This window comes from Chitinophaga sp. S165, from assembly GCF_003182155.1.
In the GTDB taxonomy this organism is placed as follows: domain Bacteria; phylum Bacteroidota; class Bacteroidia; order Chitinophagales; family Chitinophagaceae; genus Chitinophaga.
Genome location: NZ_QGTG01000006.1, coordinates 115,344 through 230,686, shown reverse-complemented (window position 1 = coordinate 230,686; position 115,343 = coordinate 115,344). Strand labels below are relative to the sequence as shown.

At 44.3% G+C, this 115,343-nt stretch carries 107 protein-coding genes and 2 tRNA genes (1 of these 109 only partly in view); 45 read left to right on the top strand and 64 right to left on the bottom strand.

Annotation, left to right across the window (positions count from 1 at the left end; translation table 11 throughout):
* A complete protein-coding gene (locus tag C7475_RS22305; RefSeq protein WP_110055618.1) occupies positions 1-1,980 on the bottom strand; it encodes a hypothetical protein in 1,980 nt (659 codons plus the stop codon).
* A 19-nt stretch (positions 1,981-1,999) separates the two neighbouring features.
* Positions 2,000-3,454, bottom strand: coding sequence for a DUF1080 domain-containing protein (locus tag C7475_RS22300; RefSeq protein WP_110055617.1), 1,455 nt, complete (start codon positions 3,452-3,454; stop codon positions 2,000-2,002).
* Positions 3,455-3,685: 231 nt separating this feature from the next.
* Here C7475_RS22300 and C7475_RS22295 point away from each other — a divergent pair, with 231 nt between their 5' ends.
* The 3 genes from C7475_RS22295 to C7475_RS33030 all read left to right on the top strand — a co-directional run bounded on the left by C7475_RS22295 (position 3,686) and on the right by C7475_RS33030 (position 6,949).
* On the top strand, positions 3,686-5,896 hold the full coding sequence (locus tag C7475_RS22295) for a TonB-dependent receptor plug domain-containing protein (protein WP_110055616.1): 2,211 nt from the start codon (positions 3,686-3,688) through the stop codon (positions 5,894-5,896).
* A 273-nt stretch (positions 5,897-6,169) separates the two neighbouring features.
* Positions 6,170-6,733: a hypothetical protein gene (locus C7475_RS22290; RefSeq protein ID WP_110055615.1), complete on the top strand. Its 564-nt coding sequence runs from the start codon at positions 6,170-6,172 to the stop codon at positions 6,731-6,733.
* 45 nt (positions 6,734-6,778) lie between these two features.
* A complete protein-coding gene (locus tag C7475_RS33030; RefSeq protein ID WP_158286582.1) occupies positions 6,779-6,949 on the top strand; it encodes a hypothetical protein in 171 nt (56 codons plus the stop codon).
* 86 nt (positions 6,950-7,035) lie between these two features.
* On the opposite strand, the gene C7475_RS22285 is transcribed toward C7475_RS33030, so the two are convergent.
* From C7475_RS22285 to C7475_RS22275, 3 genes are all read right to left on the bottom strand, one after another.
* On the bottom strand, positions 7,036-8,241 hold the full coding sequence (locus tag C7475_RS22285) for a multiheme c-type cytochrome (protein WP_110055614.1): 1,206 nt from the start codon (positions 8,239-8,241) through the stop codon (positions 7,036-7,038).
* A gap of 70 nt (positions 8,242-8,311) precedes the next feature.
* The gene (locus tag C7475_RS22280; protein ID WP_110055613.1) at positions 8,312-9,424 is read right to left on the bottom strand and encodes an ATP-binding protein; all 1,113 of its coding nucleotides are present in this window, start codon (positions 9,422-9,424) and stop codon (positions 8,312-8,314) included.
* Positions 9,408-10,118, bottom strand: a complete 711-nt coding sequence (locus C7475_RS22275; protein WP_110055612.1) for an RNA ligase family protein — start codon at positions 10,116-10,118, stop codon at positions 9,408-9,410. Before C7475_RS22275 ends, C7475_RS22280 begins: the two co-directional genes overlap by 17 nt.
* Before the next feature lie 284 nt (positions 10,119-10,402).
* Between C7475_RS22275 and C7475_RS22270 the strand changes: the two genes are divergently transcribed.
* Together C7475_RS22270 and C7475_RS22265 are read left to right on the top strand one after the other, a co-directional pair.
* Positions 10,403-11,191, top strand: a complete 789-nt coding sequence (locus C7475_RS22270; protein WP_110055611.1) for an MBL fold metallo-hydrolase — start codon at positions 10,403-10,405, stop codon at positions 11,189-11,191.
* Between the two features lie 32 nt (positions 11,192-11,223).
* Entirely contained in the window at positions 11,224-12,603 is a 1,380-nt protein-coding gene (locus tag C7475_RS22265; RefSeq protein WP_233259929.1) for a glucoamylase family protein, read from the top strand.
* A 55-nt stretch (positions 12,604-12,658) separates the two neighbouring features.
* Here the strand turns inward: C7475_RS22265 and C7475_RS22260 are convergent, their stop codons facing one another.
* Positions 12,659-13,780, bottom strand: a complete 1,122-nt coding sequence (locus tag C7475_RS22260) for an acyltransferase (RefSeq protein WP_110055609.1) — start codon at positions 13,778-13,780, stop codon at positions 12,659-12,661.
* A 182-nt stretch (positions 13,781-13,962) separates the two neighbouring features.
* Here C7475_RS22260 and C7475_RS32810 point away from each other — a divergent pair, with 182 nt between their 5' ends.
* Positions 13,963-14,151 carry a hypothetical protein gene (locus C7475_RS32810; RefSeq protein WP_146217618.1) on the top strand — a complete coding sequence of 63 codons (189 nt, stop codon included), beginning with the start codon at positions 13,963-13,965 and terminating at the stop codon, positions 14,149-14,151.
* Between the two features lie 72 nt (positions 14,152-14,223).
* Here the strand turns inward: C7475_RS32810 and C7475_RS22255 are convergent, their stop codons facing one another.
* Positions 14,224-15,066, bottom strand: a complete 843-nt coding sequence (locus C7475_RS22255) for a DUF1080 domain-containing protein (protein WP_110055608.1) — start codon at positions 15,064-15,066, stop codon at positions 14,224-14,226.
* Positions 15,067-15,224: 158 nt separating this feature from the next.
* Between C7475_RS22255 and C7475_RS22250 the strand changes: the two genes are divergently transcribed.
* The 3 genes from C7475_RS22250 to C7475_RS22240 all read left to right on the top strand — a co-directional run bounded on the left by C7475_RS22250 (position 15,225) and on the right by C7475_RS22240 (position 17,096).
* A complete protein-coding gene (locus tag C7475_RS22250) occupies positions 15,225-15,866 on the top strand; it encodes a hypothetical protein (RefSeq protein WP_110055607.1) in 642 nt (213 codons plus the stop codon).
* Positions 15,867-16,013: 147 nt separating this feature from the next.
* Positions 16,014-16,736: an SRPBCC family protein gene (locus C7475_RS22245; protein ID WP_110055606.1), complete on the top strand. Its 723-nt coding sequence runs from the start codon at positions 16,014-16,016 to the stop codon at positions 16,734-16,736.
* 60 nt (positions 16,737-16,796) lie between these two features.
* Entirely contained in the window at positions 16,797-17,096 is a 300-nt protein-coding gene (locus tag C7475_RS22240) for a YtxH domain-containing protein (protein ID WP_110055605.1), read from the top strand.
* Between the two features lie 96 nt (positions 17,097-17,192).
* Here the strand turns inward: C7475_RS22240 and C7475_RS22235 are convergent, their stop codons facing one another.
* Positions 17,193-18,431, bottom strand: a complete 1,239-nt coding sequence (locus C7475_RS22235; protein WP_110055604.1) for a TlpA disulfide reductase family protein — start codon at positions 18,429-18,431, stop codon at positions 17,193-17,195.
* A gap of 94 nt (positions 18,432-18,525) precedes the next feature.
* On the bottom strand, positions 18,526-18,885 hold the full coding sequence (locus tag C7475_RS22230) for a VOC family protein (RefSeq protein WP_110055603.1): 360 nt from the start codon (positions 18,883-18,885) through the stop codon (positions 18,526-18,528).
* A gap of 139 nt (positions 18,886-19,024) precedes the next feature.
* Here C7475_RS22230 and C7475_RS22225 point away from each other — a divergent pair, with 139 nt between their 5' ends.
* From C7475_RS22225 to C7475_RS22215, 3 genes are all read left to right on the top strand, one after another.
* Complete coding sequence (locus C7475_RS22225; RefSeq protein ID WP_110055602.1) at positions 19,025-19,870, top strand: alpha/beta fold hydrolase; 846 nt, start codon at positions 19,025-19,027, stop codon at positions 19,868-19,870.
* An 85-nt stretch (positions 19,871-19,955) separates the two neighbouring features.
* Entirely contained in the window at positions 19,956-20,417 is a 462-nt protein-coding gene (locus tag C7475_RS22220) for a carboxymuconolactone decarboxylase family protein (protein ID WP_110055601.1), read from the top strand.
* A 38-nt stretch (positions 20,418-20,455) separates the two neighbouring features.
* Positions 20,456-21,298 carry a sigma-70 family RNA polymerase sigma factor gene (locus C7475_RS22215; protein WP_110055600.1) on the top strand — a complete coding sequence of 281 codons (843 nt, stop codon included), beginning with the start codon at positions 20,456-20,458 and terminating at the stop codon, positions 21,296-21,298.
* Between the two features lie 48 nt (positions 21,299-21,346).
* On the opposite strand, the gene C7475_RS22210 is transcribed toward C7475_RS22215, so the two are convergent.
* The 6 genes from C7475_RS22210 to C7475_RS22185 all read right to left on the bottom strand — a co-directional run bounded on the left by C7475_RS22210 (position 21,347) and on the right by C7475_RS22185 (position 28,003).
* A complete protein-coding gene (locus C7475_RS22210; RefSeq protein WP_146217617.1) occupies positions 21,347-22,237 on the bottom strand; it encodes a tetratricopeptide repeat protein in 891 nt (296 codons plus the stop codon).
* 128 nt (positions 22,238-22,365) lie between these two features.
* Positions 22,366-24,096 carry a tetratricopeptide repeat protein gene (locus tag C7475_RS22205; RefSeq protein WP_110055598.1) on the bottom strand — a complete coding sequence of 577 codons (1,731 nt, stop codon included), beginning with the start codon at positions 24,094-24,096 and terminating at the stop codon, positions 22,366-22,368.
* Positions 24,097-24,172: 76 nt separating this feature from the next.
* Complete coding sequence (locus C7475_RS22200; protein WP_110055597.1) at positions 24,173-24,850, bottom strand: YggS family pyridoxal phosphate-dependent enzyme; 678 nt, start codon at positions 24,848-24,850, stop codon at positions 24,173-24,175.
* A 79-nt stretch (positions 24,851-24,929) separates the two neighbouring features.
* On the bottom strand, positions 24,930-25,679 hold the full coding sequence (locus C7475_RS33180; protein WP_199236273.1) for a hypothetical protein: 750 nt from the start codon (positions 25,677-25,679) through the stop codon (positions 24,930-24,932).
* Between the two features lie 78 nt (positions 25,680-25,757).
* On the bottom strand, positions 25,758-26,612 hold the full coding sequence (gene dinD, locus C7475_RS22190; RefSeq protein WP_110055596.1) for a DNA damage-inducible protein D: 855 nt from the start codon (positions 26,610-26,612) through the stop codon (positions 25,758-25,760).
* A 251-nt stretch (positions 26,613-26,863) separates the two neighbouring features.
* A complete protein-coding gene (locus C7475_RS22185; RefSeq protein WP_110055595.1) occupies positions 26,864-28,003 on the bottom strand; it encodes an acyl-CoA dehydrogenase in 1,140 nt (379 codons plus the stop codon).
* A 253-nt stretch (positions 28,004-28,256) separates the two neighbouring features.
* Here C7475_RS22185 and C7475_RS22180 point away from each other — a divergent pair, with 253 nt between their 5' ends.
* Entirely contained in the window at positions 28,257-29,204 is a 948-nt protein-coding gene (locus tag C7475_RS22180) for an arginase (protein ID WP_110055594.1), read from the top strand.
* A 150-nt stretch (positions 29,205-29,354) separates the two neighbouring features.
* Here C7475_RS22180 and C7475_RS22175 read toward each other — a convergent pair whose 3' ends face one another.
* Both C7475_RS22175 and C7475_RS22170 read right to left on the bottom strand, forming a co-directional pair.
* A complete protein-coding gene (locus C7475_RS22175) occupies positions 29,355-31,970 on the bottom strand; it encodes a glucosidase (RefSeq protein ID WP_110055593.1) in 2,616 nt (871 codons plus the stop codon).
* Position 31,971: 1 nt separating this feature from the next.
* Positions 31,972-33,057, bottom strand: coding sequence for a DUF3810 domain-containing protein (locus C7475_RS22170; RefSeq protein ID WP_110055592.1), 1,086 nt, complete (start codon positions 33,055-33,057; stop codon positions 31,972-31,974).
* A 17-nt stretch (positions 33,058-33,074) separates the two neighbouring features.
* On the opposite strand from C7475_RS22170, the gene C7475_RS22165 reads away from it, so the two are divergent.
* Positions 33,075-33,953, top strand: coding sequence for a fructosamine kinase family protein (locus tag C7475_RS22165; protein WP_110055591.1), 879 nt, complete (start codon positions 33,075-33,077; stop codon positions 33,951-33,953).
* A gap of 5 nt (positions 33,954-33,958) precedes the next feature.
* On the opposite strand, the gene C7475_RS22160 is transcribed toward C7475_RS22165, so the two are convergent.
* Positions 33,959-35,980 (bottom strand): response regulator, encoded by a 2,022-nt coding sequence (locus C7475_RS22160; RefSeq protein WP_158286581.1) that lies wholly within the window; start codon positions 35,978-35,980, stop codon positions 33,959-33,961.
* Positions 35,981-36,136: 156 nt separating this feature from the next.
* Between C7475_RS22160 and C7475_RS22155 the strand changes: the two genes are divergently transcribed.
* From C7475_RS22155 to plsX, 3 genes are all read left to right on the top strand, one after another.
* On the top strand, positions 36,137-36,673 hold the full coding sequence (locus tag C7475_RS22155; RefSeq protein WP_110055589.1) for a DUF177 domain-containing protein: 537 nt from the start codon (positions 36,137-36,139) through the stop codon (positions 36,671-36,673).
* Positions 36,674-36,746: 73 nt separating this feature from the next.
* Positions 36,747-36,941 (top strand): 50S ribosomal protein L32, encoded by a 195-nt coding sequence (rpmF, locus tag C7475_RS22150; protein ID WP_012793868.1) that lies wholly within the window; start codon positions 36,747-36,749, stop codon positions 36,939-36,941.
* A 44-nt stretch (positions 36,942-36,985) separates the two neighbouring features.
* A complete protein-coding gene (gene plsX, locus C7475_RS22145) occupies positions 36,986-37,927 on the top strand; it encodes a phosphate acyltransferase PlsX (protein ID WP_110055588.1) in 942 nt (313 codons plus the stop codon).
* 411 nt (positions 37,928-38,338) lie between these two features.
* On the opposite strand, the gene C7475_RS22140 is transcribed toward plsX, so the two are convergent.
* Both C7475_RS22140 and mazG read right to left on the bottom strand, forming a co-directional pair.
* The gene (locus C7475_RS22140) at positions 38,339-42,112 is read right to left on the bottom strand and encodes a HAMP domain-containing sensor histidine kinase (protein ID WP_110055587.1); all 3,774 of its coding nucleotides are present in this window, start codon (positions 42,110-42,112) and stop codon (positions 38,339-38,341) included.
* 5 nt (positions 42,113-42,117) lie between these two features.
* Positions 42,118-42,885, bottom strand: coding sequence for a nucleoside triphosphate pyrophosphohydrolase (mazG, locus tag C7475_RS22135; protein ID WP_110055586.1), 768 nt, complete (start codon positions 42,883-42,885; stop codon positions 42,118-42,120).
* 136 nt (positions 42,886-43,021) lie between these two features.
* Here mazG and C7475_RS22130 point away from each other — a divergent pair, with 136 nt between their 5' ends.
* Entirely contained in the window at positions 43,022-45,280 is a 2,259-nt protein-coding gene (locus C7475_RS22130; RefSeq protein WP_110055585.1) for a Tex family protein, read from the top strand.
* Between the two features lie 82 nt (positions 45,281-45,362).
* Here the strand turns inward: C7475_RS22130 and C7475_RS22125 are convergent, their stop codons facing one another.
* The 3 genes from C7475_RS22125 to C7475_RS22115 form a co-directional block, all read right to left on the bottom strand.
* Positions 45,363-45,881 (bottom strand): hypothetical protein, encoded by a 519-nt coding sequence (locus C7475_RS22125; protein WP_146217616.1) that lies wholly within the window; start codon positions 45,879-45,881, stop codon positions 45,363-45,365.
* Between the two features lie 83 nt (positions 45,882-45,964).
* Complete coding sequence (locus C7475_RS22120) at positions 45,965-46,744, bottom strand: enoyl-CoA hydratase-related protein (RefSeq protein WP_110055583.1); 780 nt, start codon at positions 46,742-46,744, stop codon at positions 45,965-45,967.
* Between the two features lie 8 nt (positions 46,745-46,752).
* The gene (locus C7475_RS22115; RefSeq protein ID WP_158286580.1) at positions 46,753-47,745 is read right to left on the bottom strand and encodes a DUF3667 domain-containing protein; all 993 of its coding nucleotides are present in this window, start codon (positions 47,743-47,745) and stop codon (positions 46,753-46,755) included.
* Positions 47,746-47,836: 91 nt separating this feature from the next.
* On the opposite strand from C7475_RS22115, the gene C7475_RS22110 reads away from it, so the two are divergent.
* Positions 47,837-48,700: a hypothetical protein gene (locus tag C7475_RS22110; protein WP_146217615.1), complete on the top strand. Its 864-nt coding sequence runs from the start codon at positions 47,837-47,839 to the stop codon at positions 48,698-48,700.
* A 45-nt stretch (positions 48,701-48,745) separates the two neighbouring features.
* Here C7475_RS22110 and C7475_RS22105 read toward each other — a convergent pair whose 3' ends face one another.
* The 5 genes from C7475_RS22105 to C7475_RS22085 all read right to left on the bottom strand — a co-directional run bounded on the left by C7475_RS22105 (position 48,746) and on the right by C7475_RS22085 (position 52,888).
* Positions 48,746-49,474 (bottom strand): DNA-formamidopyrimidine glycosylase family protein, encoded by a 729-nt coding sequence (locus tag C7475_RS22105; protein ID WP_110055580.1) that lies wholly within the window; start codon positions 49,472-49,474, stop codon positions 48,746-48,748.
* Positions 49,475-49,548: 74 nt separating this feature from the next.
* Positions 49,549-50,373: a hypothetical protein gene (locus C7475_RS22100; RefSeq protein ID WP_110055579.1), complete on the bottom strand. Its 825-nt coding sequence runs from the start codon at positions 50,371-50,373 to the stop codon at positions 49,549-49,551.
* Between the two features lie 92 nt (positions 50,374-50,465).
* A complete protein-coding gene (locus tag C7475_RS22095; RefSeq protein ID WP_110055578.1) occupies positions 50,466-50,849 on the bottom strand; it encodes a DUF3037 domain-containing protein in 384 nt (127 codons plus the stop codon).
* Positions 50,827-51,624: a HipA family kinase gene (locus C7475_RS22090; protein ID WP_110055577.1), complete on the bottom strand. Its 798-nt coding sequence runs from the start codon at positions 51,622-51,624 to the stop codon at positions 50,827-50,829. The genes C7475_RS22095 and C7475_RS22090 overlap by 23 nt, the downstream gene beginning before the upstream one ends.
* A gap of 121 nt (positions 51,625-51,745) precedes the next feature.
* On the bottom strand, positions 51,746-52,888 hold the full coding sequence (locus C7475_RS22085; RefSeq protein WP_110055576.1) for a tetratricopeptide repeat protein: 1,143 nt from the start codon (positions 52,886-52,888) through the stop codon (positions 51,746-51,748).
* A gap of 210 nt (positions 52,889-53,098) precedes the next feature.
* On the opposite strand from C7475_RS22085, the gene C7475_RS22080 reads away from it, so the two are divergent.
* Both C7475_RS22080 and C7475_RS22075 read left to right on the top strand, forming a co-directional pair.
* Entirely contained in the window at positions 53,099-53,521 is a 423-nt protein-coding gene (locus C7475_RS22080) for a lipocalin family protein (protein WP_110055575.1), read from the top strand.
* A gap of 118 nt (positions 53,522-53,639) precedes the next feature.
* The gene (locus C7475_RS22075; RefSeq protein WP_110055574.1) at positions 53,640-54,578 is read left to right on the top strand and encodes an NmrA family NAD(P)-binding protein; all 939 of its coding nucleotides are present in this window, start codon (positions 53,640-53,642) and stop codon (positions 54,576-54,578) included.
* A 67-nt stretch (positions 54,579-54,645) separates the two neighbouring features.
* Here C7475_RS22075 and C7475_RS22070 read toward each other — a convergent pair whose 3' ends face one another.
* Both C7475_RS22070 and C7475_RS33025 read right to left on the bottom strand, forming a co-directional pair.
* Positions 54,646-55,455 (bottom strand): hypothetical protein, encoded by an 810-nt coding sequence (locus tag C7475_RS22070; RefSeq protein ID WP_110055573.1) that lies wholly within the window; start codon positions 55,453-55,455, stop codon positions 54,646-54,648.
* Between the two features lie 139 nt (positions 55,456-55,594).
* Entirely contained in the window at positions 55,595-55,759 is a 165-nt protein-coding gene (locus C7475_RS33025; protein ID WP_158286579.1) for a FeoB-associated Cys-rich membrane protein, read from the bottom strand.
* Between the two features lie 100 nt (positions 55,760-55,859).
* Between C7475_RS33025 and C7475_RS22065 the strand changes: the two genes are divergently transcribed.
* From C7475_RS22065 to C7475_RS22050, 4 genes are all read left to right on the top strand, one after another.
* Entirely contained in the window at positions 55,860-56,348 is a 489-nt protein-coding gene (locus C7475_RS22065) for a hypothetical protein (RefSeq protein ID WP_110055572.1), read from the top strand.
* A 668-nt stretch (positions 56,349-57,016) separates the two neighbouring features.
* Entirely contained in the window at positions 57,017-58,126 is a 1,110-nt protein-coding gene (locus tag C7475_RS22060; RefSeq protein ID WP_110055571.1) for an AI-2E family transporter, read from the top strand.
* A gap of 6 nt (positions 58,127-58,132) precedes the next feature.
* Entirely contained in the window at positions 58,133-59,041 is a 909-nt protein-coding gene (locus C7475_RS22055) for a glycoside hydrolase family 43 protein (protein ID WP_110055570.1), read from the top strand.
* Between the two features lie 35 nt (positions 59,042-59,076).
* Positions 59,077-60,183 carry a TlpA disulfide reductase family protein gene (locus C7475_RS22050; RefSeq protein ID WP_110055569.1) on the top strand — a complete coding sequence of 369 codons (1,107 nt, stop codon included), beginning with the start codon at positions 59,077-59,079 and terminating at the stop codon, positions 60,181-60,183.
* 77 nt (positions 60,184-60,260) lie between these two features.
* On the opposite strand, the gene C7475_RS22045 is transcribed toward C7475_RS22050, so the two are convergent.
* From C7475_RS22045 to C7475_RS22035, 3 genes are all read right to left on the bottom strand, one after another.
* Entirely contained in the window at positions 60,261-60,647 is a 387-nt protein-coding gene (locus C7475_RS22045; RefSeq protein ID WP_110055568.1) for a hypothetical protein, read from the bottom strand.
* Positions 60,648-60,735: 88 nt separating this feature from the next.
* On the bottom strand, positions 60,736-61,623 hold the full coding sequence (locus C7475_RS22040) for a hypothetical protein (protein ID WP_110055567.1): 888 nt from the start codon (positions 61,621-61,623) through the stop codon (positions 60,736-60,738).
* A 55-nt stretch (positions 61,624-61,678) separates the two neighbouring features.
* Entirely contained in the window at positions 61,679-63,157 is a 1,479-nt protein-coding gene (locus tag C7475_RS22035; RefSeq protein ID WP_110055566.1) for a PLP-dependent aminotransferase family protein, read from the bottom strand.
* A 75-nt stretch (positions 63,158-63,232) separates the two neighbouring features.
* Here C7475_RS22035 and C7475_RS22030 point away from each other — a divergent pair, with 75 nt between their 5' ends.
* The 4 genes from C7475_RS22030 to C7475_RS22015 are packed head-to-tail and all read left to right on the top strand — an operon-like array spanning position 63,233 to position 65,863.
* A complete protein-coding gene (locus C7475_RS22030; RefSeq protein ID WP_110055565.1) occupies positions 63,233-63,841 on the top strand; it encodes an FMN-binding negative transcriptional regulator in 609 nt (202 codons plus the stop codon).
* Between the two features lie 18 nt (positions 63,842-63,859).
* Positions 63,860-64,396: a GNAT family N-acetyltransferase gene (locus C7475_RS22025; RefSeq protein ID WP_110055564.1), complete on the top strand. Its 537-nt coding sequence runs from the start codon at positions 63,860-63,862 to the stop codon at positions 64,394-64,396.
* A 13-nt stretch (positions 64,397-64,409) separates the two neighbouring features.
* Positions 64,410-65,132, top strand: coding sequence for an AAA family ATPase (locus C7475_RS22020; RefSeq protein WP_110055563.1), 723 nt, complete (start codon positions 64,410-64,412; stop codon positions 65,130-65,132).
* Positions 65,129-65,863, top strand: a complete 735-nt coding sequence (locus C7475_RS22015) for a YggS family pyridoxal phosphate-dependent enzyme (protein ID WP_110055562.1) — start codon at positions 65,129-65,131, stop codon at positions 65,861-65,863. The genes C7475_RS22020 and C7475_RS22015 overlap by 4 nt, the downstream gene beginning before the upstream one ends.
* Here C7475_RS22015 and C7475_RS22010 read toward each other — a convergent pair.
* Positions 65,860-66,405: a GNAT family N-acetyltransferase gene (locus C7475_RS22010; protein WP_110055561.1), complete on the bottom strand. Its 546-nt coding sequence runs from the start codon at positions 66,403-66,405 to the stop codon at positions 65,860-65,862. The two genes, C7475_RS22015 and C7475_RS22010, sit on opposite strands and share 4 nt — an antisense overlap.
* 84 nt (positions 66,406-66,489) lie before the next feature.
* Here C7475_RS22010 and C7475_RS22005 point away from each other — a divergent pair, with 84 nt between their 5' ends.
* The 4 genes from C7475_RS22005 to C7475_RS21990 all read left to right on the top strand — a co-directional run bounded on the left by C7475_RS22005 (position 66,490) and on the right by C7475_RS21990 (position 69,188).
* Positions 66,490-66,885 (top strand): DUF1398 domain-containing protein, encoded by a 396-nt coding sequence (locus C7475_RS22005; RefSeq protein ID WP_110055560.1) that lies wholly within the window; start codon positions 66,490-66,492, stop codon positions 66,883-66,885.
* 220 nt (positions 66,886-67,105) lie between these two features.
* Positions 67,106-67,573: a hypothetical protein gene (locus C7475_RS22000; protein WP_110055559.1), complete on the top strand. Its 468-nt coding sequence runs from the start codon at positions 67,106-67,108 to the stop codon at positions 67,571-67,573.
* A 4-nt stretch (positions 67,574-67,577) separates the two neighbouring features.
* Positions 67,578-68,153, top strand: coding sequence for a Crp/Fnr family transcriptional regulator (locus C7475_RS21995; RefSeq protein WP_110055558.1), 576 nt, complete (start codon positions 67,578-67,580; stop codon positions 68,151-68,153).
* 63 nt (positions 68,154-68,216) lie between these two features.
* Positions 68,217-69,188 (top strand): zinc-binding alcohol dehydrogenase family protein, encoded by a 972-nt coding sequence (locus C7475_RS21990; RefSeq protein WP_110055557.1) that lies wholly within the window; start codon positions 68,217-68,219, stop codon positions 69,186-69,188.
* A 128-nt stretch (positions 69,189-69,316) separates the two neighbouring features.
* Here the strand turns inward: C7475_RS21990 and C7475_RS21985 are convergent, their stop codons facing one another.
* The 3 genes from C7475_RS21985 to C7475_RS21975 form a co-directional block, all read right to left on the bottom strand.
* The gene (locus tag C7475_RS21985) at positions 69,317-70,408 is read right to left on the bottom strand and encodes a hypothetical protein (RefSeq protein ID WP_110055556.1); all 1,092 of its coding nucleotides are present in this window, start codon (positions 70,406-70,408) and stop codon (positions 69,317-69,319) included.
* Between the two features lie 6 nt (positions 70,409-70,414).
* A complete protein-coding gene (locus C7475_RS21980) occupies positions 70,415-74,125 on the bottom strand; it encodes an NACHT domain-containing NTPase (protein ID WP_110055555.1) in 3,711 nt (1,236 codons plus the stop codon).
* A gap of 155 nt (positions 74,126-74,280) precedes the next feature.
* Positions 74,281-75,276, bottom strand: a complete 996-nt coding sequence (locus tag C7475_RS21975; protein ID WP_110055554.1) for a glycerophosphodiester phosphodiesterase family protein — start codon at positions 75,274-75,276, stop codon at positions 74,281-74,283.
* Positions 75,277-75,613: 337 nt separating this feature from the next.
* Between C7475_RS21975 and C7475_RS21970 the strand changes: the two genes are divergently transcribed.
* Entirely contained in the window at positions 75,614-75,976 is a 363-nt protein-coding gene (locus C7475_RS21970) for a DUF805 domain-containing protein (protein WP_110055553.1), read from the top strand.
* Positions 75,977-76,045: 69 nt separating this feature from the next.
* Here C7475_RS21970 and C7475_RS21965 read toward each other — a convergent pair whose 3' ends face one another.
* Complete coding sequence (locus C7475_RS21965; protein WP_110055552.1) at positions 76,046-77,569, bottom strand: hypothetical protein; 1,524 nt, start codon at positions 77,567-77,569, stop codon at positions 76,046-76,048.
* A 210-nt stretch (positions 77,570-77,779) separates the two neighbouring features.
* On the opposite strand from C7475_RS21965, the gene C7475_RS21960 reads away from it, so the two are divergent.
* Both C7475_RS21960 and C7475_RS21955 read left to right on the top strand, forming a co-directional pair.
* On the top strand, positions 77,780-79,468 hold the full coding sequence (locus C7475_RS21960) for an RluA family pseudouridine synthase (protein WP_110055551.1): 1,689 nt from the start codon (positions 77,780-77,782) through the stop codon (positions 79,466-79,468).
* A gap of 105 nt (positions 79,469-79,573) precedes the next feature.
* Positions 79,574-79,762: a hypothetical protein gene (locus C7475_RS21955; protein WP_110055550.1), complete on the top strand. Its 189-nt coding sequence runs from the start codon at positions 79,574-79,576 to the stop codon at positions 79,760-79,762.
* Positions 79,763-79,834: 72 nt separating this feature from the next.
* On the opposite strand, the gene C7475_RS21950 is transcribed toward C7475_RS21955, so the two are convergent.
* A complete protein-coding gene (locus C7475_RS21950; RefSeq protein ID WP_110055549.1) occupies positions 79,835-80,374 on the bottom strand; it encodes a hypothetical protein in 540 nt (179 codons plus the stop codon).
* A gap of 118 nt (positions 80,375-80,492) precedes the next feature.
* Positions 80,493-80,936, bottom strand: coding sequence for a helix-turn-helix domain-containing protein (locus C7475_RS21945; RefSeq protein ID WP_110055548.1), 444 nt, complete (start codon positions 80,934-80,936; stop codon positions 80,493-80,495).
* 179 nt (positions 80,937-81,115) lie between these two features.
* On the opposite strand from C7475_RS21945, the gene C7475_RS21940 reads away from it, so the two are divergent.
* Positions 81,116-81,838, top strand: coding sequence for a hypothetical protein (locus tag C7475_RS21940; protein WP_110055547.1), 723 nt, complete (start codon positions 81,116-81,118; stop codon positions 81,836-81,838).
* A gap of 103 nt (positions 81,839-81,941) precedes the next feature.
* Here the strand turns inward: C7475_RS21940 and C7475_RS21935 are convergent, their stop codons facing one another.
* From C7475_RS21935 to C7475_RS21920, 3 genes are all read right to left on the bottom strand, one after another.
* Entirely contained in the window at positions 81,942-83,270 is a 1,329-nt protein-coding gene (locus C7475_RS21935; protein ID WP_370445439.1) for a sulfatase-like hydrolase/transferase, read from the bottom strand.
* Between the two features lie 219 nt (positions 83,271-83,489).
* A complete protein-coding gene (locus C7475_RS21930; protein WP_110055545.1) occupies positions 83,490-84,476 on the bottom strand; it encodes a hypothetical protein in 987 nt (328 codons plus the stop codon).
* Between the two features lie 444 nt (positions 84,477-84,920).
* Complete coding sequence (locus C7475_RS21920) at positions 84,921-85,205, bottom strand: nucleotidyl transferase AbiEii/AbiGii toxin family protein (RefSeq protein WP_110055543.1); 285 nt, start codon at positions 85,203-85,205, stop codon at positions 84,921-84,923.
* Between the two features lie 574 nt (positions 85,206-85,779).
* On the opposite strand from C7475_RS21920, the gene C7475_RS21910 reads away from it, so the two are divergent.
* Positions 85,780-86,784, top strand: coding sequence for a YhcG family protein (locus C7475_RS21910; RefSeq protein WP_110055541.1), 1,005 nt, complete (start codon positions 85,780-85,782; stop codon positions 86,782-86,784).
* 72 nt (positions 86,785-86,856) lie between these two features.
* On the opposite strand, the gene C7475_RS21905 is transcribed toward C7475_RS21910, so the two are convergent.
* The 7 genes from C7475_RS21905 to C7475_RS21875 all read right to left on the bottom strand — a co-directional run bounded on the left by C7475_RS21905 (position 86,857) and on the right by C7475_RS21875 (position 91,699).
* Positions 86,857-86,942: transfer RNA gene (locus C7475_RS21905), tRNA-Leu, on the bottom strand.
* 52 nt (positions 86,943-86,994) lie between these two features.
* A tRNA-Gly gene (locus tag C7475_RS21900) sits at positions 86,995-87,067 on the bottom strand.
* Between the two features lie 187 nt (positions 87,068-87,254).
* Positions 87,255-88,166, bottom strand: a complete 912-nt coding sequence (locus C7475_RS21895) for an alpha/beta fold hydrolase (protein WP_110055540.1) — start codon at positions 88,164-88,166, stop codon at positions 87,255-87,257.
* Positions 88,167-88,231: 65 nt separating this feature from the next.
* Positions 88,232-88,816 carry a TetR/AcrR family transcriptional regulator gene (locus tag C7475_RS21890; protein ID WP_110055539.1) on the bottom strand — a complete coding sequence of 195 codons (585 nt, stop codon included), beginning with the start codon at positions 88,814-88,816 and terminating at the stop codon, positions 88,232-88,234.
* A gap of 91 nt (positions 88,817-88,907) precedes the next feature.
* A complete protein-coding gene (locus C7475_RS21885) occupies positions 88,908-89,975 on the bottom strand; it encodes a nitronate monooxygenase family protein (protein ID WP_110055538.1) in 1,068 nt (355 codons plus the stop codon).
* Positions 89,976-90,070: 95 nt separating this feature from the next.
* Positions 90,071-90,760: an Atu4866 domain-containing protein gene (locus C7475_RS33320; RefSeq protein ID WP_233259927.1), complete on the bottom strand. Its 690-nt coding sequence runs from the start codon at positions 90,758-90,760 to the stop codon at positions 90,071-90,073.
* Positions 90,761-90,793: 33 nt separating this feature from the next.
* Positions 90,794-91,699: an AraC family transcriptional regulator gene (locus tag C7475_RS21875; RefSeq protein WP_110055537.1), complete on the bottom strand. Its 906-nt coding sequence runs from the start codon at positions 91,697-91,699 to the stop codon at positions 90,794-90,796.
* 228 nt (positions 91,700-91,927) lie between these two features.
* On the opposite strand from C7475_RS21875, the gene C7475_RS21870 reads away from it, so the two are divergent.
* Together C7475_RS21870 and C7475_RS21865 are read left to right on the top strand one after the other, a co-directional pair.
* Positions 91,928-92,641, top strand: a complete 714-nt coding sequence (locus tag C7475_RS21870) for a 2OG-Fe(II) oxygenase (RefSeq protein ID WP_110055798.1) — start codon at positions 91,928-91,930, stop codon at positions 92,639-92,641.
* A 105-nt stretch (positions 92,642-92,746) separates the two neighbouring features.
* Positions 92,747-93,751 (top strand): zinc-dependent alcohol dehydrogenase family protein, encoded by a 1,005-nt coding sequence (locus C7475_RS21865; protein ID WP_199236272.1) that lies wholly within the window; start codon positions 92,747-92,749, stop codon positions 93,749-93,751.
* A 66-nt stretch (positions 93,752-93,817) separates the two neighbouring features.
* On the opposite strand, the gene C7475_RS21860 is transcribed toward C7475_RS21865, so the two are convergent.
* Positions 93,818-94,810, bottom strand: coding sequence for a zinc-dependent alcohol dehydrogenase family protein (locus C7475_RS21860; RefSeq protein WP_110055796.1), 993 nt, complete (start codon positions 94,808-94,810; stop codon positions 93,818-93,820).
* 279 nt (positions 94,811-95,089) lie between these two features.
* Here C7475_RS21860 and C7475_RS21855 point away from each other — a divergent pair, with 279 nt between their 5' ends.
* Complete coding sequence (locus C7475_RS21855) at positions 95,090-96,319, top strand: serine hydrolase (protein WP_110055536.1); 1,230 nt, start codon at positions 95,090-95,092, stop codon at positions 96,317-96,319.
* A 6-nt stretch (positions 96,320-96,325) separates the two neighbouring features.
* Here the strand turns inward: C7475_RS21855 and C7475_RS21850 are convergent, their stop codons facing one another.
* The gene (locus C7475_RS21850; RefSeq protein ID WP_110055535.1) at positions 96,326-96,574 is read right to left on the bottom strand and encodes a hypothetical protein; all 249 of its coding nucleotides are present in this window, start codon (positions 96,572-96,574) and stop codon (positions 96,326-96,328) included.
* A gap of 172 nt (positions 96,575-96,746) precedes the next feature.
* On the opposite strand from C7475_RS21850, the gene C7475_RS21845 reads away from it, so the two are divergent.
* A complete protein-coding gene (locus C7475_RS21845; RefSeq protein WP_110055534.1) occupies positions 96,747-97,991 on the top strand; it encodes a WG repeat-containing protein in 1,245 nt (414 codons plus the stop codon).
* 386 nt (positions 97,992-98,377) lie between these two features.
* On the opposite strand, the gene C7475_RS21840 is transcribed toward C7475_RS21845, so the two are convergent.
* Positions 98,378-98,992, bottom strand: coding sequence for a hypothetical protein (locus tag C7475_RS21840; protein WP_110055533.1), 615 nt, complete (start codon positions 98,990-98,992; stop codon positions 98,378-98,380).
* 58 nt (positions 98,993-99,050) lie between these two features.
* Between C7475_RS21840 and C7475_RS21835 the strand changes: the two genes are divergently transcribed.
* Positions 99,051-100,235, top strand: a complete 1,185-nt coding sequence (locus C7475_RS21835; protein WP_110055532.1) for an acetate/propionate family kinase — start codon at positions 99,051-99,053, stop codon at positions 100,233-100,235.
* A 10-nt stretch (positions 100,236-100,245) separates the two neighbouring features.
* The gene (locus C7475_RS21830; RefSeq protein WP_110055531.1) at positions 100,246-102,612 is read left to right on the top strand and encodes a phosphoketolase; all 2,367 of its coding nucleotides are present in this window, start codon (positions 100,246-100,248) and stop codon (positions 102,610-102,612) included.
* A 325-nt stretch (positions 102,613-102,937) separates the two neighbouring features.
* On the opposite strand, the gene C7475_RS21825 is transcribed toward C7475_RS21830, so the two are convergent.
* The 4 genes from C7475_RS21825 to C7475_RS21810 form a co-directional block, all read right to left on the bottom strand.
* Positions 102,938-103,387, bottom strand: a complete 450-nt coding sequence (locus C7475_RS21825) for a MarR family winged helix-turn-helix transcriptional regulator (protein ID WP_110055530.1) — start codon at positions 103,385-103,387, stop codon at positions 102,938-102,940.
* Between the two features lie 36 nt (positions 103,388-103,423).
* Entirely contained in the window at positions 103,424-104,338 is a 915-nt protein-coding gene (locus C7475_RS21820) for an NAD(P)/FAD-dependent oxidoreductase (RefSeq protein WP_110055529.1), read from the bottom strand.
* 78 nt (positions 104,339-104,416) lie between these two features.
* Complete coding sequence (locus C7475_RS21815; protein WP_110055528.1) at positions 104,417-105,409, bottom strand: type IX secretion system membrane protein PorP/SprF; 993 nt, start codon at positions 105,407-105,409, stop codon at positions 104,417-104,419.
* 4 nt (positions 105,410-105,413) lie between these two features.
* Positions 105,414-109,883, bottom strand: coding sequence for a gliding motility-associated C-terminal domain-containing protein (locus C7475_RS21810; protein ID WP_110055527.1), 4,470 nt, complete (start codon positions 109,881-109,883; stop codon positions 105,414-105,416).
* Positions 109,884-110,185: 302 nt separating this feature from the next.
* On the opposite strand from C7475_RS21810, the gene C7475_RS21805 reads away from it, so the two are divergent.
* The gene (locus C7475_RS21805) at positions 110,186-110,617 is read left to right on the top strand and encodes a DUF2147 domain-containing protein (RefSeq protein WP_233259926.1); all 432 of its coding nucleotides are present in this window, start codon (positions 110,186-110,188) and stop codon (positions 110,615-110,617) included.
* A gap of 151 nt (positions 110,618-110,768) precedes the next feature.
* Here C7475_RS21805 and C7475_RS21800 read toward each other — a convergent pair whose 3' ends face one another.
* From C7475_RS21800 to C7475_RS21770, 7 genes are all read right to left on the bottom strand, one after another.
* Positions 110,769-111,659 (bottom strand): DUF5777 family beta-barrel protein, encoded by an 891-nt coding sequence (locus tag C7475_RS21800; RefSeq protein ID WP_110055525.1) that lies wholly within the window; start codon positions 111,657-111,659, stop codon positions 110,769-110,771.
* Between the two features lie 6 nt (positions 111,660-111,665).
* Complete coding sequence (locus C7475_RS21795) at positions 111,666-112,211, bottom strand: YceI family protein (RefSeq protein ID WP_110055524.1); 546 nt, start codon at positions 112,209-112,211, stop codon at positions 111,666-111,668.
* A 10-nt stretch (positions 112,212-112,221) separates the two neighbouring features.
* Entirely contained in the window at positions 112,222-112,620 is a 399-nt protein-coding gene (locus tag C7475_RS21790) for a cytochrome c (RefSeq protein WP_110055523.1), read from the bottom strand.
* Positions 112,621-112,632: 12 nt separating this feature from the next.
* A complete protein-coding gene (locus tag C7475_RS21785) occupies positions 112,633-113,052 on the bottom strand; it encodes a hypothetical protein (RefSeq protein WP_110055522.1) in 420 nt (139 codons plus the stop codon).
* 25 nt (positions 113,053-113,077) lie between these two features.
* The gene (locus C7475_RS21780) at positions 113,078-114,385 is read right to left on the bottom strand and encodes an outer membrane beta-barrel protein (protein ID WP_110055521.1); all 1,308 of its coding nucleotides are present in this window, start codon (positions 114,383-114,385) and stop codon (positions 113,078-113,080) included.
* Complete coding sequence (locus tag C7475_RS21775) at positions 114,373-114,948, bottom strand: RNA polymerase sigma factor (protein ID WP_110055520.1); 576 nt, start codon at positions 114,946-114,948, stop codon at positions 114,373-114,375. The genes C7475_RS21780 and C7475_RS21775 overlap by 13 nt, the downstream gene beginning before the upstream one ends.
* Positions 114,949-115,164: 216 nt before the next feature.
* Positions 115,165-115,343, bottom strand: the final stretch of a protein-coding gene (locus C7475_RS21770) for a FecR domain-containing protein (RefSeq protein WP_110055519.1). The gene runs 1,057 nt beyond the window's last position; 179 of the gene's 1,236 nt are visible here — the last part of the coding sequence; its start codon lies beyond the right edge, outside the window; the stop codon is at positions 115,165-115,167.

The following is a 115,343-nucleotide window of genomic DNA, read 5'->3' as shown; positions in this document are numbered from 1 at the left end:
TTATTTCAATGAGTTGATCCAGTTTGCAATTTTCAATGCATCGGTACGTGGTACCTGCGGCATTGGCGGCATTTCTGTTGCGTAATCAGGCCAGTTCTGTGGCTTTGGATTAGCAAGCAGTTTCAGGATCTGCTCTGCAGAATATTTACGTTTAGCAACATCCACATAAGCTGGTCCTACCTGACGTTTGGTTGCGTTGTGGCAAGCCAGACAGGTATATTTTGCCAGCAGTGGTTTTACTTCATCGTAAGTAGGCACTTTTGCAGCAGCTGTTTTAGCTGTAGTTGCAGCATCTTTTGCAGCGGCACCTTTGGTTGCAGCCGTAGTCTTACCAGCAGCAGCGGTAGCAGCAGCAACTTTAGCGGAATTGAAAGTACTAGCCTGGCTTAAAGGCAGCTTATCGCCTTCCGGCAGATTGTGCAGTGTATAATAACCGGTCGGGTGGATCAGTGAATAAGAGTTGTCTTTTTCACGTACGCCTTCCAGGGTGATGTTGTGTACATAATCCAGGCGCAGGCTATCTACGATCAGTCTTACTTTTAATCCGTCTTCAGATACTTTTACTCCTTTAACAGGGCACTTTGCGATGTTCACCATCGGGCTTCCATATACAGAGTGGTATTTGTAAGTGAAGCTTTCAACAGCGTAAGAAGCCAGATCTTCTGCAGATTTCTTATTTACCGGCAGGGTAAATTCGATTTCGAAACCATCAGGTTTAGATGTGATCGTCTTCATTTCGAAAGGCATCTTTTCGTTCCATGTCAGGCGCTGTAAGCCTTCGTTGGCTTCACCGGCAGAACCCCAACCACGGTTGGTTTCACCTACGAACAGGGTTGAACCGTCTTTCGCCCATGCCATACGCAGCACACCAGACTGGAAGCCGCTACGGAAGTCGAAGGATACGCCCTGGTACTCACCTTTCACTTTTTCCATTACCACACGCATGATCTTACTCTGCCCCTGGTCACCTACCAGCAGCTGGCCGGCGAAAGGACCGAAGGAACCTTCAGGGATCTGAACGATCTCGGAGTTAGAGATACCCTGGATACCGTGCGGCAGCACTACAGCTGGCAGACGCAGTTCAGGGATCTTCTTTTTCACGTCCATCAGTGTAACGAATGGAGCAGTGGTGCTGTTCTCAGGCTTGGTGTAGTTGCCGTTCGCATCCTTAGGACGGCCTTCATCCACGAGGGAGAAGAATTTTTCCTGTGTCAGCTTTACAGGGGAGTTAGGCAGATTGGTCCAGCGTAAACCAGCAGGGTGTCCGATGAAATCACCTTTTTTCACCTGCCATACACCGCCTGAACCGAACCAGTCACCCTGGTTATCAGTATAGAACAATTCACCGTTGATCATACCCAGACCACAAGGAGAGCGGAAACCGGTCGCATATGGTTCCATCTGTCCGTCTGCGGAAATGTGCATCATCCAGCCTCTGTAAGGTACACGGCTTTCACCGCGCCACCATTCCTGGTTACCGAAAGCTACGTTGCCGGATACGAAGAAAGAGCCATCAGGTGCGAGTTTAGGACCGAAGCTATACTCATGATAGTGACCGGACAAAGGCCATGCGTATACCGTTTCGTATACATCAGCCTTACCGTCCTGGTTAGTGTCTATCAGCTTGGTCAGTTCACCACGCTGTGCGCAATAGAACGCTCCGTCTTTCCAAACGAGGCCCAGTATTTCATGCAGACCGGAAGCGAACTTACGGAAGTAAGGTTTGCGGCTGGTTGGATTCTCGACGATATATACATCGCCACGACGGGTAGATACGCCCAGATTACCATTCGGCAATACTGTCAAACCACCCACTTCCAGCAGCGTACCTTCCGGAGAAGATACCTTCAGGATCTTATAAAAATCTTCTTCTTTAGGCGTTTCCTGGGCACGTACCCCGGAAGTAACACCCGTTGCCGCGGCTATCAGCAGCGAGTACAACGTGGTCTTTTTTATGAATGCCTTATAAATGTTTTTCATTTGTAATAGTCGAAAGGAATTAGAAAAGGATGGAATAGCTCAGTTTACCGTGAACAGGAATGATCAGTTCTTTCGTCGCACCTGCTTCACGTATTACAGGTTTCTCACCACCGGCATCTTCCAGCTGGAGGTAATAAGACTTTCCATCTATAATATACAGATCCTTTGAAGGTGTTTCTATGGTGCTACCTTCTGCCAGCTTAGCATACAGTCCGTCAACAGGCGTCGCTACGGTCAGCTCGCGGCGTACGCCACGGCCTTCGGAGAGAACACGTACTGCATCGGATACTGATGTACCATATACCTGGTAACGGAAGGTAGGCAGGTCATGTTCATCCAGTACATAACCTTTAGGACGATATCCGGAACCGGTTGTATCGGTCATCCAGGCTGCCTGTGGAGAAGCCAGTTTGCTTAAAGTAAAGTATGGCTCACCGAGGAACTGCACGGCGCCACGTGGGCGTGAGCAACCGTTTCCTCTCTCGTGCCACATTGGTGTTACGTCGAGGAATTCGCCTCTCCAAACCTGTGCAACCATGCCTTTGTCAAGATCATAGGTATAATGCACCTTTTCAGGAGTTCCTACGGAGATAGCATGTACAACACGTTTGTTGTTCTTCACATCCATGAAGCTGCGCAGGAGTGTATTTGTTGGTGCGTCCAGCAGGATAGGATCTGCAAACCTGTTATTTTCCCTGCCACCAGCGGTTGCCTGGGAAGGTTTCCTGATCTCGATATTGCGGAAAGCAACAGCGCCATGGTCGCCCTGGAAGCGGATCGGGCCAGTAGCTTTTTCATCGCCACCGCCGATAGAACCACGGGTTGGTCCTTCCAGCTCTACGTTTTCGTGGATGGTCACACCATTCAGTTCAACGAGCAGCATACGTGCATTAGCGATCTTTTTACCGGAAGCGTCGAATTTAGGCGCCAGGAAGGAGATCTTCATGTGCTGCCACAGACCCGGTGCACGGCTGGCGTTCACGCGAGGTGCGTGGCCATCATAACCCTGCTGACCGTCGGGACGTTTGTCGTCCCAGCGTTGGTAAATACCACCATTGTCGCCCGGTTTAGGCACTTTGGTGTTTTGCCAGCTATCCAGTAACTGGATCTCATATCTGCCCTGCAGATAAATACCTGAATTTGACTCCGGCGCCATCATGTAGTCAAATTCAATGTCAACATCACCATATTCTTCGGTGGAGAAAAGATCTTTTCCCGGATGTTTTTTGTCCGGCATGTTGAATAGTACCCCCGTACCTGCTACAGCGTCTAATACATGAGGATTGTCAAGTTTTGCGGAGGCATCGCTGGTGATACTCCAGCTCTGGCCTGGCTCGCGGAAGGCTGATAAGTCCTTCAATGGCAAAGCAGGTGATTGTGCAGAAACCGGATGGGAAACTACCATTCCTATGCCATAGAGACACAGGAACCCCATCAAAGACCGGCTTGCATGATTCTTCGATCTAAGTAACATAACGTTATAATAAGATTTAGTCAAAAGTGGAATAATAAAAAGTTGAGACCTTTTGACGTGTGCTAATATAGAGATACTTTATTGCGGACACAAGTTAATAGAAAAGAAAAAGGGATGAACGGAAATATTTAATGGCTGAAATATTAAATGAATTGTTAACCAATTCCTTACCTTTGCCGGTTTTGTGACCTCATATACTTTTGACTACTAACCAAAACCGACACAACCTATATGCAGAAAATCTTTACCCTGCTGTTCTCTTTATGTACCATTAGTGCTTATGCACAGAACTATGGCGGCTCCGTATATGATCGCGAAAGACGTCCATTGCAGGAGGCTACTGTTTACAACCAACGTACCGGTGCTCATACACATACTAACGAAGTTGGCACCTTTAGATTGCAGGACGGGCAACCGGGCGACACACTGAAGGTATCGCACGTTTCCTTTAAGACACAGGTGCTCGTACTTCAAAAGCAATCACAGACCATCATACTCGAGCCTTCCAATCTTGAACTGAATGAAGTGGCGATCACTTCTTCTATCAGACATCTGAATATTATTTCTGATATCGATCTTAAAACTAATCCCGTAAAATCTTCACAGGAACTGCTGCGTAAAGTGCCGGGACTATTCATTGGTCAGCATGCCGGTGGTGGTAAGGCTGAGCAGATCTTTCTGCGTGGATTTGATATTGATCATGGTACTGATATCAATATAAGCGTAGACGGTATGCCTGTCAATATGGTAAGCCATGCGCACGGACAAGGTTATGCAGACCTTCACTTCCTGATCCCTGAGATCATTGAGAATATTGATTTTGATAAAGGGCCTTATCATGCTGATAAAGGCAATCTTGCTACGGCAGGTTATGTTGCTTTTAAAACGAGAGAAAGGCTTGACAATAACAATGTGACAGTGGAAGCCGGTAAGTTCAATACCTACAGGACACTGGGTATGTTTAACCTGGTAAATGATGGTAAACAGTCTGCATATGTTGCGGCAGATTACCAGATGACAGACGGATATTTTGTATCTCCACAACATTTTAACCGTATTAACCTGACGGGTAAATACACTGCCTACATGGACAATAACGATAAGCTGTCCTTGTCTGTATCCCACTTTAACAGCAAATGGGATGCGAGCGGTCAGATCCCGCAGAGAGCTATTGACGCTGGACTGATCACCCGTTTTGGTGCTATTGACAATACTGAGGGTGGTAATACAAGCCGTACCAATGTCAATCTGCAATATCTCAAACATGTTGATGAAAATACTTTTGTAAGAAGCACTGCTTTCTACAGCCGTTATAACTTCGAGTTGTATTCCAACTTCACTTTCTTCCTGGAAGATCCTGTGAACGGAGATCAGATCAGGCAGAAAGAAAACAGGAGCATCTTTGGTTTTGAATCAGAGTTGAACAAAAGCTTTTATCCCGGAGGCAATCCACTTGAGTTTAAGGCGGCCGTAGGTTTGCGTAATGATAATGTAGATAACATTGAGTTGTCACATACCGTAAACAGGAAGACAACGCTTGAGCAATTGAAACTGGGAGACGTTAATGAAACAAACCTGTATGCTTATGCAAGTGCTGAATATAAACTTGGTAACTGGTTGATCAATCCGGCAGTACGTGTGGATCATTTCGAGTTTGATTACGTTGATAAACTGGCTACTGCTTATGCTACACAATCACAAGGCAAATCTATTGTAAGCCCCAAACTGAACTTCCTGTATAATCCCAGTAACAAGATCCAGTATTTCTTAAAACTGGGTAAAGGATTTCATAGCAATGATACCCGTGTGGTAGTAGCCCAGAAAGGTCTTGAAACATTGCCTGGTGCTTACGGCGCTGATCTTGGATTGATATGGAAACCTGTATCGAAACTGGTGGTGAACACTGCTTTATGGTATCTGTTCCTGGAACAGGAATTTGTATATGTGGGTGATGCCGGTATTGTTGAACCAAGTGGCAAAACCACGCGTAAAGGGATTGACCTGGGCGCACGTTATCAGTTAGGCAGATGGATATTCATCAATGGTGATCTCACTTATACACATGGCCGTTCCAATGAGGCTGCAAAAGGTGAAGACCGTATTCCGCTGGCACCTGTAGTTACTGTGGCCGGTGGTGTTAGTCTGCATCATCCGTCAGGTATTAATGCCGGGATTAATACACGTTACCTGGGGCATCGTCCTGCGAATGAAGATAACAGTATTGTTGCGAAAGGATATTGTGTTACTGATGCGAATATCAGTTATCAGTATAAACAATTCACCATTGGTGTGATCACTGAAAATATCTTTAATACTGCATGGAATGAAACACAGTTTGCAACGGAGAGCAGATTGAAAGATGAGCCAGCGCCGGTTACGGAGATACATTTTACGCCGGGAACTCCGTTTAACATCAGGGGAACGTTGAGTTATAAGTTCTGATCGGAATTCAGATAGTTTTTATTTGGGTTGCACTGAGGTATGAATGTACTTTAGTTCAACCCAAATTGTTTTAGGGCATTGACGACAGTCCTCTATGAAAAAAAATCTATTATTAACTGGTCATTAACTTATTTATAAATTGAAAAGTGGAATTTTGATTTTAAATGAGCATATCCATTGTTATGTGAATTTTAGCATTTACTAGTAAACAATCTCTATACACTTTCTATAGAGGATAGATCTCTCTAATATTAATCCAAATCAGCAAATTAAATGGCTATCGCAGTTAAAATTAACTTCGATGATGTCTATGATATCAGTACGGCATCAAATGAATTGACATTGGCTAGTTTTGAAACAGAACTCGCAAATGGGGGCAAAAAAAAGTTAATTATAGAAATAAGTCCTGAGGCTCATGATTTATTGCCTAATGTATACAATCTGGCGTTCGGACCACCAGATATTAATGGAGAGATTGACGATAAAGTCCAATTGAAACATAAAGACTATTCGAAGGTCTTTTCCACTATTCTTTTGCATGCTCAAGCATATCTTGTCAACAATCGCGATCATTTTATTGGAATTGATGGCTCTGATAATTTACGGGCGTTGCTATACTATCGTTTTATCATAAACAATTTTGACTATTTGAGCCAATACTTCAATATAGGAGCGTTGAAGTATTATGTAAGAATAACGAGAATGGGCAAATGTCAATATGAAAACCCATTTGATTTTAATGATATTAAACCCGACCTCATAAGTATTACACGAGACAGTCCGCGACATTTAGACTTCATGTATAACTACTTCATTTTTAATATAAACACAAAGTAAGACTTGTCGACACCAAATTCGGCAAAAAATATTAACTTTATTATTATGAAAGACAAAACAGTAGAAGATAAGGTTTTGAGCTTAATTGAAAAAGCTCGCTTAACAGGCAAGCCGGTTAAGATGAAGACATCTGCACGTCACAGATCATCGCTACATTACATTATTAAGACCAAAGAACAGGCAGATGCTTTTATGGCTGCTTTAAAAGCATTATAGCATTATAAGACAAGAAAATATTAAAGGCTGGCCCAAATGGGTCAGCCTTTCTATTTTGCAGAAAATCATGAATGAGCCAGAGTTTCTCACCTTTTCTTCTCCAGAAATTCCTTCGTTGCATCCGGATAGACTTTTACCAGATGCGTACGTACCAGATCGGGTGTTACTGTTGTTGCATTAGCAAGCTTCAACATAATTTTCTTAGATGGCAGTAAAGGCATGTGACAATCCACGCAGTTGCTGCTAAGCAAGATACCTTCGGGCGGTTTGAAAGAACAGGTATTATGGGCCACACCGTTTTGATTATGGCAATTCATACAGCGTTGTGAGAATGTAAGCATATCATTCCTTTCGCTGACGTGTACATTGTGACAGGAGGAACAGTCCAGCTGCTCTGCTATTTTAAAACATTTGCTTGCGGTCAGTAGTCCATACTGGTTGCCATGAACGTCCAGTCCACTGACAGTATCCACGTCGTAATTGGGAACGGAATAATCATCCAGCTTCTGCCCTATCATATAAGTGAAAGCCGGTTGTTTAGGTTTTCGAAGTCCTGAATGACAAAGCGCACAGCCATCCAGGCGTTGCTGGCGTGATAAGTGTTTTGTGTTGATGATACTATTTGCTTTCTTTTCTTCCGGGTGTGCTGTGTGAAATGCAACGTGGGCTGCTCCCGGACCGTGGCATCTTTCACAAGACACTCCATACAGAATAGACTGTTTGTTATATGTGCTTTTGCCTTTCTTTTCTTTTACTTCGGCGTACGTGGCGTGGCATTCCAGACAAGCAGCGGTGATAACCCTGTCAAAGCGGATGTAGTTTTCCGAATAACCGGGACTATTACACCAATCGTTTCCTGGCGTATAGTAAGATACGGGTAGCTGGAAGAGGCTATTTTTATCCCAGTACAGGTAAGTCTGCCCTTTCCTGCCGGAGCCGATCACAATCCCAAATTCCCTTTGTTCTGTAGGAAAGCCATTCATATAGGCTGTTTGCAGAAAGACACTGTCTTTCTTTTCCAGTTCCACCACCATCCATTTATTGTATTCAAACAGGTTCTTACCGGGGGTAAAGTTGCCTTTGATATGTTCATCATCGGGCAGGGCGGAGCTTAGAAAATGGGCGGTATGGCGGGTGCTTTTGAAGATCTCACTGTGACAGGAGCCGCATGCCGCTGATCCGGCAAAAGCCGGTGTTTCCATTGGGGATACAGGGCCGGGATTAAAGGCGGCGCATAAAAGGCTGCCGGCAAATATCACAGATACGATTATCAGGATTATAAGACTTTTCATTGTTACCGTATGATCCAATATAATAACAAAGAGAACGCCGGTAAAGTTAATAACCGGCGTTCTTTATTTTTCAGCGTACATGATAAATGACTTCATGCGCTTCTGTGAGATCAGGGATCTCCAGTTTATTGATCAGTTTCTGCATGGCGTTATGCGGTACGATGGCTTCCCTACCGCCATTCTGCCGGAATAGTTCCTTATAAGGCACTTCCACATACACGACTGTAACATGGGCGTCGTATTGCAAACAGAGGGCTATCAGCTGTTCTCTCATCTGGTGGGTGGTATTGGTGGCATTCCAGACGAATGAACGCTTACTCCTCAGACATACTCTTGCCTGCTCTTTAGCTGCCTGCACCACCTTACCCGTACCGCTTTTATCGGTGGGGCTGATCTTCATCTGCGAACGGATATTATCCAGGGTAATGATCTCCCATTCCGGCTGCGGATAGTGTTTCTTCACATAAGTATCCTTACCGGCTCCCGGCAGTCCGCTCATGATCACGACCTGCACGGCGGGCGCTTTATACGGAACATAGCCGGGAGCAGCATCGCCTTTCCGCAGGTAATGCATCCGGGCCTGTGCATTTTCGAAAGGCCAGCTTGTACCCCAGCATTGGTGCTCTTTGCAATACTCCTCGAAGCAATCAATACGGTACAATAGTTCGGCAGTATCAAGCGCTATGCGTCCGATCATATCAGCACGGGCAAGCAGGGCAAGGTGCTGTGTGTTCACCTGTAACGCTGCGTGAATGATGGTACCCAGCGGATCGCGTTTTTCCAGTAGCCATAATGGCAAGCTATGATATTTCACCAGTTTGGCGATCTGTTCGCGGATATGGAAAGGCGCCGGAATTTCCCGGTATAAGATCTGCCGGGCAGTCCCCTCTCCTTTCCTGGCGTGACCTGCTGATGTAATATGTCCGTCGGGCTCTATTACTGTCGTACTCCGTTTCTCTACATCGTGCAATAGTGCTGCTGCCCACAGGATCTCCTGATCCTGCGCAGACAGTGCCTGGTATGCAGGCAGCTGTTGCAATGCCTCCAGTACCATCTGCGTATGGATGGCCACATTTCCTTCTCCGTGATGTACGGGGTCCTGCGGCACATCCTGCATATCGCGCACCCAATCGTACGTCTGCTCCAGGTAGGGCCATGATCTATTTTCAGTGATCGTCCACATAGTTACCTCCTTCATTTTTCAGGGCGGCACGGCGCCAGTTACGCGTCCAGTGCACATCTGTTTTCACGTGCCCCTTTCTTACATACTTAAATACATTTTCAGCGAATGCATGAACCGGAAACGCGGCTGCATTGCGAGTAACGATCCCTTCCATTGTAGCAGGCGTTCCCGTTGCAGCGTCGCATGCGCTAAAGCTGCCGGGGCCTTTTACAATGTTGAGGACCTCATTTTCAAAACCGGCCTTCACCAGTGGCGTCTGCATTTGTCTGATAACCGGTACTGTTGGCAGATCGAGCATCGCAGCGTAAAAGCTGGTCTCTTCCCAACTCAACCAACGGTCATGTTCTCTTATGGCAAACACGTAGAAATGATGATCAAGGTTTTTGTATGCGATTGAATGTACTGCATACAGGTTCTCCAGGAATATTTCCAGGTTGCCCAGATCATGCTTTACCAGCTGCCAGTAGCGGCGCAGGCTTTCTGTCCAGGGTGATGTGGTCGGCGCTACATGCGAGCGTGCAAACACACCATAGCGGGACAGACAATTATTTTCACCGTCCAGTTTTTCCGTATGCATCAGTGATGGGATAGCAGTAATGTACTGCCAATAATCATGCTGAATGCGATCATCGCTGGTAGTGCCCGGCGAGAACGGAAAATGATAGGTACGGCCATATTTTTCGGAAATAGCCATATCGGGGATATTTTTATTAAACAAAAGGATTCACAGGCCATTCCTGCAGGATGCAGGTGGCGTAGTTAACAATATTATGCCTGTGAGATTACATGACTCAAAGTTTGTCTGTTTTTTTATAATTGGTTGCAAAGGTAAGTATTTCCATCACACCTGCAAATCCGGGGCGAAACTGCTTTTCATTATATTTGAATGATAATACTAACCCATTGCCCAACGTGGTCGGTCTTCGTAAGATGCTGATTTTACCCTGAACAATATTCGTAACAATAAGATGTAAACATATGGCGGAAAAGACAAGTATCCAGTTAATAAGAAATGCAACAGTTGTATTTAACTATGCTGGCAAGCGTTTTTTAATCGATCCTATGCTGGCTGAAAAGGAGGCCTATTCAAGTTTTCCCGGTACTCCGAATTCACATCTAAGAAATCCGCTGACGGACCTTCCTGTAAAAGCGGAAAGTCTTGCGAATGCTGATGCAATCATCGTTACACATTTGCATGCCGATCATTGGGATAAAATAGCGAAAGAGGTGCTCCCGAAGGATACTCCTCTTTTCTCACAAAACGAAGATGACGCCAATGTTATTCGCGAAGCAGGTTTCACCGATGTCAGAGTATTCGGTGAGAGCGCTACGTTCGACAATGTCCGTTTTCAGAAAACAGAATGCCAGCATGGTCCGGATGCACTGTATGCTATTCCGGAAATGGCGGCAAGGATGGGTAAAGTTTCAGGTTTATATTTTAATGAGCCTGGCGAGCCATCAGTGTATTTTGCTGCGGATACTATCTGGATCCCGGCAGTGGAATCAACGCTAAAAAACTTCCAGCCTGGTATTGTTGTGCTTAATGCAGGCGCTGCTACGTTAGATGGTTTCGGTGCTATCATCATGGGCAAGGAAGATATATTGAAGGTTCATGAAATAGTGCCAAACGCAACGATAATAGCGATCCATATGGAAGCATTAAATCATTGTGTGCTTAGTCGCCGGGAGCTTCGCGATTATGTCAATGAAAAGGGTATCGCAGGTAAAGTATTGATCCCGGAAGATGGTGAAGTAATCGTGTTTTAAGATGCCATTATCAAAAACATTAAATTACATACATGAGAAACTTACTATTCCTCTGCCTGCTTGGAGCAATAGTTCCTGCGGCAATGATGTCATGTGGAGGTCCTTCCACCCGTCAGACGGCGAAAGACAGTACAGCTGTTGATACCGCTGCTTTATCGACGGATTCCATTTTTAATATTGTTGAAGCGCATACGTTCCAGTATTTCTGGGATGGCGCTGAACCCGCCAGCGGTATGGCGAGAGAGCGTTACCATGTGGATGGCGATTATCCGGAGAATGATATGAACGTTGTTACCTCCGGTGGCAGCGGCTTTGGCGTAATGGCTATTCTCGCTGGGATTGAGAGGGGTTATATTACCCGGCAGGAAGGATTGGACAGGATGACGAAGATCGTCGCCTTTCTTGAGAACGCAGATCGTTTTCATGGCGCCTGGCCGCATTGGATGTACGGTGAGAATGGTAAGGTAAAACCATTCGGACAAAAGGATAATGGCGGAGATCTTGTAGAAACGGCTTTTATGATACAGGGCCTGTTATGTGTAAGACAATATTTTGCCACCGGCAATGAACAGGAGAAAGCGCTTGCGGCAAAAGTTGACAAGCTATGGAAGGAGGTTGACTGGAACTGGTACAGGAATGGCAAGAACGTGTTATACTGGCATTGGTCGCCTAACTATCAATGGGAGATGAACTTCCCTGTAACTGGCTATAATGAGTGCCTGATCATGTACGTGCTGGCTGCTTCGTCACCTACACATGGCGTTCCGGCGGAAGTATATCATGAGGGATGGGCTCGTGGCGGCGCTATCAGAGACAGTATTACAGCTTACGGGCATACCCTGAAGCTGTCACACAACTTCGCAAAACAATATGGCGGACCGCTTTTCTGGTCGCATTATTCTTACCTCGGACTTGATCCGCATGGTCTGAAAGATAAGTATGCAGACTATTGGGAGAACAATGTGAATCATACGTTGATCAATCGTGAATGGTGTGTGGAGAACCCTAAAAAGTATAAGGGCTATGGCCCTGATAGCTGGGGACTGACCGCCAGTTATTCTGTGAACGGTTATGCAGCACATGCTCCCGGCGACAACAATGATCTGGGTGTCATCTCTCCTACTGCTGCTATTTCCTCCATGCCTTATACCCCGGAATATTCAAAACAGGCAATGGTGCACTGGTATAAGGATATGCGTGATAAAGTGTTTGGTAAGTATGGTTTTTATGATGCATTCAGCGAAACCAACAACTGGTACCCACAGCGGTATCTGGCAATAGATCAGGGGCCTGCTGTTGTTATGATGGAGAACTATCGCAGCGGGTTACTTTGGAAATTATTTATGAGTTGTCCGGAAGTAAAATCGGGATTAAAGAAACTAGGATTTGAAAGTCCTTACCTGGATAAATGATACTACCAGGGCCGTTGCTATAGTCAGTCAACGGCCCTAATAATATGAGATGTATTTACGATAGCCTGGCGAGGATACGTCCCCTGAGTTTCAGGAAAGGCTTTTCGATGGCCTTGTTCAATAAGAATGCAGCAAGCACACAAGTGATAGTGCAGATAATAAACATAGTGGTACTTTCCTCCTCTATACCTAGTTTTCCTACCCACAGCTGCGTAAGATGTATTACGCCTTTATGTGAGAGATAGATACCGTAAGACAGCATCGCCAATGTAGCGGTGAAACGTAAGTTGTTTTTATGCAGGAATCCTGTTTCATTTACAGCTCCTGCTACCATTGCACCATAGCCGATAGCGATTAGCGGGAAGCCGAAAATGGATGCATAAAATGTAGACGGCTCTTCACAAAGGAACCATGCGCCTGTTAACAAAGCTAAACCTATCAGCAGTAATTTATTTCCAAGTGTCATGACCTTTTGCTTTACAAGGGGCAGGAACTGGAAGATAGCCGCTAATGTAACACCAGTAAGTAATCCATCAAGGCGTGTGAACGTCGGATAATACATCCACATATACCATGTCACCCAATAATCGCCTGTTCCCTGAACGGGTTCCAGAATAGCGAACCAGCTGAATAAGCGGATAGCAAATCCACCGATAAATAAAATGCCGATCAACCAGGGGCCTATTTTCAAAGCTTTCCAACGCACGAGCATGATCAGTATGATCGGAAAGAGAAAATAGAACTGCTCTTCTATACACAATGACCATGCATGTGAAAAGGTACCGTTGTCCTTCAGATGCAGACCGATATTCTGCGTAAAGGTGAGGAACTTCCAGAGTGGCGGCAGCGCCTCTCTTTCACGGAAAGCGGGCACCAGGAAATACAATGCAAGTACAGTGAGATAAGCAGGGATGATCCTGAAGAAACGTTTAAGGAAAAACTCTTTGAAGGAAATCTGTTCATTGTTACTGATCTGTGCAAACAACTGTGAAGATATCAGGAAACCGCTTAGCACAAAAAACAGGTCTACGCCTGTCCAACCGAAACTGCCGATAGGCTCTATCCATGTGGGGTGTTTGAAGATGCGGTAATGGTAAATGAAGACAAAAGAGATTGCGAAGGCGCGCAAATGATCTAATCCGGCAAAGTGTTTGCCGGTTCCTGGTATCTGTGACATGAAAAAAGGGTGGCTGCGGATTTTTGTTGCAGAACATGAAATTACGGAGATCCTGTGATCTTTCCGTGGACTTTTATGAGCGGTCTTATAGCAGGATGATCCGGTGGAAGTGAGCAATAACAGGGTTACTGTGTAACGGCATATAATTTGTTTCTATAACAGTGGATTAAAAAACAAACGACATGAAACAGATCAGATTTTTGCCTGTGGTGTTGGGATTGTTGTTAACAGGAGCAAGTTGTGTAGCACCTGGCCATGCACCTCCTCGTCCGCCGAAACCACCAAAGCCTCCACGTCCGCCGCATGGCGCTGTGGACTTTCATATTCCTGACACTACGTTCCAGCGACCAACAGTAGCAATAAATAGCTAAATGAAGGCACTGAAGGACCAGGAGTTAAGGTGCTACGATGGCTATCATTAATTCCTGATCCTTTGGTGCTGTTTATTTCTTTTTACCTTGTTTCTGTAATTTCCGGAGGATAGCCTCTAGTTTTACCGGATCGTTCATATATGGCTCCAGGTCGAATATTTCTACCTTTCTGAAATCGACCGGATGGCTTTCACTTTGCAGGGAGATAGATCCTTCTTTAAGCAAACGTCCTGCCTGCACAAGTGTGCTATCTGCATTCAGTACGTTTCCTCCACCTGTTTGCGGTTTATTGTATACGATAACGGTATCATTGAACACGATGTGTTTGATCACGGAATCGCGCAGTACCAACGCTGCAGCCCGTACCCATTGTTCGCCGTGATAAGTTTTTGAAGTGGAAGAGATACAGTGATCCGTGATCAGTTTGCCGTTCATGACTACATTAGTACCGGGCGTACACAAGTTGGCCGTAGAACGGGGATCTGTTCCGTTGCCACCTAACAACTGTTCTTCCAATGAGATGGGGAAGTCCTGGTCTTTACCCATGCTGGCAGCAGATTGACCATGCAGCATTATTCCGCTGTTACGCAGCGCCCAACCCGGACCACCTGCAACCTGCTCTCCTACGAAGCGGTATTCTACCACTACCAGGTAAGCAGAGAAGTTCTTCTTATAAAAGATGTGGCCATATTGTTCGTTAAAGTTGGTATACTGATCATAACGCACTTTCAGCAATCCGTCTTCTACCCGAAAAGTGTTGCCATAGTTCTCATTCAGATCATGTCCTTTGATCTTGATATCCCAACCGGTCAGGTCTTTCCCGTTGAACAGCTGTATCCAGCCATTATTTTTTTTCTTCTGGCACATTCCCGTCAGCGTCAATAGCAGCAACCCGCACGTAAATAGTTTTTTCATACGTCAGTAATTTATGGCTTTAAGATAGGGACTAAACGGTAAATATTTCTCCCAATTTTCATTGATGGCATCAACCTCAACAAAGGGGCAACAATATCTGTTTCGTATACAGCCGGAAGTTGGCATATAATTTAGACCATTAGATGTAAAGACTATTTATGAGAGCATTTACTACACTGCTGCTGGTGTTGCTGACAACCGGCTTAATAGCACAAGGACAGACAGACTGGAAGGACACGCTGAAAGGTGAACTTGAACAGTTGAATAAAACCACTGACTTTACCGTCTGGCAACAGGGAGCGGAAAAGATCGGTCAGCTGGCAACGGCGCATCCTGAAGAGTGGCTGTTACAATATTATACCGGCTGGGCGTATACGCAATCTTCCTTTAAGGCCCCAAAAGGACAGGCAGAACCCACTACTGATAAAGCAGAACCTTATGTAAAGAAAGCACTTGACCTGCAACCGGGCAATACTGAGACACTGACACTGATGGCTTACTGGTTGTCGGCGCGTATCAATGCCAATAACTCAAGGGGTATCTCGCTGGGGCCTGATAGCCGTAATTATTCAGATAAAGCCATTGCAGCCGACAGTGCTAACCCCAGGGCATACCTGATGAAGGCATTGGTGATATATCATACGCCCGCCCTGTTCGGAGGCGGTAAGAAAAAGGCTGCTCCGATAGTGGAGGAAGCCGGGCAGCGGTTTGCCGAATTTAAGCCTAAGAACGAGCTTGAACCACATTGGGGGAATGAGATATTCAGGGAACTGGAAAAAGAGTTTGAGGGCGGGAATTAGGCACCACTCCTAACGGGAATGATGATGTAGACCAGATGTGCAATTTTATACGCAATTCCACAATAGTAAAATACAATAAACAACTGATTATTAATACATTCTGATTCGAGCAAGATTTTAGCTTATCTATTTCAAAACCCATTGTTTATGAGTACATATAATAGTCTAAACGGACACGGCGAGCCCCGCGCTACTATGTTGTACGAGCAGTCAAATGTCCTGAATGTAAGCAAACAGGGCCGTATTGCATCGATCATAGGTGGTGCGCTGCTTACGAATTCCGCGATCAACAATGTTACAAAACATCCCATCAGAAGCTTATTCAGACTGGTAGCCGGCGGTTACCTGCTATACAGGGGAATATCAGGGAATTGTCCTATTTCTGCCTATGCCGGAAGAAGAATGGGCGAAAAACATAGCCGGACTATAAAGGTCAGGACTAAGTTCATTGTTGACAGACCGAGAGATGAGGTATACCAGTTCTGGAGAAAGCTGGAAAATCTGCCTCATTTTATGCGGCATCTGGCGTCTATTACGGAACATGACGATTTTCATTCCCATTGGGTGGTTAAAGGCCCCGGAGGCGTCGGGACCCTGGAATGGGATGCCGAGATCATCAAGGACGAGGCAGGCGCTTTTATAGGCTGGCGTTCAGCACCAGGCTCGAATATCGCGACAGCAGGTAAGGTGACTTTTGAAGATGCTATCGGCGGAGGCACAGAGATATCTGTGGTGATCGCTTATCGTCCACCGGCAGGTTATGTAGGTACGGGACTGGCGTGGTTACTGAACAGTGCGTTCCATAACATGGTGGAGAAAGATGTGATGCGTTTCAAGCATTATGTGGAAACGGGTGAGATCACGGCTTAACCGGCCCGATATTTGAAAATTCATTATAGTCTTTTTATTACACCTTAAAACTCTTTTACTATGAGCACTGCAAAAATTTTATGTGGAGCATTGGTGGGTGTGGCTGCAGGATTGGCTATTGGTTTGCTGACAGCTCCCGACAGCGGTGAGGAAACCCGTAGGAAGATCAAAAAGTCAGCCCATCATCTGCAGGGACGTGTTAAACGTATATTAGGCAAAGGCGCTGATGGGTTAAGTGAATTGAAATATATCATTGAGCACGAAGTTACCGGCATGAAAGATGATGTAAAACAAAGGATCCTCACGCTGATAGATGAGGCTATTGAGACCTTCCAGAACTTTAAAAAAGAAGCTGTTTAAAAAATTATATATAACGGATGACCAGCAAAAAAAGAAAGTGGCGGTCCAGCTATATCAGCTACCGCCACTTTATTTATTTGGGTTAGTTAGTATGTACTATTTTTCTGCCAGCAGATTATCTATCAGGCCATTAAATTCTTTCTTGAACGTTTCATAGTGTTCGCCTGTACCAGGACCGGAAAATCCGGTATGTACTTCCCGCACATTTCCTTTCTTGTCAACAAAGATAGTGGTTGGGAAGCCTTTAATCTTAGTTATTTGTGGTAAAGTTTTTTCTGTCCTTTCGGGATCGCTGGTAGTCACACCTGTGATCAGTACCGGATAGTTCACATCAAAGCGTTTCAGGAAGCCCTGCAACGCTTTCTGAGACTTAGCGAAATCGGTAGTTCGCTCGTAAGCAAGGCCTATCACTTCTACCCCACGTGTTTTATTTGCCTTATACCATTCTGACAGAAATCCTGTCTCATCCATACAGTTAGGGCACCATGAACCCATGATAGTGATCACTACCACCTTGTTTTCGAAACGTTTATCCTTAATACTTACTTTCTTACCGTTGATGTCAGGGAATGTAAAATCCAGCTTGCTGTTACCGGGTTTAGCGGAAGCAAGTGCTTTCTCATCGGGCAGCGCAGCTTTATCATCTTTAACAGCTGTCCAATTTTCCTTACCATCACCGATACCGGCATAGAAGATACCGTTTTCCAGCGTGTTGTTCTTTACGAGCGCGGTGAAATAGTAGGCATGAGAACCATCGAAGGTGGAGAGTTTCAGTGTATCGCCATCTACAATACCTTCAAGGAAACGATAGTCGCCGGTAGGCGTCAGGAATGTGCCATGCACAATATTTCCCTGCTGTTTGAATTCGCCAACAGCATAAGAAGAATCATTTTTACCGGGTGTGGTGAACCAGGTGGACCAGCGGCCGGTAACATCTCCCTTTGCAGGTTCATGTTGCACGAAGCGGTGTTTTACATTATGTGCAGCTGTAAAAGGGATGCTGACGTCCCTGTCTGCCAGGTGACGGATCCAGTTACCCTGGATACGGCCTGCTTTACCGAAAGCAGCCCTGAATTCAGAGTCGAAGAAAGGCATTTTGATGAAAATAGAATCGCCCTGGATCTTCACATCATCTACGAGCAAACGGTCGTTTGCATTTATTACGTATACAAGTTTCTGACGGGCGCTGTCTTTTACTTCGAAGTTAAAAACAATGTCTGCGCCATCTTTCCTGTGCAGGCTAGCCTGCCATACGCCAGGTTCCAGGTCCCATTTTTCCAGTTGTGTTCCAAAGATAAATGCCGGGAGGCATAACAAAAACCAAAGCTTGTTCATATTGCTGTTTACGTCTATCTGATCTGTTTTCTATATATCCTACAATATTAGTAGAGTAAAGCAAAGATAGTAAAAGAATCCACTTCCCGTCACCTCATTTTATCAATTTTTCTACCAGCTCGATCCTGCGGCCATCTGCATCTTTTACTACAGCAACATATCCCCACTCGGTACTGGCGGGTGCCTGTACTGTTTCCACTCCTATTTCCACAAGATCTTTCAGCGTATCATTCAGGCTTTCAATGGTAAAGCCGAGGCGCGTGGTAGTATCAGGTTCTGTTACGTCTTTAGGTAAAGGATATATTTCGAAGGTAAAGCCATCCAATTCAGCTGCATAATGGTAGGGACCATTTCCGTGGCGATGATGACTGAATGTAATTCCTAAAGCGTTGTAAAATCTGACCTGTTCTTCCTGTTTATTAGTTTTGATCACTACCAGATTTAATTGTACCATCTTTCCTTGCTTCCGATTTAAGTTGTTCCTAAAGTAAAAAACTTATTCAGTATTACAAACTATCCCTATATAGCACTTACCTTTGGCATCACGTCCGGCTATAATTTCATTATAGTTATCAGGCGTTTAAAGCAACGTCATGAAAAAGTATAAGTTAGCCTTTTCGATCATCGGCAGTATATCTCCACGGATGGCGGCGAAAACATTCCTGCATTTTTTCAGTAAGCCTCCAAAGAGATCTTTCCGGCAGCATCACCTTACACTGCGGGAATCAGCAAAAGAAACCGATACGCCACTTACTGCATATGCCTTCAGTAAACAGCAGATAAAGGTGAAAACATATACCTGGGGCGAGGGTGAAAAGAAAGTCCTTTTGCTGCATGGCTGGGGAGGCAGCGCACTTGATTTCAGTCATCTTATACAAACGCTTGTTGAGCACAACTTCCAGGTCATATCTTTTGATCAGCCGGCCCACGGTTTCACAGGTGGTAAAAACAGCAATCTCATTCAGTGGATGCATGTTATTACTGCATTTCTCGATACCAATAAAGACCTTTATGCTATTATCGGCCATTCATTCGGCGGACTTGCGGCTACACTTACCCTGGCCAGGGAGCAGGTGCGTATTCCGAAGCTGATCATTATGGCATCGTCTATTTCGGCGCCTGCCATTTTTGATGATGCTTATGACCAGCTGGGCCTTAATAATAAGGTGAGGGACGTAATACCTGGTATCGTGCAGGATACTTTAAAGGATGATATGATGTCATTGGACATGCATAAACAGTTCAAATCTGTTAAAGTGGACCATATGTTGTTCATCTATGATGAAAATGATGAGATCATTTCTCCTAAACGGTCTGAAGACTTCTTACAGCAACATCCTGAGGTAGAAGCATTTAAGATCCGTGGAGAGGGGCATTACCGCATTATCCGGGACCCGCAGGTACTGGCCAGGATACTGGCATTCCTGGCCACTCCATAATTTTTTTTTAAAATCCTGTCACGTTTTTAATTCCTGATCTGTCATATTACCGTAAGCGATTTAATTACCTTAAAAAACTACGAATATGACACAAAGAATCTCCTTCCAGGAATTGCCTGCTGACCTGATGACCGGATTAAGTAAGATCGGTGGCTATCTGAAGAAATGCGACATTGAGCAGAAACTGCTTGACCTGTTGTATTACCGGGCATCCCAAATCAATGGCTGCGCTATGTGCCTGGATATACATTTTAAAGAAGCTATTCATCACGGGGAAACGCACCAGCGGTTACATGGGGTAATTGCCTGGAGAGAAACGCCTTATTTTGATGCAAAGGAACGCGCAGTGCTCGCCTTCACAGAAGCCTTAACCAATGCGAATCAGCAGGATATTAACGATGACATTTACGATGCATTGACTGAGCATTTTACTACGGAAGAAATAGCTACGCTCACACTGGCTATTTCTACTGTTAATACCTGGAACAGGATCAACAAAACATTCAGGACTGTACCTGGTCATTATCAAGTTGGCCAGTATGCATAAAAACTAACTTATTTTAGCAACGGATCACTTAATAGAACATGCTGCAAGATTATCAACATACGTTGTTCCCATACGCTTATAATATCCTCGGTTCCGTAGAAGATGCGAAGGATACGATACAGGACGTGCTGTCCAATTATGTCTCCGCTCAGAAGGAAGGAATAGAGAATGAAAAAGCCTACCTGGTGCGCAGTGTTATCAATCAGTCGATCAATGCTAAGAACAAGCGTAAAACAGTCAACTACGACTCCGTCTGGTTACCCGAACCTGTAGCTACAGAGGAAGCAGATAAATCGCTTCACCTACGGGATATCGGTTCTTATACAATGCTTATTCTGATGGAAGCACTCAACCCTAAGGAAAGGGCTGTATTTATACTGAAAGAAGGCTTCGGTTATTCTCATGAAGAGATAGCCGAAGTCCTTTCGGGTACAGTTGAACAATCACGTAAACTGCTCAGCCGTGCAAAGGGGAAACTCGATCAGCGCAAGCGGGGAGCGCCACTAACCAATAAAACCATTTCAGCCGCTATCCTGGACCAATACCTGCATGCCATGCGTAAGGGCGATATTCAAAGACTGGAAAATCTGCTTTCGCAGGACATTGTGTTTCATGCAGACGGTGGTACAAAGGTCAATGTGGCGAAGAAGTTCTGCACTGGTATACACGATGTGTCCCAGCTGCTGGTGTATGTGTTCGACAAGTTTCAGCGGGAATTCACTTTTGAGTTTACAATGATCAATCATGAGCCGGCACTACTGTTCTTCCTGGGCACTAAACTGTACGGTTGCCAGGTATTTTCTATCTCGCCGGATGATAACAAGATCCAGCGCATCTCCACGGTGCTTGATCCGGATAAGCTGAAGAATATGGGAAGGTGATAAAAGAGGGCAGCCATTCCGCAGAACAGCTGCCCGCCGGCATGTGTCTCAGAATACCGGCCTTTCAATTCTTCTACCAGAATAATTGTTTGCCATCTTTTCTCTTGTATTTTTTATTCCAGTTGCATCATTGATAGCCGCATAGGCCAGGACGAGACCCTGTAATGCCCAGATATTCCCTGAATTGATCTGCAAGTCTGCATTGAAAACACTGATTGCCTTCTGATATTCTTTCATCTGTAGGTAAACATCTCCGAGGTAGTGCCTGGCCGGCAATATCCAGTAACGGATCTTGCCCTGTGGCAACTCATCTTCGGTTATAACAGCTTGTTCTAATGCTGTGATGGCGGCACGATAGTCTTTTTTTGCCGCTGCGATCATGCCAGTTAAAATATCGCGGGCGATAGTTCCGGGACAATACACTGCTTCCAGCAGATCAGAAGAGGTCTTCAGGCCGAAGTCCATCAGCGCTGCTTCCAGCCATTCCAGCTCATCATCGGCAGCAGCAATATCATTTAAACGGGCCAATGCCATGCCTCTTGCAAAGTGGGATAACAGGGCGGCATAGACCAGGGTATCTACAGGGCTATCTCTTAAAACCTCTTCCCATTTTCCAAAACGTACCAGGGTCAATAACTGCGTTTGGTAGATGTACTGCCACATGTTGCCGTCTGCACCGGGCATGGCCAGGTTATCGGGCGTAAGTCCATCCCTTAAGCGCGCACTGGCTTCATTGGCGGTAATATAGTCGCCATTCATCATAGCGTTACCTGCTTTCATATGCGTGGCATATAAGGTATAAAAACGTGATATACCAGTCCTGATCACCGGCTTTTCATGTTTTACTACCGGTTTAGTGTTACTGCTCCGGCGCATGGTGAAGGCGGCCACAATAAAGCAGACACAAAAACAAATGGCGAAGAAGAGGGCTTTTTTCATAGTCAATTAACTATAACAAAACTCCTACTCCTTCGCCTGTTTGAAAATAGCCAAAGGTGGTGATCTGTATCCCCAAAAATGGGATACTATACTAACCTTACAGTGTTATGGCGGAACACATTCGTGCGTTAGTACACCGGTTTCCCTATGGCTGCGTGGAGATCCGCTTTTTTCATTTTCTCCTTTGTTGTGGTGATGTCTTTAGTATTACTCGTTGCAGTATAAGCTGCCAGCAATCCATTGAATGCCCATATATTTCCCGGATTAAGCTCCAGGTCCTGGTTGAACACTTCAATGGCCTTCTTGTAGTTCTTCATTTGCAGGTATACATCGCCCAGGTAATGCCTGGCTGGCAGCAGCCAGTAGCGAGGTTCTCCGTATGACAGGGAATCGTCTGTAATACTTGCCCTTTCAAATGCTGCAATGGCCTGTTTATACTGTTTGCGCTCTGTAGCGATCACTCCCTTCAGAATATCACGCGCAATAGTTGCCGGTTCATAAAAAGCGTCGATCTCATTTGTCGCTTCTTTTAATTCAGGGGCATGTATACATACTTCCAGGGCACGTAACTCGCTATCAGCATCATTAAGTTTATGCAGACGTGCATTGGCTATCCCCTTCCCGAAATGGGATAAGACTGCCGCATATGCCAAGGTATCCACCGTTTCTTCTTTCAGCAGTTCCTCCCACTTTCCGAAACGAACGTCACTGAGCACTTTCGTCTGATATCCATACTGCATATATGTGCCGAACGGGCCTGGAATAACCAGCAGTTCAGGTGTTAACTCTTTTCTCAGTACTACCGCAGCTGCATCGGCAACTGAATAGTCGCCGCTCATAATAGCACAGGCGGCCTTTACATGTGTAGGGTGAGAACTGTAGAACAGGCTACTGCCTGCTACAGGTGAGAACTCCTTTGCGGTATTCCCGAATGCTGCTATAGCTTCGTCATTAATGGTGATGCCTTTCTGATAGAAGCCTGTACGCAGATAGATGTGGGAAGGCATATGTACCATATGGGCCATACCTGGCATGAGGGATGGCAATATCTCTGCACTATGCATAGCATCCTGTGGATGTGAGGATCCCTGTAAAGTATGCACCAACATATGGTGAGCGCCGGGATGTCTCGGGGCGATAGCTATTGCTGCCATCAGGTTTTTCATGATATCGTTCGTCCACGGTTTAGGCGTCAGATCTTTCTCATACAACAGGTTTAGATATTTCCTTGTAAGTGCATCTGCATATAATGTCAACGCATCTGCATTACCAGCGTTATCTTTTGCTACCACTGACATTGCATGTTCATAACGTTGCATCATACCGACGATACCGCCGGTTGAATCGCCCGTAAAACGTACTGCCTGTGCGGCTATCAGGCTTTTTTCCAGCGGGGTACAAACGCCAGCGTACTGCATGCTTTTTTTTGCTGCTTCTATTGCTTCTGCGGGTACCGGCCCGTTTTCGGCCAGATCAATGGAGTAACCGACAGCCAGCGCTTTTCCGTACCAGGCCATAGCACAGGTGGAGTCCAGCCGGATCGCTTTCCTGAAAGAGGCAATCGACTCTACAATATGATACGCATAATACATATTGATACCCTGGTCAAAATAGAACTGTACGCTGTCACTGGCAGTGGTGATCTTCCAGCGATAATCTCCCCAGCCTTTCAAAGCGCCTATCTCAGTATCTGCCATATCCGGAGACCATCCGGTCCTGCAGGATACTGAGTATTGTTTTCTCAGGGTCTGGTAACGTTTTGTTGCTGAAGCATTTCTGTTGCTGTCCGTTTTGAGGCGGAAAGCAAAGATCATTGAGCAGATACAGTACAGAATGGTGAAGTAAAGAAGCTTTTTCATAAAGATGATTATGCACAAAATTGCTCTTCCTTCACCTATTAAAAAATCACCAAATCCGGTGATATGACTGTGCCACCTAATATCTGGCGCCGAACAGCATACTACCTATACGGACCATGGTACTGCCTTCTTCCAGTGCGATGGTATAGTCGCCACTCATACCGGTAGACAGTTCTGTAAATGCATCCTGATCGGGAAAGAAACGGGATTTAAAACGTTGTCTTAGCTCGTGCAGCTGCCGGAATTCATTCCTCACCTGCTGCATATTTTCTGTGTTTGAAGCCATGCCCATCAAACCGGCAATACGGATATTAGTTAAACGGGATTCCTGCTGTTTATATGTTTCCAGCAGTCGTTCCAGTTCTTCTTCACTCAATCCGAATTTGGTTTCTTCTACAGCGATGTGCACCTGTAAAAGGCAATGAATAGTGCGGTTATTTTTAGCTGCCTGTTTGTTGATCTCTTCCAGTAGCTTGAAGCTGTCTACCGCATGGACCATAGTTACAAAAGGAGCGATGTATTTTACTTTATTGGACTGAAGATGCCCAATGAAATGCCATGCTATATCTGCAGGAAGGATAGGTTGTTTTTCCTGCAGTTCCTGTACGTAGTTCTCTCCGAAAATGCGTTGCCCGACATCATACAACGCTTGTATATCTGCAGGTGGTTTTATTTTTGAAACAGCGACCAGGTTGGCGTTATACGGTTTCAGCTGTTCGTTTATTTGCTGATAAGCAGGTAAATTGACTGACATGCTGCAAAAGTAGGGATTAATCCCCACGACCGCAACCTCCGCCGCAGCTGTCGCACCCGCTTCTTCTACAACTACTGCATCAGCTGCTGCAGCTAGGACCATCACCTCCAACGCAGCCGGAGGAACATCCTCCTATTGCGCCGCAGCCGCTATTTTTCCCTCTCCCATCTCCACCTCCGAAAAAGAATGTGAGTGCTGCTCCTACTACTCCCATCCAAATAAATTCAGGCTGCCAGGAAAGAAGCGCTATTACGATAAAGACGCCCATTATAAAACCCATTTGGGAGAGTTTCATACGCCAATCTATTTTCTTCCTGAAGAAGATCTGCGGAAGCTTTGTACGCCAATTTATTTTCCTGAAGAAGAAATGCGTGCGCCTGTTAACCCTTACAAAATCAATGTCGGAAAAACGTGTATCGCTATCCAACCAAACATCTGCCGGAGGTTCTTCTCCAAACTTTTCCCGGTAAAGTACGTGCGTGCGGTCGTAATATTTCTCAAATTTTTGATCTTCAGCGACACCACCTTCTGTGGGATTATGGTGTACTTCCTTACCGAGCGTATCCCGGCAAAAGTCTCTCCAGTAAGACTTCGTATAGGTCAGATGCAGATGCCATGCCTGATCTACGGCATCGGAGGGAGTCACTCCCTCTGTGCAAACTACACAGAGGAAGATGAAACGTTTATACTCCCGTATAACTTTAAGCGTAAAATCTTGTGACCAGCCATTCTCGCGCGCCAGTCTGTCAGAGAATTTCAGTGCATAATTGTCTTTATCGAGCTCAAAGGCTTCGATCTTATTCCATAGGTTCTTTTCTTCAAGGGTCATATAAGTAACAATTAACTCAATAGTGCACGCGCGAGGATGATACGCTGCACATCGTCCGCCATTGAGTAACACAAGGTATTATTTACCTGATTTATTATTTTTTCTTTTAGTGTTCTTCAAAACATTTTTTTCATCACTTTCCAACTTCCGCTGCAACTTTTTAACATCTTCGGCAGGTGGCAAATTTTCGGGTTTTACGCCCCTTTTTAACAATATTTTGCGTACCTCCTGGTTATTATCCACATGCTCTTTAGATATCTGCGTATCTCCCTTCAGATCTTTCTCCACAACATTATGGCTCGTTAACTCGGTTGCAAAATCCTTCGCTTTAAGGGTTAGCGTAGGAAGAAAATCTGCCAATGGTCGAGCAGTTGGCACTCCCAGTACACGCTTCATTTCTTGGGTATTTTTTCCACCGAATAAAGCCTGATCCCCTTTTGACCTTATCACCGCGAAGCTTTGATCATCCACACCTCTCTCATAAATGATTCCCGATAACTTCTTTTCTGATTGTGTTAACTTATCTCTCGCAGTGACCCGGGCTACTTCTAACAGTCTCTGCTCAATAATTTCCTGCTTTCGAGTCTGAACTGCAAAATATGTCTGAGCAAACGCTATAGCTGGTTTTGAAGAATCGCCATTCTGTGCAACCAGGTAGCAGGCGTAACGTGTAAGGGCAATGTCTTCAATATCCCGCTCTCCACCTTTTCCTAACCCGATCATTTTGTTGACGTCAACGAAATGATCGGCTATCCTTTCTCCTGCATTTTCACAGGTTTTTTTGGCCTTATCTAAAACTTTCAGAAAGTTCCGCCAATCGGTATAACTTAGTACACCTTGCAATTCTCTGGCACTCCAGCATTCAATCCCTTCGTGCTCATAACGGATTTCTTCAAACTTATTCAGCATTTCAGCAATTTGATCGCTCTTCATATTGGTGTATGATTTGGATATTAATTACAACGTATGATCTGTTTCTAAATTACATATTACGCAAACATTAGCTGCCTTACCAGGCGATTTAATTCATACTATTCAGCCAAAAACAAAGCTTCACCTTCAACCCGGAAATCTCCTACGGACGAAAGCCTGGTTCAAGGTAAAGCCTTAACAACGGTTCATTCTAATACAATCTATCTTCTATAAATATGCATCTCCATAAAGAGGATATCACATTTATATTCTTAACTCAATATTGCACGCCCTATTACGATACGCTGGACTTCACTTGTCCCTTCATAGATCTGCGTAATTTTGGCATCGCGCATCAGGCGTTCTACATGGTATTCTTTTACGTATCCGTAACCGCCATGTACCTGTACAGCTTCTGTGGTAACCCACATAGCGGTTTCGGAAGCAAACACTTTTGCCATTGAACCACTAAGTGTATAGTCCAGGTGCATGTCTTTTTCCCTGGCTGCTTTGAGACATAATAAACGGGATGCTTCTATGCGGGTGGCCATGTCTGCCAATTTGAACTGGATAGCCTGGTGCTGGCTTATTTCTTTACCAAAAGCTTTTCTTTCTTTAGCATATTTAACGGCCAGTTCGTAAGCCCCGCTAGCGATGCCCAGTGCCTGGGAGGCAATGCCTATACGTCCTCCGCCTAATGTTTTCATGGCGAATTTAAATCCAAAACCATCCTCACCTATCCTGTTCTCTTTTGGCACTTTTACGTCCTGGAACATGATGCTATGTGTATCGCTACCGCGGATGCCCATTTTATTCTCTTTCGCTCCCACCGTGATGCCTGGAGAGTTCTTTTCAACGATCAGGGCGTTGATACCTTTACTGCCTTTTTCAGGATAGGTCTGCGCGATCAAAAGATACACGCTGGCACTGTTACCGTTTGTGATCCAGTTTTTGGTACCGTTCACCAGGTAATAATCTCCTTTATCTTCTGCCTTCGTGCGCTGGGAAGTAGCATCAGAACCGGCTTCGGGCTCACTTAGCAGGAATGCGCCAGTGATCTCTCCTTTGGCCAGCGGCACGAGGTATTTCTGTTTTTGTTCTTCTGTACCGAACGTTTCAAGTCCCCAGCAAACCAGGGAGTTATTCACACTCATACACACTGAAGTGGAAGCATCTATTTTGGAGATCTCTTCCATGGCCAGCACGTAGGATACGGTATCGAGTCCGGCGCCACCGTATTTCGGGTCTACCATCATACCGAGGAAGCCCAGTTCTCCCAGTTTTTTGATCTGCTCTGCGGGATATTGCTGCTTCTCGTCACGTTCAATAACGCCGGGTAATAATTCATTTATGGCGAAATCGCGTGCCGCCTTCTGTATCATGAGGTGTTCTTCAGTGAGTTGGAAATCCATGGAATCTTCTTTTTTTGGTGTTTATAACATAACTGTAACCAAAGCTATTTTTTAATACCCATCTAAAAAAATACGTCCTCTAAAATTCATTCTTATCCATCATTCCTGTCAAAACATTAAAGATTATTTGAAGATACAGCGTCCTTATTGCAATTGTTTTACCGTTTACGGCAAGTGGATATACGCCTCGATAGTACGGTATGAAAACCATTCTGTTAAAATCGTGTAGCTTGTAGCAGGATAACTTTCTTTTATGAAGAATATCAAGATCATTGAGGTTAAGTCAGAAATTGGGGCCGGCACCCGTGGCGCCAGCCTGGGCGTAGAAGCGATTAAAATAGCTGCTCTGGACTTTATGAGCAATTTTTTTGTGCACTTCCCTACTGAGGCCATAGAAACCGAAAATAAGCTCCTTTTCGAACCTATAGAATCACCCTATGCCAAAAGAATTAAAGGGACGCTGACCCTCTACGAAAGGATCAGTAAAAGCGTTTGTGAGACTGTTAAAACAAACTGGTTCCCGGTAATACTTTCCGGCGACCATAGTACCGCAGGAGCTACAATCGCCGGTTTAAAGATGGCACATCCGAAGGCTAAACTGGGCGCTATCTGGATCGACGCTCATGCTGACCTTCACACACCTTATACCACTCCTTCCGGCAATATGCACGGTATGCCCGTAGCTATATCGATTGCAGAAGACAATCTCGAATGTAAAGTGCATGACCTGGATGATAATACCATCAAAACCTGGGAGGCGCTGAAAAATATCGGGAACATCGCACCAAAGATCTTACCGGAGGATATCGTATTCATCTCCCTGCGCGATTATGAAAAGGAGGAAGAGCACCTGATCAAGTCATACGGCATGAAGGTGATCTCCACCAATGAGGTACGCCGTAAAGGGCCGGAACAGATTGCACGGTCAGTATTCCGTTACCTGAGCGACTGTGAATACATCTATGTTTCGTTTGATGTGGACAGCCTGGATGCATCCATTTCCAAAGGTACAGGTACCCCAGTCACCAATGGGTTAAGGGAACGTGAGGTTGAAGATCTGATCTCCAAATTCATGCAGCACCGTAAGATCTGTTGTTTTGAGATCACAGAGGTGAACCCAACGCTGGATAAAGAGAACCTGATGGCAGAAATAGCCTTTAATATATTACAGCGCAGCGTTAATGTACTGCTGTTGAACTAGCGGCATTCCTACATAAATATGTAGCTCCCGACGGTGTTCAATCAAAGTTTAGACGAAGAAGCAGAGAAGAAGGGGTGGACTTGATCATCGCATCAAGTCCACCCCTTCTTCTCTGCTTCTTCTCTGCTTCTTCTCTCTTTGTTCTCTCTATCAGGGATTATTCTTCATTTTGATCAGGTTAGCCACTAACCCTGTCCAGCCGGTTTGATGAGAGGCACCCAGCCCCTGCCCCGTCTCTCCATGGAAATATTCAAAAAAGAGGACGTTGTCCCTGAAATGCGGGTCGTTCTGCATCTTTTCATTATGCCCAAACACAGCCCTCTTACCGTTTTCGTCTTTCAGGAAGACCTTCAACAGGCGACAGGCCAGTTCCGTACCCACATCTTTCAGGGTGAGGAATTTACCACTGCGGCTGGGGTATTCTACCTTGAAATCATCAGAATAGAAATAATGGAACTTCCTTAAGCTTTCTATCATCAGGAAATTCATTTGCATCCATACAGGCCCACGCCAGTTAGAGTTACCACCATAGGTGTAACTGTCACTTTCGCCAGGTAGATATTTTACCTCCAGTTCCACCCCGTCTTTACAGAAGACGAATGGTTCCTTTTCATACTGTTTGGATAGGGAACGCACGCCAAATGGCCCCAGGAACTCCGTCTCGTCCAGCATACGGGCAAGCAGCCGTTTCATACGGTGGCCGCGCAACAGGCTAAGCAGGTGTTTATTACCCTCTCCTTCTTCATACCACCGGGACACCAGCTGTGCCAGGTCGGGCCGGTGTTTAAGGAACCAGGTCATTCTTTTTTCGAAAGCCGGATTGTTTTTCAGCGTTTCTGTGGATATGACCTCTACCGCGAAAAGAGGGATCAACCCTACCATACTACGCAGGCGCAGCCTTTCCACCCTGTTGTCGGGCATCCGGATCTGATCATAGTAGAACTGGTCCTTATCATCCCACAGACCGTTCTTCACGTCTCCCATACTGGCCATAGCACCGGCTATGTACATGAAATGCTCAAAGAACTTGATGGCCATGCCGGTATAGACTTTATTATACCCGGCCAGTTCCAGGGCAATATGCAGCATATTCAGGGCATAGATAGCCATCCAGCTGGTAGCATCCGCCTGCTCCTGCCTGATGCCGCTGGGCAGTGGCATACTGCGGTCGAATGCGCCAACGTTATCCAGTCCCAGGAACCCCCCTTCGAAGATGTTACTGCCCACGCTGTCTTTACGGTTCACCCACCAGGTGAAGTTGATCATCAGTTTATGGAATACTGCCTCCAGGAACTCGTAGTCCTTACGGCCTTTGATAGCAGCGTCCTGTTTGAAGACCCGGTAGGTGGCACCTGCATGCACAGGTGGATTCACATCACCGAAGGCCCATTCATAGGCTGGAAACTCTCCGGAGGGGTTCATATACCATTCTTCCGTCAGCATGATCAGCTGCTGTTTGGCGAAGTCGGGATCTACCATGGCCAGTGTTACACAATGAAATGCCAGGTCCCAGGCTGCGTACCAGGGGAACTCCCACTTATCGGGTACGGAGATGATATCTTCATTATTCAGTTGTTTCCAGTTCTTATTACGCCCGTATTGTCTTTCAGGAGGTGGTGGCGGCATTGCAGGATCGCCATCCAGCCATTGTTGTACTTTATAGGAATAGAACTGTTTGTTCCATAACATGCCACCCAGCGCCTGGCGCTGCACCATTCTTTCGTCTTCACTTTTAATGCCGGCCTGCAGCTCTTCATAGAAAGCATCTGCTTCCGACAGCCGTTGCCGGAAAACCTCATTGAAGTCTTCAAAGGCATCGTAGAGGTGTTTGTCAGACAAACGCAGACGCACCGTAGCAGATCCTTTTGCAGGTATGGACAGCTTATAATGTACGGCAGCTTTGGTGCCTTTTCTTTCCGGGTTGACGGTATTACTACCGTAGGCGATATAGTCGTGGATACCGTCTTTAGGATAAGGGGTACTGCCCTTTATATTGAACAAACGCTGATAATTGGTCTCATTGTCACAGAACAACAGTTCACCGCCACTCTCTTCTTCTTTGTACAGGTATCGTACGGCTATCTTTTCGTGATCGAGTCGAATGGAGTGATCTTCATCGGCCCATAAGGCAGGTTTATAATCATGGCGTCCCCATGACCAGGTATTGCGGAACCAGACGGTAGGCGCCAGGTGGATCTCTGCCGATTCATTACCCCGGTTATGCACGGTGATCTTCACCAGGATATCGTCTGTACCGGCTTTGGCATATTCAACGAATACATCGAAGTATTTATCGTCATTAAAGACGCCGGTATCTATTATCTCGAATTCCCCTTCATGTTTTCCCCTGCGGGCGTTCTCGTCTATCAGCCATTGATAGGGATAGGCCTGCTGCGGATATTTATAAAGCATCTTCATGTAGGAATGCGTGGGGGTAGCGTCGAGGTAGTAGTAAAGTTCCTTTACATCTTCCCCATGATTGCCCTGTTCATTCGTAAGGCCGAAGAAGCGCTCCTTCATGATGGGATCTTTCCCGTTCCATAATCCGAGGGAAAAACACAGGAGTTGTTTATCGTCGGAGATACCGGCGATGCCATCTTCTCCCCATCTCCAGGCCCTGCTCCGGGCCATATCATGAGTGGTATAGTTCCAGGCGCTTCCGTCTGCACTATAATCCTCCCTGACAGTGCCCCATTGCCTGTCACTCACATAAGATCCCCATTTCTTCCATCCTGTCTGTTGTAGTCTTTGTTGTTCTGTATTCATATTACCTGATCTTGAAATAAGCGATTAGCCACCCTACAACTTCACTATAGCTGCGGATGCCTTTTTCCTGTTTGTTGGCCTTAAGATACTGATCATATATTATTGCTGTATAGTCATCAACCGGACTGCGATAGTTGTCATAAAAGTCCCTGATCTGTTTCATATCGGCCCTGATACCCGGCACGGTCCTGCGCCATAGCTGTCCTGCCAGTGTGGTATCCTGTCTTCTGAGCTGCCTTACGCTATACATAAACATCTCAAAGTTAGCTGCATAGCGAAAGCGGACATCAGGAGAATTATTGGCCACAAGATACCCCACAAAATTGGCTTCTTCTTCAGGAGCGTACCCTAGCTGGTGGGCGATTTCATGGCAAATTGTGAACGGATGCAAGAATCCGGGGGTTGATACGTTCACCTGGGCTTCCCCGGTAAAGGGGTTCAGGTAGCCGCCTACGCCCATATAGTTCAGCAACTGGTTGTACAAGGAGGATTTGATACAGGCATTGTTATACCGGAGACTGGGCCATTGCTGACCGGCCAGCTGATAAGCCGTAACTGCCTGTCCGAACATGGCGGCACTGTCATGTCCTGTATGGGTAGCATGTATACTATCGCCCAGGGCAATTTTATAATTATTGACCTGTTGCAGCAGTGTATCTGCGAGTTGGTATAACTGATCTGTATTATAGTCCTGCACGTCCAAACGGAGGTCTTTTTCCAGGGAATTACGTTCATAATTGTAACCCCAGAATAACATAAATATAAGATATACAGTCAATAACGACTGAATACCCAGTAATAACTGGACTCCCAATCTACCCCATTGCTTTTTAAGGATTTTATAACATATCTTTAACAAATAAACAATAAGAGTTATAATCCAGGCGGCATATATTACGTCGCCTAAGCTGAAAGGTACTTTCCCCAGTACCTGCCGGAGGAATAAACTGATTGAACTGTATAACCTATGAAAGTAAAAACCAGAAAACCTTTCGCTGAATGCAAACAGCCCTTGCAGCAGGCAAATGCACACAACGGTTATCAGTATACGTACTCCAATTCCCTGTATCTTTATTCTAAAATCCATATCAACCTGCTAAAGAAATGACCGATGAAATATTAATGGGCGAGCTGACATCTGCACTTTCCTGTCAGTCGGGATTGAAAATACATATTAATTACGCAGAAAAGCTACCTGGTGGAGATATAAATGAAACTTTTAAGCTGAATACAGACAATGGTTTGCTGTTCCTGAAAATGAATGATGCACGCAATTATCCGGATATGTTTGAAAGAGAGTTTATGGGGCTTGATGCGATATCTGCTACGCATACGCTGGCGGTACCGCGTCCGTTAGCGACCGGCCGTTCGGGGGGAAAGGTATTCCTGGTCACGGAATTTATTGAGAAGGGAGGCGCCAATCCTGATTTCTGGGAGAATTTTGCAGCGGGTCTGTCCCGCATGCACCGGCATACGCAGTCTCATTTCGGACTGCCACAGGCAAACTACATCGGAACGATCAAACAATATAATACACCTTACAGCAGTTGGTCTGTTTTTTATGCTTTCAACCGTTTACAGCCGCTGACGAAGGTAGCTTACGACCGTCAGGTCATAGATAAGCACATGGTAACACAGATGGAGACCTTGTGGCGCAAGTTACCGTCTATATTTCCCGAAGAACCACCCGCTTTGCTGCATGGCGACCTGTGGTCGGGTAACTTTATGGTAGGGCGTGATGGCAGGGCCTGTGTATACGACCCTGCGGTATATTATGGCAACCGTGAAATGGACCTGGCAATGGCAAGGCTTTTCGGAGGGTTTGACACCCGTTTTTATTATACCTACCAAAGTATGTTCCCGCTGGCACATGACTGGCAGCAACGTATCAGTGTATGTCAGCTATATCCGCTGATGGTACATTTATTATTATTTGGCGGAAGCTATTATAATAGTGTGAAGGAAGTGCTGGATGCGTTTTAGCATATCTACAGCAGTTCTTTCATTCTTTCAAACTCCTGTGCAATGATCGGATAGAATTTGTCCAGATCGCGGGAGATGCCTGCAAAGACTTCATCCACTTCTTCCGGAGGGGTATGCGCGTTGTTATTGAGCGTGTTTTCCAGTTGTTGCATTTTGGCGGTGATCCAGGTAAGGCCTACCATAGCGAAATTCGGTTTCAGCTTATGTACCTGGAATTTAAGCTGTTCCCAGTCACGGTCTTCCACCAGTTTTCTCAGTTTAACTACTTCTTCCCGGATTGTTTTCAGAAAGATCTCAAAAAGGTCTGAGGCATAGGAGATATTGTTCTCGTATAGAGCATTCAGGTACTTCACATCCAGCTCGCTATGGAATTCAAATCCGGAAAAGTTAATTGGTTCTTCCATTATTAGTTCTGTTTCATCATCATTCAGGTACTTGTTTAACACCTGTAATAATTGATCTGGCGTATAAGGTTTCGTTAAAATATCAGTGATGCCTGCCTGTCTTGCCTGCGTAAAAGTGCTTTCCATTGCCAGGGCAGTAGTAGCCACCAGTGGTGTAGCTACGTTTGGTTTACTTTCGTCCTGCCTGATCTTTTCGGCAAGTTCCAGGCCATTGAGGCCGGGAATACGAATATCGAGTAAAATCAGGTCATATAGTCTTGAATCCAGAAAATACAGCGCGTCCGGCCCATTTGTAGCCAGTTGATGCTGTATGTTGTATTTCTCCAGCAAACTAATGATATACCTGAGGTTCATAGGATTGTCCTCAATGACCAGTACCTTGGCTGCTGAGAAGTTGGGTTGCCTGCTCATATTTCCAGACCTTATATTTGTTACTGAGGGTTTGCGGGTATCAATAAAGGGCAGATTAAATGAAAAGCAGGTACTGAAGCCGTGGGATTCTTCCACGAGTATGCTTCCTCCCTGTAATTCCACCAGCTGTTTGGATATGGCTAAACCTAATCCTGTACCACCGTATATTTCCCTGATCTCCTGTTCTGCCTGTTTATAGTTTTGGAAAATGAGTTCCAGCTTATCTTTTTCGATACCAATACCGGTATCGCATACCTGAAAACGCACCCAGCGTTTATCTTCCTGCCACGATTCCAGTTTTACGTTAATGGCTATTTCACCTTCCCTGGTAAACTTCTCTGCATTACCTAACAAGTTCATAAGTATTTGGTTCAGCAGCATATCATCGCCCACCAGCCGGTTCTGCAGCTGCGGGTCAATATGGGCAGAGATCTTTACCGGACGGGGACCCATTTTCAGTTCAAAAGTATGCCTCAGGGACTGGACCAGTTCGGTCAGATTAAACTCCCGCTGGTTCACCTGTAGTTCTCCTGCCTCTATTTTAGAAAGGTCGAGTATGTCAGAAATGAGCCCCATAAGGATCCCTGATGAATGCTTGAGGATGTTGATATAGTCCCGCTGTTTGGCGTCAAGATTAGTTTCTTCCAGGAGATGGGTCATGCCGACCACTACATTCAGCGGGGTCCGGATCTCGTGGCTCATACTGGCCAGGAATTCCTTCTGGGCGCCTCTGGCTTCTTCGGCCTGACGGCGGGCCAGGTCCATTTCTGAACGGGGCATTTTATGCCTGGACACATCCACTATCTGCCAGATGCTGCCTATAAAACGGCGCTTTTCTATCAGGGGATTATAGCTTACTTCATATATACGACCATCGTTGAGTATTAGTTCCCAGCCAAAGTAGGGTTTCTTTTTCTGCCGGATCTCCTTCATTTTTTCCTCAAAAGCGTCGGCACGCTGTACAAGGCGGCTAAAAAATTTAATGACGGCGGAAAACGACATACCTGTGATGCGGGAAGCGTCGGTACCTGCATTTTCTTCGAACACCCGGTTAATCCATATAACACGGTGCATTGCATTGGTAACCAGCACTCCTGCATTACTATTTTGCAGAAATACACTGATAGGAAGTGAAAATATAGCGAGACTGTCCGTAGATAAACTACGGCCTGTGGGATGTTTTCTCGTACCTTTGATCCGGGCTTTTGCCATTCTGTTTAGTCCTGGTTGGGAGTTGGCGCTCCTATACATAAATTTATACTGTATACAATATATAAATATTATGTTGGGAATCAACAAAATTAGGAAATTTTTGCAATTGCAAATATTTGGTTACCTTTGCATCCCTCTAAAAGTGAGGATTTTATTATGAAAGCACTCCGTCAATTTGATATTGCCTTTGTGGGATTGAAGCCCGGAGAGCATACATTTGAGTACCAAATTACGGATAGTTTCTTTGAAAACTACGGACCGCAGGATTTCAGTGATTGTAACGCAACTGTGAAGTTGTTGTTAGACAAGAAGAGTAATTTTTTCCTGTTAAAATTCGAGATTGGCGGAAAGGTGACAGTCAATTGTGACCGTTGCGGACAACCATTTGAGTTACAGCTCTGGGATGATTTTGACCAGGTTGTGAAAATGGTGGAGAATCCGGACGAAATGAAGGAGGATGAGGACCCGGATGTGGCTTACATATCCAAAACGGAATCTCATCTGAATGTTGCGGAATGGATCTATGAGTTCATTAATCTCAGTATCCCGATGCAACGTATTCATCCTGATGACAGTACGGGCAAGAGTGGCTGTGATCCAAAGGTACTGGACATGCTTGACCAAATGAACCGGCAGGCTGGCGATAAAGACAATCCGATCTGGAAAGATCTGGACCAATTCCGTCAGAACTGAGTATCCGGCGACAAAGGCGGCGACTGATATTACTTATTAAACACTAAACAAGGACAATTAAAACTTAAATACGATGCCAAATCCGAAACGCAGACATTCTCAGCAAAGATCAGCTAAGAGAAGGACGCATTACAAGGCCTTTGCGGATACTTTAAGCACAGATAGCGCAACTGGTGAAGTGCACCTGAGACATCGTGCTCACTGGGTAGAGAACAAACTGTACTACAGAGGAAAAGTAGTATTGGAAAAACAAAGCAGCACTAAATAATTTTACTATTTTTACCCCGACCAAACAGACAAACCTAAACGTTCATGAGAATCGGGCTTGATATGATGGGTGGCGACTTCGCCCCTCTCGAAGCAGTAAAAGGAGTAAAATTATTTTTAGACACTGTTGCTACAGACGCGCACCTGGTGCTGATTGGTGATGAAGAAGCTCTAAGGCCTTTGTTGTCAGATGCGCAGTTAGACCAATCAAAATATTCAGTTGTTCATTCATCCCAGGTAATCGGGATGAATGAACATCCTACCAAAGCCCTGAAGGAGAAACCGCAGTCTTCTATTGGTATCGGCTTCCATCTGTTACAGAAGGGTAAAGTTGATGCCTTTATCAGCGCCGGTAATACCGGTGCGATGATGGTCGGCACTTTCTATTCCATCAAGGCGATTGAAGGTATACAACGGCCTACAATCTCCACTCCCGTTCCCCGGGAAGATGGTTCTTACGGGCTGTTACTGGATGTTGGTATCAACGCGGACTGTAAACCGGAAAACCTGTTGCAATTTGCCATTCTCGGCTCCCTTTACTCCCAACACATACTGAAGAACGACAATCCTAAAGTAGGATTGTTGAACATTGGTGAAGAAGAAGGTAAAGGTAACCTCCTGGCACAGGCGACTTATCCGTTACTCAAAGACAATCCGCTGCTGAACTTCATCGGTAACGTAGAAGGACGGGATGTTTTCACTAACAAAGCAGATGTGATCGTGTGTGAAGGATTTACCGGTAATATCGTGTTGAAATTGGCTGAATCTATCCATGATATCGCAGTAAGACGCAATATCAACGATGAATACATGCAAAAATTCGATCACGAGACCTATGGTGGTACCCCCGTATTGGGTGTTTCACAACCGGTGATCATCGGTCACGGTATTGCAAAAGCCGTTGCCTTTAAAAACATGATCGCGCTGGCGCAACAGATGATCGAAACAAAGCTGCTGGACAAAATCCGCGAAAGCTTTGTGAAATAGTTTACATCCTATAGAAAATGAAAGGTATTGATACCGTCTCGTTCATTCGGGACGGTATTTTTTTGCGTTTGAATATTGACGTGGATGTTGTCGCGTTCAGTTTTGTCAATGCCGTTTCGCGTTTTCCCATGCGTTCCCCAGGGTTGTCACCCCGCGCTACAAACAGCGGGGTCCTATTGTGTTTTGTTGGATCTCCGGGGATGAATTCGCGTATATAAACAAACAGCAATGGATAATGCCGATAAGACCCCGTTAGGGGTCCCCTGTTTGTAGCGCGGGGTGACAACCCCGGGAAACGATATATATACGTACGCCCCGCAAATGCAATATGTAGATAACAAACCGGCCAAAAACAAGACGACCCGCCGCAGCGGGTCGATCGGTATACAATGATTTGAATTGGACAAATGATCACACCTTTTCCAGCGGCAGCCTCACATAGAAAGTCGTCCCAACCGTTAACTGCGTCTCAAACCAGATCTCTCCCCTCGCCTGCTCAACAATGTTCTTACACATGGCCAGTCCGAGGCCGGTACCAGAGTTTTTGGTCGTAAAGTTCGGCACAAAGATCTTAGGCTGGATCTCCGGAGGGATGCCCTCTCCGTTATCTTCCACACTAACTACTACCCAGCCGTCTTCCGCCTGCTCCATGGCGATGGTGACATGTCCTACCCTGCCTTCCGGCAATGCCTGTACGGCGTTCTGTAAGAGGTTAGTGAACAGGCGGTTCATCTGTGTTTTATCGGCAAAAATATAGTAGGCACGGCCAGGAGGCGCGAAATGGATATTACAGTTCTCATGGCTCTGGTACAGGTCTTTCAGGGAGTGAAGTACTTCATTCAGCAACAACACTTCGCTATTAGCTTCATCGATGCGGGAGAAAGCAGAGAAGTCCGAGGCGATATTCGCCAGATGCTCTATCTGTTCTACCAGTGTATGCGCTACGTTATGTGCCAGCTGCTTTACGTTTGGAGCGTCATTGTTTATCGCACGCTGCAGGTATTGGATGCTCAGCTTCATGGGCGTGAGCGGGTTTTTGATCTCGTGGGCTACCTGCCGGGCCATTTCCCTCCAGGCGCCTTCCCTTTCGCTCTTCGCCAGCCTGGCGGCACTCACTTCCAGCTTACGCACCATCTTATTATATTCTTTCACCAGGGCCCCAATCTCGTCATCCTTTTCCCATTCTATCTCATCGTTCTGCTGTCCCAGGCTCACGTGACGCAGTTTTTCCGTTACCAGGGAGAATGACTTGGTAATGGAATTAGTGATCAGCAGGGCCAGTAAACCGGCTATGAGGAAGATGAAAGCGTTAAAGTTGATCAATGCTACCAGGAAGTTGGAGATCTGTTGATTTAACTCCGTCTGCGTAGCAAAATAAGGCACGTTCAGGTAAGCGAAGATTTCTCCGTTACTACGTAAGGGCGCATATCCTGACAGATATTTCATTGACCCGATCTTTTCCTTCTGGATCCACTGAATCTTAGGATCGCGGTACAATTGCAGGAATGCATCCGGATTGATCTTCCTTGACAGCAATCCCTTCTCTGTGATCAGCGGTTGTGTGGTGACCTGTAAGTTGCCGTCCCTGTCATACACATTGATGTCAAGCGCACGCTCGTCTGCTATCTCTCCTATGGCAGATGTCAGACTGGCCTGGAAAATGGGATCGTACAGATCTTCCAGGTCATCGAACATGCGCTGATCGGCAAACACCTTTTCTACATCGTGAGAGACCTCATTGATGGTGCGGCTCAGCCGTTCCTTATTCTCCCTTTCCGAGCGGTCTATGAAGAAGAGGATGGTTGTCAGACCCAATATGATGAACGCGAATACAACGATGAAAATGATGGTACCATGCACCTTTTTACGGATGCTGATATTGATCAGCGCCTTGAGGTTCCCGATACGCATCCTTGCCTTTACCAGCAGGTCCAGCACCCTGTAAATAGCGATGATCAGCAGAAAGAGACAGAACATGTAGGCGAACAGCGTGATGAACTCAACGAAGCTCCTGTTCTCCTTCACTACGATCACTACCTTATCTTTCGAGGCTTTATAGGTGAGCCTGGAATACCCTTTTTCCGATAAGATCGTGATCTCGTCTTTCGGAATGTCCGAAGCATATAGTTTTACAGGGAATGCAAAATCGTTGTTGTTACTAACGAGTTGTCCCTGGTCATAGATAGCGTAAGAATAGGCGACGGAAGACTCCTTCTCGGGGTCATAGATCTCTCCATCTACGAGCAGTTCAGGATAGAGGCGCTGTGTATTGATCACCGCCGGCGTCAGTTCATACACCAGGTAGCCGGATGGCATTCCGTTGTTGTAGAAGTCTTTACGGCCGATATAACTGTAATCATTGAAGCTACGCTCATTGTAGTACAATTCGTTGCCTATCAGTTCAGACCCCATCAGCATGCGTCTGCTTAGTGTGGGAAAGGTAGACGTATCGCCACCGTAGATAGGTTCAAAATATTCGTTAAAGGCATAGAAGCTTACGTTGAAGCGTCCCAGGTAGCCTTTAAAGTATTTCTGTTTCAGTTCGTTTTCCAGTGCGGACTGTGGCATGTTTCTGCCTGTACTGCCGGCGCTTTGCTGAAAGAAGAGCTGCAAAAGCTCGTCTTCTTCCATTTGCCGGGTCACATCGGTGAGCAGCATTTCCACGTATGGGTCTTTCTGTTTGGATAACTCTACCGCCATACGTTCCCGCAGGCTGATCTCTTTCTGGTCATTGTAATACACCAGTACAGCCGAGGTAGTGATGGTCAGCAGGAATAACCAGAAGAGGAAAGGGACCGTAGCCAGACTATTCTCAAAGCGATAAGACAGTACATCCAGCAACACGACATAAATGATCAGCCAGATGACCATGGCGACGGAGTAATATATCTCCGGGTTCTGCAGGCGGAATGTAAGCCATATCATACCAACAGCGGCAAGGAAGATATATTTCGTACGGTGCCGGAAATTGGTCAGTTCATTGAGCAGATAGTTGATGATCTGCGAGAAGAACAGGAAACTGAACGAGATAAAACCCAGGATCACAAAACCGATGATACTGTATTCGTTCAGGCTGAAAGGGTTAGCTACATCAAACGAGATCCTGGAGTCGATCACAAGGCTCTGGATCAGTTCCGACAAGAACTCGCCCACGATATACATGATGAAACTCGCAAGGATGATAACCAGACGTTGTTGCCAGTGATTTTTAACAATGGGCGGTTTAATGGTCTTAACGTGCTCACGGAAGAAAAGCAGCAGCCAGAAGCCGAGTAATACGTTCAGCAGCAGATCGCCCAGGGAGCGGAATATCTCGTCCTTCGCATAGATGAGCGGCGTGAAGATATTGAGTGCACGCAGGTTAAAAGGAAAGGGATAGAAATAACTCAGCGTACGACAGAAAATGATGACGCCAAACAGAAAGAAAAAGCCGTACATGGGATTTTTCTGTCTGGCCAGCATGGTAGCAAAGAGGTTGATAAATATCAGTACACAGATACATCCCAATACTCGTAGAACGACGCTGAGCAGGTTAGGCGGTCCGGCGTCGAGGGCACGATCGTAATACAGGTAGAAAAGTATCAGGTCCTGGCCATTCAGCACGGGAATACCGGGGGGTTTGAGATGGATGGTATATTCCAAACCCAGGGCCGGTTTATCGTAAAAATGATCTACCAGGTAGTTGTTACTGATGTTATATTCCATCATGACGGGGATAGCCCCGAGAATATATCGTTCATGCCCGGGTTGTTTGCCGGGCAGTTTCTTACAGATCACTTCGTAGTACCCGTTCTTCATTTTCAGGAAGCGGATACCGGGGCTAAGCGGGGCCTGCCATTCTTCCGGCAGCATCAGGTTCGTGCTCCAGTATACCAGCCAGCGGCTGGCGGTACTGCTGTCATAGGCGAAGAGGTAGAAGTCCTGTTTTACCAGCCGCCTGGCATCCTGTTCATTCTGATCACGGGAAAAGATGTGCTCGATCAGCGTGGTGTCTTTTGTGAGCTCTTCAAAAGCCATTTCCCGATGCCGCAGACTTTTCTCCAGGCTGCGTTTAACACCCTGCGGAGAGGAATAGTATGACCAGTAATTGCTGAAAAGGAATGAAAAGGTGAATAACCAGGCAGCAATGATCAGGAGATATCCATGGCGGATGAAAAAAAGCCTTATTTCTTTGATATCCAGCAACTTCTTTATTTTTCTGATTTTTTCACTTCGTTCCAGAGGCCATCCATTTCTGTCAGCGACATTTCATCGAGCGTTCTGCCCTGTGCGGCTGCCATTTTTTCCATGTGCTGGAACCGGCGGATGAACTTCTTATTGGTGCGTTCCAGGGCGTTTTCCGCGTCTACTTTCAGAAAGCGGGAATAGTTCACCAGTGAGAACATTACATCGCCAAATTCGTCCTCTATTTTGTCAGGCTGGCCCAGTTGTACCACCTCATGCAGTTCATCAAGTTCTTCCCGGACCTTTTCCCAAACCTGATCGATGTTATCCCATTCAAATCCTACCTGTTTGGCTTTGGACTGGAGGCGCATAGCCTTTACCAGGGCCGGCAGAGATACAGGCACGCCACTGAGTACGGAGGTTTTACCTTCTTTCAGTTTAAGTTTCTCCCAGTTCTGTTTGACTTCTTCTTCATTTTCCACCTTCACATCGCCATAGATATGTGGGTGGCGGTAGATGAGTTTTTCGCAGATGCCGTTAATGACATCATCCATGGTAAATTGCTGCTGCTCTTTACCGATCTTCGCATAGAATACAATATGCAGGAGCAGGTCTCCCAATTCTTCTTTTATTGATTTCCAGTCCTGGTCAGTGATCGCGTCTGCCAGTTCGTATAATTCTTCTATGGTTTGTTGTCGGAGGGTCTGGATGGTCTGCTTCCTGTCCCATGGGCATTTTTCGCGTAAATCATCCATGATTTCCAGCAAGCGGTTGAAGGCCGAATTATTTTCCATCTGTCAAATATAAAGAATTCCCGGAGGGGGACGTCTGTATGGGATTTATGTTAATTTCTTTTTGTTGACGGAAAGGGCAATTTAGTTACATTTGCCGCCGGTTTTGGTTAACCGGAAAACTACTAATTTTTAATTCATGAATAGCAAACACATTGCGCTAATTTCAGCGGAGCTGAACATCTCAGCGCGACAAGCGGAGAACACCATGAATTTGCTGGCGGAAGGGTCCACCGTGCCTTTCATCAGTCGCTACCGTAAGGAAGTGACGGGTAGTCTGGACGAGGTTCAGATCGGGAAGATCGAAGATCTTCAGAAACGCTACCAGGAAGTGGATGATCGCCGCGCTTTCATTATCAAAACCATTACTGACCAGGAGAAAATGACTCCTGAGCTACTGGCAAAAATTGAAGGTACCTGGGTGCTTACCGAACTGGAAGACATTTATCTCCCATATAAACCAAAACGCAAAACAAGAGGTACACAGGCTATCGAAAAAGGTCTGGAGCCACTGGCAAAACTGCTCTTCGAACAGCAGGAGAATGCTCCTCAGAGTGCTGCAGAACAGTTCCTGAACGAGCAGGTGGCATCTACGGACGAAGCGCTGAAAGGCGCCCGCGATATCATGGCGGAGTGGATCAACGAAAATGCCGAAGTACGTGATAAACTGCGTAAACTTTTCACCAATACTGCCGTACTGACATCCAAAGTGATCGAAGGCAAGCAGGAAGAAGGCGCAAAATACAAGGATTATTTTGAGTTCAGCGAAGAGATCAGCACTATTCCATCACACAGGGTACTGGCTATCCTGCGCGGTGAGTCTGAAGGTATCCTGTACGCTACTATCAGTCCTGCAGAGGAAGATGCAACAGGTATCATCGATAAACAATTCGTTACCGGCAATAACGCCAGCAGTGAGCAGGTGAAAAAAGCCGCTGCTGATTCCTATAAGCGTTTACTGCGCCCATCCCTGGAAAATGAATTCCGCGCATTGGGTAAAGACTCAGCAGATGCTGAAGCGATAGAAGTATTCGCCGAAAACCTTCGTCAGTTACTGCTGGCCGCTCCGTTAGGACCAAAAGCCGTAATTGCGATCGATCCGGGTTACAGGACCGGTTGTAAAGTAGTAGCACTTGACAACCAGGGTAATATGCTGGATAACGACGTTATCTATCCGCTGGAAAAGAACTACAAGAGAGACGATGCTGAAGCCCTGCTGAGAAAATGGGCGGAAAAATATGACACCTCTGCTATTGCCGTAGGTAATGGTACTGCAGGCCGTGAAACAGAAGAATTTGTGAAGAAGATCGACTTCGGCAAGAAGATTAACGTTTTCATGGTAAATGAAAGCGGCGCGTCCGTATATTCTGCTTCAGAAGTAGCGAGAGAAGAGTTCCCTGATTTCGACGTAACCGTACGTGGCGCAGTATCTATTGGCCGCAGGCTGATAGATCCGCTGGCTGAACTGGTGAAAATAGATCCTAAAGCGATCGGTGTAGGCCAGTATCAGCACGACGTGAACCAATCCAGCCTGAAACAGAGCCTGGACAGGGTTGTTGTAAGCTGCGTGAACAACGTAGGCGTGAACCTGAATACGGCATCCAAACACCTGCTGGCTTATGTATCCGGTCTGGGACCATCCCTGGCGGAAAACATCGTTAAGTACCGCAAGGAGAACGGTGCATTCAGCAACCGTTTACAACTGAAGAAAGTAACCCGTCTGGGAGATAAAGCATTTGAACAGTGCGCAGGGTTCCTTCGTATCGAGAACGGAGACAACCCGCTGGACAACTCAGCAGTACACCCTGAACGTTATTCCCTCATCGAGAACATGGCAGCCAAGCAGCAATGTAGCGTTCAGGAGCTGATGACAAAGGAAGAGCTGCGTAAGAAGATCAATCCGAAGGAATATGTAAGTGAAGAAGTCGGTTTGCTGACGCTGGAAGATATCCTGAAAGAGCTTGACAAACCTAGCCGTGACCCGCGTGACGAGATCGCCATCTTCGAATACGCAGAAGGCATCCGCACCATGGAAGATCTGAAGGTAGGTATGACCTTACCGGGAGTAGTGACCAACATCACCAACTTCGGTGCTTTCGTGGATATCGGGGTGAAACAGGATGGTCTGGTACACATCTCGCATCTCAGCAATAAATTCATCACCAATCCTAACGAAGCCGTTAAGCTGAATCAGAAAGTAACGGTGACCGTTCTGGAGGTTGATCCATCCCGCAAACGTATCTCATTGTCGATGAAAGATAATGAGCCACAGGCTGCTGGCGGCGGACAACGGAAAGAGAGAAGAGATGGCGGCGGTAAGCCTTCCAAACAGGCTGCTCCTGCACCATTGAATGACTTCCAGGCGAAGCTGATGGAGCTGAAGAAAAAGTTCAACTAGAAAAATGAAAAATAACGAAAGAGGCCATATCACATGTGATATGGCCTCTTTCTATTTATAGCCCTGCCGGGCTGCTTTACTACTAGTTCATGGAAGGAAACTTCTGTTTCCAGCGTATCAATTTTTCAGGAAAGGCCGAGTCATTCCTTTCACCAAACAGTTTCACAGCCCCGTTCTTGGCAATACCTATGTAAATAAGGTCCCGGTGTGTATCTATAGCGAGTGCTGCTTCATCTACACCACAAAAGTGGCGGCGGCATCCCTGGTTATACAGCACATTATTTTCCAGCTCTATGGGCGGCGCTACATCAAAACGCTCGGCAAAGACAACATTATCCGCCGCCAGCAATGCCTTAATGCGCGATTTAAGCGGCTCTTTCTGCAGCATGCCTGTTTCTGCGACATATCGTCCCTCAAACTGCTCAAATGATTGCCAGGACGCTACCTGAGTGGGTTCAATGGTGTCGGCCATAGCCATCATCGTATCTGTTGTGGGTGGAGGCACGGCTCCTTTTTCTTCGCTGTTGTTACTGACAGACGGTTCTTTACATCCTAAAATGCAGGCAGCTATTACATATAATGCTGCCAGATGCTTGTTCATGGTCATGGTCTCTATTAGAAATTGCTGGTTGTGCATTACGGGGAAATATATCCTGAATATAGTTTAGCCCATAATACGCAATATTATTTTCCTTTAAATACAGGTGCTCTCTTATCAACAAAAGCCTGCATGCCTTCTTTCTGATCATCGGAAGCAAACAGGAGATAAAAGTTTTTACGTTCAAAATGCAGTCCTTCTTCCAGGGAACTGTCAAATGCTTTTAAAACGGATTCTTTGGCCATTTTCACTGCCAGCGGACTAAGTGCAGCTACTTCTGATGCCAGCTGGATGGCTTCTTTCAGGAAAAGCTCCACCGGTACTATCCGGTTGATGAGACCTGCGCGCAATGCCTCTTCTGCGCTGATAAAGCGGCCCGTCAATACCATCTCCATGGCAAGTGCTTTACCAACTGCGCGGGTAAGGCGTTGTGTACCCCCGGCGCCAGGCATGACGCCTATTTTTATTTCTGGTTGCCCGAAGCGCGCTGTTTCACTGGCTACGATCATATCGCAAAGCATAACCAGTTCACATCCCCCACCCAGCGCGAAGCCGCTTACTGCCGCAATCAACGGCTTTTTCGTTTTTTTTATTGTGTCCCAGGTACTGAATTGGTCTATGTTATACATATCCATTGCAGTTTTGCCCGCCATTTGTTTGATATCTGCCCCTGCTGCAAATGCTTTTTCATTACCGCTGATAATGATAACCCGTACGTTATCGTCCGCGTCCAATGCTTTCAATGCATCCCTGAGCTCTGTCATCAGTTCAAGGTTCAATGCATTCAGTTCTTTGGGGCGGTTTAACTGGATATGAGCCACGTAGGGGGCTACCTGTTGGTGTATGATTATAAATTGTGGTTGCATTCCCTAAGTTAAGCAATAAATAATGTCACCACCGTAGTAAAACTTAGAAATACTATCAATATCGTGATCAGGTATATAAACGTGATCAATGCCCCTTTTCCGAGTGATTTTCCCCACGATTGACCATAAGTATTCCTCAACGCTATCACAAGATAGGCGAATATAACGAACAGGCCGATGTCTGTAAATATTCCCGAATGGAACAACCCGTTCAGGCTCATACAGATCAACCAGAACAAAAAGAAAAAGATGTGAAGATGCACTGAGAATATAGCATGGTCTGCATAGAACCACTTCTTTTTATCGTACATCCATTTCAGATATAAAGCAAAAAGTGGCAGCAGTATAAACATTACCTTTGGAAAATTATGTTTAAACGCCTCTTCCGTTGCATGAGCTGCGTCTTCTTCTCCTTCATCTGTTTTGATGCTTTTATTGGCAGAACTAAAATAATACCGGGCCATTCTACGTTGTATACGGTTGTCGCGGTGCTCCTTAGGAAGGGTCCGCTGCAAAGAGTCGTACTGTTTTTTGGTATCGAAGGTATTAATCCTTCTAAACCAGTCGCCTAAAGCCAGGTCTCCCCTTTTTACGGAGTCCGGGAGGCTGGCGTAAGATTCTTTGTTGGCTTTACGGGCGGCTGCTACTTCTTCCTGGGTATCTTTATCCAGCGGCTCATTATCGCGGGAGTTGAGCCAGAAGTAGAACAGGAAAAAAACAAACGAGGAAAAGATATAAAGTTTGATGGGATGTACAAATTTCACCCGTTTGCCGGCAATATATTCTTTAGTAATAAAGCCGGGTTTGGTGAATAAATACTTGAATGTCAATAACGTTTTAGAATCATAGTGTACAAGATCGGCCGCAAATTCCTTTACCAGATGGCCGAAAGTTTCGTGGGGAACAATATTTTCCTGTCCGCAGTTTGTACAATATCTGCCGGGAACGTCCGTTCCACAGTTAAGGCAGTTCGTTTCTTTACGTAGAGGCTGTGTTTTCAAGAAGCTTATAGGTTATAGAAGGTAAATATAAAAATTATCTTTACAGAAATGAACTGCTGAATGTCCTTGAATCATTATTTTTGTATCTAATATGTACACGAGAAAAACCATTTTATTGCTTTTAACAGCATTCTTTGGGTTAAAGCTGTCTGTTTCCGCCCAATTCTATTACCAGGATATTGTCAATACTGCCCGTACCGAGGCTAATATGGCCCTGCTGAAAGAAAATAAGATCGCTATACAACTGGTCCAGAGCTTCGATGCCAACCAGGACAGTGATAATGATTTCCGCTGTCAGCGTGAGGTATCCTCCAATTTCAGGCAGATCCGCTCTATTACCGTATCCCGAGCTACCGGCTATTCTGTGATGACCTCTTACTTTTCTGCCAAGGGGAAGCTCACGAAGACTATAGACAGTACCAGGAGCGTTATTACGACCGTCATTTACATGCGTAATACGAACGATACCAGCGGGAAGATCAGGGAAGTATACCTGACCTCTTACGAGCCGAAAACCAAGTATAAATTCACAGAAACCAGGCGTTATCTGTACGATAGTCTCGGACGTTTATCACAAATGATTCATTTCCATGGAGATAAAGCTGAAGATTCTACTACTGTCACTTTTACGCTGGATTCATTAGGCCTGGTGGCCGAAGAGATGGAAAGCGGTAAGGGGGCCAGCGGCAGGCGCATCTATTACAAGTACAATGATCAGAATTTGCTGACTGATATCGTTCGCTACTCTCCTACCCGTAAGAAGATGTTGCCGGATTATATCTTCGACTATGACGCCCAGAACAGGATCGGCGCTATGACCACTGTAAACGGTGAAACGGCGACTTATACCATCTGGCGGTATACATATGACGACAAAGGCCTTCCATTGCAGGAAGAGTGTTATGGGAAGAAAAAAGAGCTACTTGGAAAGGTGCGGTATAAGTACCGGAAATGATATTAACACATGAGAAAGGCGTTCTGTTGCAGGACGCCTTTTATTTTAATACAAGATCTGGCAATTGGCGCAGTAAAACGTACGCCGGTTAGTCGTGCCCATATACTCTTTGATGAGCGGAATATGGCAGCGGGGACAGATCTTTTTCGTGTGAGCCAGCCAGTGCGCTTTCAGCGTATATTCCTTTTTCCAGGCAAGAAAATCATAACTGTAGTTGACAGCCTCTTTTACCAGCTCCCGTTTCTTTTTTAGCGGCAGGTCGCCTACTTTGCTGCCGGGGTGTAACCTGATACGGAATAGTACTTCGTTTTTGATGATATTGCCTGAACCGGCAAAGATATCCTGGTCCAGCAAAGCGTCCACGACCAATGTTTCCGGTATCTTTTTCAGTTTAGCCATTGCCCTGGCGGGATCCCAGTGCTCATTCAGGACATCACCGCTCCAGTCATAGACCTCATCCAGCGGCGCATCAATGATCCTTACCGAGCAGGTATAAAAGTTAAGCTCTCCCTGCGCAAACTGCAACTGCAGTGCGGGATTGCTGTCCTTCCTTTCATTGATACGGTACGTACCGAACATGAGCAAATGGATCCTGACAGTAAAATCCGGAAAGCAGATAAGGAAATGTTTACCCCAGCTTTTAAAAGCGATGATTTTTTTATTACGAAGCCTTTCCAGGTCTATCTTGGCATATCCGGCCACATCAATGACCTTTTTCCCGGTAAAGGATTTCACTTCCTCTTTCAGTATTACAATGGATGGTCCTTCTGGCATAACATATCCTGTTGATATTACACAGACTGCAATATCTCTGCCAGCGATGATCTGCCGGGTCTTAGTAATAGCCCTCAGCCGGAAGTGCGCTGAAGTGTGTAGAGATCAAAATAATCGTACAGGGCAGCCAGCTTCTCAAGGTGGTCAATATTGTGGGAATTAAAATTCTCCTTCTGTACGATGAGAATGTACCCTCCGTCGGGCGTTTTTTCTATCACCTCGAAATCAGCCTGTCTGATCTTTTCTTCACCTACAGCCTGTACCTGGTCATCATTCCAGTAGTTGAACCAGTAAATAGCCGGAGGTACTTCGAGCGGATTAAACAGCCCCGGAGACATCACCCTGCCGATACGCTCGGTAAGTTGCACAGGTGTTACTTCAATGATCTCGGGCATGGATACTTCCTGATCTATTTCTACTTCCCCATAAAAAGAAGCAAAAGAAACGAGCGTTTCAAGCTCTGTATCATACACCGCAGCATATCGCGCCTTATAGGCGTTAATGGCAGTAGTAAAGAAATAATAAAAACTTTCATAAGTGAAGTGCCCTTCCGGCAGCAGTAATGGCCTGCCGCCATGGAAGTTGAATGATGCATTGTCTTCACTGGTATATTCGAAGGGGTCGGTATGCACCAGTGAAAGTAAAGGCATTTCTTTATCGGTGGACAAGATCACATCCCTGTCAAAATTCCCCTCATTCCATTGTTGCTGAAGATCAGCGAAAGCCTGTTTCAGCCCCTCAGTAGTAGTATAGTCATTAAACGTTCCTCCGTCAAACACATAACGCAACCTTGTAGTATCACTATGATCATTACATGCTTGTACGAGGTCCAGGAAGCGGCCGAGGGATTCGGTTTCCTTCGGGCGGAATAGTTGTAAGGTGTTTGCTTTCAGAAACATGGGGCAATGGGGTTGTTTCGTGTAAATCTAAATAAAAAGTACATACAAAAGAGAGGGTATAGAAAAGTTAATATACCCTCTCCCTTTATATTTTACAGCACAAGCTGTTCATGCAATCTGGTCAGCGCTTTCTGCGGGTCATCGCAGAAACCGGGATGCACCTTTCCTGCCTGCACCACTGTACTGCGTGTAGCAGTAAGCCAGCGGAAGCGGGAAGCAAGATCTAGCTGTCCTATGGGACCGGCCTGTTTACCACCTTTTGCTATACATTCAAAAGCTTCCAGGTAAGCTTTTACTTCATTCACATCTGTTTCCGGAGAGAAAGCACGCAAGCGGTCTTCATTCAGTGTAATAACCACCTCTAAGAACCTTTGCTGTTTGCAATAGAGAATGACACCGGCATTGAGAAACTCTTCCCGTTCCACTCTCGGCATGACGCGGATAACGGCGTACTCAAATAAGTGTTTTTCTTGCATTTTGCGCTTCATTTAGGAATGTTCCGGAATGGGCTATCCGGGTGATTAAAAAACCGGCATATACGTCTCTTATTTCGTCTGGCGTACCATGATGAGATAAAGTCAGCAGCCACTCGTCGGGTATTACGGAAACGATCGCACGAATCTGTTCCTGTGTCAGGATCTCACGGAAGGCTGCATCCACTTTTTCCAGTTCACTGGCCTGTGGTAGCAGTACATGATCTTTTACCTGCACGAACGGCCGTTTGGACTGTTCTTCCCAGTTGTCCCAGGAGTGGTGGAAATACAGGGAAGCACCATGATCGATGAGCCATAGCTCCTTATGCCACATCAGCATATTGGTATTACGCGGCGTGCGGTCTACGTTGGTCAGCAGGCAATCCATCCATACGATACGGGAGGCTGTGAGCGGGTCGATCACGGCCACGGTAGGATCGTAAGTAATAGCGCCCGACAGGTAATGCAGGGCCAGATTAAGCCCTACGCTTGCCTTCAGCAGGTCCTGGATTTCTTCATCGGGCTCTGTACGGCCAAAAGCATTGTCCAGGTTTGCGAAGACGATCTCGGGTATTTTCATGCCCAGCGTGCGGGCTATTTCTCCTCCTATCAGTTCTGCTATCAGTGCCTTTATACCTTGTCCGGCGCCCCGGAACTTCAGTACATACAGGAACCCATCGTCTGCCTCTGCGATGGCAGGTAGAGAGCCTCCTTCACGCAACGGAGTTACATACCTGGTCACATTGACAGTTCTCAGTTCGGGTTGTTTACTCATCATTGAATTCGTTATTTATGCAAATAATAACCGGCAGCGTCAGATACTGCCGGTTACTATATCCGCATAAAATTAAGCCTATTTAAGGTGCCGTACAAGGCATTCCCTTGCTCTCTACCTGTAGTTATTTCTGAATACGGGTTTTCAGATAGTTGTAGATCTCTTTTTCCTCCGCCGTCTCGCCTTTATACAACTGGATGTAACGTTTGTAATAACGTGTGGCCATCGCTTCGTTCTTCAGGCGTGCATCATAGATACGGCCGATGCTGTACTGTTTTAAAGGTTGATGGAACATATAATAGGCGGTATCCAGAGTGGCAATAGCGGGCTTATACTGGCCTAACGCCTCATAGTTGACAGACATTCCTGTGTAATAATTATCGAGGCTTGCCGACTTAGCCATATTAATACAGGTTAGCAGCAATTCGTTGCTTTCCTTATGTTTCTTCAACTGGGTATAAGCCATAGCAGCATAATAGATGATATTTTCAGAACCTGCGTTACGTGCGGTGAGATACTCGTACACTGATATACAGTCCTGGTATTTCTTCAGATTGTAAGCAGCCGCAGATACGTAAATGAAGGTATTCGGAGAAGCGATATTCAGCTGTTTAAGCTTTTCTCCGAATGTGAGCGTACGTGCGTAGTCTGTCAGCAGGTATGCGGTCCTCGCGCCTGTCATCAGGATGACGGCCGACGACGAATCTTTTGCCAGGAAAGTATTGATCAGTGTATCCGCCATACCGGAACGCTTTCGTTCAATCCATTCCTCCGCGAGCCTTGATACCACTTTAGCATCAAAGGCATTCAGGGTATAAGACCTGTTTAACCAGGCAAAGCCGGAATCCTGCTGCATGGCGGTAAATGCTGCGAGGCCCAGTTGTTTCCAGGCAACAGCACTTTGCGGCCGAAGCATGGTCACCCTTTTGTAGTGTTCCACTGCCATTAACGGCCGGTCTTGTTGCATATTGATCAACGCCAGGTACTGATGGGCCGTGAGATGATTGCTATCCAGCTGTAATACCCTTTCATAACTGGTCACTGCTTCGGGAAGCTTCCCTGCCTGGTAACAGGCGTACGCGAGCAGGGCTACCTGTTGGGCGTCATTACTGTCTATTGCCGGCCGCAGGTATGCGATCGCTTCATCGTATTGCTGGTCCTGCATATATTCCATTACACGGCTCTTGTTCACGGCAGTTTGCGCAGCCGCCAGGGTTGCGCAGGATAACATGAAAAGCAGGCATAGCATCCTGTACAGGTAGTTCATATCGTAGCACTATTTAGCCTTAAAACTAATTATTTAGTTTTAAATAGAAAAACTTAGTTAATGAGTATTCCAGAAGATGATAACCTGTTGAGCTACTGGTACATCCCGGAAACTTATTTGTAATAAACAGGGTATTCAGGCAACCGGTCATATGATCTATACGTATCTAATTAGTAGAAGACAGATCCCCCAATAATTCAATCTCGCGTTATGAAGAGCAATAGTTGGTTATCCGCAATACTATTATCTGCATGTATGATAGCGTGCAGCAACGACAATAATGATCCTGCGCCCGTTCCGGACCCGCAGGCGCCTACAACTGGTACATGGCGGGTGACGCTGTTCAGTGAACGCGGCAATGACGAAACCAGCGATTTTAACGGTTATGTCTTTACGTTCGACAGCAATGGTTCAGCGATCGCCACTAAAGGTGGGGTTAACAGGAATGGGACATGGAGCATCAACGGCAGTTCTACTGAATTCAACATTGACTTTGGCGAAAAAAATGATGCAAACAAGCCGTTGGGGGAACTGACCGACGATTGGGAGATCATATCAGTGACCAGTACAGAGATCAAACTGAAAGACGACAATGATGCCAGTGCAGAATTTTTGACCTTTAACCAGAATTAACCCCTGCCCTATTCCTATCCGCGGCAGGCTATCTGTGCAAGACAGGTGGCCTGTTTCTTCTTTTCCACACTAATGCTGGACTAATTTTTGGAGTTACCCCTGTTAAAACTCAGTCATTATGCATGTCATTCTCGGAGCTTCAGGACAAGTTGGTTCTGGCGTTGTTACCCATCTTATCGAAAATGGAGAATCTGTAAAAGGTATTGTCAGAGATGAAAAAAAAGCTGCTGTATTAGAAAAATCAGGTGCTGCTGTCGCTATTGCCGATGCAAATGACCTTCCTTCCCTGGTAGCTGCATTCCAGGACTGCAGCACGCTCTTTGCCCTCACTCCCGAAAGCGGGCACGAGCGGAATGTGATAGGTCAGACAAAAGATATTCTTGAAAATTATAGAAAGGCGCTGGCTAATTCACCTATTAAAAAGGTGGTTGGCTTATCTTCCATGGGCGCCAGCCATGAAACAGGAACAGGTAATCTTGTGATGTCTTACTTACTGGAGCATGCGTTTACCGGTATGCCTGTGAAACAGATCTTCGTACGTCCGGCTTATTACTTCAGCAACTGGATGATGTACCTGGGCACTGTGATGGAGAAAGGCATTTTACCTACTTTCTTTCCGGTTGACCTGGCCATTCCGATGATATCGCCGGAAGAAGTGTCCGCTTTTGTAGCCAATGTTATACAAACAGAGGAAGAAGATGGGAAAATATTTGAATTGACAGGGCCGGCAGCTTACAGCAGTAAAGATGTTGCAAAAGCATTTTCAGATGCCCTGGGCAAAGAAGTGACTGCAGAACAGATCCCGAAAGAGCAATGGGATAGTACTTTAAGAGAGATCGGATTTACTCCTGATGCTGTAAAAAATTTCATAGAAATGACAGATGCTGTGATCAACGGGAAAACAACGGCAGATAAAGATGGTACTGTGCAGGTGAAGGTGAAAACCACCTTACAGGAATATATTCTACAGCATGTGCCCACAACACCTCCTGCAAAAACCAAGACAGCAAGCAAGCCTAAAAGCAAGACGCCAAGTAAGGCAAAAACTAAAGTTTAACAATACATTAAACATGCAAGGGGAGGCGCAAATACGACTTACCCCCCCTTGCATGTTATTATCATATTCAACGAATGGCGAAGCTACGGTCTTTAGCAATGGCGCTGAACAGGTTCACTTCCTCGGGTTTTGCTTCAGCCAGTAATTTATCTTCAAACAACGACTTTGTCACCGTTGGCCGCTTTAGAATTACGGTCTGCAAGCCATACCGTACGTCCAGTGAATAGTCTTCCGAACTGGTATAAAGCGACCCGTTCAGGTTCACGCCAAATGCCCCGCCTTTAGCGCCAGCCGTGAACTTGGTATATTTACGGCGGATGATATATTTCTGTACAAAACCTATTACGGCATACACGTAACACACAGCAGGATCGTCGAGGATACTGACTTTATTGTCGGCCATCCAGGATTGCACCCCCTTATTCCATGAGTCATTGTCGCGGTTCACCAAGCCGGTGGCCTGGTCAAATACCATCAGACTAAAGGATGATTCGCCCTCAAACTCCGCCGTCAGGTAGTTCAGGAAACTTACTTCTATAGCCAGTTTCTGATCTACCAGAATAGACTGCCGTTTTATAGGCTCCTTTATTTTGGATGTTTCATCGATCTCGATACCCGGGATCTTAAATGCAGAAAATTCAATGGATGCATTCTCTGTATTAGCAATAGTAGGGCAATCTGCCTGCGTTTTCCTGATCTCCAGTACTGTTCCCAGAAGTGCGTATGGATTACCGGCATATGCATCTGCTCCGACGTAAAGCATGTTGTTCTGTAAAGCCAGCATCTTCTGCGCTTCCATTACAGATGGGATCTTCTTTGACTCAGCAACGTCTTTATTCATTGCTTCATTAATGTGTTCTGTGGAATTATTTCCCATGGTAAAATGATTTAAACATGTGTCAAAAGGGGTATCTGTTTGGAGTTAAATTTTATTTGGGGTTGAACTAAAGTACGTTTTTCCACGGACAAAACAATGCACCCCTCAACACGTTACCTCATTCTCAGACTTTTCATGTTTACAATTTACCTTTCCGCCTTTGCTGTTCCGCTATTTCATCTTCCACAAGATCTTCTTTCAATAGTTTCTTACGGTCCCGCCGATTTCTTACAATCACGAAAATAATAAGCGCTATCGCCAACAGGCTAACAATTACAATTGTCGTTACATTAACGTATTGCATATCTGTATCCTTAAAGCGTGAGGTTATAAATTCCCTGTCTCCTAAGTGAACTTATCATCTATTAACTAACTTAATAAGGCCCTCATTAAAACCTATTGCCATGCATCCATTTGTAATAGCCCTTTTTTGTCTCTTATCCACATCCCTGTACGCACAGCGCCCTGTCGATACGTCCGGCATACATGCTGAAAAACTGACCAGAATTTTCCAGGAAGAGGTCATCCCATATGTAGAAGCTGCGGACAGCATTCCCGACTGGAAGTCTTTAGGGAAACACCTGATCTCCCTTTACGGCGATCTCGGTGAGGAAGCGTTGTTTTTAAGCCAGACCATCTACAGCATGCAACGAGACGACTGGGCTAACTTCTCCAGCGCCATCATTCCCTTTGCGAAAAAATATGGCCCCAGGATCCCTGCTAAACAACGCCAAGAATTCAGCCGTTACATGAGCAGAAATGCCCAATTATTATACCAGTCCGGGCGACGCGAAGAAGGTATCAGATGGCAGATACTGGCCTTGCCTCTCGCAGATGAAACTGAACATCCCGGTATGCTGGATACTATTGAAAAAATGAAAAAGGGTGAGTGATTAACGACACTTCTTCTTCCGTTCTGCAACGCCGGTATCAGCATTAACAGTAACGAAATGCCTGTATATTTGAACGCGCTGACAGCGCGGGTTTTTCTGTGAATGTTTAAAATTCATTTCTGATCACATCACAAATTTAAGTATAATACCGATGCGGGAAATACTGATTTTTTCCTTCATAATCTCATAATTTACAATCAGTTACAACAATGCAGCTTTTATCACTTATCTTGCATATAAACAGGACTATACAAGGTTTATACAAGGCTTATCTTACGTTCATCCTACGTCTTTGAACGTAAGATGAACGTAAGATAAAGCTTGTATAAACCTTGTATGGACCAGGATTAATAAGAAGCGGATAGGACTAAAGGTGATTCCGGCGTTGACCTTCTAACTCGCAGTTCGGATGGAATCACTGGCTGTAGTTCTTTGAAGTTCCGTTCTATTTAGCTTTTCGGGGCGGATGGGCCGTTCGTATATCTATTCAACCCCTGGTGCATCGCTTCAGCGTACTTCAAATAACAAAGGCCAGTGATTTCCAACCGAATGCTCGCAGCGGCCGGTCTCCAAAATAATTTTCATGCCCAACGAGAAAGACGAAGAAAACGCGAAAGAAAAGCAGGCACGAGCGTTGCTGCTGGTATACTTATTGAAGCGCATCGTTTATGCCTCAAACGAAAATCTTCAAAACAGCCGCGATTCTGATTGTACTGACACTGATCGTCCTGATCCTTGTTTACGGGAAGCCGTTCTTTGTGCCTATTGCCTTTGCAGGCCTTCTGGCCATGTTATTATTACCGATCAGTAAATGGCTTCAATCAAAAGGCGTTAATAAAGCCGTAGCCATTCTTTTGTCTATGCTGACCTTCGTTGGCTTCTTTGCGTTGGTGATCTGGTTCATCAGCTGGCAGGTTTCTGATATCGCAGAAAATGCGTCAAAGCTGGAGCAACAGGTCATGGAAAAATACCAGCAGTTACGGCAGCTATTGAGTACAGAGTATGGGATCAGCGCTGAGAAGCAGGAGCAAATGTTAAAAGAACAGCAGTCATCTTCATCCGGTAAAGTAAGTGCAACGTTAACGGCAATTATAAGTGGATTTGGCGGCTTCCTTACCAATCTCCTGCTCGTACTGGTGTATGTTTTCCTGTTCACCTTCTTCAGGGAAAGGATAAAGGGATTTATCGTCCGTCTTGTACCTGAAAGTGAGAAGGAGAATGCGTTGTCCTGCATACATAAAACCCAGCAGGTTGCACAGGAATACCTGAAAGGACTATTCCTGATGATCGTATTTCTGTGGATCATGTATAGTATCGGCTTCACTATAGCGGGCGTAAAGAATGCTTTCTTTTTCGCCATTCTGTGCGGATTGCTGGAGATCATCCCTTTTGTTGGTAATCTCGCGGGCACTGCATTAACGCTTATGATGTCTTTAGTACAGGGTGGAGATATGAACCTCGTAATAGGCATTCTGGTTACTTATGGTCTCGTTCAGTTCATCCAGTCCTACCTGCTGGAGCCACTGGTTGTTGGTTCAGGCGTGAGCATCAATCCGATGGCGACTATCGTTGGCCTGGTGGCGGGAGAACTCTTGTGGGGCATTCCGGGTATGGTAATGGCTATTCCGCTGATGGGAATGATGAAGGTGATCTTTGATCATATTCCCGCCATGAGGCCTTATGCATATCTCATCGGACAGGAAGAGAAAAAAGATAGTAACTGGAAGCAGTCAATTAAAAAGATCGGCTCCAAGATCGGGAACCTTTTTAAATCTTAAGTACAAATGATTGCAGTAGTATCTACGTTTAAAGCATCCGGAAATCCGGTGATCAGGCATAAATACACCTGCGACCCCACCGCCCTGGTGCATGAAGGAGCCGTCTACCTTTTCACGGGGCATGATGAAGCACCAGTGGGTACTGAAGATTATGTAATGCATGATTGGTTGTGTTTCTCATCCGTTGATATGACCAATTGGGTGGAATATGCGGTACCGTTAAAGGCCGCTGATTTCAGCTGGTCCGGCGGGGATGCTTATGCTTCAAAAATAATTTATCATAAAGGATCGTTTTATTGGTATGTTGCGGTTAGTCACCCTTCGGGAAAAGGGACGGCGATCGGTGTGGCTGTTGCTTCAAGCCCAGCGGGACCATATGCCGATGCACTTGGATCAGCAATGATCACGCATGATATGTTACCGGAAACCAGCAACAAAAAAGCGAATCTGGACCCAAGTGTATTAGTTGACGATGACGGGAAGGCCTATATTTTCTGGGGCAATGGCACCTGTTATTTTGCCCGCCTGAAAGAGAATATGACAGCACTTGATGGCCCCATTCAAATTATCGACCTTCCCGGCTTTGAAGAAGGAGCACACATTCACAAACGTGACGGATGGTACTATTTGTGTTATGGATATGGAATGCCGGAAAAAGTGGCTTATGCGATGAGCAGGGACATTAACGGTCCGTGGGTGTTCAAGGGAATACTGAATGAAATTGCAGGCAACTGCGAAACGAACCGGCCTTGCATTATTGAATACGGGGAACAACCGCTGTTCATTTATCATAATGGCGGATTAAAGAACGGGGGAAGCCACCGGCGTTCAGTCTGTATTGATCATCTTTCCTATAACGAAGATAGTACGCTCAGACGGATCGTGATGACATCAGAAGGGGTGATACGCCGGTAATAATTGACCTATTAAACTAAAAATAAATCGACCCTATGACCTATCAAGGTTTTAAAACCAGACACACGTTATGTATAGCCAGGATGTACTGCCTGTTCTTGTTTACCTGTTTTTTATGTACTAATGCCTATGGGCAGTTCGCCGCCTCCTTCGATATCCAAGGCAATATCGAGGGGAAGTATACGGGCCGCATATTTCTATCCTATTCACCTAATGACACACTGCATATCAGGGATACAGCTACGATCAAAGATGGCCGGTTCCACTTCAGGGGGAAACTGGAAAGACCGGTACAGGGCGTCTTATCACTGGAGAGCTTATCTACGAACGGCTGGCTATACCTGGATACGGGCAATATTATCGTAACTGCCAAAGCTGACACCTTTAGCAGGGAGAAACGCCTGATCAACAGCCTAACGATGTTATCCGTTAAAGGATCATTAAGCGATAGTCTGCAGCGTAACATCTTTGATTACTGGCAGTCCATGAAGGCGCTCCGGCTAACTAATACAGCAATGGCAGACAGCTTCTATCAGAAAGTATATGGGTTTGTAAAACGATACCCGGACCATAACCTGGGGTCTGAAATATTACGGGATGCCGATCTCTTTTCCTATCATCAGGCCAACCAGATCTTTAACACCTTTTCTGTACGTCAGCAGGAAAACGCGGCTACAAATGGCGTGACGACTTTATTAAAACAGCTGGAGCGAACAGAAAAAGGCAGTCCATATTGCTTTAAGCCGCAGCAGGACACTGCAGGAAAAGTGATCACCGGCAAGGAAAAACAGTTTAAATATCTGCTGGTAGAATTCTGGGCCAGCTGGTGCGCTCCGTGCCGGGAAGAAAATCCGCGTTTAAAGGCCCTATATAGCCAATATAAGGACAGGGGCTTTGACATACTAGGCATTTCCCTAGATGAGGATAAAAAGGCCTGGATAAATGCGATTAAAAAGGATGGATTACCCTGGCAGCAGATAGCTGATCTCAAAGGTTTCGGAAATGAAATTGCACAATACTATTTCGTGAGAAGCATTGCATTCAATCTGTTGCTTGACGAGGAAGGGAAAATTATCACCAAAGGCATCAGGGGACCTTTGCTAGATGCTCAATTGGCGGCACTGATGCCCGGTGTAAAATAAGGCGGCAGCAGTCAGGACATTAAAAAAGGGGATGACTTCCGAGCCATCCCCCCTTGCATGAACCAACACTTACCTGGCTAAGATTTATAATAATTCCTTTTGGCTTCAAGTACGGCACTATCACGTTCTCTCCTGAATTCCCTTACCTGGGCACGTCTTTCTTTGCCTGACAGGTCTTTATCCAGCCTTACTGATTCGATCTTATCCGCATATTCGTTCTTAATGTCATTTATCTGCATATCCAGCTTGGTTGGCTGGTAAGGAGCCGCAGCATATGGATATGGGTAACCAAAATAAAATGGAGAATAGAAAGGGCTGTAAAACCCGCCACCTAAAACAACGGTCGTTCTGGGATGATAGAAACCACCACCACCACGAAAACCTCTGCCGGGGGCATTAGGAACCATTGCTGAAGCGCCTTGAACCGTAACTGCGAGGAGCAGTATTGCTATTATCTTTTTCATGACCTTTAATTTTTACTACTTCTTTGACAGCTGTTGAAGAGAAAAATTTAAAGGGAAAAGTATGTTTAGCAAACTATTAACAGTAACCTTAATTTTCCATTAAAAGCTTAATATGAAATAACTTACTTGCGCCCTGGTCATTATCTGATACCAGGTGCAGGTACCAGTCTTTACCTTTCACAGCAGATAAACATATCCCTTCCATCTTTTCGCCTTTGAATGCAGGGTCTATGTCTGACAGGTTAACAATGTTATCCAGGGAGATGTTCTGTCCGTTCAGCTTTTGACTGATATCTTTCACCCAGCCAATGTAACTATCGCCAATTGCACCGTCATCATATGCATTGCCGGTAGCCTCGCTTGAAAGAATAACGAGTAATACATCTTCCTGCGCCACATAACACAACTCGGATACACCCGCAAAGCCAGCTACCGGGAATGGGTTTATCAGTTTAGACACCGTTATCGGAGCATCCTCCTGATGCTTCCAGAAATCTGTAGTTGTAGCAATAAGATGATTGACCGGATTGCTTTCATTACCACGGTTGCTCAGTATAAGATGATCGCCTGCTATTGCAGCACCTTCAATATTCATTTCCGGTATTTGCTGCAGGCGTTTTACGAACGAAGTATATTCAATATGCTGAGGTTGATGATCAGCAAAAGGAAGCGGTAACAGCACTCCCCTCTCCCGTTCTTTTGTAGCTGCGGAACCTAGTGCCAATAAACTTTCCTGGCCGTTAACATCGAGTATCACAGCTGTTTCCAGATCGGCCTTTTTTGCTTTGGGGATCCTTTTCTCCTGATGATCGAAGAACGATACTGTGTTCACTTCGTTGTAGTTGCTATCCAGCACCAGCAGCCTGCTGGCATCATCGCCAATAACGTACAGGAGGCCATCGTGGTAATTGATCGAGGAACCGGAGGGGTAATCACTCAACAATAAAAATTTCAGTAATGTAATAATAGCTTTCAAGACCGAGGTTTTAGAGAAGATTAAAGCTACGATCTTTTACGATAGCAATGGCCGGTTACAACAGCACTTTCAGTATCTCAATACTCTTAGATAGTTCTTCAATGGACGAAGATGCAAAACCCAGTCGGACAGCATTGACTTTGTAGTTCGGATATTGATGCACCTTACCGTCAGACAGGTATAGTCCTTTCCGCAATGCCTTTACTGCCAGCTTTTCCAGGTTGATGGACTTCGCAAAGTTTGTCCACACCGTCATTCCTCCTTCAGGCACTTCAAAGCTTACAGCATCTTTCAACTCACTTGTCAGCAGTCCGCAGAAGAGATCCCTTCTTTCATGATAGACGGCTAAAGCCTTCCTGAGATAGCGTTGCACAGTACCATCATTGAGCAGCTCAGCCATTGCATTATCAAGAATATGATCTCCCTGCCTGTCCAGCAGTACACGCACCTGTGCAAGATGTGCTATCACATTTTCCGATGCGACCAGGTAACCTATACGGAACGCTGGTGAAAAACTTTTACTGAAAGAACCGCAATAGATCACCATACCGTTTTCATCAGCGCTTGCCAGGGGTAATAAAGGACGATGTTTGTAGTGGAAGTCGAAATCATAGTCATCTTCAAAAATGATAAACCCATATTCGTTGGCAAGCCTTAGCAACTCCAGTCTTCTGTCAATCCGTAAAGATACTGTTGTAGGATAATGATGATGCGGAGTTACGTACACCATTCTTACTTTCTGCTTACGGCAGATCTTCTTCAGTTCATCTACCACCAGACCATTTTCATCTACCGGTATAGTGATATGTTTCGCCTTAGCATGTGCAAAATTACGTTCCGCCCTGCCCCAGCCGGGTATTCCGGATACAATAACATCCCCCGGCTCGATCAGGCTATTACAGACCAGGTTTATACCCATTAGTGTACCTCTTACCGAAAGGATATTCTTTGCGCTTGTTTTTAGTCCTCTTGTTTCGTTCAGGTAATCGGACAATGCTTCTTTATAGACAGGCGCCCCCTCAGGAAGGCCATATCTTCCGAACTTCTGGTATAATCCACTTCTTGTTAACTGATTACGGTAAGCGCGGTACAATTCTTTTAGCGGCGCCAGTTTAGGGTCGGGAAATCCGTCGTCCAGGTGCAGTTCGGAAGTGATAAGGGTAATAGGACTATTCAGATAACTTTTGGACTGGATCGCAAACCCTGCTTTCTTTTGCGGTGTCGAAGCGGAAGCACTCTTCAATGCTTTAGGTTTAGATTCCGGAATATGGGATGAAATAAAAGTGCCGCTCCCTACAAAGCTTTCCAGCCAACCCTGCATCTGCAGTTCTTCGAAAGCCTTAGACACGGTGATCCTGTTGAGTTGCAACAGCCCTGCTACATCCCTCGAGCCGGGTAATTTCTGTCCTGGCCGGAGTTTGCCGTTTCTTATCAGCGATAGGATACCATCTGCCAGCTGAAGATATATGGCCCTATCGGCCGAATGGTCCAGCTGCAAACCTTCAAAAAGCTGTACTAATATTGGACTATCCACTTTATTATAATTGGACTACAAAGGTAATCCAATTTGCCAGTAATTTTGCACCGGACAGCTTAAAGGAATTATTCCATGTACACACCTAAAGGGTTTGAATTTGATAACGAAGCGGATAAGATCGCTTTTATGAAGCAATACAGTTTCGCGACCATCATTAATGCTATTAATGGTGTTCCCGTGGCTACGCAGCTACCCTTTGTGGTAGATGACAGCGCCGGTAAACTGCTGATAAGCTCTCATTTCGCCCTGGCCAATGAGCAAGCCGGGAACATCGGGGAGAACACCTCACTGGTAATATTCACCGGACCTCATGGTTATATTTCACCCTCGCATTATGATAAGTGGGAAAGTGTGCCCACCTGGGATTACATGGCTGTTCACGCGTACGGAAAGGCCAGGATCGTTCATGATGAAAGCGGCAAGATGAAGATATTGGAACAGATGATCGGCTACTACGAACAGGATTATTTAAAGCAGTGGAACGATCTTCCTGAGAAGTATAAAAAGGGCATGTTACGCGGCATAGTCGCTTTCGAACTGGAGGTAACGAATTTGCAGGGACAGAAGAAACTAAGCCAGAATAAATCATCCGAAGAAAGAAAAAGAATTATTGCACACCTGAAGGACAGCAATGATCCTGTGGAAAATAGCCTCGCAGCATACATTCAAAAAACACTTTAACAAACTAATCCACTTGCTATGAAATTCGATATTCAATGCATATTAGAAAATGAAAAAGCAGGCCTTTATCCATTGCAGGAAACGGATTTTGACGTGCTATATGCTGTTGCATCAGATCCGAAAATATGGGAACAACACCCGAACAACGAACGCTGGAAGAAAGAGGTGTTCCAGACGTTCTTCGATGAAGCCATACAAAGTAAGGGAGCATTTAAAATTGTAGATAAGACCACAGGAAGTATTATCGGAAGTACCCGCTTTTATGGTTACGACGAGCAGGACAACTGCATATGCATCGGCTATACATTTTATGCCACTAAATACTGGGGCACAGGAACGAACCGGGGTATAAAAAAGATAATGCTGGATTATGCTTTTCAATTTGTTTCAAAGGTATATTTCCACATCGGTGCGTTCAATATCCGTTCACAGATAGCGATCAGCCGTTTGGGGGCAGAAAAAGTAGGAGAACAGATGATTGCTTATCCGGGTCAAAGCCCGAAACCTAACTTCCTGTATGTTATTGACAAGAACAGTGTAATTTTGGCGTCTTAAGCAGAAAGAAACAATGAATATATACGATCTGATTATTAATGACAGGGAGCAGGTTTCACTGAACGATGTATTTCTCGATGAGTCCAACAGGGAAAATTTCGTACAGTTGATCAAGGAGCATACTTATATAGACGAGCTAAACAAATATGGATTACCTGTAAATAATAAAATATTATTACATGGCAGTTCCGGTTGTGGAAAAACGCTTACGGCCAAAGCCATAGCAAATGCACTTGGCAAAAACATCCTCATACTTAATCTTAGTAATATTATCAATGCCCGTATCGGGGAAACTTCACAGAACATCAAAATGGTGTTCGATAAGGCAGCAAGGGAAAAAGCGGTTCTTTTTCTCGATGAATTTGACCAGATAGGGAAAGCGCGTGAGAATGATGAAAATGATGTAGGCGAGATGAGAAGATTGGTCAATACGCTTATCCAACTGATAGACTATTTTCCGGCTAATGCAATGCTGTTATGCGCAACCAATCATCCGGAGATCATAGACAATGCATTAATAAGACGTTTTCAACTGAAGATAAACTTTGAGATGCCATCGCCGGATATGCTGGACAATTACTACGACAAGCTGCTATCCCGCTTTCCGGGACATATGCAGGGCATTGAGCGCAAATATGACATCTCTTTCGCCGAGGCCAAAGATCATGCATTTACCCTTGTTAAATCTACATTGATCAGAGAACTGGAATCACGAACGAAACCTGTAGAAATATGAGTGACGGAATATTAGATAATCTTACGACTATAACGGACCGGATCAAGCATGCCTGCAAAGCCAGCGGCAGGAACCCTGATGAGGTGAAGTTATTACTGGCTACTAAAACTGTTCCTGCAGAACGTATTAAGATAGCGTTACATGCAGGTCATACATTGATAGCCGAAAATAAAGTACAGGAGCTGAAAGAAAAATATGAAGCGTTGAAAGAGGTGCAGCATAGTAACCACTTCATCGGCCACTTACAGACCAATAAGATCAAAGAGATCCTGCGATATAATGTTACTTGTGTGCAATCGCTTGACCGCATTGACCTGGCTGAAAAGTTGCATCAACGGCTTCTCACAGAAAATAAGACAATGGAGGTACTGATCCAGGTAAATACATCAGGCGAAGAAAGTAAGTTCGGCGTACATCCGGACAATGCCCTTGAACTGGTGAAGCAAGTTGCACAATTGGGAACATTGAAAATAAAAGGCCTGATGACTATCGGGTTGCTTTCTGCAGAAAATGAAGCTGTGAGAAAATGTTTCCGCCTGCTTAAGGATATTCAGCAAAAGGTCAGTGCTTTGAATATTCCTGATGTAGAAATGAAAGAGCTATCGATGGGTATGAGCGGGGATATGGAGATAGCTATCGAAGAGGGAGCGACGATTGTTAGAGTAGGTACGGCTATATTTGGGAAAAGACCAACACCTGATAGTGAATATTGGAATGAGAATGAGGCTTAAGCGTCCCATTCTCTTTTCAACATGGCATATTGAAATTCGCTGCCCCATTTTCCTTTAAAGAATATATTTTCAATAAAGTGTCCTTCCTGTCTAAACCCTACACTTTTCAACAGATTAATTGAGGCGATATTTTCAGCATCCACAGTTTCCACCACACGATGAATTTGTTTTTCTTCGAATAAGAACTTCAGTATTGCCAGCAGAGCTTCCTTTGCATAACCTTTCTTTTGTTCGAGGTGAGAAATAGTAATGCCTATCTCTATGATCCTTATATCGTGCTGGTCAGGTTTAATTGCACAGTCGCCGATCAACTTTCCTGTTTCTTTGTTTTCAATGGCGTATTGTACCCACTCCCCTGCCTGCCATGGTTGCCTCGCTGTGTTCATTACTATAAAAGCTTCTGCCTGTTCCAGTGTCATTACATCGAAGCCCTGGTACTTCGTGACATCAGGATTTGAGCGATAGACATGGAAGTCAACCAGGTCGGTTAGTTCGAGATGCCGTATGTTAAGTCTTTGGGTTAGTATGTTCAGCTTTTCCATCGGAGGAATTTTCCCGAAAGTAATATAAATCAGTTAAAGCGATTCCCATATCTTCCTTAAATTCGGCCTATAAACCATTCTATTATGTTCACATTACAACAAATAAAGGCAGCACATGCCAAAGTAAAAACAGGCGCTGACTTTCCTCAATACGTACAGGAAATTAAAGAACTGGGACTTCTGTATTATGAATTCTTTGTGACCGATGGCGCGATCATATATCACGGAGAGAATGGATACCAGGTTGACGCGCCTCCTATCTATGCTCCCCAGGAAATAGCACCACAGGCATCTGTTGACGCCCTCGAACATACCATAGCCATTCATCAACAGGGACAAACAGATTTCCTGACCTTTTGCAAGCAGGCAGCCCAGGCAGGTGTAGCGAGATGGATAGTCGATACAGTAGAAATGATGTGCTCATATGTAACCAGTGATGGAGGTATTCTGGTAGAAGAACCTATACCAGCGGTGGAATAGCTGTAAAGCGTATATGTTAATACCAGGAGATCTTGAAACGTCCTGACACCAGTCACAATGTGAGCGTACTTTGCATGCGTAAAATTGTCTCCTTATACTGAACGTTAAGATCCGTAATTTCAATACAGCAAGAGCCGTTCAGCATGTTGAACGGCTTCTTTTTACTTATACTACCCTTCCGTTTTTTTCCTTAAATTGACCTGGATATCAATAACTGTTTATGATACAAGGGGAATTGATCACCTTTAAAAGCAATTTAAAGAAGGCCGGAGAGCGACAGATAGCAGAACGGATAGCCATGACAAGGCTGGCTATTAATAACGCACAGGAGGCGGCAAACAGCGAAGATAAAAGTTCGGCAGGCGATAAATATGAGACAGGAAGAGCGATGGGACATCTGGAAAAAGATATGTACGCAAGGCAACTGGCAGAGAATATTAAAGATCTTGACAAACTACAAAAAGTAAATACAGACGTTATTTATACTACGGCTCAAACAGGAGCATTTATTAAATGCGCAGACTATTCCTTTTTCATAGCAGCGGGGCTTGGCAAGCAACAAATCGATGACCAGCTGATATTCTTCCTTTCACCTGATAGTCCGCTGGCCAAATTATTGCTGCACAAAAAAGCCGGCGATAGTTTTCTCTTTAATAAAAAAGATACGGTAATACTTGAAATTTACTAATTGAATGTCAGAACAGCCAAATCATTTTTCTTTGCTCATTGGGCAGATCTGGTCAGCATATAAGAAGCAATTTACACGCATTGAAGTGCCTGCAAAAACAGATCTGCTGAAGGAGGGAGAAACTGCTCAAAAAATGTTCTTTATTGAAACGGGTTCAGTCCGGGTCTGGCATAACCACAATGGCAGAGATATTACCTGTCAGTTCTTCTTTGAAAACAATATGGTATCCTCTATTGAGAGTTTCAAGAAAGATATTGTCAGCCCCATCACCATACAAACTATCGAAGCTTGCGTCATCTGGTGGATTGATAAAAGGGAAATGAAAAAGATCATCGAAGAGATGAAAGAGGTCCCTCAACTCCGCGATATGCTCGTAGATGCACTTTTCGAACGTACATTCGATTATATCAAACATTTTACTACATACATACTCAATACACCGGAACAACGTTACCTGCAGGTATTACGTGACCGTCCTGAACTCGTGCAAAGGATCCCTCAACATTATATTGCCTCTTACCTGGGCATTACGTCTGTCCACTTGAGCCGTATCAAAAATAAACTCGCTAAAGGCAAATAATTTGATAACAAATGTTATCGTCGGTCTGCTATGCTGTAGCCTACTTTTGTGTAAAAACAAGAGATGAAAGCAATAGTTATGTTCCCGGAAGGTGGTATGCCCCAATATGTAGAAAACTACCCTGAACCTGAAATAGGAGCTGAAGGCCAGGCGTTGATCTCCGTACAGGCAGTAGCATTGAAACACTTAGATAAATCCAGGGCAAACGGTACACATTACTCGACTGACACTCCTGGTAAACCAAAGGTGATCGGTATGGATGGTGTGGGATTTCTGGAAGATGGTACCAGCGTATATGCAATTGGCATAAGCGGCATGATGGCGCAGAAAGCGATAGTTGATAAAAGCAGAATGGTTGTTCTTCCGGCAGGCATAGCCCCTGCGGTCGCTGCAGCTTTACCAAATGCGATTGCAGGCTCCGCTATGGCTCTGCGTTACAGGGCAAATATACAAGCAGGCGATACAGTGCTGATCAATGGTGCCACGGGTTTCACCGGCAGGAATGCAATACAGTTAGCCAGGTATCATGGCGCTAAAAAGATTATTGCAACAGGTCGAAATGAAGCCTCCTTACAGCATTTACTGACACTCGGCGTAGATGAAGTTATCTCACTTCAGCAGCCTGACGATAGTATTATCTCACGTTTAAAAGAGATCCACCGGACCAGTCCCATAGACATCATTGTGGATTATACCTGGGGGCGTCCTGCAGAGTTAATTCTCGAAACGCTTAAAGGTCAGGGCAATTTCACTCACCGCACAAGATTTGTAACAGTAGGCTCAATGGCTGGTGATACTATTCAGCTTTCATCAGAAATATTACGAAGTGTAAACCTGCATTTAACAGGTTCGGGGCTGGGCAGCTGGACAAAGGCGGAGATGAGAATACTGCTGACAGAGATCCTTCCCGAAATGCTGCAATTGGCAGTTGAAGGCAAGCTGAAAGTTGACGTACAAACACTGGCTATTAATGAATTTGAGAAGGCCTGGGAGATGGATGTGGAAAGTGGGAGAAGGCTGGTAGTAGTAGTTTGATCATCTACAGGGAATAAGGATATTTATTGAAAAAGGCACCAACGTTTGTTGATGCCTTTACTTATTTGAATAAGCCTATACCTGCTAGTACATGTAAAATTAATTAACCCCTATACAATCTCTTATTCTTAATTGAGGATAGATTTATCATACACATTCCTTAACAGCGGCTCGAATTCCTTCACATATCGGAAGGCCTCACTTGTCACATAATAACTTCCAACGCCTCGCTTTTCCAGGAGTCCGAATTCCGTTAATTCATTTAGAGCGGCCACATATTCAGCCAGCGTCTTCACGTTACGATCCTCAATTAAATGCTCATTGTCAACCATCATAAAAAGTCCATTACTCCGGTCGAGTAGCTGCATTCTACCTTCTCTGCTTTTAATAGTCTTAAAGAGAAGTTTAGATGCACGTGGAGATGTAACTTTTACTGTGTTGCCTAACGCGATTTTAATACCCAATGGTGTAAGTACAACACTTTCTGAATTATCTTCCTTTTTCAAAAGGCCGTGTTTAACCAAAGTATCTATAGCCGATTCCCATTCCTTTATCATTTCCGGTGTGTTACCTGGAGAACCTTGTTCGATCCTTTTATTGGTCGAATTGTTTGCCAGATTCAGCACAACCTGCATAGCTGGCGATAAAATCAAGTCTTCTCCTAGCTGTGCATTGTCTGATGCTCTGGCTCCTCCATTATCGAAATCTTTGAAAGACGTCTTGTCATTAAGGAGTTTTGCCAGATGGTTACTAAGTTTGGTACGGAAATCCTGTGAAGAATCGAATTCAGTATATAAGGATGCAGACCTGAGTTCACTTTTGTATTTTTGCAAGGCCGCGAATTGCTGTGCATCAAATTTATCCCGGTCAATAGACCCATTAGAGAAATACAACATCACAGGTCGCTGTTTTGTAAACTGCAAGTTTATCTCCTCAACTGTTCCACTTGGTGCTACCCCTGTATTTGATCCTAGTCGCGCGCCAAAAACAGCAATGACTACATCTGCTCTTTCCACCATTTGTTTATTGATCAAAGCCTGTGGACGGTCTCCCATCTCAGGATAGGTATCAAATTCCCACATAAGTGGAAGCAACACAATTTTACGGCTTTCACTATGATTCGAATTCCATTCCATTATCACATCCCGGGCTAAATAACGTTCGTCTTTAACATCTCCTGGCGAAGCGATCATGACCGTATATACATTGGAAGTATACATATAATACTAGTTAATCAAATAATTATTCAAACTATTTTCTCTTCTGAAATCATTCAATAAGGCCAGGGCGCTGCTTAAACTCGCCTGTTTACTAAATTTGGCCAGGTATTGTGTTTCAACAGCTCTTGCCAAGTCTCTGAAGCACTGTTCGGCATATTCATTTAGTCCTTTCTTTTCGAAGGTCTTAATTAAATTAGTTACTTCTTCATAAGTATCATGACCTTGTAATGCGATTTGAATGATAGCCATATCTATATCATCAAAAAAATGAGTGTTCGCTATAGTGAATTGGCCCGACAATATAGCTACTTTAAGATCAAATAACGGATTTAGCATCACCCTGTTCGTTACCCGGGAAACATTCTTTGATAACTCCAGGAAACAAGCAACATCATATTCCGGTTCCACCAGCTTCTCCAAAATATAATTCATAGCAGATATATTTCCCAACGGAACAAGATATTGACATGCTTTAACTCTATCCATGTCCTCTGGTCCGTTCATTAGGACCCTTTCCAAAACCCGCATCAATGCATCTCTGTTTCTTCCCCTTTTAACAACTAAATCCAGCAACTGCCATCGAATTTCATAGAACTTTTTATCTTCGGCGAGGTCTAATAAATAACCATCATCTCCGCTGACTTTATGATAAAGTTTCAAGATCTGCATTTTCTCCCCATTGGTATAGATTTCACTGTCCAAAATAGCTTCCAATGCCTGTTCGAAATCTGGCGCTATTTTATGTTCAATTAAGAAAAGTGCATTGTCCAAATATACTCTTGGTACTTTAACTCCTTTTCGAATATTTTGAACAACGCGATTACTTAACTTTTGCAACCCTAATTTTTCACATAGGATCTGAGGAATTGTTTTGTAACTATTCCTGGAAACATCCAGGTACTCAGTATAGTCAAGCAAAATAGATTCTGGAAGCTGTACCAACTGTTTTAAATATAGCTTCCATATGATATTCAAAAGTGTGCTGGTCGTATAGTTGTCACTATCCTTTTGGGTGATGTGGGATGCAACATCCACACCTTGCAAAAGGTCTGCGCAAGCTTCCGTTAGCCATCTCTTTTGAGATTCATTCGCAACAGGAGCGTGCTCACTATGTACTAGCCTAAATATCTGAGATAACTGTAAATAAAGTCGCTGTACTTTATTATTAAAAACGTTCTGAAAGTAACCTCTTGAAATTGTAGACTGCCTACTAATTTTTCTCCTAATGATAACGAGGCAATTTTGCCTGATCTTCCTTTCCGAAGATGTGTTGTATACTAAACGAACATTCTTCACATCATTAAGCTCTAATTCATCCTTTCCGATTTCGTCGAATATGGCGTATATATTATTTGACAGCTCATCCGCATCAAAAAACAGAGAAAGCAATTTTAAGTTTGCTCTATGTTCCTCACCCTCATCGTATTCATCATATTTATAAGGCTGAATAATATTTCCCGTTGCGTTCAGTACCATTTCAGGGATCAGCTGTAAATATCCAGGAAGATGACTTTCGTCCATTTCATAAGACATACTAATTAGTTTGTAAAATCCTTTCATTTCCTCTAAGCTAACTTCCCCTTGCTTTAATGCATTCACTAATGGATCCATTAGTTCCTCTATGAAAATTGCTGAATAAAGTCTTGCCTTTTCTAGCGGTTCAGCCGATGACTTTATGATTTTGACAAGCGCTTTAATCCGGGTCTCGGTTTTTTTGAAAAAGACAATTATCCTACTAAGATAATATTCACTTGTTGCCTCTATAAGCACTTCAAACAGGCGTTCAAAAACTGCCTTATCTCCTTTCTTGAAGTTGCTTGCAGCTATGTCTATTGATACACTTAGCACATCTTCCCAAAAATAAAAGCTAAAATCTATCGAAGAATTATGCTTAGTTAAGAAACTAATAACCTTCCATGCCGCATCATAACTTTTAATTTTCTTCAGTGCACACATCAATTCAAAGGGTTCTGAGAAATCCCATGTATCAGCGGAGTAGGATCCCCCACTTGATGCCCCTTCAATCAGGTAATCGATATATTCATCCGCACATTCATTCTGTTCGATCAGTATGTACAACGACTTCTGAACCTCATCACTTTTGGTTGTATGATACTTTTCAAATATTGCGCTAATTTTCTGCTGGTCCAGGTTTGTTTTTCCATATAGCTTAATAGCCTCTGCAATGACCTCCTCTTTATGCTCACCATCAAACAGAATAGGTTCGAGGCCCTGCTGAATGCGTTTCTTATTTCGCATATTTATTTCAAAATAAGATAAGACCCTCAATGCATTCAATAGCGTAGTTGTATTATTATCAAAGTTTTCTATCTTTTGAATTAAAAATTCTTTAACCTCTACACTTTCACCAAATTTCGCTAAATCCTCATAGGTGAAATTCTTTGACATCAGTGCAAATCCATGCAGACTGTAATGATTAAACAATCCTTTGAAAATACTGTTTCGCAGCGATTCATCTAATCTGTCATATTCAAACCTGATAAGCACCTCGGGATCATTTACTGTAAGCCAGTCAATATAGGGTTTCGGTTCACGCACAATAGAAATGAAAAAAGCCAACGTATTTATCCAGTTAGGTTTGACGCGGGTTAAATGCTCATTACTAATAATCGTAAAGACCTGTTCCTGGGTCAATTTCATCAGCGCCGTGGCTGCCAGATATTCCTGGATGTTGTTATGTTCAAATTGAAAAGTATCCTTTGTCCCTTCTTTTATAGTGACCGCAGTTCCATATTTAAGTAAATTAAATCCACCTTCTTCTCTGAATATTTCATCCAGATCACTGCCTGAAATTGCAGTTACCCCCATAAGCTCCATAACGCTGGCCATTTTCTCTAATTGCCCCAGGATGAGTGCTTTTTCATTTGAGATGGCGCGTGCATTGACAAAATGTGCACTGTCCAGGTCCAACCTTGTATCAAGGATATGTTCAAATAGTTCTACGCGATTAGGAATCTGGCCCCGTTTATCATAAATTTTAATCAGCTCCTGCATAAAAAATGGCCTGGTAGCTAGTTCATGCAAATTTCTCGCAACAAGTGCATTTGAAAAGCCACTCCCATCTCCAAACTTCTTTTCCCCAATGGCATTGATCTGATGTAATTTCAGGTCCGCCAAATAAAACACGCTAAAATCCCTAAGCGTTCCGGGTTTTATATCCGTGGGCAAATCATAAAAGTTAGACCGGCACGATATAATAAAAGAAGCACTTTTATACCTTTCGGCGAATTCTAAGATATTGGTAATAGTGGCCGTAAGGATATTGGAGGGCACCTCATCCAGTCCATCCAATATAAACAAGCAGGATTCTTCCTGTAGAAATTGCCAGCCTTTAGGGAGATAATCTTCAAACAGTTCACCCTTGTAATGTTTTAACTTCTTAAAAACTGGAATATATGGCTGTTCTGTACGATGAAGATTCCGTGCCAGGGCCTTTAACTCTTCGCTCTTCCCCTGACCAGCAGCACCTAAGAGAACAATCCTTTTTTGTTCAGAAAGTATATTAATGAATGTATTCTCGCTATCAGGATTATAAAAAAAGGAATTGTTTATTTGGGAAAGCGGAACAATCTCCCTGCCGATATAAAAGGCTGGCAGTTCTCCATTGGCCTCTTCAATTAAAGAAGTATCTGTAATTACTTCTTCTGTGACAGATCCATTCTTCGATGTTATCCGTTCGTGCTTGGATTGTTCCATGGTAAGGTTAATTGTCCCTGAAACGCCAATATAGGTAAAAAATTAATTGTGGGGAGGGAGGCTGGGCACAAAACAAAAATGTCTTCCTGTATACTTCCGGGGATTTCGGGGAGGATGAAAGTAAGATCGTAAGGTTGGATAAGCAAGAGAAAGAATTACTTTTTCCCGTTGATAAGACGTTTGGCAACATCAGGATAGTTGGTGATAATACCATCTACACCCAGGGAAAGAATGCGCTGGAGGTCTGCGCGTGCATCGATGGTCCAGGGAATGAGAGTGATGCCGAGAGCCGTGATATTATCCTTACCATCCGGTGAGCGCATGGTAAAATCCATGAACTGATCATGCGAAAGCACTACCAGGCTGTCCCTGGAAATGACACAATCCATTTCCAGGGTATTTACATCCAGTTTTACAGCATTCATAAATGACAACATCGTATTGCAAGGCATCAACCCACAACCGCCCTGGTGAGCTTCCAGGTCGGTTTGTCCTTGTTTTACGAAGGGAGTGTGAGTAACTTTTTTATATGCTGCCGGCTGTACATAAGCGGCGGGGGCACTATTCACGTCTACCTTCTCTCCTTCTATGTTAATATTACCGGCAGGGATATCGATCTTGATACCGGAAACCTTGTTGGCAGTACGTTTGAATATTACCTGGCCACCGTATTGCTCTACGTTGAAGGTATCTGTTTGCTGACGGCTCAGATCTGCACTGCCTTTGCTACCGCTAACTGTAAGGATGCCATCTTTGAGGCTTACTTTCACTTCGTCCACATCATCACCGGAACCCACTTTGTAGGCGCCAACATATTCTGTCAGTTCCTCCACACGGGTACCTTCCACGTCAATGCTGGCAGCAGGGATGATCACTTTGATACCGGAGATCTGTTTGGCAGCATTACGGAGGAAGATAACCTCACCGCCATATTCGTCTACAGAGAAGGTATCAGGCTTCTGCATACTGAGATATGCGCTACCTGCGCGACCGCTGATAGTGAGTTTGTCTTCTTTCAACTCGACCGTTGAATTTTCGGCGGCATCTCCTCTACCCAATTTGTACGTACCGGGATATTCCGTCAAAGAACTTTTCTGCGCATGCACTGCAAGCGTCATGAAAAGTCCTGCAAACAATAAAACATGTTTCATAAAATGAATAATTTAAACAGGAAAATTAATCTGGTGTCATGAGTCGTGCACCATAACGGGTATGAAATAATTGTTATAAAAGTGTTACGCAAACATAAAACATGCCCCTGCACTGCTTCCGCACTGCCCCGGGATTAATCTCAGTACAGTCCTTATATAGTGTCGGCAAACCGGGAGATGCTTTGATAGTATACAAGTAAAACAATCATGTGATATAAACATTAATTTAAATAACATATATTCATACCTGAATGTTCAGGGCTGTTCGGGAAACAGCCCCAATGGGTGATTTTACGAACATAATAACCTATTTTTGCACAATTATAAAATTTCCATCATGTTTAAACATCCCTTTTCCTTTGAAGGAAGAATTGGAAGAGCAGAATATGCGATTTCCTATGGCGCTTACATTGCTCTTTATGTAATTGTTACCGTGGCCAAAGACGGCCCCGGCGCTCTTCTCGGACTTCTTTTTATTCCAGCGATCTGGATTTTGTTTGCACAAGGCGCCAAGCGCTGCCATGATCTCGGCAAAAGTGGCTGGTGGCAGATCATCCCGTTTTATTTCTTTGTGATGATATTTCAGGCGGGAGACGAGGGTGCTAATGAATACGGTTTCCCTGAATCTCATCCGAAAGATGGTACAGCCAGTTCGGTAGAAAAGGAAATCGATTCAATCGGTAAAGTTGACGTAGAATAACTTTTTACCCGGTATATATAAAAGGAGGCCATTGCAGCCTCCTTTTGTATTTTAATGATCATCACTTCCTTATGGCCTCATCCAGACTAATCTCCAGCTCCAATCTTTTCCCCGTTGTTCCGCCTTTATAACTACGTACGTTTTACTCTCCGCATTATAGTCATATCCCTTAAACAGTCCCAGGTTATGATCTCTCTTCTCGGATGGCTTCTCAAAAAGATAATCAACTGCAGGCACTTCATTTTTACCAGTCAGTTTATAACTAAATGCGTCGCAATCGTCTATTGAAGTCACCTTACCAAGTTTTTTATCATCCTGCGCTTTCCTGATATTATCCACATCATCATTAAGGAACAGGTAATTATTACCACCTGCGCTCAGATAGCCAAATGCTTCCAGCGGAGAGGCCTGTTTGTATGCCAATTCAAAGTAGGTGTACGCGTTGAAAAATGCGACAGTCCTCATCATATTTGTACGCTGATGACGCCTGGGGATCGTGTAACTAACCAGTTCTCCGATATTCTCGGTTGACAGGACACTCACAGTATAATCTTCCATATCAGTTTTGGACATATTCACCGATTGCATAATGGAAAGCTCCTCGTAAACAATAGTGAATGTGCCGTCCTCATTTGGGAAAAGGTTCTGCGGAGCTACTGATTGTTTTACACCAGCCAATACCCTGTTTCTGGCCACCTTCTCATAAGGATCCACTACTGTGGCAGAAAAGCCTTCTTTAGGAATTATTTCCAGCAACATGATCTTCTTCGAAGCAGGATTATATCTTGCCAGTGAAGAAGATGCAGGCCTTGTGGAAGTACTTAGTTTATCCATTACAAGCGAGGTATCCCCTGCCATCAACGTGCCTAATATCAATTCACATTCCCTACCGCCTGAAGTCCGGGTATTGTAGCCATAAGCCAATACTCCCAGTTTATTTTTCTCAAGAGGAGCAATACCGAGATATTCCATATACTTATACTTCTCTTCCGGCGACTTATAAGCAGCATGGCTAAGCTCTTTATTATCAGGTCCGTAGATAGAAACGAGCACGCGTTTATTCCTGTCAGGCTGAAAGCTGTTCATTGCAACTACAGCATAACCATTCCCTTCCGGCATTGCCTCTGAAAAGAAATCCGGCTCCGGAATATCGGCGAAAGCCACACCAGCCAATTTGAAATAGGAAACTTTTTCAAGTTCACCGATCTTATCTTCACCTAGTAACGCCCCGGTTTTACCATCAAGTACAAGGCGTTGCAGCACCACCTGGTGATTATCAACCGCACTTACCAGCACAACAACATTACCGTTCATATCATAAAGTCCTTTGACCTTAAAACTGCTTCCCTTACCCAGATGAGGGTGTAATTGTTTAGTAGCTTTAACAGTGAATTTGGGGCTGTATACTCTTACGGTCAATGCTTTTTTGCTTAAGCCAAGATAAAATGTATTACCATTTTTCATTAGTAATACCCTTTGTATACCTACAGATTCCTCTTCGCCAAAAACGGGGCTTTGGGACACGGTCTTTAATTGCCCATAGGAAAAAATGCCCAGTAGCAGCAGTACAGGGATAATGAACAGAGATTTCATAGTTGGAAATTGAACGGGCAAACATACAATTAATTCCTATACGTAGCTATATCATAGTTAGTATTTATTAAAGCCTTCGTGTATGAAAATTTGAACGATCGTTGAAATTAAACAAGGAATGATAACCTGGTCAATGCTCTCATAAAGCTTATTTTTCCGGATCTATTAATGCAGAAGTGATATTTTTGCAGACTAAATAAAGTATAACAGTTGGGAGACATTAGTGGAAGTAAGATCACTTATTTTTTGGATGATTCGATAGATCAAATTGTATTACCTGAACGGTTTACCTTTCCATTCTATTACGAACCACATCCGTTAACAAAAATAGCTGCTGCCGGACTACAATATTATCTGGAAACGCAGACTGACCTGGAGCATAACTTTGGACTGAATGCCAACAGTGAAGGAAATGCCATCGGAAAAATGTTTGGTGTACTGGTAGTACAGGATACCAATGGGAAACTGGGATATCTATCGGCTTTCTCAGGTAAACTGGCTGACACAAACGATCATCCGGAATTTGTTCCACCTGTCTTTGATATGCTGGTTGAGAATAGTTTTTTTCTCAAAGACGGGGAGATCATCAACGCTATTAATACCAGGATCGAGGAAATATACGCAGACGAAAGTTACCAAAATCTTGATCAGACAATAAAACAACTATCCGCCGAATCCCTGCAGGAAATTACGACACTAAAGAAACAATTAAAGAGCAATAAAGAAAGCCGGAAGATACTTCGTGAACAGCTGATGAATAGCCTGAATGAACAGGATTATGCTATTGCTGAAGCAGACCTTGTTAAACAGAGTTTGTACGATAAACATCAGCTTAAGACACTTACAAACAAATGGGAACAGCAGCTGGAGGAGATGAGAACAAGGCTGGCCCAATTTGAGGCTGATATAGAGGCGTTAAAGAATGAACGTAAAGAAAGATCCGCCGCTCTACAGCAACAACTCTTCGAACAATATGTATTCCTCAACAAAGATGGGAAAAGCAAAAGCTTACAGGAAATTTTCAGCCTGACCGCCTTTCGTAAACCACCTGCGGCAGCAGGGGAATGTGCAATACCTAAACTGTTGCAGTTTGCATTCCTGCGTGGTTACAAACCAATTGCAATGGGAGAATTCTGGTGGGGCGCTTCGCCGAAATCGGAGATCAGAAAACATAAGCATTTTTATCCCGCATGTACAGGCAAATGCAAGCCAATACTGGAACATATGCTTGAAGGAATGCTCATCGACGAAAATCCGCTTTTACATGCCCCGGAAGTGACCGGTGAACTGGAAATAATCTATAAAGACGAAAGCTTTGTTGTTGTCAATAAGCCTGCCGGATTACGTTCTGTTCCCGGAGTTACCGTCCAGGATTCAGTTTATACGAGGCTAAAACACCTAATGAAAGATACGGAGCCACTGATAGTTCACCGATTGGATATGGATACTTCAGGCTTGCTCGTAGTAGCCAAAACCCAGGAAGCACACCGGCATATCCAGCGGCAATTCCTCAAACGAACAGTGAATAAACGTTATACGGCCTTGCTTTCCAAAGTGATCGATCAATCAGAAGGGGAAATCGATCTTCCATTATGTGCCGATCTGCTTAACCGTCCCAGACAGCTGGTGTGCTTTACGTCCGGGAAAAAAAGCGTTACAAAGTGGAAAGTGGTTGAACGATATGCATCTATGACTAAGATCGATTTCTGGCCGCTTACAGGAAGAACGCACCAATTACGGATGCACTCCGCTCATGAGCTAGGCCTTAATGCACCGATAGTAGGAGATGATCTGTATGGTACAGCATCTGAAAGAATGTATCTGCATGCCGCTCATATTGAGTTTATACATCCCAGGAGTAAAGAAAAACTGAGTTTTACAGTAGAAGAAGAGTTCTAGATATATATACGGTACATATTTTAGTTTACAGTCATTGGCAATACGAAACTATTTCTTAACATACCATCACCATAATAGTGCTGATATTGCAGCATTATACCTGGTATGGATTCCGTTACGCAAACCTTTATTGATCTCATAACTGAAAAGAAGGAGGATGAAGCTTACAGGCTGTTATACAAACAGTATAACGATACTCCTCTAGTTTGGGATCCTGTAAAGAAAAAGATCACTAATAACAAACAGGCAAACAGACTATTGTCCCGTAAGATGAAACCTGAATGGGCTGTTTAATGCCTTTTTGTAACATCAAATAAAAAGGCACTGACTTTCGTCAATGCCTTTTTTGTTTCTATTGCACGCTCGTCACTGTCGCCGTTGACTTAAATTTATAGCTCTTGTTATTCTTGGGCGATTATATCGTTGAAGGAAAATCGGATAAAGATTTAGTAAGATATTCAATATTAGTAACCATAAAGATTTGAGCACTCCAAATTTGACTGCCACGAAAACGTTAAACCCGAGTACTATAAGCAAGATAATTACATGGTCTAATTCAGATTTCTTTGTTTGATGATGTAAATGCATCAACGCTTTGGTATTCTTTTCTATGGGGTTAGACTTTTTACTCAGTTTTTCCCAACCAGTCAAAACCAATAACTTTCTGAAAAAATTCACTCCGAGACGCTCGTATATTTCTCCTCTTCGCTCCCACCCTTTTTCATCGTAGTAAGGAGAAGTAAGTTGGCTCTTTAATTCCCCTGTAAAAGCAAACACACATAACATCAATAGAAAGTTCAGCGCCCATGCGAACGAGAAACCGTCCATTCTTATATAGATAACCAGGGCACAAATTGAGGCAATAGAAATTATTGCGATTAAAATTAAAAAGGCTGTTTTTCTCATTTATTATTTCGCTTTGGGTTCTCAGAGTTTATACAATTCTCAATATATAATAGGTACCGCTAGTCAAAACCGCAATTTTAAATAGGCTTTCCTCCCCTGCAACTAAGCAGGCATCAACTCACAGCCCTCTCGATTCAGCCTCGGACTTATGTAAACGATAGATTTGGGTTTGTTTCGAAGTTAGCTGTTTGATCACTCCCACTTTATCTTTCCGAAGGGCTGTTGCGAATTCTTTCTTCAAGTCACTTTTGATCTGGGATGCACCCCATAGGGCCATTTCAATAACAATTGGAATAATGGTAACACCCTTTTCGGTTAAACAATAACCAATTCTCGCCCTACCTGCCACGGGGTATTTCATAATAAAGCCTTCTTCCTCCAACATTTTCAACCTGTTAGTTAATATGTTGGTTGCAATGCCTTCCGCAGATTGAAGAAAGTCGCCGAATGTATTCTTTCCGTTTAATACAATGTCTCTGATAATGAGCAAAGTCCACTTATCCCCCAAAAACTCAAGACTAAAACTAATGGGACATTCGGACCTTTTTGTTATCTCTTTCATGTCGCTTGTAGGCTTTACTTGCAATTCGAAAGTACAAAGTTAACACTTATAATACTGTTAAATTCCAATTTTCTCATCTTTTACTTGCAAAAGAAAAGTGATAAGACATATATTTGCAATTGCAATTTGCAAGCACAAAGGCTTAATAGAAGAACAAAAATCGCCTTAAATACATACAGATGAATGACTTAGTAAAAAAAGTAGTTAACGCTCATGGCGGATTAGACAATTGGAAGAAATTCAAAAACGTAACGGCCAGATTAAAAATCGGAGGTGTAACCTGGGCATTAAAGCAAGTGCCCGGCATTATGGATAACATCAATGTCACCACTAGCACAAGGCAACAGTTTGCGTCCTTTTATCCTTTTATAGAAAAGAATTGGCATAATTCATTTGAGCCCAATAGAGTAGCTATAATCAATGAAAAAGAGGAAGTATTAGACGAGCTACTCAACCCCCGTCCTACCTTTTCCGGATACAAAACAAATACACCATGGTCAAAACTGCAGCTAACCTATTTCACGGGCTATGCCATGTGGACTTACATCAATGTTCCTTTTTGTTTTTTAGATCCTGGTTACAGTTGTGTTGAGTTAGAACCATGGGAGGAGAACAATGAAACATTCAGACGTTTACAGGTCACATTTCCCAAGGAGGTAGCCACCCATGGTCTGGTACAAACTTTTTATATAGACAAGGAGGGATTAATAAGAAGACACGATTATAATGTAGAAATTCTTAATGACGCGGCATCGGTTCACTATCTGGCAGATTATGTGGAAGTGCAGGGAATTAAATTCGCCACTAAAAGAAATGTTTACGCCAGGTTAGAAGACAATACGCCTAAACTCCCAGAACCATTGTTCATATCAATAGATATTAGTGATATAAAGCTTGATTAAACTAAGTTTCAAAGAAATTAGGATATTTACAAAAGCACCAACTTTCATCAGTGCTTTTGTAAATATGACTAATGTATTCATGTTATGTTCGGCCAACTACGGATTATATTAATTTTGGAAGAGAACTCCACCACTGCAACAATTTATTCTTCAACTGCGCAATAATATCCGGCTCACTATCAGCCTTGTTATTAGTTTCGTATTTGTCGTTTTTTATATTGTATAGCTGAACGTCTGTCCCATCACTATTCATTATTAATTTCCAGTCACCTGAGCGAACAGCAAGATTGGGGCTTTTATCTTTACCCATAGGATACCTGAACGCGATGTCATTACGACCATATTCCCAAAACATTTCCTTGTTCCTCATTGCTTGTTTCCCCAACAGTACCTTGCTTCTGTCAATTCCGTCACCCCGGTAATTTCCGGGTAACGAAACTTTACTTATTCTTGCCAGAGAAGGGATCATATCTATCGCAGTGATCATGGAAGAACTATCAACCGTTCCTGCCGGTACATGTCCAGGCCAGCACATAATGAAAGGCATACGGGTACCACCTTCATATAACGATAGTTTTGATCCTCTTAATCCAGCAGTTCTACTTCCTCTGAAACTTGGCAATGGCCCATTGTCACTGGTAAAAATTACAATTGTATTTTTTTCAATCCCCAACTTTGCCAATCCGTCGAGCAATCTTCCAATCTGGATGTCGTATTCTTTTAACACCAGCTTTAATGCAGCTTCTTCTTCCTGATTCATTGGATACTTACCTGTATATTCCGGGTCTTTTCTTGGTACCCACGGTGTATGCACATCATCAGGCCACAGATTTACAAAACATGGCTGCCCTTTGTGCCGGCTTAAAAAATCAAGTGTTTTATCTACGAAATATTTTGTGCGGTCCCACCTTTTGATGCTGTCCTTATCGGACCAAATCCAGTTTGTTGCGGTGATTAATGAATCCGGATCCGGACTTTCATAAGTGCTCGCATGTTCATCAAAACCATATTGATCGAATCCGGGTGCATTCTTTACATCTCTTCCTCCACCGAGATGCCATTTACCGAAATGGCCAGTAGCATATCCTGCATTCTTAAAAAACCGCGCTATGGATGGTGCTGAAGGATCTAGAAAGTCAGCTTGCTGAGCATTCTTGTTGTGTTTCCTATTATCAAGATAAGTGGAAAAATTCCATCTCGCAGGATACATACCAGTGAGTAGGCCAGCTCTTGAAGGAGAACAAATAGGAGCCGCACTATAATACTGCGTAAACTTCCTGCCGTCTTTCGCTAGTCTGTCAATATTTGGAGTGGGCGTCAGTTGTCCTCCGAAACAGCCGATATCACTAAAGCCCATATCATCCGTGAGGATAAAAATTATATTTGGGGCTGTACGGGTCTGGCAATGGGCGGGTAATTCCCATCCGAATATAGCTATCGTTACAATGGTTGATACAAGTAAGGTGTTTAATTTCCGTTTATATGGCATCCTGATCTTGTTTTGACAGTTTATGGATTATAACAAACTCGACTGAACTGTTATCTAACAGTAAGATATATCTTTCTTTCAGGAGATTTAAACTAAAATTTATGGACATGCCTCTTACCCCCAAGCAAATTGCCCAAATATTTTGCAAGTGGTAGTATCGCTTCATTTCACAAACCTTCTGGTTGCCCTGATGAAATTGTAAATGCAATATGAAGCTATGATCCGCATCAAGAAATCAATGAGCAGTCCCGCATTAATATCCATCGTATCATAACGGCGTAATGGGTTTAAAAAATTGCAAAAGTGACCGATAGTTGTGGAAATACTCTGCCAGCTGAAATTAAAATGGAGCCCTGATTGAAAATCTTTTAAAAAACCTGAGATAAGCATTATTGGAAACAAAATAGACCCAGCAATAAGTAGTATTAGCAAAGGGGCTTTAAAGCTTTGTCCATAATTACTACTCCATGAGCTAAACCATAGAATAATCGATGTTTGCCTTTCCCACCGCCATTTACCATATCTATTTTTATCGGAAAAAGTGGATCGCTTTTTCTTAAGATATCGCCTGTAAATATTCATTTCAAGACTGTGAAATCTATGTTCCAGAAAAGAGTCACCTTGTTTTGAATAAGAATACTTTAATTGCCTAAACATTTCTTTTCGATCTAATAACACGGCTGGATCAGCGCCATCCATCACCAAATCAAAATTATCCTTCCATATAATGTTCACAAACGTACAGTCTATGAGGTAGCTGTTTCGAATTTGAAGTCGTCCCACCTTGTTCATAGGAATGCCAAAAAAATCTGCTTTTGCGAGATTTGAATTCGTTATAAAAATGGACGAAATTTCTTGCTCATTGGTTATAGGTAAAAAATCGAAGAATCGTGCTTTCCCATTATTAAATAAGTTATCCATTCCAAAATGAGTGAATTCAATATTTTTCAAAGAAAAGTCTGTGTCCTTTTGAATTGTTCCCAACAATTTAGTACGGGTTATTTTCAACTTACTTATTGATATATTCCCTGCAATATCATGAAAGATGATGATAAGATTATTTATGGAGAATAGTTCTGAAGTTCCGTAACTGGTAATTGATAAATCTTTAAATTTCCCACCCGAAATTTGCAGAGCTTTACAGTGCATAGAAATAACCACTCGTTCAAAATTACCGCTTTGCACCTGTAACGTGCCTCTTATGTTACCTCCATTAAGATTAATGTTCTTTTTAAAATCTCCTCCCTTAAAAACTACCTTATTCTCGAAAATACAGTTATTAAACTCAATATAACTGTCAAAACTACCTTAGAATATTACCTCATCCGAGAATATACAATTCCTAAATGAGATTCTAAAAATAGTTGATGACGTGAGGTTATTTACAAACAATTTCCCAATATAATAAATACCTTCCGAATTGATTTCTGTAAAATCCTGTTTCTGGAATTCGTGTGTTTCTAAATAATCTATCCAATCCTCAACTACAACATCAGTATATTCAGCGCCATTAATTTCACGTTTAGGCATAAATAGGTTTTAATATCACAATTTACTCATTTTGGATATCCTGCTCCGTATTTTGTATATCCCTTAAGAAATAGAATTGATCTCCTGCTTCCGGATCAATAATCTCCATGTGCACCAAGTCCCTATCATAAACTGCTTTAAGTTCTGAGGTATAGTTTCTAACCCAACTTTACCAACTATCTGATTTGAGAATAAATCAATATCGATTGACCTACGATGATTGAATCGAAGTGCCAGGCTTGTACCTCCCGCCAATGCAAATGCAGAAAGACCTGGTAAAGATTGAAGTTCAACAATGGCATCTACAAGCTCTTGTGAAAGGGCTCGTTCAAATTGATCACCTAACATATATTAATTGGAATATCTGCGGAATACGGGTATATGGTATCTGAGGGCAACCATTTCACAAACCTTATTACTAATCCGCTCTTTGGTTGTTCTGAGCGTATCAATAATCTCATCGTTTGAATAAATCAACTCTAATTTTTCGATGTCCTGAACGAAAGATAGTTCATCTGTCATAAAGAGAGCTCTGGGAACAATTAAATCCTGATCTCTCTCAGCATCCAATAGCTCCATCTTTACATCCCAAAACAAGTGTTTGGGAAAAACAGAGGATATTTTAATAGACTTATTCACACAATGAAGTTACTAAATAAGCCCAAAACAAAAAAGGCACCGCTTCCGCGATGCCTTTAATTCTTTCCGAGCGTCAAGCTTTCTGTACCCAGGACGGGAAATTCTTAGAACACTTGGAGGCATTTCTACAGCTTTTATTGGAGATTTCTGTTAATTAATAAGCTAAATTGTATGTTCATAATTGTAAATGCACAATCATAATTAATTGATGAACAATATTTTATTGTTAATTGTCACCGTTTTTTTAGATTTGTATTTATCGTTTATATCACACATTTAAACAATGGAGGTTTTACCCAAAGATTACCAACAACTAATAACAGGTATTGGACTGCTTCTTTCTGCTGGTAGAGAGAAGGCGGCTATGCAGGTGAATTCTATATTAGTGCAAACCTATTGGCAAATAGGCCATTATATAGTTGAATATGAACAAAAAGGAAACGAAAAGGCCGAGTATGGAAGTCAATTGTTTGATCGTCTATCGAAAGACTTAACTGTAGCCTATGGCAAGGGCTTTGGAAGGTCTAATTTATTCTATATGAGAAAGTTATATCTTTCTTTCCAAAAGAGTGGGACACTGTCCCATAAATTGACTTGGAGCCATTACTATGAAATATTAAAGTCAGATTCTGATCTGGAAATCAGTTTCTATACTAAGCAGTGTGAAAAAGAAAAATGGAGCGTGCGAGAATTAAAGCGACAAATGAAAAGCTTGCTGTTTCATCGATTGGCTCTTAGCACAGACAAGGAAGGTGTTTTAAAGCTTGCTAATAGTGGTCATGAAGTACACCAACCGGAAGATCTGCTGAAGGACCCCTTTGTCCTTGAGTTTTTAAATATACCAGAACGACAATTGTATTTGGAAGGAGAATTAGAGGAAAAGCTTATTAATAACCTCCAGCAATTTTTACTGGAGTTAGGTAAGGGATTTGCGTTCATAGGTAGGCAGTATCGTATGACCATAGGCGGTAGGCATTTTAAAGTGGACCTACTGTTCTACCATCGTATTCTTAAGTGTTTCGTCTTAATAGATTTAAAACGTGGAGAAATAGATCATAATGATGTTGGTCAGATGAATCTGTATTTGAACTATTTCAAAAAGGAAGAAGCTACTGAGGGAGATAATGAACCAGTGGGTATTCTTTTAGGGGCATATAAAGATCATATCTTGGTTGAATATGCAACAGCAAGTATTACAAACAAAGTATTGTTAGCAAAATATCAATTGTATTTACCTGATAAAGTTCAATTGGAGAATGCACTGAATAAATTATTGGAGAGAAAATAAACGCGGTTTAAATCTCCAGAAAGCAAACAAAAAAGCCTCTCAAGTTTACACTTGAAAGGCTTTTATAATTCGTACCCAGGAACGGAGTTGAACCGTCACTCCCCTTGCGGAGAACAGGATTTTAAGTCCGGCGTGTCTACCAATTCCACCACCTGGGTATCCCGTAAACAAAAAATCCAAACTGCCTGGCAATTTGGAAGCTTTGTACTGAGCGGAAGACCGGGCTCGAACCGGCCACCCCGACCTTGGCAAGGTCGTGCTCTACCAAATGAGCTACTTCCGCTTGTATCTAAGAACTTTTCCCGCTGATCAAACCCGTTGTTTTTTCGTTGGGATTGCAAAGATAGGATTTGTTTTTAAATAACCAACGAACCATCCATTTTTTTTCAAATTTATTTTTAATCGCAAATGTAGCAGACCGGAAAACAGAAGCATACAGGCTTCCTCGGAACAAGGAAGCCTGTAAAAAACTACTTAATATTCGCAGTCAGGAACCTGTCAATCAGCGAAGCGATCTGCGTACCTTCTTCCTCCAAAGCGAAGTGACCGGTATCCAGGATATGCAACTCGGCATTCGGAAGGTCTTTAAGATACGCCTTTGCCCCGCTTGGAGGGAAGATCTGATCATTGCCTCCCCAGGTGATCAGGGTCGGAGGCTGATAGGTACGAAAGAATTCCTGCCATCCAGGATAACGCTCCAGGTTCGTTCTGTAGGAATAAAACAATGCCACCTGTATATCAGCGTTACCAGGGCGATCAAGTTTACTTTGATCAAGCGTCCAGGTGTCCGGACTGATCTTACTTGCATCCCTCGTACCGGTCAGATACTGCCATTTGGTGAAATCAAATGAAGCGGCCGCCGCCACCGCGTTTCTCTTTTCTTCATTCTCAGGATCAGCCCAGAATGCCTTTATCGGCTCCCAGAAAGGCGACAACCCTTCTTCATATGCATTACCATTCTGCACGAGTAATGCCTCTACCCTTTCAGGATGCCTGGTGGCAATACGGTAGCCCACAGGAGCGCCATAATCCATCACATAAAGACTGTATTTCTTCAAACCTATTGCCGTAATGAACTGGTCTACGATGTCGGCCAGATGATCAAAAGTATATTCAAACTCATCCACCAACGGCATGCTGCTATTACCGAAACCGGGATAGTCTGGCGCTACCAGGTGGTATTTATCCCCCAATGCGATCATCAGATTCCGGAACATAAAGGAAGAAGTCGGGAAACCGTGTAACAGTAATATCGTTGGTTTGTCTACTGTTCCTGCTTCACGATAAAAGATCTCTTGTCCTTCAATGGTCAGTGTTTTATACTGCACCTGGTTTATATCAATGCCCCTGGTAACTGGCAATGTTGCTGTTGATTGTGTCATTTGTGATAGATTTAAATTGTTTGTGATATTATGTACTAATCAGTACAAAAAGGAGTAAAAAAATTTTAGTTAAGCACTTGCAGACTCATTTCGAGTACTTCCCTGAGATACTGATCTCCCGGGTTGCTTCTTCTCGTTACATTAACACCATTCCAGAGATTGATCAGGTATTTTCCCAACACCTCAGATGTCGTCTTATTCTTCATTTTCTTCTGTTCCTGTGCTTTTCTGATCACGGAAGTGAAAATATCTTCCATGCCCGAAAGTAAACCCGCAGCGATCGATCTGGTATCTGCCTCTCCGTCAGATAATTGGACCAATGCATTCCCTATATAACATCCTTTCATCTGTTTACTCTTAGGGTCGTCTGCAAGCGCCATGAAAAAGTTTTTGATCAGCTGAATAGGATCTTCGCTAACCGATATGTCGTATAAAAATTGCTTATTAAAACGCTCAGAGTACTGCCTTAATGATTTCTCATACAACTCCTTCTTCCCCCCTTTAAAGGCCAGATAAAAGCTTCCTTTACCGATTCCCATCGCCTCCAGCAACTCATCAGCAGAAGCCGTCTCATATCCCTTCGTCCAGAATACATTTACTGCCTTGTCTACCACTTCCTGCTCGTCAAATATTTTCGGTCTCCCTGCCATTTTTACTATCTTTTACAAGACGAAGATACACACTGTACTGATTAGTACAAAATAAAAAGGCTTTTTATTTTACAAAGAAATTCCGTACTTATTAATTCAATGGTAATGCCTCTGTTTCGGCAATCAGCCTGGCAAAGATCTCGGCTGAAGAACGGACCTCTCCTCCTCCGGAGGCCTGGCCGGCCCAAAGATTGGTAAACTCTTTTCTGTCTGCCTGCTGCGCCTTACTTCTCAATCCGGCAGTCAGCACGTTCTGTATAGGGTATGGCGGAATGTTCAAACCAGATTCTTCTATTGCATCCATGAACTGATTTCTCAACCCTCTTGCCCAACGGCCGGAAAAAGCCCGGGTAACGGCACTATCTGTTACCTGCGCCCGTTGTAAAGCTGTTTTATAGGAAGGAATAGCCAGGCTCTCATTACTCGTTATAAAGGCCGTTCCTATCTGTACTGCTTGCGCCCCCAGCTGGAATGCTGCCTTTATCGTAATACCGTCCTTAATGCCCCCTGCTGCAATAACAGGTTTGCCAATACGGCTGATCATCTCCGGTACCAATACAAATGTGCCCACCTGCGGCAATGGTTCATCATCCAGGAAACTGCCCCTGTGTCCTCCCGCTTCTATTCCCTGTGCTACAACAGCATCTGCTCCTGCCTTCTCCAACATAACAGCTTCTCTGACCGAGGTGGCTGTTCCTATCAGTGTAATACCATGCTGTTTGAAAACAGCTATACTATCATCATCAGGGATACCAAACGTGAAACTGACCATCGGAATATTCTCACTGGTCAATACCTCAACCTGCTCGCGATAGCTGTAAAAACGTAACGTATCTAACGATTGCCGCTCAAATACCAGTTGGTTCTCTTCACTAAACTTCTCCAGGAAATCCTGCATAGCTTCTGCATCCTCCCGGCTGTATTCAGGAACATCATTCGTAAATAGGTTTACCGCGAAAGGTTTTTCGGTTAATGATTTTGTCTTACGGATAAGCTCCCTCGTTCTGTCAGGCGATAATCCACCAACCGGAAGGGAACCTAGTCCGCCACGTTCTGCCACAGCGGCTACCATTTCAGGTGTTGTTACACCTAACATCGGGGCCTGGATAACAGGATAAGTGATCTTCAGCAATGCTGCTAATTCATTTTTCCATTCCATAAATAGTCTTTTTTGGGTACCTACAAAAGTACGTCAAAACAAAAGGCGGATATCATATAACTGATATCCGCCCGGGTCGTCGATTGTTCCGTGTGCTATAACTTCTTTTCCTCCCTGTAAAGCACCATACCCGCATGATAAAGTACCCCATCCCTGAAATCGCCGTCTGCTGTAAAACCTGTATCATCTTTGTAATCGATATGGTCTCCGGTGAGCTTATAACTTCCCTGATATGCGCTCTTCCTGTTACCTCTCGCTTCATCATATCGCCCTCCCGGCAGCAACTCATGACGAATGTACCCATCAGCAGTTACCCACATTCCTATATACTTGTCATTATTTTCCATCGTACCCGTTTTTTTAAGTGCAAAATGTATTAACTCAGTAACATAATTTCTTAGCAGATCATACTTATACAGATAGTCAGAAGACAGCTCCTCCCGCATCCGGCTAAAGATCCCGCTTACTATGATGTCCTGCTTCCCCGTCAGCATATACACCGGATCTTTCCCTGTCCTGAACATCGGCAGCTTATTGATCTTATCCTTCATCTTCTGCGAAAAAAATGTCCCTTTGAAAATGCACAGGAAGCCCGTTTGCTCATCTTCCCATGTATAGGGTATTTTCGGATTGAAAAAGATCAATGTCACTACTGCCCCTTTTATCAGGGCTATCTTGTAGAAGTCGTCCTGATTATATTTATCATGCATCCACCCTGGTTGAACAATATCTTCCAGTCTCAGAATATCAAAACAGCTCACCTCTTTCTCCTCAATATTGCCCATAATGCCAATCATTATTGTAGATAAATACTGTCTTTACACAGATAATTCTACTGCCCTGTATGCAGATGGTGTAGTGGCTACCAGCTTCCTGAAAAACTTATTGAAATGTGCCGGCTCATCGAACCCAAGACAATAACTTATTTCAGAAATATTCCAGTCCGTATGTTTCAGCAATGTTTTTGCTTCACTTACCAGCCGGTCGAAAATATGTTCAGTAGTAGTGCGGCCTGTAGTATCCTTGATTGCCCTGTTCAGGTGATTCACATGAATAGATAACTGCCTGGCAAAGTCATTGGCAGAACGCAACTCAAAACGCTGATCGGAAGATTCGATAGGAAACTGTCGTTCCAACAGTTCAGTAAATACAGAAGTGATACGTGATTTTGCATCGCTATGATGATATAGCTTCTCTGAAGGAGACAACTTTAACGCATAATGGATAATCTCCGTTACATAGTTTGTTAACAGGTCAAACCTGTAAACATAATCAGACCCGATCTCTTCCATCATTTTCTCAAAAATGGCACTTACCTCATCATCCTGCTTTTCATTCAGAAAATACATAGGCTTACCTCCCGGTGCGAACATGGGGAAATCGTTAATACTACCACGCATTCTTTCAGAAAAAAAACCTTCCTTAAATATGCAATAAAACCCCGTAGGGTCCTCAGATAATGGATGCCAGGTATATGGTACCTTCGGGTTGAAGAATGTCAATGTAGTACCAGATACTTCAATACTCTTATCTGCATAATGACAAAAACCGCGTCCGCGTGAAAGTGATATTTTATAAAATGCCTTGCGGCTATAACTTGGTGCATTTTCTCCCAGATTATCTTCCAAGGTGAATACATTAAAATGCCCCACTTCCCGTTTCAGACCGGCAGGCACCTCCTTGATCTTGTATTGGTAAAATTCTTCTAACGTTAATGTCTGCATGAGTCATACATTGTTACTTAACAAATGATCTCTACGATAAGGGTAATTCCATGCTAAAACCTATATCCTGTTAATTTCAATACAAAATTAACGCCCTCCTTCCTCTTGGCTGTTACGCCAAACAAACCGATGCTTATAAAATTCAAACAATCGCCCGAAGGTCACCAGGGAATAACAAGAACCGGGTTTTCCTTGCCTACCCCCTATCCTACTTTTACAGAAAAAAGAATGAAGACCATAACAGAACGCTTACAGGGGAAAGACTGGCAACAAGTGACAGATCATATGCATGAGCAGGGATATGCCATCGTCCGCGAGGTGCTTACTCATAAAGAATGCAACGAGCTCATTGCTTCATATGATGCAGACAGTACTTACCGTAAAACGATTTCGATGGAACGCTATCGTTTTGGTGCAGGAGAATACAAATACTTTCAATATCCCCTACCAGATCTTATCACACAAATAAGGGAAACTGTATATAGCCATCTGGCGCCTATCGCAAATAAATGGATGGAAGTACTGCAAATAGAACAAAAGTTCCCCGCTACACACGAAGCTTTAAAACTGCATTGCCGGGAAAGAGGGCAGGATAAGCCGACCATCCTGATATTAAAGTATGGCCGCGGAGGATTTAATACACTGCATCAGGACCTGTACGGCGACGTGTGGTTTCCTATGCAGGCCGTACTGTTCCTTAACGAACCAGGAGAAGATTACACAGGTGGAGAATTTGTATTGACAGAGCAGATCCCCCGGGCACAATCCAAAGCAAATGTATTACAACCCCGTAGGGGCGATATGCTGTTATTTACGACCAATTTCAGACCAGCAAAAGGCGGCAGGGGGTATTACCGGGTAAACATGAAACATGGGGTGAGCCCACTCCATAGCGGCCAACGGCATACATTGGGCATCATTTTCCATGATGCATTGAGCTAATATCCACTACACACTTTTACACCAATTACGAAAATAAGTACAACTATCAGCCGGTCAATGTTGTTGAAATTTGTATCGTCAATTACGAACAAACAACGACATACTATGACAACGATAAAAGAAACAATGGAGGCACTGGTATTAGAAGCATATAACAGCCCATTTGTACGTAAAACAATAGACAGGCCTGCACCCAAAGAAGGAGAAGTACTCGTGAAGATCATGGCAAGCGGTGTTAATCCGCTTGATACCAAAATATGGAACGGTAAAGCAGGACATGCCCAACAACCCTTACCGGCCATTCTCGGACTTGATATGGCAGGAGTAGTAACAGCTGTCGGAAATGGCGTAACCAACTTCAAACCTGGTGATGAGGTATATGGCCTCACAGGCGGCGTAGCCGGTTTACAAGGCTCTCTCGCAGAATATGCAGCTGTAGACGCCAAACTATTAGCGCTTAAACCCGCTAATCTCACCATGCGCGAAGCAGCAGCTATCCCCCTTGTATTCATTACCGCCTGGGAAGGATTGGTTGACAGAGCACATGTACATCGTGGACAGAAAGTACTTGTACAGGCAGGCGCCGGTGGTGTAGGACACATGGCCGTTCAGATAGCAAAGTCCTTCGGTGCGGAGGTATTCGCTACTGTGTCGCCATCCAAACAGGAGATCGTAAAAGCATATGGGGCTACGCCTATTGATTACACAACTACCACCGTTGCGGAATATGTTGAAAAGCATACCGCAGGTATTGGTTTTGATATCGCATACGATACGTTAGGTGGTGCTACATTGGATGCATCTTTTACTGCCGTCAGGAACTATGAAGGACATGTGCTCAGTGCCCTGGGATGGGGCTCACACAGTCTGGCGCCACTGTCTTTCAGAGGTGCTACCTATTCCGGCGTGTTCACACTGCTTCCTATGTTGAGTGGTCAATACAGGGAACATCACGGAGAGATATTACGGGAAGCTACCAAGCTGATAGAAGCCGGATTGGTAAAACCATTAATGGATAACAGAGAATTTACCCTGGATAATGTATTGGATGCCTATACTGCTATTGAACAACAAACGGCTGTGGGTAAACTGGTGATAAGCGTACAATAAAAACTATCATAATGAATAATGCCGCGAAAACAATATTCGCGGCATTATCATTACTAACATTGATTACTATATTTCCACTACGATATTACCTGTTGCACTGCGATTCACAATAAGTGTATGTGCCTGTTCTGCAGTTTTCAGATGAAAGTGACGGGGATCCAGCAGCGGCAATATCTGTCCGGCTTCTGCCATCCTGGTCGCCTCTCTTAAAATTGCACTGTGATGTTCTCTGCCATTGCCTGTTAAAATAGGCAACAGCGTGAACACGCCTGAATAGGTAGCACCTTTTGATGTCAATGGCGCCAGACTATGAGAGCCCCAACCAAGAGAACTGATCACATGTCCGTCATTAGGTTTTACTGCCTCGAAAGAAGCATCCAGCGTTGCACCGCCTACGGTGTCAAAAACAATATCAAAGCCTGCTCCACGTGTGTACTTATTCACATACTCCTCCACACCAGCTTCATCATCGATATATGTGGCGCCTAACCATTCGATAACCGCCTTTTTACCATCGGTATCTGTGGCATATACATCGGCGCCCAATGCACATGCGATCTGTATAGCCATTTGACCAACCCCACCAGAGCCTCCGTGTATAAGAACTTTCTGTCCGGCAAATACTTTTGCCTTATCTACCAATCCTTCCCATGCAGTAATAAATCCTAATGGAATAGCTGCTGCCTCACGCATCGTGAGATTCACCGGTTTCCGGGTTATAAGCTCTGCGTCCACTGCCACATACTCTGCCAGGGCGCCCTGCATTCCTGCCACTCCGCCGGTCATACCATATACCTTGTCGCCCGGAACAAAGCCTGTCACACCCTCTCCTACTTCTACCACGATGCCAGCCATTTCAATGCCTAAAATAGCCGGTAATGGTTGCTTTACATGTTCTGCCTGTCCTGCTCTGATCTTTGCATCCAGTGGATTTAAGCCACTGGCTTTTACTCTTACCAATACTTCACCCTGATCTGGCCGGGGCCTGCTTATTTCCCTGTAGACAAAGGGATCCCCATAATTTTCCAGAATGAGTGCATGCATGTGTTCACTTTTCATAGCTAAGCCGGTTAATCTTTTTACTAATCTGTTGTTTATAAATTCAAATACGCGATACGACATCCGTCAGCTGCTATTGTTAAACAGTATTAAGTGTCAAACAGTTGAAAGAAACTGCAGATGCCATGGATCCCCCTCTATACTAAAAGTGTTCCATTCATTAAACGATTGATTAGCAAATGATTAACAAAATGACAGGATGGCACTGCAACTATATTTCGTGATTTCGCAGTGCATTTACGATATGTAACTTATAGAAAAGATCATTATCTTACTTTCATGAAACGCCTGTTACTCTCCTTACTGGTGGTAAGTACCACCACAATGCTTTTCGCACAATCAAAGACCACTAAAAACGCTACCTACTTTCCTGCAAAAGATACCTGGCAGCATCGTGCTCCTGCCGACCTGGGACTGGACGCTGAAAAACTGGCAGCTGCCATACAATTTGCAAAGAACAACGAGACGAAGGCATCCCGCAATATGGAAATTGCACAGGCCCTGAGTTTCGGCAAAGAGCCTTTCAGCAGCGGTATCGGGCCTTTCTCCACAAGGGGGGATGCTACCGGCGTAATTGTATACAAAGGTTATATCGTAGCAGAATGGGGCGAACCAAACAGGGTGGACATGACACACAGTGTCACCAAAAGCTTTCTCTCTATGGTTGTAGGACTGGCGGTCGATAAAGGCCTAATTCACAATGTACAGGACACAGTGTCACATTATATCGCTCCTATTGAAATATATAATCCGGCTGCTATCGGCCCGGGAGCAGAACAACTGGGACAGCCGCAGTTACTGTATCCATTCGCTGGTGCGCATAACACCTCACTGACATGGGATGTTATGTTAAGGCAAACGAGCGACTGGGAAGGCACGTTATGGGGCAAGCCTGACTGGGCTGACAGACCGGAAGGAAATGCGTCCGAATGGATGACCCGTAAACGCAACACTCCAGGTACGGTATGGAAATATAATGATGTGAGAGTAAATGCCCTGGCACTCGCAGCTACCAGCGTATGGCGCAAACCATTGCCACAGGTACTGAAAACAAATATCATGGACGAGATCGGGGCTTCCGACACCTGGAGATGGAATGGGTACCGTAATTCATGGATAGTATTGGATGGCGCGCCTGTACAATCCGTCAGCGGTGGCGGACATTGGGGTGGCGGTATGTTTATCCATGCCTATGATATGGCCCGTTTTGGCCTGCTAACATTGCATAGAGGTAACTGGAACGGAAAACAGCTCATTTCCGAACAATGGGTAAAACAATCCCTCACCCCTACCAAAGCAAAACCAACTTATGGATACATGAACTGGTTCCTGAATACCGGAAAAGAGTTACTTCCAAGCGCTCCCGCAGATGCATTTGTACATATCGGTAATGGTACAAATCTCATCTACGTAGACCCTGGTCATGATCTTGTTGCTGTAGTAAGATGGATAGAAAATAAATCCATGGATGACATGGTAAGACATATCCTTGCCGCTATCAGGCAGTAAACACCATCAGGCATTTACTGTTTCCAGCGCCGACAGCTTACGCATGCAGATACGGGCAACCCTGAAGTTGCGCCATTGCTGGCTGTTGCAATCCAGCGGAGAGATATTTCCAATGAATGATTCCAGTCGCTCAAAATATAGCTTGCTGTTTTCATTGTTCTCTGCAAAAGCCAGTATGATAGCTTCTACTTCTGTATCGTTAACGGCCTGTTTCAGTTGTTCGAGTACTAATAACGCCTGTTCACTAATTCTCATTTGTACAGTTTTTGTTTCCTGGCTCCCTTATCCTGCTAAAGCAGAAAAGTATCATTTTGCTGTATGCCGGCGCAAATATACCTTCTAGACTTTAACCTACCAACACATTAAAGAGAAGCTACATATATTCATCAAAAACATTATATTTGCTTAGAACACCAATCTATACTTTATGAAGACCATATTTTTCTTACCTGTTCTCCTGATCAGCTTATGGTGCAATGCCCAGGATGGACTCTACCCCTACGCTGAAAAAAACAAATGGGGCCTCACTAATAAAAATCGTAAGGTTATAATTGAACCTCAATTTGACAGTATCCACCTGTTTGAAGGTGAATATGCCAGGGTTGAGAGTAATAAGAAAGTTGGACTGATCCATACCTCCGGCAGAATTGTATATCCCTGCTCCTATGCGGATATCCCTTTTGTGTCACCAAATGGTATGGCTATCGCCAAAGTAATGAAGGGTTATATCCTCCTTGATCCATCAACCGGTAAACAAAAAGGAACACTTGTATTCGAGTTACCTGGTATGATGCCGATGTCAAAAACAGCTAACCTGCTGATCGCTAAGAAAGAAGGTGAAGTGGGCATTGTAAACATGACCACAGGTGAACCGGTTTCTAAAAAATTCCCGTACGATGATGCTGAGTTCTTTGATGAGAAAACATTGAAAGACTATGTGATCGTTAATAAAGACGACAAATACGGTGTAGTGGAAGCGCTGACCGGCAGAGAGATCATCCCCATAACATATAGCGAAATCAAAGGTGCGTCCGACGGTACACAAGACCTGATCAAAGCTACTACCGACGATGAACGTGTAGTTTATTTCGATGCTACCGGTAAACCTGCATCTGCTGCTATAGCGAAAGCTGCGAAAAAGGTAGAAGACGACATGGATAAAAAATCATCCGGAGCAGCACTGAAAGACGATTCCAAAAAAGACCTGCACATCTATAAACTGGCCAATGAAAAGTGGAGGATCACACTGGAAGAACGTTTGTTTCAGAAGCCAAAGGTACTTGACAGCATAGACATTAACGGTTATACGCTGCTGGAATATATGTCCTATCACGCTTACCTGAACAAATATCCCGGTAAGATCAAAGCTGTAAAAAATGGGAAAGCAGGTGTGATCGATATGAAAGGTAATGTACTCATCCCGCTGATCTATGATGATGTGGCTTACAGAGAAGACAACATCGGGCACTATGCTTATGTGGAAACCAAAGTTGGAAACAGGGTCGGTGTAATTCCGGCTGAATCAATGGTTGAACTTAAAAAACCGGTACTGGCGCAGGTGATCGATGAAGATGTAAACCGCCAGGCATTGCTTGTACAAATAGCAAGCGGTAACCGGGGCTATATGGATAAAAAAACAGGTGAGGTCTATATTCCCGGATACAAAGAATAATTGATCGCGACAAGCGTCAGTAAAAGCCGTCCCAGATGGGGCGGCTTTTACTTTTTAATACAAGAAGCTATGCTTACCAGGAGGCCTGATAAGGGTTCGTAAGTCCGCCAGATATAACCCTTATTTTTACAGTAACCTGTATATAACCCCTATATAAGCCGTATATAACCCGTATCTTTTAGATATGGGTTATATACGGCTTATATAGGGGTTATATACGGGTTATATACGGGTTATCTCTGTCAAAGCGCTATAGTAGCGCCTTTACAAAGACACTACAATAACTTAGTTATGTATACCTTTGATAACAAGTCTATTTCACTATAAGTAATGATACTATACGAACGTTCTGGACCGGATGTTGGCCTAAAATGGCATTAATGAGGTTAGTCTTCCAGTAGCGCTTTTACCAGCGCCTTCCATTGCAACTTTGAGATACCTATTGCCCCGCCGGCGCCTATTACTGCATTACGGATCTTGTCCACCGTATCGTTCGCCTCCGTATTAGGCACTTCATTCCTTCCATATACAGTAGCCGTGATCACATCTTCATCTCTGGTGATCACGAATGAACTGGTAGCCTCTTCCCGCAGGAAGTGTGCAGTACCTGCATGTTTCTGCTGAGGATGTCCTGACGGTCTCGCTCTCAAAAAAAATACCTGCTGGCTGTCATTCAGCTTCACTTCTTCTATCTGTTCTATCAACACCCAATCGTACCCCTTGCCAACACTGTTACCCGGACCAGGTATATCTATACGAATGTATAATCCGGCGCTGGCAGGATCTGGTACTTCTTCCCCTAATTTATCCACCAATTGGAATTCTGAAGATAAAGCTCCACATAATTTTCCCCATTCGTTAATATTCTGCAGCCTGGTGACAGCACGCTCAAAAATTGCAACAGCAGCCTGTTCATTGCCGGCCTGCCTTTCCGCGGACGTTTCCGTTTCCTCTCCTGTGTACTGCACCGGGATAAACGGTGCTGATATATGATCTGGCATACAATTGATTTAGATATACTACCTGTTAAAATTTTATGCCAGAACAAACGCTACTGATATGGACAATCAAACACCCGTTATTCTAACGATCAATTGTGGCTCTTCCAGTCTTAAATTTGCGCTTTTCGACATGTCATCTGTTGAGCTGATCAGTAAAGGCAGCGTTCAGGATATTGGTGGAGAAAGCAGTATCCGCCTGATCGACCCTATGGGCCATGAGGAACGTGTTACACAACCGGTAGCCGGCCTTGATGCAGCCATCCAGCTATTAATACAATTGCTGAAGGATAGTTTCAGCCCTTATACAATTGATGTGATCGGACATAGAATTGTTCAGGGTGGTGCAGCGCATTTTATGCCTGAACTGATCACACCGGAACTGCTGCAGACTTTCGAAACATTGATCCCATTAGCACCCGGTCATTTACCTGCAGAAATAACTGCGATCAGGGCCTTTGAAACAGCCTATCCTGGTATTCCGCAAGTAGCTTGTTTCGATACAGCTTTTCATAAAGATATGCCGTTCACCGCCAGATACTTCGCCATTCCGCGGCATCTCTGGGATGACGGGGTAATCAGATATGGGTTTCATGGCCTTTCGTATGAGTACATTTTTCAACAACTACAGCAATTCGCACCACAGGAAGCAAGCGGTAAGATCGTTATTGCTCATCTTGGCAACGGAGCCAGTATGGCCGTTATACGAAACGGTAAAAGCCTGGATACGACTATGGGACTGACGCCCACCGGCGGACTGGTCATGAGTACCCGATCAGGTGATCTTGATCCCGGAGTGATCCTCTACTTACTGAAAGAAAAACATTTCATCAGTGAAAGAGCATTGAATGAATTACTCAACAAACAATCAGGTTTGAAAGGTATTTCCGGAAGTGCATCAGATATACAGACACTGCTTGAACAGGAATCCACCGACCATAAAGCTGCTGAAGCGATACAATTGTTCTGCTATCAGGCAAAGAAATACATCGGTGCATTAACGGCAGCGGCAGGTGGTATAGATACTTTGATTTTTACTGGCGGTATCGGGCTCCATGCACCTGTTATAAGAGAACGCATATGTGAGGGTCTTGAATACCTGGGCATCAGCATACAAGCCTCGCTGAATAACAATAATGACGATATCATCTCTCCTTCCGGCAGCAGGGTCACCGTTCGCGTAATGGCGACCAACGAAGAACTTATCATCGCCCAACATACGCAGCAATGTCTGCAGTCACATTAAACCACACAACATGACGACACTCACACAGGAACAAATAAAAAACATACACGCCTATTGGGAAGCCGCTAACTACCTCGCTGCTGCCCAGATCTATTTACAGGCCAATCCGCTGCTGAAAGAGCCGTTAACACCCGATCATATTAAACCTCGCCTGCTGGGTCACTGGGGTACCTCTCCGGGCCTCAATTTCATCTATGTGCATCTAAACCGCCTGATCAGGGATACGGATGCCGACATACTATTTGTATGCGGCCCCGGACATGGTGCTCCGGCCGTATTGGCCAACACTTATCTCGAAGGTTCCTATACGGAGACTTATCCAGACATTACGCAGGATGAGAAAGGTATGATGCACTTTCTCCGCCAGTTCTCCACACCCGGCGGTATTCCCAGCCATGTCAGCGCTCATACGCCAGGCTCCATCCATGAGGGCGGAGAACTAGGTTATTCACTCGCCCATGCCGCAGGTGCAGTATTAGACAATCCCGAACTGATTGCAGCTTGTGTGGTCGGTGATGGAGAAGCGGAAACAGGTCCGCTGGCAGGCAGCTGGAAACTTAACTGTTTTATCAACCCGGCACACGATGGCGCCGTATTGCCCATCTTACATCTGAACGGGTACAAGATATCGGGACCAACAGTGATGGGACGTATGTCTGATGCTTCATTGGCTGCCCTCTTCAACGGTCAGGGTTATGTTCCCTTGTTTGTAAAAGCAGAAGATCCGATAAACATACATGAGGAAATGGCTGCTGCCCTGGACACTGCCTATGAACAGATCAGGGAGATACAGGACAATGCCAGAAATAACAGGAAATATGAAGGCGCTATTTTATGGCCGATGATCGTACTTCGCTCACCTAAAGGCTGGACAGGTCCGGTTATGTGGAAAGGAAAACGTATTGAAGGCACATTCCGCTCACACCAGGTCCCGCTGGCGGATGTAAAAGAAGACCAGGACCAGCTGGCCTTACTGGAACAATGGCTGCGCAGCTATAAACCGGAAAAACACTTTACTGAAAATGGTAGTCTGCTGCCTTCCCTGGCACAACTGGCCCCTACCGGCGATAAACGTATGGGCGCAATTCCATGCGCCAACGGAGGTCAGACATTTCAGCATCTCGCAGTGCCTGATTTTACTTTATATGCAGTAGAAGTTACCAAACCGGGAGTGACCATTGCAGAAAGTACCAGAGAATTGGGTAAGATGCTCAGAGACATTTTTAAACTGAATGCCGACAGCCGGAATTTCCGCTTGTTCTGTCCCGATGAAACCAGTTCTAACAGGCTGAATGCTGTATTCGAAGTGACTGACCGCTGTTTTATGGAACCCTTGCTGGATGGTGATGAAAACCTTTCGCCCGACGGCAGGGTTATGGAAGTACTTAGTGAACACCTCTGCCAGGGATGGCTGGAAGGTTACCTGCTTACCGGCAGACATGGCATATTTCCCTGTTATGAGGCTTTTGTTACCATTGTGGACTCAATGTTCAACCAGCACGCGAAATGGCTTAAAACATGCCTCGAAATCCCATGGAGGAAAGATCTGCCATCCCTCAACTACCTGCTCACTTCCCATAGCTGGCGGCAGGACCATAATGGCTACAGTCATCAGGGACCAGGTTTCATTGATACCGTCGTAAATAAGAAAAGCGAAGTGGTCCGTATTTATTTACCACCTGACGCAAATTGCCTGTTATCTGTAATGGACCATTGCCTGAAAAGCAAGAACTATGTGAACCTCGTGGTAGCGGGCAAACAACCGGCATTGCAATGGCTGAACATCGCCCAGGCGGTAGAACATTGCACGCAGGGAGCATCTGTCTGGGATTGGGCGGGTAATGACAACAATGAAAAACCTGATGTAGTGCTCGCATGTGCGGGCGACGTACCAACCCTTGAAACAGTAGCGGCTGCATGGTTACTTCGCAAACATTTTCCCGACTTAAAAGTGAGGGTTGTGAATATCGTGGACCTGATGTCGCTTTCGCCAAAGGAATACCATCCTCATGGTATGGAGGCTTCACTTTTCACACAACTATTCACCGATGACGCACCTGTAATATTTGCCTTCCATGGTTATGTAAGGATCATCCACGACCTCGTACACGGCCGTCCCGATCCTGCCAGGTTCCATGTAAGGGGATTTATAGAAGAAGGTACGACCACCACACCGTTCGACATGGTAGTACTTAACAAAATAAGCCGCTTCCATCTTGCTATTGCAGCCATACAAAGGACGGAAAGAACACTGGAAGGCAGTGATATCGTGATCAATCATTTTGAAGATAAACTACGTATGCACAGTATCTACATCAGGGAATGCCTGGAAGATATGCCGGATATTAAAAACTGGAAATGGGAAGATGCTGTATAAAATAAAAACACCGGAATAGGAATATTCCGGTGTGCTGCTTAAACCTACAACTGTTACATTATCTGTAATCAAATATTTTTCTGATACAAAAGTAAGCGAGCAATCTTAGATAGCCGCTGTACGAAATCTGGATTTTATTGGACAAATCGCGGTTTTTCTATAAACCGGTTCATTTACACCTATCTCAACACCTTGTAAAAACAAAAAACACCGAAATAAGACTACTCCGGTGTACTGTTTAAACCTACAACTGTTACTCGGCGTAACAAGAACTTTACTTGACTGCTTTATTAGTTAAACATTTAACTATTAGGTCAAAAAAAAGCTACTCGTTTTTGAGATTGCTTTTAATGATCAGTAATGATGCAGTCAGATTTTTAAGATCATCGGCAGACAGTCCTTTACTGACTGCTGCATGCAATTCCTGTATGATAGGCGTAAGCTGGTCGGTCAGTTGCCGGCCAGCTTCCGTCCTATGTATAATTTTATTCCTCCTGTCGTCGGCATCTTCCATTCTCGTCACTAATCCTCTTTTAGTTAGATTGTCCAACAGGTAAGTAATACTCGTCTTATCCTTGTTAAGCAGATTGGCAATTTCCTGCTGGTTGATCTCCCCCTGCTCCATCAAAGTGCTGATCACTTGCAACATCTCAAAGGTCAGATCTATATTCTCTTCTCTCAGCCTCCGTTGTACAAAATGCCGCATAGCGTCCCTTACAACCGATACTGCTTCGCCTAAAGCCTTGATATGTATAATGTCATCTGGTGAGTTCACCCGACAAAGTTAAGCATTTAATAGTTAAATATACAACTATTTCTCAAAGTCTTCTGCGCTGATCTGCGCATTACACAAACCACCTGCCCTCAAACCGCCTGCAGCAGCCACCATTACCTGATGCATCATAGGATGCGCCACGTCCCCGATAGCAAGAACGCCGGGAATGGTAGTCTGTTGGAGCTCGTCTACCTTAATAGCGCCACTTTCGTCCAGTTCACAGCCCAACTGGATGGCTAGTTCGTTATGGAACTGTAAACGGACTGGTCTGACATAGGTTGCGTATTTGTGATGCACCGATCCATCTGCCAATACAATGTTGATTCCGTCTGCAACGTCTTCAATGGCTGTAACAGGCGTCTCTATGAATCCAATGCCCCTATTACGGAATTTTTCATGCTGCTCTTCGCTAAATGCACTTTTTCCGTTCGTAAAGATCGTCAGGTCCTTGTTAAGATTGTAAAGCAGTGGTATCTGGTGGGTAGCAATTTCATCATTGGCAATAAATCCGACAGGTGTATTCCGCACCTCCCAGCCATGGCAGTAAGGACAATGGATCACTTTGTTGCCCCATAATTCCTGGATGCCTTTGATCTCAGGTAAAATATCTTTTACACCGGTGGCCAGAATGACCTTCCGCGCAGTATAGACACCCGCTGCTGTTTCAAGCCTGAAAACACCTTCCTCTTTCGCAGCAGTGAGCACCCTTTCCTGCACAGTAACAACAGAAGGATATGGCTTCAGTTGTTCCTTTGCAGTAGCCAGGATCTCCATTGGAGATACACCATCTCTCGTAAATACATTATGTGCATGCGCCGCTGGCCTGTTACGTGGTTCTCCTGTGTCGAATACCACCGTTTTGCGTGCTGAACGGCCGAGTATCAATGCGGCAGAAAGTCCGGCTGATGCGCCACCTATAATGGCGACTTCAAATTGCTGTATATTCTTCATCCAATAAAATTACGGACGAAGCATGATGCATGAATGTCACTAAGCACGGATTCTATAGGACAAATCAAGGGTTATCTATCAGAAGTATCTCGCACAACGTGTATTGTCTACCTTGCTATTATGAGGAAACAGGATCCCTATCGATAACTCATGCGAACCCCGCTGATACTGCGAAATCCCATTCGTGGAAAGATCATAGGAGTACCCCAGCCGCATGTTGTCTGATACAAAAACTTCCGCCATCACACTGATAGCCGTACTGGGATCAAGAGATGTGTTCAGCGCAGGCTTTCCCCAAAGGTTCAAACCAGCTCTGTATGATACACCCAGCCACACCCGCTCCTGTAACAGCACAAATGTATTGAGGTCAATATTGGTAGGCCCCTTCAGGTCTTCTTTGATCATCACCGAAGGTTTCAGTTTTACATCATCAGTAAGATAAATAACAGTTCCTCCGCTAAGATAGATATGCCGCGACTTACGTAATGTTGAATACAGTGTGCCGTTCCCGAAATAGATCTTCCCTCCCGTATATGCAGAGAACAGATCCATAACAGAAACACCTATAAATGTCCTGTAAGTATTATAATAGATGCCGAAGCGGGCGTCCGGTACAAGTGTACTTTGTTTGCCAATGTATAATGCAGGATCGTCTGCGTCAACATACTTACGTGAACTGCCATCTACTGCGTATTGTGTAGCCCCCAATCCAAGACCGATGCATAGACGATTGTCATTTCCCACAGGTATGCGGTAAGCATAGGAACCGTAAAGTGAAATAGACTCCTGCGGACCTAGACGGTCCCACGTCACCTGTGTGCCTAATCCTACTCTCTTTGTGTATACATCAGTTACACCATCCAGTGCAATAGTACCTGTTTGCGGCGCTCCCTGAAAACCCGCCCACTGCTGACGGTAAGTACTGTGTAAATACAGCTCTTCCCTGTATCCTGCATATGCAGGATTTATACTCAGCCCGTTAAAAACATACTGACTGAACTGTATGTCCTGCTGCGCCTGCACAGTGCAGGTCAGCAATAGGGATATGAATAGTAAACAACCACTTTTCATAACGTTATTTTTGGATCAGTTCAATGTATCCTTTGTATACTTTTACTGTACGGGACATATTAATCTTCAGTACATAATAATAGATCCCGGCGGAGAGACCAGTGCCTCCCCACTTATTATCATAGTTGGCGGAATGGTATACCATGTTGCCCCAGCGATTATATATTTCCAGCACCGAACCAGGATACTGTTCTATTCCTCTTACTATGAAATAATCATTCTTTCCATCACCATTGGCAGTAACCACATTAGGAATATAGAGATCAGGAGAGATCTCTACCGGTTTGATAGAGGCCGTGTTGTTACTCTGATCAGGATCAGTTTCCCGTCCGGATACAACAGCTGTATTCTCCAATAATCCTCCTTTGGTGATACGTGTAGTGAATGATAACTGTACGGGTTTGTTTACATACACGGTATCGATATTCCATATTACCTGCCGTGTGCGTGAGTTGAATGTAGTATTACCATCGGTAGTTGTAATGTTAACAATGTCTTCCAGCATATTGGAAATATCATCTGTTACAATAACCTGCGATGCATGGTCCAGCCCTTTATTGTTTACAGTGATAGTGAACGTCGCTTCATCTCCTATTGTCGGTGCGTCTTCGATAGTGATAGTTTTAATGATAGACAGATCAGCAACAGTATTTTTATTGTAGTTAATGTATCTGGTACAGGTACCTTTTGTGTTCGGATCTGTTACGGTGATCATGATCGTTCCTGTACTTACTACATCCGGCGATAGCGTGCTGAAATTGCCTCTGCTGTCTGTATGTGTAGTGGTAATGCTGCCATCAGGATAAGTGACCAGTATATCAGCGCGAGGCATTGCTTCTCCTGTAATAGTGAGCAAACCTCCTTCCTTCTTTATAGGATCATTGACAACAAATACAGGGAACAATTCTTTGAGTGTTACACTGAGAGACGATGAGCATCCATGTTGATCAGTTACTGTTACGCTATACTCACCAGCTGGTAGATTTATGATCTTGTTGTTTGTTGAACCGGTACTCCATGTTACCCGGTAAGGCGCCGTACCTCCTAATGCTGTTAAGGATAAGGAACCGGTACTTTCTCCATGACAGGTAATATCTTTCCGCGATACGATCAGACCAATAGGGCTGGGTCCTGGCACAGTAATAGCCTCAGGAGCAGAGACACAATTCTTATCATTCATCACCTGAACATTGTAATCGCCTGGTTGCAGGTTAGCGAACGTATTCACTGTTGTCCAGGCGCCTCCATCCAAAGCATATTGATAACCGGCGCCTGGCGGCTGTACTGTGATACTGCCATCACTGTTGTTGCTACAGGTTGCAGGTGTAGTTGAAGTACTGAATGTTGGTAATGGCGGCACAACCATTGTGAAGTTAGTGGTGTTGCTACAGCCACTGGGAGTTGTCACTTCATAAGTGATCACGGCGGTACCTGGTTGTATTCCCCTTGCACGTCCTGTGGCATCTATCTGCAATATACCAGCGTCACTGCTGCTCCATACACCGCCGCCTGTCAGGCTGCTCAGTGTTGTGCCGGTATTATCGATACACACCATATTATTTCCCGTAATAGGCGCTACAAAAGGCTTACCTTCTACTGTTACTGTTGTTGTCGTAATATTAGCACAGGTACCGTTTGTAAATGTATAGGTAATGGTATACACGCCTGGTACACTGGCGCCGAGGTCAAGGCGTCCTGTTACCGGATCGATCACCAATCCTGTACCTGTAGTATAAGTACCACCGGTAATGCCGGTCTGTATCACATCAGTAGTGCCTGTAAAACAGTATACAGCCCTTGTATAAGCGATAGCAGCAGCAGGCCGCGCATTCACGGTTACAGTAGCGTCAATGCTGTTTGCGCAACCATAGCTATCTGTAACAGTATAAGCAATCAATACATTTCCTGCGGATACTCCGGTTACTGTACCGGTAGCATCTATAGTAGCAAAGGCATTATTATCACTGCTCCACACGCCGGCAGGAGTTGTACTTGCTAACACGATCTGCTCGCCTTCACAAACGGCAAGGGGGCCGGTAATACCTGCCATAACAGGCAAACTATGAATGTTGATATTAGCAGTTGTTGTACTGTTACACTGTCCGTCGCTGAACGTATAGGCCACGGTATGCATACCTGCTGTACTAGCCTGCAGATCTATTGTTCCTGTAACAGCGTCAATGATCAATCCGGTGGAGCCTGTGTATACGCCGCCTGCTATACCCGTCTGCGTTACTGTTGCAATACCTGCCGCACAGAAGTCTGCCGGATAACTGATAGTGGCAACCGGCGGCGGATTGACAGTTACTACGTCTGTAGCTGCTGAAGATGTACATCCGCGTGCATCAACAGCTGTAACGATATATGTATAACCGGTACCTGCAACAGAAGGACTTGCAGTAGTATTCTGCAGATTCTCATCAGCAATAGCACCACCAACCGGAGATGATGACCATTGATAAGTGTAAGGCGCTACTGTGTTATCGGCCACTGCCGACAGTGTTACCGTACCTCCGGTACAAATACCGGTACTTCCTGCTGTTGCTGTGACAGTTGGTTTTGCGTATACTGTCAGCGTGTTGATAGCGGTTGCCTGGCATCCTGTGGCATCGGTAACGGTATAAGTAATATCAGCATAACCTCCGCTCACTGCTGTTATTTTCCCGGCAGCATCTACAGTTGCTGCTACGGGATTGTTGGTAGTCCATACACCACCACTTGTACTATTCGCAATAATACAGGTGTTACCCTCGCATATACCCGGTGTAGCAGGCGTCAGCGTACTGGAAGGTAATACACCCGCCATAGGAATGATCGCGATGTCATCCAGTGCGAGATCATTCCCGTCGCTTCCATTCGCATTATTTTGCAGGAAGATATCGGCAGTATTACCGGGTGCAATAAATGTAAACGTATATGCCGTCCAGCTACCTGCTGTAACAGGACCTGTGCTGAAAGAAGAGATCACCACACCATCTGTACCAGCCAGTCCTGCAAGCAGGTCAGGCTTTACAGGAGCCGCCGTGTTTATATTAGCTACCCAAAAACTCAATTTGTATGGTTGTCCGGTCAGCAGGTTTGTAAGCCGTTTCCTGTACAGAACATCTGACTGTGATGTACCATTCACGAGCATCATATTACCGGTTCCCGTAGTATGATCTGTAAGTACACCTGCATAATCCGTTACAGCGATAGTATAATAACCATCGCTGATATTGTTGTTATTGTTGTAGTGGTAAGATGTTGCATCAAAAGGAGCAGCTGGCGAAGTGCCAAAATCATCCGTAGAGATAACGCCGCATGCCTGTGATACTGCTATAGGTATTAACAGCGCTTCACGTATTACAACATGCACAACTTCTCCCGCCGCCACATTTACAGTAGTCAGCGCACTGCTTATGTTCGCCGTTGAATTAGCGGTAGGATCATAAAGTGTAATACCCGCCAGGGTCCATCCCCCCGGTGTGACTGCCGACAATGTATAAGTACCTGCATCAACAGGCAGCATAATAGAATTTCCTTTATACGGAAGAAGAATCCTTTCATCATCTATCCAGATACCTTGAGCAGGTGTGCGTGTATAAATTGTTCCTGCACTGTTGATGGTAGCTGATGTACTCCACACCTGATTGCCCGCGCTTGCAGTAGTATGATTAAAAGAAATATTACGGGTGATGTCTGGTATCCACGTAGTTCCTCCTCCCCATTTATAACCATTGGCATAAATAGTTCCATCATCATCAAATGCAACATCTACGGTACCGGGAACACCAATATTAGTAGCTGTTCCACCTGTGAATGGCAATGCAAAAACCGTACCTCCGTTGCTATAATAAACGATCTGGCCTGAAGAGGGCAACATATCCAGTCTGCCTGCACCTGCCGCAGTTATTAATGCGGTCCAGGCATCCGTATAAGGAGCAGATGCTCCGTCGTTCTTCCGGATACTGCCATCATCTGTTACAATTGCAATACGGCCATTGCCCCAGGTAATATCAATCGCTTTCAAACCACCATGTACAGCTGCTGAATAAATAAGCTGGCGGATACTTCCGTCAAAGAAGTAAGCATCTCCGTTAGCATCTACATTTACGAACTGCCCAGGCCCTGCTCCATCGAGAGACGTGCCTGTCAATCCGGTAGACGTCCATTGACTGCTACCTGCTATTCTATGATAAATTTCTCCTGACAATTCCAGTGATGCCCATAACTCTCCATCACCAAGACCACTGGTGGTTACACCATGACTGGCACCTATATCGTAAGTACGATCTGGTACCACAGGCTGATCATTCAGGAAAAAATCCGGAACGGCTGTTGGACCTCCACTCATAGTGAATTGAAAATCAGGTGATGATTCTTCGTTTACTGCGCTGACGTGTACGTAGATATATCCCTTTTGTGCTTTGGCTGATGAGACAATAAAAAATACCGGCGACAAGATTATCAATAATCTAATGGCTATTCGATTCATAAGTAACTGGGAACTAGGGGGATTCCAAAAGTGGCCACCCACTAACTATACACAATCCGGTTTCTAATATAGAGATATTTATGATATAAATATAATATGAATGGAAAATAATATAATTGTAACCGATACGGTATATACGAATTGATTGAGTAATACTACTTTCTGTAATTATCTAAAGTAAAAGGTCGTCATAAAAAAAAGCTAAAACACGGTACAGGAAGACAACGAACGGCCTAAATATTGTACATTATAAACAATGCCGGTATAACCGGCTTCCCTTAAACCATTTTAAATATTGAATGATGAAAAAGCTCACTCTTCTCTTCTTTACATTACTTATTGCTACAGGCAGCATTTTTGCGCAAAATGCGGGAGATAAGATACTCGGTACATGGCTGAACGAAGAAAAGGACGGTAAGATCGAGATCTATAAAAGCGGCAACAAATACTTTGGCAAACTGGTATGGGGCAAAAATATGTATGAGCCGGACGGCAGTTCCAGAACGGACATAAAGAACCCTGACCCGAAATTAAAACAGCGTAAACTACAGGACCTTGTATTGCTGACCAATTTCACCTACGATGATGGCGAGTGGGAAGGCGGTAAGATCTACGATCCGAAAAGCGGAAAGACTTACAGTTGTGTCATGAAGTTCAAGGGCGCAATATTACAGATCAAAGGTTATATAGGGGTTACCTTCCTGGGCCGTACTACTGTATGGACAAAGGCTTAAATGCGTATAAAAAAAAACCGGGCAGGCCGGGGAAAGCGGCATCTCTGACAACCACTTTCCTCAACCTGCCGGTCAAACCCTGTTGGCATAGGTTTGTTATGTATCTGTCTATAATGGTTCTTCTCTTAGAAACTGTTCTTTAAATTATTTCCTAGCGTCGCTTATTAAAATTGAATGATCTTGAGATATTAAATCCAAAGAAAATATCTCCTTTACCCCAGCTACCATCAGTTTTAGACAGATAATAAGGTCCGATCATACCATTGGAATTGGTAAACACCAGCTGAAATACATGCCCACCCGTCTCGATGTCTATTCCGAGGGAAAGTGAATTATATACTTTCGTTGACACTACCTGATCAGGTAAAAGGTAATTGTACTCTGCAGTAAAACTCATCCTCTTCGTGAATTTCATTCTACCACCTGCACTGATGGCAAAGACGTCATTATTATCTTCCGGTGTACCTACCAGGTTATAATGCGTCCATGATGGCGCCAGTTGCAATGACAGGTTCCGTGAAAACTTCCTGGCTATAAGTAACTGAGAAGTATAACTGGTACGGAAACGTGAGTTCAGAAATGATTTATCCGAATACCGCTGTGTATAATGAGTCACAAGCTCATAGAGACTAAGTGAAACAGGTGTACCACCTGTGGTTTGCCTTAATATTTTGTACTTGATATTTCCGTCAAATGCTTTATCTACAGAACTTCTTCCTACTCCTGCGGATAACCTGTCAGTGAATCCATAATCCAGGCCAAAGCGGATAGAAGCGTTGTCCAGTCCGAACAACTCATAGGCTCCTTCATTCAGTTTACCGAAGCGGTGCATGATGAGGAATTGCAGGGTTTGTTTAGCGGGCGATTCTACGGTAGGTGTATTGATCAGCTGAGTGGCCTTAAACGTTCCCGTAACAATGTGCTGTTTGTCAGCAGCATTTTCTGATTCGTTCAGCATATTCAGCAGACTGGTATCCTGCGCTATGGCAGCTACATTTCCAAGTAATAAACACAATATGATATAACAGGCTATCTTTTGCATATTCAACTATTTTGCCGGCAGACACACCGCGACTATTTGTATATTAATTTGTGACGCAATCTTATCTTTTACCAGTGACGGGATCTTGATATTATAGTCAGATGGTTTCACTGCAAATGCAGCTTTCGCGGTCAGTTTACTATCCTGCACTTCAATTTCAGCAGGCACGCTTATCGGTTGTGTTACACCGTGCAATGTAAGCTGGCCGGTTACCTGCACCTTATAGGTGCCAGGCTTGTCGGCCACATCGCCGGTGAAAGTACCTGTGAACTGCGCTTTGGGAAACTTATCGCTTTCTACATAGTTCTCATTATAATGCTCCTGCATCAACTGTTTTGGAAACAGGAAATTCCGCTGCAACAATGTAAACGCTACGGATTTCTTTGTGAGATCTACGGCTGCAAATGCCTGACTATTTTCAGCTTTGATATCCTCCAGCGGAGTCTTTGAATAAAAGCCGACATTCCCATTCCTGGTCATATAGGTCTGAGCCTGCATAGGCAGATAGAACAGGCTGGCCAGAACAATAAAGTATATGGTTTTAATGCTCATAACGAACGGTTTAATTGTTCAACGCACCATGATTGATCCAGGACCTGATCTTGTTGATATTACAATCAGATAATTTGGAACCGCCCTGTGGCATAGCAGGATAACCGGCATCGTGGTTAATTACATGCAGGAGATTTCCATTGTCGGCCTGTGTTTTCACACCTGTGTAATTACCTAATGATACACCACCGCTTACGTTGCCGTTACCGTGACAGCTGTAGCAATTGCCTTGAATGATAGGTAACACGTCCCTGGTATATTGCATATTTGCAGTATCACAGTTGTTACCACCGCCGCCGGGAGGAGGATTATTGTCTACAATGTCCTGTTCATTATCCTTTGAACACGAGACAATGATAGTGCTGAATGCAATGGCAATTGCAAACATAGGGTACAGTAGTTTTTTCATGATCTGTAGTTGTTACTTGTTATTTATAATAGTTGCGTCAACAATACTTACATCCATCAACAGTCCCGTGCATAGTCCCTTTATCAGCACTGATTCTCCTATTTTCGGAAGTGTTCCCTCTTCTCCCGGTACAATACTGCAATTCACGCCTCCCATACTATTCTCTCCCGACAACAGCACAGACACTGATGTTCCCGTTTTCTGTATGTCTGTTACAGTACCCTTTACTTCTATTACCTTGTTTACGTAGGTGTTATTGGCCTGCTGTTCATTGCTGGAAAACGCTTCATACAGCTTTTGCGCAGTGATATGTTTATCCGTGCGGGATTCCGATGCGGAAGTCCGTGGTTTATTGTACATATAATATCCTGTTCCCGCCGCTATCAGGCAAAGCAATGCCCCAGCGAGAATGATCAATTTTCTTCGCGTCATGTTATAACTCTGTTAAATGCTGTTCTTATTTCAGGCGTATGGGTCGCGTCAGGCCAATGTTCATGCCCACACTCGTAACTGGCAGCTCTCCAACTCCTATGCCCTTTACTGGTATTTTCACATATGGTTCTACACGGAGGATACCCAATACACCTGCTGAACGTTCATAGCCGACGCCCACGTGTGCATTAGAGAACCAGTCTTTTGTGGTATGTTTATATACCCAATCCCGGTTCCCTGGCGCTCCGTAATATTCATAGTTATAATTGTAACCTTGCTTCTTCATGATATACGATGATATCCCTCCGTTCACATACCAACTGCTCTTTGAGCTTGTGGCAAAAGTATATCGTACATTCAGCGGTATCTCATACATATTACACCATCCGTCTACGTCCAATATCTTCATATTGTCGTTGTCCCACGGTGTATTTTTCTTATTAAAATACTTTCCTTCCGAATAGTAATACTTACGTTCATATATTACACCCGTTTCCACCGCCAGTCTCTTATTGAACCTGTAACCTGCCAGCAATCCTACATTATACCCCACATTGGAAGCACGTTGGAATTTCACGGTAGTGATGTCCGGACTTGCGATCAGGCCGTAATACAATCCTGTTTTCAGGTATCCTGGTCCCTGTTTGATCTTTTTGACAGGCCCTGTTACATTATTACCGGCGGCAGGGAGTCTGATGCTGTTATTTCTATGAATGATGTTCACTGCCGGAAACGGGTCTTTGTTCTCAATTCCCCTGATGCCGTCAATGCTTAAAGAGGTGGTAGAAACAGCAGTTATCCCCGGCCTGGCAGCAGGATAACTGCTGATGGGAACATCCTGTGTTACGCTGGCGCGTACAGTACTATTCCCTGTCTTCCTGTTCATGGTAGATTGTTCACTGTCCCCCGTCGTTGGCCGGTTGCCGGCATATTGCTTTGTAACCTTCAGCTCTTCCTGTCGTACTACATGTTCATTCGCGTCCTGATGATCACGGCTATCGGCTTTAACGTCATTTCCCCTAATGAACTGGCCTCCGTTTGTAACTTCTTTGTTTGCCTTAACTCCATTGGCAACATCTTCCGCAAGAAGACGTTCTCCGTCAGACAGGTCCTTTACAGCTGTCATCAGAAGAAAGGCCGTGATAAGCGAGAAGGTCCCCGGTTTAAACCACCAGCGATCCGTCAGCTTGCCCGTAGCTGTTCCCGACTGATTGTTATCAGCCTGCTGCAACCTGTCCCGCATAGCTTCCCAGTCTCCTCCGCCTGTGTTCAGGGGATAATCTGAGGCTGCATTACGGAAAAGTTCGTCCATATCGTCGTCTAGGAGCTGCATACATCTATTTCAGGTATATCTGTGTTTAATTTTTTTTGTAAATAGGCCCGCGCTTTTGCCAGATTAGACTTTGAAGTACCAATGCTGATATTAAGTTTATCCGCGATTTCCTGGTGTGAAAATCCATCAATTACATACATGTTGAAAGCCACCTGGTAGGATGGTGGTAATTCTTTGATCAATACGATCAATTCTTTGTAATATAACTGCTGTTCTGCAGATTGTCCCAAGTCCGGCACTTCCCATACCTCTTCAGGTATTCCTCCGATCTCCGGTATCATATTCTTCCGTCTCAATTCATCAATTGCCGTATTGACCATAATCTTCCTGATCCATCCCATCAGCATTTTCTCCTGGTCCTCCGTATCCTCGCAACTGAACTTGTCAAAACGGGTAAATACTTTCACAAAGCCATCGTTCACAACATCTTTGGCATTTTCATACCGGTAAATGTACCTGAACACGATCTTAAAAGCATAGCCATAGTATTGCTCATACAATAACTTCTGGCATCTGGGCTGTTTATTAATGCACCCCTGTATTATGGTAGTCAGTTGTTCCAATGCTTTTCAATAAGGCTCACATGTGTCCTGTATACCTTCTAAATACGGAACCTTGAAAGAAAGGTTGCCTGAAGTATAAAATAATTTCCAGATAAGAATCCCATTGCTATATAAACTACTATGAGCCAACAGCTTGGGAAGCAGAAATTATTTCCACTCCGGGCAATATTCATCACGAAATTACACATATTCCTATGCTGGTTACCAATAAATTACTTATTCGGGCTGCCCTCTCCATCTGATAATGGCGGCAGTATCGGCGGTGGTTACATTGATGGCGCCTTCGGGAGTTATATCGGCCTGCTGGCCGGGGCGAAGCGAGAGGTTCTTTCCGTCCATCTGTACCCTTACACTGTTATCCAGGGCGGTAATAACCAGGTGTGAAGGCGTGGTAT

Coding starts and splice junctions, on each gene's coding strand:
- C7475_RS22220 (WP_110055601.1), top strand. CDS start 19,956: ATGACACAAAGAATCTCCTTCCAGGAATTGCCTGCTGACCTGATGACC.
- C7475_RS33320 (WP_233259927.1), bottom strand. CDS start 90,760: ATGGGCAATATTGAGGAGAAAGAGGTGAGCTGTTTTGATATTCTGAGA.
- C7475_RS22290 (WP_110055615.1), top strand. CDS start 6,170: ATGGCTATCGCAGTTAAAATTAACTTCGATGATGTCTATGATATCAGT.
- C7475_RS22160 (WP_158286581.1), bottom strand. CDS start 35,980: ATGGCAAAAGCCCGGATCAAAGGTACGAGAAAACATCCCACAGGCCGT.
- C7475_RS21815 (WP_110055528.1), bottom strand. CDS start 105,409: ATGAAAAGTGGTTGTTTACTATTCATATCCCTATTGCTGACCTGCACT.
- C7475_RS22155 (WP_110055589.1), top strand. CDS start 36,137: ATGAAAGCACTCCGTCAATTTGATATTGCCTTTGTGGGATTGAAGCCC.
- C7475_RS22030 (WP_110055565.1), top strand. CDS start 63,233: ATGTACACACCTAAAGGGTTTGAATTTGATAACGAAGCGGATAAGATC.
- C7475_RS21885 (WP_110055538.1), bottom strand. CDS start 89,975: ATGGAATGGAAAAATGAATTAGCAGCATTGCTGAAGATCACTTATCCT.
- C7475_RS21795 (WP_110055524.1), bottom strand. CDS start 112,211: ATGAGCATTAAAACCATATACTTTATTGTTCTGGCCAGCCTGTTCTAT.
- C7475_RS21780 (WP_110055521.1), bottom strand. CDS start 114,385: ATGCAGCTCCTAGACGACGATATGGACGAACTTTTCCGTAATGCAGCC.
- C7475_RS21865 (WP_199236272.1), top strand. CDS start 92,747: ATGACAACGATAAAAGAAACAATGGAGGCACTGGTATTAGAAGCATAT.
- C7475_RS21830 (WP_110055531.1), top strand. CDS start 100,246: ATGACGACACTCACACAGGAACAAATAAAAAACATACACGCCTATTGG.
- C7475_RS22240 (WP_110055605.1), top strand. CDS start 16,797: ATGAGCACTGCAAAAATTTTATGTGGAGCATTGGTGGGTGTGGCTGCA.
- C7475_RS22065 (WP_110055572.1), top strand. CDS start 55,860: ATGCATCCATTTGTAATAGCCCTTTTTTGTCTCTTATCCACATCCCTG.
- C7475_RS21990 (WP_110055557.1), top strand. CDS start 68,217: ATGAAAGCAATAGTTATGTTCCCGGAAGGTGGTATGCCCCAATATGTA.
- C7475_RS21860 (WP_110055796.1), bottom strand. CDS start 94,810: ATGAAAAGTGAACACATGCATGCACTCATTCTGGAAAATTATGGGGAT.
- C7475_RS22025 (WP_110055564.1), top strand. CDS start 63,860: ATGAAATTCGATATTCAATGCATATTAGAAAATGAAAAAGCAGGCCTT.
- C7475_RS22200 (WP_110055597.1), bottom strand. CDS start 24,850: ATGTCAGTCAATTTACCTGCTTATCAGCAAATAAACGAACAGCTGAAA.
- C7475_RS22110 (WP_146217615.1), top strand. CDS start 47,837: ATGTACACGAGAAAAACCATTTTATTGCTTTTAACAGCATTCTTTGGG.
- C7475_RS21840 (WP_110055533.1), bottom strand. CDS start 98,992: ATGCCAGATCATATATCAGCACCGTTTATCCCGGTGCAGTACACAGGA.
- C7475_RS22245 (WP_110055606.1), top strand. CDS start 16,014: ATGAGTACATATAATAGTCTAAACGGACACGGCGAGCCCCGCGCTACT.
- C7475_RS22185 (WP_110055595.1), bottom strand. CDS start 28,003: ATGGATTTCCAACTCACTGAAGAACACCTCATGATACAGAAGGCGGCA.
- C7475_RS21980 (WP_110055555.1), bottom strand. CDS start 74,125: ATGGAACAATCCAAGCACGAACGGATAACATCGAAGAATGGATCTGTC.
- C7475_RS21985 (WP_110055556.1), bottom strand. CDS start 70,408: ATGTATACTTCCAATGTATATACGGTCATGATCGCTTCGCCAGGAGAT.
- C7475_RS21875 (WP_110055537.1), bottom strand. CDS start 91,699: ATGCAGACATTAACGTTAGAAGAATTTTACCAATACAAGATCAAGGAG.
- C7475_RS22130 (WP_110055585.1), top strand. CDS start 43,022: ATGAATAGCAAACACATTGCGCTAATTTCAGCGGAGCTGAACATCTCA.
- C7475_RS32810 (WP_146217618.1), top strand. CDS start 13,963: ATGAAACAGATCAGATTTTTGCCTGTGGTGTTGGGATTGTTGTTAACA.
- C7475_RS22095 (WP_110055578.1), bottom strand. CDS start 50,849: ATGCAAGAAAAACACTTATTTGAGTACGCCGTTATCCGCGTCATGCCG.
- C7475_RS22260 (WP_110055609.1), bottom strand. CDS start 13,780: ATGTCACAGATACCAGGAACCGGCAAACACTTTGCCGGATTAGATCAT.
- C7475_RS21855 (WP_110055536.1), top strand. CDS start 95,090: ATGAAACGCCTGTTACTCTCCTTACTGGTGGTAAGTACCACCACAATG.
- C7475_RS22250 (WP_110055607.1), top strand. CDS start 15,225: ATGAGAGCATTTACTACACTGCTGCTGGTGTTGCTGACAACCGGCTTA.
- C7475_RS22120 (WP_110055583.1), bottom strand. CDS start 46,744: ATGCAACCACAATTTATAATCATACACCAACAGGTAGCCCCCTACGTG.
- C7475_RS33025 (WP_158286579.1), bottom strand. CDS start 55,759: ATGCAATACGTTAATGTAACGACAATTGTAATTGTTAGCCTGTTGGCG.
- C7475_RS22215 (WP_110055600.1), top strand. CDS start 20,456: ATGCTGCAAGATTATCAACATACGTTGTTCCCATACGCTTATAATATC.
- C7475_RS22275 (WP_110055612.1), bottom strand. CDS start 10,118: ATGGCTATTTCCGAAAAATATGGCCGTACCTATCATTTTCCGTTCTCG.
- C7475_RS22210 (WP_146217617.1), bottom strand. CDS start 22,237: ATGAAAAAAGCCCTCTTCTTCGCCATTTGTTTTTGTGTCTGCTTTATT.
- C7475_RS22265 (WP_233259929.1), top strand. CDS start 11,224: ATGAGAAACTTACTATTCCTCTGCCTGCTTGGAGCAATAGTTCCTGCG.
- C7475_RS21995 (WP_110055558.1), top strand. CDS start 67,578: ATGTCAGAACAGCCAAATCATTTTTCTTTGCTCATTGGGCAGATCTGG.
- C7475_RS22000 (WP_110055559.1), top strand. CDS start 67,106: ATGATACAAGGGGAATTGATCACCTTTAAAAGCAATTTAAAGAAGGCC.
- C7475_RS22305 (WP_110055618.1), bottom strand. CDS start 1,980: ATGAAAAACATTTATAAGGCATTCATAAAAAAGACCACGTTGTACTCG.
- C7475_RS22090 (WP_110055577.1), bottom strand. CDS start 51,624: ATGATGAGTAAACAACCCGAACTGAGAACTGTCAATGTGACCAGGTAT.
- C7475_RS22085 (WP_110055576.1), bottom strand. CDS start 52,888: ATGAACTACCTGTACAGGATGCTATGCCTGCTTTTCATGTTATCCTGC.
- C7475_RS22055 (WP_110055570.1), top strand. CDS start 58,133: ATGATTGCAGTAGTATCTACGTTTAAAGCATCCGGAAATCCGGTGATC.
- C7475_RS22225 (WP_110055602.1), top strand. CDS start 19,025: ATGAAAAAGTATAAGTTAGCCTTTTCGATCATCGGCAGTATATCTCCA.
- C7475_RS21805 (WP_233259926.1), top strand. CDS start 110,186: ATGAAAAAGCTCACTCTTCTCTTCTTTACATTACTTATTGCTACAGGC.
- C7475_RS22180 (WP_110055594.1), top strand. CDS start 28,257: ATGAAGAATATCAAGATCATTGAGGTTAAGTCAGAAATTGGGGCCGGC.
- C7475_RS22010 (WP_110055561.1), bottom strand. CDS start 66,405: ATGGAAAAGCTGAACATACTAACCCAAAGACTTAACATACGGCATCTC.
- dinD (WP_110055596.1), bottom strand. CDS start 26,612: ATGAAGAGCGATCAAATTGCTGAAATGCTGAATAAGTTTGAAGAAATC.
- C7475_RS22045 (WP_110055568.1), bottom strand. CDS start 60,647: ATGAAAAAGATAATAGCAATACTGCTCCTCGCAGTTACGGTTCAAGGC.
- C7475_RS22125 (WP_146217616.1), bottom strand. CDS start 45,881: ATGAACAAGCATCTGGCAGCATTATATGTAATAGCTGCCTGCATTTTA.
- rpmF (WP_012793868.1), top strand. CDS start 36,747: ATGCCAAATCCGAAACGCAGACATTCTCAGCAAAGATCAGCTAAGAGA.
- C7475_RS22280 (WP_110055613.1), bottom strand. CDS start 9,424: ATGTGGACGATCACTGAAAATAGATCATGGCCCTACCTGGAGCAGACG.
- C7475_RS21835 (WP_110055532.1), top strand. CDS start 99,051: ATGGACAATCAAACACCCGTTATTCTAACGATCAATTGTGGCTCTTCC.
- C7475_RS21790 (WP_110055523.1), bottom strand. CDS start 112,620: ATGAAAAAACTACTGTACCCTATGTTTGCAATTGCCATTGCATTCAGC.
- C7475_RS22255 (WP_110055608.1), bottom strand. CDS start 15,066: ATGAAAAAACTATTTACGTGCGGGTTGCTGCTATTGACGCTGACGGGA.
- C7475_RS22230 (WP_110055603.1), bottom strand. CDS start 18,885: ATGGTACAATTAAATCTGGTAGTGATCAAAACTAATAAACAGGAAGAA.
- C7475_RS22015 (WP_110055562.1), top strand. CDS start 65,129: ATGAGTGACGGAATATTAGATAATCTTACGACTATAACGGACCGGATC.
- C7475_RS21940 (WP_110055547.1), top strand. CDS start 81,116: ATGAATGACTTAGTAAAAAAAGTAGTTAACGCTCATGGCGGATTAGAC.
- C7475_RS22300 (WP_110055617.1), bottom strand. CDS start 3,454: ATGTTACTTAGATCGAAGAATCATGCAAGCCGGTCTTTGATGGGGTTC.
- C7475_RS22170 (WP_110055592.1), bottom strand. CDS start 33,057: ATGGATTTTAGAATAAAGATACAGGGAATTGGAGTACGTATACTGATA.
- C7475_RS22270 (WP_110055611.1), top strand. CDS start 10,403: ATGGCGGAAAAGACAAGTATCCAGTTAATAAGAAATGCAACAGTTGTA.
- C7475_RS21955 (WP_110055550.1), top strand. CDS start 79,574: ATGGATTCCGTTACGCAAACCTTTATTGATCTCATAACTGAAAAGAAG.
- C7475_RS21945 (WP_110055548.1), bottom strand. CDS start 80,936: ATGAAAGAGATAACAAAAAGGTCCGAATGTCCCATTAGTTTTAGTCTT.
- C7475_RS21810 (WP_110055527.1), bottom strand. CDS start 109,883: ATGAATCGAATAGCCATTAGATTATTGATAATCTTGTCGCCGGTATTT.
- C7475_RS33030 (WP_158286582.1), top strand. CDS start 6,779: ATGAAAGACAAAACAGTAGAAGATAAGGTTTTGAGCTTAATTGAAAAA.
- C7475_RS22295 (WP_110055616.1), top strand. CDS start 3,686: ATGCAGAAAATCTTTACCCTGCTGTTCTCTTTATGTACCATTAGTGCT.
- C7475_RS21950 (WP_110055549.1), bottom strand. CDS start 80,374: ATGAGAAAAACAGCCTTTTTAATTTTAATCGCAATAATTTCTATTGCC.
- C7475_RS22175 (WP_110055593.1), bottom strand. CDS start 31,970: ATGAATACAGAACAACAAAGACTACAACAGACAGGATGGAAGAAATGG.
- C7475_RS21820 (WP_110055529.1), bottom strand. CDS start 104,338: ATGAAGAATATACAGCAATTTGAAGTCGCCATTATAGGTGGCGCATCA.
- C7475_RS22070 (WP_110055573.1), bottom strand. CDS start 55,455: ATGGGAAATAATTCCACAGAACACATTAATGAAGCAATGAATAAAGAC.
- C7475_RS33180 (WP_199236273.1), bottom strand. CDS start 25,679: ATGACCCTTGAAGAAAAGAACCTATGGAATAAGATCGAAGCCTTTGAG.
- C7475_RS21870 (WP_110055798.1), top strand. CDS start 91,928: ATGAAGACCATAACAGAACGCTTACAGGGGAAAGACTGGCAACAAGTG.
- C7475_RS22080 (WP_110055575.1), top strand. CDS start 53,099: ATGAAGAGCAATAGTTGGTTATCCGCAATACTATTATCTGCATGTATG.
- C7475_RS22285 (WP_110055614.1), bottom strand. CDS start 8,241: ATGAAAAGTCTTATAATCCTGATAATCGTATCTGTGATATTTGCCGGC.
- C7475_RS22075 (WP_110055574.1), top strand. CDS start 53,640: ATGCATGTCATTCTCGGAGCTTCAGGACAAGTTGGTTCTGGCGTTGTT.
- C7475_RS22205 (WP_110055598.1), bottom strand. CDS start 24,096: ATGAAAAAGCTTCTTTACTTCACCATTCTGTACTGTATCTGCTCAATG.
- C7475_RS21895 (WP_110055540.1), bottom strand. CDS start 88,166: ATGACACAATCAACAGCAACATTGCCAGTTACCAGGGGCATTGATATA.
- C7475_RS21850 (WP_110055535.1), bottom strand. CDS start 96,574: ATGAGAATTAGTGAACAGGCGTTATTAGTACTCGAACAACTGAAACAG.
- C7475_RS22165 (WP_110055591.1), top strand. CDS start 33,075: ATGACCGATGAAATATTAATGGGCGAGCTGACATCTGCACTTTCCTGT.
- C7475_RS21785 (WP_110055522.1), bottom strand. CDS start 113,052: ATGACGCGAAGAAAATTGATCATTCTCGCTGGGGCATTGCTTTGCCTG.
- C7475_RS21800 (WP_110055525.1), bottom strand. CDS start 111,659: ATGCAAAAGATAGCCTGTTATATCATATTGTGTTTATTACTTGGAAAT.
- C7475_RS21845 (WP_110055534.1), top strand. CDS start 96,747: ATGAAGACCATATTTTTCTTACCTGTTCTCCTGATCAGCTTATGGTGC.
- C7475_RS22235 (WP_110055604.1), bottom strand. CDS start 18,431: ATGAACAAGCTTTGGTTTTTGTTATGCCTCCCGGCATTTATCTTTGGA.
- C7475_RS21970 (WP_110055553.1), top strand. CDS start 75,614: ATGTTTAAACATCCCTTTTCCTTTGAAGGAAGAATTGGAAGAGCAGAA.
- plsX (WP_110055588.1), top strand. CDS start 36,986: ATGAGAATCGGGCTTGATATGATGGGTGGCGACTTCGCCCCTCTCGAA.
- C7475_RS22050 (WP_110055569.1), top strand. CDS start 59,077: ATGACCTATCAAGGTTTTAAAACCAGACACACGTTATGTATAGCCAGG.
- C7475_RS21965 (WP_110055552.1), bottom strand. CDS start 77,569: ATGAAATCTCTGTTCATTATCCCTGTACTGCTGCTACTGGGCATTTTT.
- mazG (WP_110055586.1), bottom strand. CDS start 42,885: ATGGAAAATAATTCGGCCTTCAACCGCTTGCTGGAAATCATGGATGAT.
- C7475_RS21920 (WP_110055543.1), bottom strand. CDS start 85,205: ATGTTAGGTGATCAATTTGAACGAGCCCTTTCACAAGAGCTTGTAGAT.
- C7475_RS21910 (WP_110055541.1), top strand. CDS start 85,780: ATGGAGGTTTTACCCAAAGATTACCAACAACTAATAACAGGTATTGGA.
- C7475_RS22100 (WP_110055579.1), bottom strand. CDS start 50,373: ATGTTTCTGAAAGCAAACACCTTACAACTATTCCGCCCGAAGGAAACC.
- C7475_RS22005 (WP_110055560.1), top strand. CDS start 66,490: ATGTTCACATTACAACAAATAAAGGCAGCACATGCCAAAGTAAAAACA.
- C7475_RS21890 (WP_110055539.1), bottom strand. CDS start 88,816: ATGGCAGGGAGACCGAAAATATTTGACGAGCAGGAAGTGGTAGACAAG.
- C7475_RS21975 (WP_110055554.1), bottom strand. CDS start 75,276: ATGAAACATGTTTTATTGTTTGCAGGACTTTTCATGACGCTTGCAGTG.
- C7475_RS22060 (WP_110055571.1), top strand. CDS start 57,017: ATGCCTCAAACGAAAATCTTCAAAACAGCCGCGATTCTGATTGTACTG.
- C7475_RS21930 (WP_110055545.1), bottom strand. CDS start 84,476: ATGCACTGTAAAGCTCTGCAAATTTCGGGTGGGAAATTTAAAGATTTA.
- C7475_RS22105 (WP_110055580.1), bottom strand. CDS start 49,474: ATGCCAGAAGGACCATCCATTGTAATACTGAAAGAGGAAGTGAAATCC.
- C7475_RS22020 (WP_110055563.1), top strand. CDS start 64,410: ATGAATATATACGATCTGATTATTAATGACAGGGAGCAGGTTTCACTG.